The 115,343-nt window shown below is 41.3% G+C and carries 108 protein-coding genes, 1 tRNA gene and 1 pseudogene (2 of these 110 running past the window's edge); 75 read left to right on the forward strand and 35 right to left on the reverse strand.

Annotation, left to right across the window (positions count from 1 at the left end; genetic code table 11):
- A protein-coding gene (locus tag MN200_RS06815) for a TonB-dependent siderophore receptor (protein WP_242760414.1) crosses the window boundary here: on the reverse strand, nucleotides 1-318 show its 5' portion. The gene continues 1,761 nt to the left of window position 1, outside the view; 318 of the gene's 2,079 nt are visible here — the first part of the coding sequence; its start codon is at nucleotides 316-318; the stop codon falls past the left edge of the window.
- A gap of 269 nt (nucleotides 319-587) precedes the next feature.
- Entirely contained in the window at nucleotides 588-1,289 is a 702-nt protein-coding gene (locus tag MN200_RS06820; RefSeq protein ID WP_242760415.1) for an SIMPL domain-containing protein, read from the reverse strand.
- A 472-nt stretch (nucleotides 1,290-1,761) separates the two neighbouring features.
- Here MN200_RS06820 and MN200_RS06825 point away from each other — a divergent pair, with 472 nt between their 5' ends.
- From MN200_RS06825 to sohB, 7 genes are all read left to right on the forward strand, one after another.
- The gene (locus MN200_RS06825; protein ID WP_004693606.1) at nucleotides 1,762-3,135 is read left to right on the forward strand and encodes a diaminobutyrate--2-oxoglutarate transaminase; all 1,374 of its coding nucleotides are present in this window, start codon (nucleotides 1,762-1,764) and stop codon (nucleotides 3,133-3,135) included.
- A 2-nt stretch (nucleotides 3,136-3,137) separates the two neighbouring features.
- Nucleotides 3,138-4,670: an aspartate aminotransferase family protein gene (locus MN200_RS06830; RefSeq protein WP_058869439.1), complete on the forward strand. Its 1,533-nt coding sequence runs from the start codon at nucleotides 3,138-3,140 to the stop codon at nucleotides 4,668-4,670.
- Between the two features lie 1,092 nt (nucleotides 4,671-5,762).
- Nucleotides 5,763-6,788: a substrate-binding domain-containing protein gene (locus tag MN200_RS06835; RefSeq protein ID WP_205666796.1), complete on the forward strand. Its 1,026-nt coding sequence runs from the start codon at nucleotides 5,763-5,765 to the stop codon at nucleotides 6,786-6,788.
- Between the two features lie 104 nt (nucleotides 6,789-6,892).
- Entirely contained in the window at nucleotides 6,893-8,272 is a 1,380-nt protein-coding gene (pstC, locus tag MN200_RS06840; RefSeq protein WP_242760416.1) for a phosphate ABC transporter permease subunit PstC, read from the forward strand.
- The gene (pstA, locus tag MN200_RS06845) at nucleotides 8,272-9,660 is read left to right on the forward strand and encodes a phosphate ABC transporter permease PstA (protein ID WP_062034589.1); all 1,389 of its coding nucleotides are present in this window, start codon (nucleotides 8,272-8,274) and stop codon (nucleotides 9,658-9,660) included. Before pstC ends, pstA begins: the two co-directional genes overlap by 1 nt.
- Nucleotides 9,661-9,673: 13 nt before the next feature.
- Entirely contained in the window at nucleotides 9,674-10,588 is a 915-nt protein-coding gene (pstB, locus tag MN200_RS06850) for a phosphate ABC transporter ATP-binding protein PstB (RefSeq protein ID WP_242760417.1), read from the forward strand.
- 290 nt (nucleotides 10,589-10,878) lie between these two features.
- Nucleotides 10,879-11,841 (forward strand): protease SohB, encoded by a 963-nt coding sequence (gene sohB, locus MN200_RS06855; protein ID WP_242760418.1) that lies wholly within the window; start codon nucleotides 10,879-10,881, stop codon nucleotides 11,839-11,841.
- Between the two features lie 79 nt (nucleotides 11,842-11,920).
- Here the strand turns inward: sohB and MN200_RS06860 are convergent, their stop codons facing one another.
- Complete coding sequence (locus MN200_RS06860) at nucleotides 11,921-13,132, reverse strand: aspartate aminotransferase family protein (protein ID WP_242760419.1); 1,212 nt, start codon at nucleotides 13,130-13,132, stop codon at nucleotides 11,921-11,923.
- Nucleotides 13,133-13,294: 162 nt separating this feature from the next.
- On the opposite strand from MN200_RS06860, the gene grxD reads away from it, so the two are divergent.
- Nucleotides 13,295-13,636, forward strand: a complete 342-nt coding sequence (gene grxD, locus MN200_RS06865) for a Grx4 family monothiol glutaredoxin (RefSeq protein WP_004693588.1) — start codon at nucleotides 13,295-13,297, stop codon at nucleotides 13,634-13,636.
- Between the two features lie 56 nt (nucleotides 13,637-13,692).
- On the opposite strand, the gene MN200_RS06870 is transcribed toward grxD, so the two are convergent.
- On the reverse strand, nucleotides 13,693-16,326 hold the full coding sequence (locus MN200_RS06870) for an ATP-binding protein (protein WP_058869444.1): 2,634 nt from the start codon (nucleotides 16,324-16,326) through the stop codon (nucleotides 13,693-13,695).
- A 181-nt stretch (nucleotides 16,327-16,507) separates the two neighbouring features.
- Between MN200_RS06870 and MN200_RS06875 the strand changes: the two genes are divergently transcribed.
- The 4 genes from MN200_RS06875 to rpmE all read left to right on the forward strand — a co-directional run bounded on the left by MN200_RS06875 (nucleotide 16,508) and on the right by rpmE (nucleotide 20,747).
- Nucleotides 16,508-18,649, forward strand: coding sequence for an MFS transporter (locus tag MN200_RS06875; protein WP_058869445.1), 2,142 nt, complete (start codon nucleotides 16,508-16,510; stop codon nucleotides 18,647-18,649).
- 123 nt (nucleotides 18,650-18,772) lie between these two features.
- Nucleotides 18,773-19,174 (forward strand): lactoylglutathione lyase, encoded by a 402-nt coding sequence (gene gloA, locus MN200_RS06880; protein WP_058869446.1) that lies wholly within the window; start codon nucleotides 18,773-18,775, stop codon nucleotides 19,172-19,174.
- 167 nt (nucleotides 19,175-19,341) lie between these two features.
- Entirely contained in the window at nucleotides 19,342-20,322 is a 981-nt protein-coding gene (locus tag MN200_RS06885; protein WP_058869447.1) for a bile acid:sodium symporter family protein, read from the forward strand.
- 197 nt (nucleotides 20,323-20,519) lie between these two features.
- Nucleotides 20,520-20,747 carry a 50S ribosomal protein L31 gene (rpmE, locus tag MN200_RS06890; RefSeq protein WP_004693579.1) on the forward strand — a complete coding sequence of 76 codons (228 nt, stop codon included), beginning with the start codon at nucleotides 20,520-20,522 and terminating at the stop codon, nucleotides 20,745-20,747.
- A gap of 146 nt (nucleotides 20,748-20,893) precedes the next feature.
- On the opposite strand, the gene MN200_RS06895 is transcribed toward rpmE, so the two are convergent.
- Genes MN200_RS06895 through epmB form a run of 3 tightly spaced genes read right to left on the reverse strand, consistent with a single transcriptional unit; the run spans nucleotide 20,894 to nucleotide 25,781 of the window.
- On the reverse strand, nucleotides 20,894-23,020 hold the full coding sequence (locus MN200_RS06895) for an EAL domain-containing protein (RefSeq protein WP_058869448.1): 2,127 nt from the start codon (nucleotides 23,018-23,020) through the stop codon (nucleotides 20,894-20,896).
- Nucleotides 23,002-24,747 (reverse strand): hypothetical protein, encoded by a 1,746-nt coding sequence (locus MN200_RS06900; protein ID WP_058869459.1) that lies wholly within the window; start codon nucleotides 24,745-24,747, stop codon nucleotides 23,002-23,004. The genes MN200_RS06895 and MN200_RS06900 overlap by 19 nt, the downstream gene beginning before the upstream one ends.
- 17 nt (nucleotides 24,748-24,764) lie before the next feature.
- Nucleotides 24,765-25,781: an EF-P beta-lysylation protein EpmB gene (epmB, locus tag MN200_RS06905; protein WP_058869449.1), complete on the reverse strand. Its 1,017-nt coding sequence runs from the start codon at nucleotides 25,779-25,781 to the stop codon at nucleotides 24,765-24,767.
- A 309-nt stretch (nucleotides 25,782-26,090) separates the two neighbouring features.
- On the opposite strand from epmB, the gene efp reads away from it, so the two are divergent.
- The 10 genes from efp (at nucleotide 26,091) to MN200_RS06955 (ending at nucleotide 36,151) form a co-directional block, all read left to right on the forward strand.
- Nucleotides 26,091-26,660: an elongation factor P gene (gene efp, locus MN200_RS06910; RefSeq protein ID WP_004693574.1), complete on the forward strand. Its 570-nt coding sequence runs from the start codon at nucleotides 26,091-26,093 to the stop codon at nucleotides 26,658-26,660.
- A gap of 168 nt (nucleotides 26,661-26,828) precedes the next feature.
- Nucleotides 26,829-28,931, forward strand: coding sequence for a carbon starvation CstA family protein (locus MN200_RS06915; protein ID WP_058869450.1), 2,103 nt, complete (start codon nucleotides 26,829-26,831; stop codon nucleotides 28,929-28,931).
- A gap of 10 nt (nucleotides 28,932-28,941) precedes the next feature.
- Nucleotides 28,942-29,244 (forward strand): YbdD/YjiX family protein, encoded by a 303-nt coding sequence (locus MN200_RS06920; protein WP_004693572.1) that lies wholly within the window; start codon nucleotides 28,942-28,944, stop codon nucleotides 29,242-29,244.
- A gap of 254 nt (nucleotides 29,245-29,498) precedes the next feature.
- Nucleotides 29,499-30,518, forward strand: coding sequence for a 2-dehydropantoate 2-reductase (locus MN200_RS06925; protein ID WP_058869451.1), 1,020 nt, complete (start codon nucleotides 29,499-29,501; stop codon nucleotides 30,516-30,518).
- Between the two features lie 165 nt (nucleotides 30,519-30,683).
- Nucleotides 30,684-31,595 (forward strand): MoxR family ATPase, encoded by a 912-nt coding sequence (locus MN200_RS06930; RefSeq protein WP_109439255.1) that lies wholly within the window; start codon nucleotides 30,684-30,686, stop codon nucleotides 31,593-31,595.
- Nucleotides 31,596-31,611: 16 nt separating this feature from the next.
- Nucleotides 31,612-32,511, forward strand: coding sequence for a DUF58 domain-containing protein (locus MN200_RS06935; RefSeq protein ID WP_058869453.1), 900 nt, complete (start codon nucleotides 31,612-31,614; stop codon nucleotides 32,509-32,511).
- A 10-nt stretch (nucleotides 32,512-32,521) separates the two neighbouring features.
- Entirely contained in the window at nucleotides 32,522-34,513 is a 1,992-nt protein-coding gene (locus tag MN200_RS06940) for a DUF3488 and transglutaminase-like domain-containing protein (protein WP_242760420.1), read from the forward strand.
- A gap of 43 nt (nucleotides 34,514-34,556) precedes the next feature.
- Nucleotides 34,557-34,633, forward strand: a tRNA-Val gene (locus tag MN200_RS06945).
- Between the two features lie 175 nt (nucleotides 34,634-34,808).
- Nucleotides 34,809-35,819 carry a site-specific integrase gene (locus MN200_RS06950; RefSeq protein WP_242760421.1) on the forward strand — a complete coding sequence of 337 codons (1,011 nt, stop codon included), beginning with the start codon at nucleotides 34,809-34,811 and terminating at the stop codon, nucleotides 35,817-35,819.
- A 50-nt stretch (nucleotides 35,820-35,869) separates the two neighbouring features.
- Nucleotides 35,870-36,151, forward strand: a complete 282-nt coding sequence (locus tag MN200_RS06955) for a hypothetical protein (protein WP_058869456.1) — start codon at nucleotides 35,870-35,872, stop codon at nucleotides 36,149-36,151.
- Nucleotides 36,152-36,192: 41 nt separating this feature from the next.
- On the opposite strand, the gene MN200_RS06960 is transcribed toward MN200_RS06955, so the two are convergent.
- From MN200_RS06960 to MN200_RS06975, 4 genes are all read right to left on the reverse strand, one after another.
- Entirely contained in the window at nucleotides 36,193-36,474 is a 282-nt protein-coding gene (locus MN200_RS06960) for a hypothetical protein (protein WP_058869457.1), read from the reverse strand.
- Entirely contained in the window at nucleotides 36,475-36,708 is a 234-nt protein-coding gene (locus MN200_RS06965; protein WP_242760422.1) for a hypothetical protein, read from the reverse strand.
- Nucleotides 36,709-36,730: 22 nt separating this feature from the next.
- A complete protein-coding gene (locus MN200_RS06970; RefSeq protein WP_242760423.1) occupies nucleotides 36,731-37,663 on the reverse strand; it encodes an IS5 family transposase in 933 nt (310 codons plus the stop codon).
- 156 nt (nucleotides 37,664-37,819) lie between these two features.
- The gene (locus MN200_RS06975) at nucleotides 37,820-38,611 is read right to left on the reverse strand and encodes a pseudouridine synthase (protein ID WP_058869763.1); all 792 of its coding nucleotides are present in this window, start codon (nucleotides 38,609-38,611) and stop codon (nucleotides 37,820-37,822) included.
- A gap of 197 nt (nucleotides 38,612-38,808) precedes the next feature.
- Here MN200_RS06975 and icd point away from each other — a divergent pair, with 197 nt between their 5' ends.
- From icd to MN200_RS06990, 3 genes are all read left to right on the forward strand, one after another.
- Entirely contained in the window at nucleotides 38,809-40,062 is a 1,254-nt protein-coding gene (gene icd, locus MN200_RS06980) for an NADP-dependent isocitrate dehydrogenase (RefSeq protein ID WP_005401098.1), read from the forward strand.
- Between the two features lie 283 nt (nucleotides 40,063-40,345).
- Nucleotides 40,346-40,510 (forward strand): hypothetical protein, encoded by a 165-nt coding sequence (locus MN200_RS06985; protein ID WP_184119154.1) that lies wholly within the window; start codon nucleotides 40,346-40,348, stop codon nucleotides 40,508-40,510.
- Between the two features lie 350 nt (nucleotides 40,511-40,860).
- The gene (locus tag MN200_RS06990; protein WP_242760424.1) at nucleotides 40,861-41,412 is read left to right on the forward strand and encodes a M23 family metallopeptidase; all 552 of its coding nucleotides are present in this window, start codon (nucleotides 40,861-40,863) and stop codon (nucleotides 41,410-41,412) included.
- Nucleotides 41,413-41,616: 204 nt separating this feature from the next.
- Here MN200_RS06990 and MN200_RS06995 read toward each other — a convergent pair whose 3' ends face one another.
- Nucleotides 41,617-42,819, reverse strand: coding sequence for a YbfB/YjiJ family MFS transporter (locus MN200_RS06995; protein WP_242760425.1), 1,203 nt, complete (start codon nucleotides 42,817-42,819; stop codon nucleotides 41,617-41,619).
- A 108-nt stretch (nucleotides 42,820-42,927) separates the two neighbouring features.
- Entirely contained in the window at nucleotides 42,928-43,533 is a 606-nt protein-coding gene (locus MN200_RS07000) for a flavin reductase family protein (protein ID WP_005401102.1), read from the reverse strand.
- Between the two features lie 159 nt (nucleotides 43,534-43,692).
- On the opposite strand from MN200_RS07000, the gene MN200_RS07005 reads away from it, so the two are divergent.
- From MN200_RS07005 to MN200_RS07015, 3 genes are all read left to right on the forward strand, one after another.
- Nucleotides 43,693-45,081: an L-cystine transporter gene (locus tag MN200_RS07005; RefSeq protein ID WP_242760426.1), complete on the forward strand. Its 1,389-nt coding sequence runs from the start codon at nucleotides 43,693-43,695 to the stop codon at nucleotides 45,079-45,081.
- 152 nt (nucleotides 45,082-45,233) lie between these two features.
- Nucleotides 45,234-46,061, forward strand: a complete 828-nt coding sequence (locus MN200_RS07010) for a PhzF family phenazine biosynthesis protein (RefSeq protein ID WP_148827080.1) — start codon at nucleotides 45,234-45,236, stop codon at nucleotides 46,059-46,061.
- Nucleotides 46,062-46,207: 146 nt separating this feature from the next.
- A complete protein-coding gene (locus tag MN200_RS07015) occupies nucleotides 46,208-48,985 on the forward strand; it encodes a pitrilysin family protein (RefSeq protein WP_205666777.1) in 2,778 nt (925 codons plus the stop codon).
- A 91-nt stretch (nucleotides 48,986-49,076) separates the two neighbouring features.
- Here MN200_RS07015 and MN200_RS07020 read toward each other — a convergent pair whose 3' ends face one another.
- Together MN200_RS07020 and MN200_RS07025 are read right to left on the reverse strand one after the other, a co-directional pair.
- Entirely contained in the window at nucleotides 49,077-50,141 is a 1,065-nt protein-coding gene (locus MN200_RS07020; RefSeq protein ID WP_205666776.1) for an amidohydrolase family protein, read from the reverse strand.
- 121 nt (nucleotides 50,142-50,262) lie between these two features.
- Nucleotides 50,263-50,658 carry a DUF3144 domain-containing protein gene (locus tag MN200_RS07025; RefSeq protein WP_004696747.1) on the reverse strand — a complete coding sequence of 132 codons (396 nt, stop codon included), beginning with the start codon at nucleotides 50,656-50,658 and terminating at the stop codon, nucleotides 50,263-50,265.
- Nucleotides 50,659-50,772: 114 nt separating this feature from the next.
- Between MN200_RS07025 and MN200_RS07030 the strand changes: the two genes are divergently transcribed.
- Nucleotides 50,773-51,405 (forward strand): hypothetical protein, encoded by a 633-nt coding sequence (locus tag MN200_RS07030; protein WP_159127438.1) that lies wholly within the window; start codon nucleotides 50,773-50,775, stop codon nucleotides 51,403-51,405.
- A gap of 70 nt (nucleotides 51,406-51,475) precedes the next feature.
- Here MN200_RS07030 and MN200_RS07035 read toward each other — a convergent pair whose 3' ends face one another.
- Together MN200_RS07035 and MN200_RS07040 are read right to left on the reverse strand one after the other, a co-directional pair.
- Entirely contained in the window at nucleotides 51,476-52,939 is a 1,464-nt protein-coding gene (locus MN200_RS07035; protein ID WP_242760427.1) for a CHAD domain-containing protein, read from the reverse strand.
- Nucleotides 52,940-53,335: 396 nt separating this feature from the next.
- Complete coding sequence (locus MN200_RS07040) at nucleotides 53,336-54,796, reverse strand: CYTH domain-containing protein (RefSeq protein WP_242760428.1); 1,461 nt, start codon at nucleotides 54,794-54,796, stop codon at nucleotides 53,336-53,338.
- Nucleotides 54,797-55,080: 284 nt separating this feature from the next.
- Here MN200_RS07040 and MN200_RS07045 point away from each other — a divergent pair, with 284 nt between their 5' ends.
- The 5 genes from MN200_RS07045 to MN200_RS07065 all read left to right on the forward strand — a co-directional run bounded on the left by MN200_RS07045 (nucleotide 55,081) and on the right by MN200_RS07065 (nucleotide 59,355).
- Complete coding sequence (locus MN200_RS07045) at nucleotides 55,081-55,464, forward strand: DUF962 domain-containing protein (RefSeq protein WP_005401111.1); 384 nt, start codon at nucleotides 55,081-55,083, stop codon at nucleotides 55,462-55,464.
- A gap of 518 nt (nucleotides 55,465-55,982) precedes the next feature.
- The gene (gene thiE / locus MN200_RS07050) at nucleotides 55,983-56,603 is read left to right on the forward strand and encodes a thiamine phosphate synthase (protein WP_176537530.1); all 621 of its coding nucleotides are present in this window, start codon (nucleotides 55,983-55,985) and stop codon (nucleotides 56,601-56,603) included.
- A 42-nt stretch (nucleotides 56,604-56,645) separates the two neighbouring features.
- Nucleotides 56,646-57,944, forward strand: a complete 1,299-nt coding sequence (gene hemL, locus MN200_RS07055) for a glutamate-1-semialdehyde 2,1-aminomutase (protein ID WP_078424990.1) — start codon at nucleotides 56,646-56,648, stop codon at nucleotides 57,942-57,944.
- Nucleotides 57,945-58,089: 145 nt separating this feature from the next.
- Complete coding sequence (locus MN200_RS07060; protein WP_242760429.1) at nucleotides 58,090-58,929, forward strand: hypothetical protein; 840 nt, start codon at nucleotides 58,090-58,092, stop codon at nucleotides 58,927-58,929.
- A 99-nt stretch (nucleotides 58,930-59,028) separates the two neighbouring features.
- Nucleotides 59,029-59,355: a hypothetical protein gene (locus MN200_RS07065; protein ID WP_205666770.1), complete on the forward strand. Its 327-nt coding sequence runs from the start codon at nucleotides 59,029-59,031 to the stop codon at nucleotides 59,353-59,355.
- Between the two features lie 3 nt (nucleotides 59,356-59,358).
- On the opposite strand, the gene ruvC is transcribed toward MN200_RS07065, so the two are convergent.
- On the reverse strand, nucleotides 59,359-59,904 hold the full coding sequence (ruvC, locus tag MN200_RS07070) for a crossover junction endodeoxyribonuclease RuvC (RefSeq protein WP_004984936.1): 546 nt from the start codon (nucleotides 59,902-59,904) through the stop codon (nucleotides 59,359-59,361).
- Nucleotides 59,905-60,026: 122 nt separating this feature from the next.
- Here ruvC and MN200_RS07075 point away from each other — a divergent pair, with 122 nt between their 5' ends.
- Both MN200_RS07075 and MN200_RS07080 read left to right on the forward strand, forming a co-directional pair.
- Entirely contained in the window at nucleotides 60,027-60,608 is a 582-nt protein-coding gene (locus MN200_RS07075) for an FxsA family protein (RefSeq protein WP_087013404.1), read from the forward strand.
- 132 nt (nucleotides 60,609-60,740) lie between these two features.
- Nucleotides 60,741-61,382 carry a LysE family transporter gene (locus tag MN200_RS07080; protein WP_078388651.1) on the forward strand — a complete coding sequence of 214 codons (642 nt, stop codon included), beginning with the start codon at nucleotides 60,741-60,743 and terminating at the stop codon, nucleotides 61,380-61,382.
- Here the strand turns inward: MN200_RS07080 and MN200_RS07085 are convergent.
- A complete protein-coding gene (locus MN200_RS07085) occupies nucleotides 61,344-61,556 on the reverse strand; it encodes a hypothetical protein (RefSeq protein ID WP_242760431.1) in 213 nt (70 codons plus the stop codon). The two genes, MN200_RS07080 and MN200_RS07085, sit on opposite strands and share 39 nt — an antisense overlap.
- Nucleotides 61,557-61,871: 315 nt before the next feature.
- On the opposite strand from MN200_RS07085, the gene MN200_RS07090 reads away from it, so the two are divergent.
- Entirely contained in the window at nucleotides 61,872-62,117 is a 246-nt protein-coding gene (locus MN200_RS07090; protein WP_005401120.1) for a hypothetical protein, read from the forward strand.
- Nucleotides 62,118-62,212: 95 nt separating this feature from the next.
- Here the strand turns inward: MN200_RS07090 and metK are convergent, their stop codons facing one another.
- Entirely contained in the window at nucleotides 62,213-63,379 is a 1,167-nt protein-coding gene (gene metK, locus MN200_RS07095) for a methionine adenosyltransferase (protein ID WP_004984924.1), read from the reverse strand.
- 720 nt (nucleotides 63,380-64,099) lie between these two features.
- On the opposite strand from metK, the gene tkt reads away from it, so the two are divergent.
- The 4 genes and pseudogenes from tkt (at nucleotide 64,100) to MN200_RS07115 (ending at nucleotide 67,703) form a co-directional block, all read left to right on the forward strand.
- Nucleotides 64,100-66,088: a transketolase gene (gene tkt, locus MN200_RS07100; RefSeq protein WP_242760433.1), complete on the forward strand. Its 1,989-nt coding sequence runs from the start codon at nucleotides 64,100-64,102 to the stop codon at nucleotides 66,086-66,088.
- Between the two features lie 115 nt (nucleotides 66,089-66,203).
- Nucleotides 66,204-66,419 carry a hypothetical protein gene (locus tag MN200_RS07105; RefSeq protein WP_004696769.1) on the forward strand — a complete coding sequence of 72 codons (216 nt, stop codon included), beginning with the start codon at nucleotides 66,204-66,206 and terminating at the stop codon, nucleotides 66,417-66,419.
- A gap of 114 nt (nucleotides 66,420-66,533) precedes the next feature.
- Nucleotides 66,534-66,938 (forward strand): annotated as a pseudogene (locus MN200_RS07110) (GNAT family N-acetyltransferase).
- A gap of 168 nt (nucleotides 66,939-67,106) precedes the next feature.
- Nucleotides 67,107-67,703 (forward strand): YceI family protein, encoded by a 597-nt coding sequence (locus MN200_RS07115; RefSeq protein ID WP_125274213.1) that lies wholly within the window; start codon nucleotides 67,107-67,109, stop codon nucleotides 67,701-67,703.
- A 103-nt stretch (nucleotides 67,704-67,806) separates the two neighbouring features.
- Here MN200_RS07115 and MN200_RS07120 read toward each other — a convergent pair whose 3' ends face one another.
- Together MN200_RS07120 and MN200_RS07125 are read right to left on the reverse strand one after the other, a co-directional pair.
- Nucleotides 67,807-68,508, reverse strand: a complete 702-nt coding sequence (locus MN200_RS07120) for a glutamine amidotransferase (RefSeq protein ID WP_242760435.1) — start codon at nucleotides 68,506-68,508, stop codon at nucleotides 67,807-67,809.
- Nucleotides 68,509-68,624: 116 nt separating this feature from the next.
- Nucleotides 68,625-69,188, reverse strand: coding sequence for a TetR/AcrR family transcriptional regulator (locus MN200_RS07125; protein ID WP_168159275.1), 564 nt, complete (start codon nucleotides 69,186-69,188; stop codon nucleotides 68,625-68,627).
- Between the two features lie 95 nt (nucleotides 69,189-69,283).
- Between MN200_RS07125 and MN200_RS07130 the strand changes: the two genes are divergently transcribed.
- Entirely contained in the window at nucleotides 69,284-70,051 is a 768-nt protein-coding gene (locus tag MN200_RS07130; protein ID WP_242760437.1) for an SDR family oxidoreductase, read from the forward strand.
- Between the two features lie 11 nt (nucleotides 70,052-70,062).
- Nucleotides 70,063-70,659 (forward strand): 2-hydroxychromene-2-carboxylate isomerase, encoded by a 597-nt coding sequence (locus tag MN200_RS07135; protein ID WP_242760439.1) that lies wholly within the window; start codon nucleotides 70,063-70,065, stop codon nucleotides 70,657-70,659.
- A gap of 51 nt (nucleotides 70,660-70,710) precedes the next feature.
- On the opposite strand, the gene eutC is transcribed toward MN200_RS07135, so the two are convergent.
- From eutC to MN200_RS07155, 4 genes are all read right to left on the reverse strand, one after another.
- Nucleotides 70,711-71,526: an ethanolamine ammonia-lyase subunit EutC gene (gene eutC, locus MN200_RS07140; RefSeq protein ID WP_242760441.1), complete on the reverse strand. Its 816-nt coding sequence runs from the start codon at nucleotides 71,524-71,526 to the stop codon at nucleotides 70,711-70,713.
- Between the two features lie 10 nt (nucleotides 71,527-71,536).
- On the reverse strand, nucleotides 71,537-72,922 hold the full coding sequence (locus MN200_RS07145; protein WP_242760443.1) for an ethanolamine ammonia-lyase subunit EutB: 1,386 nt from the start codon (nucleotides 72,920-72,922) through the stop codon (nucleotides 71,537-71,539).
- A 13-nt stretch (nucleotides 72,923-72,935) separates the two neighbouring features.
- Nucleotides 72,936-74,381, reverse strand: a complete 1,446-nt coding sequence (gene eat / locus MN200_RS07150) for an ethanolamine permease (RefSeq protein WP_242760445.1) — start codon at nucleotides 74,379-74,381, stop codon at nucleotides 72,936-72,938.
- A 196-nt stretch (nucleotides 74,382-74,577) separates the two neighbouring features.
- Entirely contained in the window at nucleotides 74,578-76,089 is a 1,512-nt protein-coding gene (locus MN200_RS07155) for an aldehyde dehydrogenase family protein (RefSeq protein WP_242760447.1), read from the reverse strand.
- A gap of 198 nt (nucleotides 76,090-76,287) precedes the next feature.
- Here MN200_RS07155 and MN200_RS07160 point away from each other — a divergent pair, with 198 nt between their 5' ends.
- Nucleotides 76,288-77,463, forward strand: a complete 1,176-nt coding sequence (locus MN200_RS07160; protein WP_010326873.1) for a transcriptional regulator — start codon at nucleotides 76,288-76,290, stop codon at nucleotides 77,461-77,463.
- A gap of 29 nt (nucleotides 77,464-77,492) precedes the next feature.
- Here MN200_RS07160 and MN200_RS07165 read toward each other — a convergent pair whose 3' ends face one another.
- Together MN200_RS07165 and MN200_RS07170 are read right to left on the reverse strand one after the other, a co-directional pair.
- The gene (locus tag MN200_RS07165; RefSeq protein WP_242760449.1) at nucleotides 77,493-78,464 is read right to left on the reverse strand and encodes an alpha/beta hydrolase; all 972 of its coding nucleotides are present in this window, start codon (nucleotides 78,462-78,464) and stop codon (nucleotides 77,493-77,495) included.
- Nucleotides 78,465-78,656: 192 nt separating this feature from the next.
- A complete protein-coding gene (locus tag MN200_RS07170) occupies nucleotides 78,657-79,868 on the reverse strand; it encodes an iron-containing alcohol dehydrogenase (protein WP_242760451.1) in 1,212 nt (403 codons plus the stop codon).
- 238 nt (nucleotides 79,869-80,106) lie between these two features.
- On the opposite strand from MN200_RS07170, the gene MN200_RS07175 reads away from it, so the two are divergent.
- From MN200_RS07175 to MN200_RS07185, 3 genes are all read left to right on the forward strand, one after another.
- Complete coding sequence (locus MN200_RS07175) at nucleotides 80,107-82,071, forward strand: hypothetical protein (RefSeq protein ID WP_242760452.1); 1,965 nt, start codon at nucleotides 80,107-80,109, stop codon at nucleotides 82,069-82,071.
- Between the two features lie 128 nt (nucleotides 82,072-82,199).
- On the forward strand, nucleotides 82,200-83,915 hold the full coding sequence (locus MN200_RS07180; protein WP_242760453.1) for an AAA family ATPase: 1,716 nt from the start codon (nucleotides 82,200-82,202) through the stop codon (nucleotides 83,913-83,915).
- Between the two features lie 101 nt (nucleotides 83,916-84,016).
- Complete coding sequence (locus MN200_RS07185) at nucleotides 84,017-85,000, forward strand: ion transporter (protein WP_242760454.1); 984 nt, start codon at nucleotides 84,017-84,019, stop codon at nucleotides 84,998-85,000.
- Nucleotides 85,001-85,086: 86 nt separating this feature from the next.
- Here the strand turns inward: MN200_RS07185 and MN200_RS07190 are convergent, their stop codons facing one another.
- A complete protein-coding gene (locus tag MN200_RS07190) occupies nucleotides 85,087-86,307 on the reverse strand; it encodes an MFS transporter (protein WP_242760455.1) in 1,221 nt (406 codons plus the stop codon).
- Between the two features lie 247 nt (nucleotides 86,308-86,554).
- On the reverse strand, nucleotides 86,555-87,013 hold the full coding sequence (locus tag MN200_RS07195) for a DUF441 domain-containing protein (RefSeq protein WP_125281346.1): 459 nt from the start codon (nucleotides 87,011-87,013) through the stop codon (nucleotides 86,555-86,557).
- A gap of 135 nt (nucleotides 87,014-87,148) precedes the next feature.
- Here MN200_RS07195 and MN200_RS07200 point away from each other — a divergent pair, with 135 nt between their 5' ends.
- Nucleotides 87,149-87,883: a pseudouridine synthase gene (locus MN200_RS07200; RefSeq protein WP_242760456.1), complete on the forward strand. Its 735-nt coding sequence runs from the start codon at nucleotides 87,149-87,151 to the stop codon at nucleotides 87,881-87,883.
- A 10-nt stretch (nucleotides 87,884-87,893) separates the two neighbouring features.
- Here the strand turns inward: MN200_RS07200 and MN200_RS07205 are convergent, their stop codons facing one another.
- The 3 genes from MN200_RS07205 to MN200_RS07215 form a co-directional block, all read right to left on the reverse strand.
- Nucleotides 87,894-88,334, reverse strand: coding sequence for a GNAT family N-acetyltransferase (locus MN200_RS07205; RefSeq protein ID WP_004696801.1), 441 nt, complete (start codon nucleotides 88,332-88,334; stop codon nucleotides 87,894-87,896).
- A 93-nt stretch (nucleotides 88,335-88,427) separates the two neighbouring features.
- Entirely contained in the window at nucleotides 88,428-88,763 is a 336-nt protein-coding gene (locus MN200_RS07210) for a type II toxin-antitoxin system RelB/DinJ family antitoxin (protein ID WP_004984882.1), read from the reverse strand.
- 112 nt (nucleotides 88,764-88,875) lie between these two features.
- Nucleotides 88,876-89,790 carry a pseudouridine synthase gene (locus MN200_RS07215; protein ID WP_125281344.1) on the reverse strand — a complete coding sequence of 305 codons (915 nt, stop codon included), beginning with the start codon at nucleotides 89,788-89,790 and terminating at the stop codon, nucleotides 88,876-88,878.
- 121 nt (nucleotides 89,791-89,911) lie between these two features.
- Between MN200_RS07215 and tsaE the strand changes: the two genes are divergently transcribed.
- From tsaE to hfq, 4 genes are all read left to right on the forward strand, one after another.
- Nucleotides 89,912-90,388, forward strand: a complete 477-nt coding sequence (gene tsaE / locus MN200_RS07220) for a tRNA (adenosine(37)-N6)-threonylcarbamoyltransferase complex ATPase subunit type 1 TsaE (protein WP_026056383.1) — start codon at nucleotides 89,912-89,914, stop codon at nucleotides 90,386-90,388.
- On the forward strand, nucleotides 90,381-92,321 hold the full coding sequence (gene mutL / locus MN200_RS07225) for a DNA mismatch repair endonuclease MutL (RefSeq protein WP_242760457.1): 1,941 nt from the start codon (nucleotides 90,381-90,383) through the stop codon (nucleotides 92,319-92,321). Before tsaE ends, mutL begins: the two co-directional genes overlap by 8 nt.
- Nucleotides 92,322-92,327: 6 nt before the next feature.
- Nucleotides 92,328-93,272: a tRNA (adenosine(37)-N6)-dimethylallyltransferase MiaA gene (gene miaA / locus MN200_RS07230; protein ID WP_242760458.1), complete on the forward strand. Its 945-nt coding sequence runs from the start codon at nucleotides 92,328-92,330 to the stop codon at nucleotides 93,270-93,272.
- A gap of 93 nt (nucleotides 93,273-93,365) precedes the next feature.
- Entirely contained in the window at nucleotides 93,366-93,881 is a 516-nt protein-coding gene (gene hfq, locus MN200_RS07235; RefSeq protein WP_058869749.1) for an RNA chaperone Hfq, read from the forward strand.
- A gap of 111 nt (nucleotides 93,882-93,992) precedes the next feature.
- On the opposite strand, the gene MN200_RS07240 is transcribed toward hfq, so the two are convergent.
- Nucleotides 93,993-95,297: a peptidylprolyl isomerase gene (locus MN200_RS07240; protein WP_004696818.1), complete on the reverse strand. Its 1,305-nt coding sequence runs from the start codon at nucleotides 95,295-95,297 to the stop codon at nucleotides 93,993-93,995.
- Nucleotides 95,297-97,756: an LPS assembly protein LptD gene (lptD, locus tag MN200_RS07245; RefSeq protein ID WP_242760459.1), complete on the reverse strand. Its 2,460-nt coding sequence runs from the start codon at nucleotides 97,754-97,756 to the stop codon at nucleotides 95,297-95,299. The genes MN200_RS07240 and lptD overlap by 1 nt, the downstream gene beginning before the upstream one ends.
- Before the next feature lie 121 nt (nucleotides 97,757-97,877).
- Between lptD and MN200_RS07250 the strand changes: the two genes are divergently transcribed.
- From MN200_RS07250 to MN200_RS07360, 23 genes are all read left to right on the forward strand, one after another.
- Entirely contained in the window at nucleotides 97,878-98,894 is a 1,017-nt protein-coding gene (locus MN200_RS07250) for a phosphotransferase (protein WP_058869747.1), read from the forward strand.
- A complete protein-coding gene (gene murU, locus MN200_RS07255; protein WP_058869746.1) occupies nucleotides 98,891-99,580 on the forward strand; it encodes an N-acetylmuramate alpha-1-phosphate uridylyltransferase MurU in 690 nt (229 codons plus the stop codon). The genes MN200_RS07250 and murU overlap by 4 nt, the downstream gene beginning before the upstream one ends.
- A gap of 84 nt (nucleotides 99,581-99,664) precedes the next feature.
- Nucleotides 99,665-100,297 (forward strand): 16S rRNA (guanine(527)-N(7))-methyltransferase RsmG, encoded by a 633-nt coding sequence (rsmG, locus tag MN200_RS07260; protein WP_004984861.1) that lies wholly within the window; start codon nucleotides 99,665-99,667, stop codon nucleotides 100,295-100,297.
- A gap of 25 nt (nucleotides 100,298-100,322) precedes the next feature.
- The gene (locus MN200_RS07265) at nucleotides 100,323-101,105 is read left to right on the forward strand and encodes a ParA family protein (protein ID WP_004696827.1); all 783 of its coding nucleotides are present in this window, start codon (nucleotides 100,323-100,325) and stop codon (nucleotides 101,103-101,105) included.
- Nucleotides 101,102-101,989, forward strand: coding sequence for a ParB/RepB/Spo0J family partition protein (locus MN200_RS07270; protein ID WP_004696828.1), 888 nt, complete (start codon nucleotides 101,102-101,104; stop codon nucleotides 101,987-101,989). The genes MN200_RS07265 and MN200_RS07270 overlap by 4 nt, the downstream gene beginning before the upstream one ends.
- A 36-nt stretch (nucleotides 101,990-102,025) precedes the next feature.
- The gene (locus MN200_RS07275; protein ID WP_242760460.1) at nucleotides 102,026-102,679 is read left to right on the forward strand and encodes a MotA/TolQ/ExbB proton channel family protein; all 654 of its coding nucleotides are present in this window, start codon (nucleotides 102,026-102,028) and stop codon (nucleotides 102,677-102,679) included.
- An 8-nt stretch (nucleotides 102,680-102,687) separates the two neighbouring features.
- Complete coding sequence (locus MN200_RS07280; RefSeq protein WP_004696832.1) at nucleotides 102,688-103,110, forward strand: biopolymer transporter ExbD; 423 nt, start codon at nucleotides 102,688-102,690, stop codon at nucleotides 103,108-103,110.
- Nucleotides 103,110-104,837, forward strand: a complete 1,728-nt coding sequence (msbA, locus tag MN200_RS07285; RefSeq protein ID WP_058869743.1) for a lipid A export permease/ATP-binding protein MsbA — start codon at nucleotides 103,110-103,112, stop codon at nucleotides 104,835-104,837. Before MN200_RS07280 ends, msbA begins: the two co-directional genes overlap by 1 nt.
- Nucleotides 104,838-104,840: 3 nt before the next feature.
- On the forward strand, nucleotides 104,841-105,845 hold the full coding sequence (lpxK, locus tag MN200_RS07290) for a tetraacyldisaccharide 4'-kinase (RefSeq protein ID WP_058869742.1): 1,005 nt from the start codon (nucleotides 104,841-104,843) through the stop codon (nucleotides 105,843-105,845).
- Nucleotides 105,846-105,853: 8 nt separating this feature from the next.
- Entirely contained in the window at nucleotides 105,854-106,615 is a 762-nt protein-coding gene (gene kdsB / locus MN200_RS07295) for a 3-deoxy-manno-octulosonate cytidylyltransferase (RefSeq protein ID WP_058869741.1), read from the forward strand.
- 19 nt (nucleotides 106,616-106,634) lie between these two features.
- Nucleotides 106,635-107,618: a DNA polymerase III subunit delta' gene (locus MN200_RS07300; protein WP_058869740.1), complete on the forward strand. Its 984-nt coding sequence runs from the start codon at nucleotides 106,635-106,637 to the stop codon at nucleotides 107,616-107,618.
- Between the two features lie 14 nt (nucleotides 107,619-107,632).
- Nucleotides 107,633-107,974, forward strand: coding sequence for a PilZ domain-containing protein (locus tag MN200_RS07305; protein ID WP_058869739.1), 342 nt, complete (start codon nucleotides 107,633-107,635; stop codon nucleotides 107,972-107,974).
- Between the two features lie 26 nt (nucleotides 107,975-108,000).
- Entirely contained in the window at nucleotides 108,001-108,774 is a 774-nt protein-coding gene (locus tag MN200_RS07310) for a TatD family hydrolase (protein WP_058869738.1), read from the forward strand.
- A 45-nt stretch (nucleotides 108,775-108,819) separates the two neighbouring features.
- Nucleotides 108,820-109,434, forward strand: a complete 615-nt coding sequence (locus MN200_RS07315; RefSeq protein ID WP_004696845.1) for a TetR/AcrR family transcriptional regulator — start codon at nucleotides 108,820-108,822, stop codon at nucleotides 109,432-109,434.
- A 12-nt stretch (nucleotides 109,435-109,446) separates the two neighbouring features.
- Nucleotides 109,447-110,025, forward strand: a complete 579-nt coding sequence (locus MN200_RS07320) for a type II secretion system protein (protein WP_242760461.1) — start codon at nucleotides 109,447-109,449, stop codon at nucleotides 110,023-110,025.
- 34 nt (nucleotides 110,026-110,059) lie between these two features.
- Nucleotides 110,060-110,461 (forward strand): type II secretion system minor pseudopilin GspI, encoded by a 402-nt coding sequence (gene gspI, locus MN200_RS07325; protein ID WP_058869736.1) that lies wholly within the window; start codon nucleotides 110,060-110,062, stop codon nucleotides 110,459-110,461.
- Nucleotides 110,458-111,078 (forward strand): type II secretion system minor pseudopilin GspJ, encoded by a 621-nt coding sequence (gene gspJ, locus MN200_RS07330; protein WP_004984837.1) that lies wholly within the window; start codon nucleotides 110,458-110,460, stop codon nucleotides 111,076-111,078. The genes gspI and gspJ overlap by 4 nt, the downstream gene beginning before the upstream one ends.
- Nucleotides 111,079-111,156: 78 nt before the next feature.
- Nucleotides 111,157-112,107 (forward strand): type II secretion system minor pseudopilin GspK, encoded by a 951-nt coding sequence (gspK, locus tag MN200_RS07335; RefSeq protein WP_234305021.1) that lies wholly within the window; start codon nucleotides 111,157-111,159, stop codon nucleotides 112,105-112,107.
- Nucleotides 112,108-112,229: 122 nt separating this feature from the next.
- Complete coding sequence (locus MN200_RS07340; RefSeq protein ID WP_004696854.1) at nucleotides 112,230-112,826, forward strand: 6-carboxytetrahydropterin synthase; 597 nt, start codon at nucleotides 112,230-112,232, stop codon at nucleotides 112,824-112,826.
- A gap of 41 nt (nucleotides 112,827-112,867) precedes the next feature.
- On the forward strand, nucleotides 112,868-113,581 hold the full coding sequence (gene ung, locus MN200_RS07345) for a uracil-DNA glycosylase (protein WP_004696856.1): 714 nt from the start codon (nucleotides 112,868-112,870) through the stop codon (nucleotides 113,579-113,581).
- Complete coding sequence (locus tag MN200_RS07350) at nucleotides 113,578-114,699, forward strand: enoyl-CoA hydratase/isomerase family protein (RefSeq protein ID WP_242760462.1); 1,122 nt, start codon at nucleotides 113,578-113,580, stop codon at nucleotides 114,697-114,699. Before ung ends, MN200_RS07350 begins: the two co-directional genes overlap by 4 nt.
- Before the next feature lie 5 nt (nucleotides 114,700-114,704).
- Nucleotides 114,705-115,205, forward strand: a complete 501-nt coding sequence (gene tadA, locus MN200_RS07355) for a tRNA adenosine(34) deaminase TadA (RefSeq protein WP_004984825.1) — start codon at nucleotides 114,705-114,707, stop codon at nucleotides 115,203-115,205.
- A 75-nt stretch (nucleotides 115,206-115,280) separates the two neighbouring features.
- A protein-coding gene (locus MN200_RS07360; protein WP_004696860.1) for an SRPBCC family protein crosses the window boundary here: on the forward strand, nucleotides 115,281-115,343 show its beginning. It continues 369 nt past the right edge of the window; the window shows 63 of its 432 coding nt (coding positions 1-63); its start codon is at nucleotides 115,281-115,283; its stop codon lies beyond the right edge, outside the window.

Below are 115,343 nucleotides of genomic sequence, written 5' to 3' on the forward strand. Positions count from 1 at the left end.
TACTGTAGAACGAGGAGATAAACGTGAGGCTAAACCACGAACACCAATATTGAGTGAAACATCACTGCCACCAGTATCATTATTTTCTTGGACTTGAACACCAGGCACTTGCTTCAGGGCATCTTTAATTGAAGTCGCAGCAACTTCATCTAAGCGATTGCGAGTAATAATCGTACGAGCGCCTGCATGCTTTTGCACTTTCTCTGCATTGGCATCTTCTAACCAGTTGCCTTGTGCTTCAAGTTTGATGGTCGGAAGCACATTGTTGCTCGTTGCTTCAGTGAGTTCTTCTGCTTGTGCATAGGTCAAGCAGCTCATAGAAAGCCCAATCGCAATACTGAGGTTTGGCTTTGAATAATCTGCGATCCTGCAGATGAAGACGTGATGAAATCATTCTTTTGTGCGCAATCCATAATAAATAGCGCGGCTATCATATGCTGAACTTTGATGAAATCAAATAATAACCATTATCACTTATTGCAATTAAAACGCTAAAATTAATAGGCGAATTAAAGTCTTCTTAATGGAGCACACAATAAAAAAGCCATGTTTAACATGGCTTTTTAGATGAATTTGAATGAAATCTGTTATTTAAGTTGAACAGTACCATTTGCATTCACAGTGATTTTAGATTCACCGCCAGCTACATCTTGCATTGGCGCATCAGCTGCTGCAAATTTTGCACTTTCTGCACGCATCATGACTGGGCGAGGGTAGTAGTTGCTGGTATTAATGTTTAAGTTCACCAAGTTATAACCTGACTTACTCCATGCTTGTGCTAACGATTGCGCACGCTGTTGAAAGTTTTTCGATGCTTCCACAATCAGCTCATTTTCCACTTTCTTACGTTGTGTGTCAGATACACTAAAACCGATTGACTGGGTTTGGAAGTTTTGCTGTAGCTCACCAATTAACTGGCTCGCCGCCTTAAAGTCTGTGCTTTCTAAATTAATTTCAGCACGACCACGCCATTCTTTTAACTTTTGGTTGTCATCGTTGTAAATTGGATAGGTGGTTTGAGAACCTGTTTCGACTTTTACGCTTGGATATTTAAGTGCTAAAGCTGTAGCTTGATTCATGAGCTGCGTAATTTGTGTTGCGAGTTCGGCAGGTTGTTTGTTACTACGTTCAATGTAAAGCGTTGCATTCATTAAATCATTGGATACTTGGCGTGTGGCCTCGGCCTGAACATTGACAATATTGTAGTTCAATTGGTTCTCAGACTGAGCAAAAACTGCTGAGCTAAATAAAGCACTAAGAGCAATTGCTGGGATGAAGAATTGACGCATTTTTATTCCTTTTTTATTTAGGAGGAGTTTTGCAACATTTGTAAAAAGCTTAAAGCCAATTTGTGGTGAATTTACGAAAATATTGTGGTTCGATTGTAAAAAAAGGTACAAAATATTTTTTAGAAAAACCTAGATAAAGTGATTTATTTCAAAAACTTATTTTTTGACCAAGGTGAGTATTTTTAAATTTTGTGGCGAAGTTGAAAAATAAATAAATTCATCGGCTTTTCTTTACGTTGTCACACTATAAGAGGATAATTTAAGCTATGGTTTGGCATGATATATTTCTTTAGTAAATTTCTGGCAGATAATATCCAAAAGCTGTTTATTTTATTGAAAATTTCTGTATCATCCGCCTCCTAGTTATGAAGTATCCAAACGCTATCTGACTAGATTTATAAAGCGCCGAGTCAAAGGACCAAAAGTCACCCGACTTATTTCTTTCAACCCATATCAGAGATGGTAATTCGATATGAGCGTTTCTTCTGTAAACCCTGCCACTAATACTACTAACGAATACTATTTGACTCGCCAAAGTCAGATGGAATCCAATGTTCGTAGCTATCCACGGAAATTACCGTTAGCGATAGCCAAAGCATTAGGCTGCTGGGTTACTGATGTTGAAGGTACAGAGTACCTCGATTGTTTAGCTGGGGCAGGAACATTGGCTTTGGGCCATAATCATCCTGCGGTAATTCAAAGTATTCAAGATACACTTGCAAGTGGTCTTCCTTTACATACTTTGGATTTAACGACACCTTTAAAAGATGCATTTACTGAAGCATTACTTGAACAATTACCAGGCGGTAAGGAAGAGTATTGTCTACAGTTCTGTGGTCCATCTGGTGCAGATGGCACGGAAGCAGCAATTAAATTAGCGAAGACGTATACCGGTCGTAGCACAGTGATTAGTTTCTCTGGTGGTTACCATGGTATGACGCACGGCGCTCTTGCAATGACAGGTAACCTGTCTGCGAAAAATGCTGTAAATGGTTTAATGCCAGGCGTTCAATTTATGCCGTATCCGCATGAATACCGTTGCCCACTTGGTTTAGGTGGTGAAGCGGGTGTGGATGCATTGACATATTTCTTTGAAAACTTCATTGAAGATGTTGAAAGTGGTGTAACCAAGCCAGCGGCTGTCATTCTTGAAGCAATTCAAGGTGAAGGCGGTGTGGTCACAGCGCCAACCAAATGGTTGAAAAAAATCCGCGAAGTGACTGAAAAACATAACATTGTGTTGATTCTTGATGAAGTTCAAGCAGGCTTTGCACGTTCAGGCAAAATGTTCGCATTTGAACATGCGGGTATTGAACCTGATGTAGTGGTGATGTCTAAAGCCGTTGGTGGTAGCTTACCGCTTGCTGTGTTGGGCATTAAACGTAAGTTTGATGCTTGGCAGCCAGCAGGTCACACGGGTACTTTCCGTGGTAACCAATTGGCAATGGGTACTGGTCTTGCAACGATCAAGACCATCAAAGAACAAAACCTTGCGCAAAATGCACAAGAACGTGGTGATTTCTTACAAGCTGAGTTTAAAAAGCTTGCTCAAGAGTTCCCATGTATCGGTAACGTGCGTGGCCGTGGTTTGATGATTGGTGTTGAAATTGTTGATGAGCGTAAACCAGCGGATCATATGGGTTCTTTACCTGCAGATGGTCAATTGGCAGCAGCGATTCAAGCGGCATGCTTTAACAACAAATTGTTGTTAGAAAAAGGTGGCCGTAACGGTACAGTCATTCGTTTACTTTGCCCACTTATCATCACTCATGATGAATGTGTTGAAGCGGTTTCTCGCTTCAAGAAAGCAATTGCTGAAGCACTTGTTGCAACTCGAGGCGCGTAATCATGGTTGATTTTGCAGAACACCGTAAGGCGTTACTCTGCAATGATGCTGCATCTATTGCTGACTACTCGTCAGCAATGGATCAAGCGACTAAAGCAGTTGCAGCATGGTTGCAAAACGACAAAATGTACACGGGCGGTAGCATCAAAGAGCTCCGCAGTGCGATTGCATTTATTCCTTCTAAAGAAGGTTTGGGTGTACAAAAGTCACTTGAACGTATGGTTGAGCTTTTCTTAAACAAAAGCTTAAAAGTCCATCACCCGCACTCGCTCGCGCACTTGCACTGTCCAACTATGGTGACCAGTCAAATTGCTGAAGTGCTGATCAATGCAACGAATCAATCGATGGATTCTTGGGACCAAAGTCCTGCAGGTTCATTGATGGAAGTTCAGTTGATTGACTGGCTTCGTCAAAAAGTGGGTTATGGTGCAGGTCAGGCAGGCGTGTTCACTTCTGGTGGTACACAGTCAAACTTGATGGGTGTACTGCTTGCACGTGATGCATGTATTGCGAAAAACTGGAAAGACGAAAACGGTAATCCGTGGTCTGTACAGCGTGATGGCGTGCCGGGCGATGCGATGCGCAACGTCAAAGTTATTTGTTCTGAAAATGCACACTTCTCTGTACAAAAGAACATGGCGATGATGGGTATGGGCTTCCAATCAGTCGTGACCGTTCCTGTGAACGAGAACGCGCAGATGGATGTGGATGCACTTGAAAAAACCATGGCTCACCTTCAAGCTGAAGGTAAGATTGTGGCGTGTGTGGTTGCAACTGCGGGTACGACCGATGCAGGTGCAATTGATCCACTGAAGCAAATTCGTGAAATCACCAACAAATATGGCGCGTGGATGCACATCGATGCGGCGTGGGGCGGTGCTTTAATCTTATCGAACAATCATCGCGATATGTTGGATGGTATTGAGCTTTCTGACTCAATTACGCTGGATTTCCATAAGCATTACTTCCAAACCATCTCTTGTGGTGCGTTCTTGTTAAAAGACGAAGCGAACTATCGTTTCATGCACTACGAAGCTGAGTATTTAAACTCTGCTTATGACGAAGAGCATGGCGTGCCTAACCTCGTGTCTAAGTCACTTCAAACAACACGTCGTTTCGATGCGTTGAAGCTTTGGATGACTGTTGAAGCGCTTGGTGAAGAACTGTATGGCTCTATGATTGACCACGGCGTTACTTTAACTCGTGACGTTGCTGATTATATCAATGCAACTGCTGGTTTAGAGATGTTGGTTGATCCACAATTTGCATCTGTATTGTTCCGTGTGGTTCCAGCAGGCTATCCAGTAGAATTGCTTGATACCTTAAACCAAAACGTTGCAGATGAATTGTTTGCACGTGGTGAAGCGAATATTGGTGTAACTAAAGTAGGCCACAATCAATCATTGAAAATGACGACTTTAAGTCCAGTTGCGACTTTAGATAACGTGAAGAACCTGCTTGGTCTTGTCCTTGCAGAAGCGGATCGTATCAAAGGTCCAATCGCAGATGGAACCTATACACCTGCAATTGCTTAATTGATTGTTGTGTTAAAAAAAGGAGCTGATATCAGCTCCTTTTTTTATGTGTTGTAAATATTAAAATGCATAACATCTATTGGCTAAGCACCTAATTTTAATTATGTTGGAGATGCTTTGGTTTTCTCTGAGGTGGTTTTCGATACATGCTTGAATTATGATTTTTAGGAAAATGAGCTTCAATGGTTAAGACTAACGCTAAATATTCGGGCTTTTGATTTTCAATATGCAAATGATTTTCTTCACGAATTTTCAAGTTGAAGGTATGATCTGCACGACAGGCAAGTCCTTGTCATAATCCCGGAAAATTGGGGTAAATAAATGTGTTTGTCTAGCGGTCATGGGAAATGTCGCACTCATATGACGTCACGCTTCTTACGAAAAATGAATGGTTAAGGCGGCAGTAAAGGGTAAATGAAGCCCAAAATCTCCTTCATTGAGCTATCTTTTAGAAAAAAAGATAAAGTGGTGTCCCTCAGAAATACCCATTATTTGGACAAGTATTTCTAAAAATAAGAAAGGCACCTGAGTCTAAAAAGTCATAAATTTGCTCTCGTATTTGAGATGAGTATGCTATTTTTCAGTAATAAATGGGGGATAAAAGGTAAAAATTAAGACCTAAATGACGCTCAATTTTCTAAATATGACACTACTCATTTGTCATTTATGGGCTATGAAGTTCTTACAAATGGCGAAAGTTCATGTGGATTATGCATATGGGTATACGCAAATTTTTATAGATTATAAGTACTATTAAATGTTTAAGAAATAAAAAACCGATGAAGTTTTTTTCATTTTATGCATTGATTTTAAAAGTTTTTACTTCTTATAAAAGTTTGAAAAAAAGTTGGTGTAAAATGAAATACGTATTTTCTTTATATAAAAATAAGAAAAATTCTTTAGGTGTTTAAACTTGGTGAAATTGAACAAAGTGTAACGAATCATGGATAAATAAAAATAAACATCATGAAAGTGTCACAATGCTGTAACTTGCTTGTCATATTCTGAAATCAAAATGCAGTTATCCAAAAAAGTACAAAACTGAATAAAAAGTGGCGTACTCCAAAATGTTTAATATGTGAGATAACAAATATGCGCTTAAACCATATCGCACTTGCAGTAGTAGTTTCTGGGGCAGCTGTAGCAACTACGGCAAACGCAGCTCGTGACACAATTCAAATTGCGGGTTCTTCAACAGTTTTACCGTATGCAAGTATTGTTGCTGAAGAGTTTGGCAATACTTTCCCACAATTTAAAGCACCCGTTGTTGGTTCTGGCGGTTCTTCAGGCGGCTTGAAACAGTTCTGTAATGGTGTGGGTGATAACACAATTGATATCGCAAACTCATCTCGTAAAATTAAAGATACAGAATTAGCTGCTTGTAAGAAAGCTGGTGTGAACCAAGTGATCGAAATCAAAATTGGTTATGACGGTATTGTATTTGCTTCAAATGCAAGCAAAGCAGCATACAAATTACGCCCACAGCACGTCTATGCAGCTTTAGCAGCGCAGTTACCATCTAACGGTAAAATGGTTGCAAACCCATATACACGTTGGAACCAAATTGACAAAAGCCTTCCAAACGAACCAATCACTTTAGTGATTCCAGCATCAAACCACGGTACACGTGAAGTGTTCCAAGAAAAAATGGTTGATGCAGGCTGCGAAACTTATGCAGCAATTAAAGCAATGGATAAAGATGCTCAAAAGAAAGCATGTTCAACTTTCCGTAAAGACGGCAAAGTGATTGAGATTGCGGGTGACTACACTGAAACTTTAGCGCGCTTAAAAACGTCGCCTAGCGCAGTGGGTGTGTTTGGTTTAGGTTTCTATGACCAAAACCGTGACAAGTTACGCGTAGCTACAGTGAACAATGTTGCACCATCTGAAAAGACTATTTTGAATGGTTCATACCCAGTTTCTCGCCCACTATTCTTCTACGTGAAGGGTGAGCATTTGAAATCAATCAAAGGCTTAAAAGAATACACTGAATACTTCATCAGCAAGAAAGTATCAGGTAAGGGTTCTAAGCTTGAGCGTGCTGGTTTGATCTCAATGTCAGACAAAGAGCGTGCAGCAGTTCTTGCGAACTTCAAAGTAGGCAAAGCGGTTAAGTAATTAAGCGTAGAAACAATCAACGGTAGGCAAGTCCTACCTTTGACGTTTTTTACTAGGATTAAGTTTTTTCAAATAATGAAAATTGAAAGAACCGTGGAGAATACATGAATCTGCTACTTATAGGTGTGTTATTGGCACTGATTGCCATAGCCTATCAAATGGGCTTAAGTCAGAGCCGTAACTTAGCAGGTAAGGGAAATAATTCTGCAAAATTACACTCACGTCCGGGGTATTACGGTGCGTTAGTGGCTTTGTGGTGTGGTATCCCTGCTTTTTTAATTTTGATTGTTTGGAATATTGTTGAACCAAATGTTTTGAATCATGTGGTACTAAATCACGTGCCAGCACAAGTCGCTGCAACCTTAGATGCTGCTAGTACGGATGTGTTGATCAACCGTGTAGAAGCGATTGCCTCAGGTTTTGGTGTAACAGATACACCAGCCGCGTATGAGCTTGCTGCTGCGGAGCAACTGGCGAAGTTTCAAAGCATTGGTACATTTGCCAAAATTGCAGTGGTGATTTGTGTGGCACTGGCAGGTTTAGTCGCTGCAAAAAAACGCATTGCAACTCAGTTCCGCGCTCGTAACCAAGTTGAGAAAACCATTAATGTTGCACTTGCGCTCTGTTCTGGTGTCGCGATTCTAACCACGATTGGTATCGTGATGTCGATGTTCAGCGAAGCGATGCGATTCTTCCAATTTGTGAGTCCACTCGACTTTTTCTTTGGTACAGTGTGGGATCCAGGATTTAGTACTTCAGGCAATGCTGAAGGTAGCTATGGTTTACTACCACTACTTTGGGGCACCCTAATGGTTAGTGGTATTGCACTCTTGGTTGCAGTCCCTGTGGGATTAATGATCGCGATCTATCTTGCTGAATATGCATCTTCTGGGTTCCGCTCATGGGCAAAACCAACTATTGAAGTGCTCGCAGGGATTCCAACCATTGTTTACGGTGTATTTGCACTGATGATCATTGGCCCATTCTTTAAAATGCTTGGTGAATCCGTTGGTTTACACATCAACGCAACTAGCGCACTCACTGCTGGTTTCGTCATGGGTATCATGATTATTCCTTTCGTTTCATCGCTGTCAGATGACATTATCACGCAGGTGCCACGTGCATTACGTGATGGCTCATTAGGTTTGGGCGCGACAAAGTCCGAAACCATTCGTCAGGTGGTGATACCAGCAGCACTTCCGGGTATTATCGGCGCGTTCTTGCTTGCAGCGTCACGTGCCATCGGTGAGACCATGATTGTGGTGCTTGCAGCAGGGAATAGTCCTCTATTGCATGCCAATCCACTTGAAGCCATTTCAACTGTGACCATTACCATCGTAAACCAATTGACTGGTGATACTGACTTTGCAAGCCCGCAAGCTTTGGTGGCATTTGCACTAGGTCTGACACTCTTTGTAATTACGCTTGGTTTGAACATTGTTGCACTGTACATCGTGCGTAAATATCGTGAGCAATACGACTAATGACGACTTCTAATAGCACAGCAGATCAAGTATTTGATCCACAACATGCGGCAGAATTACGAGAAAAGCGTAAGCAAACGATCAGTAATTCACTGGCAAAACGTCACCGTAAAGAAAAAACCTTTCGTTTCTTTGGTTTCTCAGCAGTGATTGCAGGTTTATTCTTCGTCGCGCTACTTTTTGGCAGTATTTTATCGAAAGGCTTACCTGCTTTTTGGCAAAGTAGCATGAGTTTACCCGTGTACTTTGACCCTGCCATTATTACGACAGGTGCAAAACCTGTACAGCGTGCAGGCGAATCTCCAGCACAGTTTGAAGAGCGTTTTATCGCTTGGCAAACTGAAATGGGCATGGTGGATTGGGATGCTTTAATCGTGAATGCCATGATTGCAAAAGACCCAGCACTTGCTTCTAAGCGCGATGATTTGGCTTCTTTGTACACCAGTTCTGAAGCGTATCGCTTACGTGATATGGTGATGAAAGATCCATCATTGGTCGGTAAGAAAGAAGACATTAAAGTACTTGCCGATGCAAACGTTGATGTGTGGCTTGCAGGAAATATTGACCGCAGCTTGCCTGATGAACAGCAACAGTTGAGCCCAGAAGTTCGTCAACTTGCCGATGAAATGAAAGCTTCAGGGGTCATGGAAAATACTTTCAATACCAACATCTTCGTCAGTCCAGACTCGCGCAGTTCTCCTGCAACTTCAGGTTTAGCAGGGGCATTCATGGGGTCGCTGTTCATGATGCTGATTGTGATCATTATTTCGATTCCAATTGGTGTGGCATCTGCGATTTATCTTGAAGAATTTGCACCTAAAAACTGGATCACTGACGTCATTGAAGTCAACATTAACAATCTTGCGGCTGTACCATCAATTGTCTTTGGTTTGCTCGGTGCTGCGATCTTTATTGGTTGGATGCATTTACCGCTTTCCGCACCATTGGTCGGTGGTTTGGTACTGAGTTTAATGACATTACCCACGGTGATTATTACGACACGTGCATCGTTGAAAGCTGTACCACCATCAATTCGTCAGGCTGCTTTAGGGCTAGGTGCTTCACGTGTACAAACTGTATTTCATCACGTTTTACCACTTGCACTACCGGGGATTCTAACGGGTGCAATCATTGGTGTAGCACAAGCATTAGGTGAGACTGCACCGCTGTTATTAATAGGTATGAGCGCCTTTGTTGCGAGTGTACCTGCGACCCCATTTGATCAATCGAGTGCTTTACCTGTACAGATTTTCTTGTGGCAAGGTAATGAGCTGCGTAACTTTTTCGAAGGACGTACAGCAGCTGCGATTATTGTTCTGCTTGCAATGATGATTGGACTCAACAGTATTGCAATTTGGTTACGTAAGAAATTTGAAGTCCGTTGGTAAGTGAGGGCAAAATATGAATACCGTTGTTAAAAATTCCTTAGATCAGGATCAAACAGTGAATCAAGAACACACTCAATTTACAAACCCGAATACGACCTCAGGTCAGCAGGGTACTTCTTTTGTGTCGCAGTTTGATACACAGACTTCTGCTAAGAAAGATCAGACACAAGGACAAGTCAAACTCAGCACTTCAGATGTACATGTTTACTATGGCGAAGCTGAAGCGATTAAAGGGATTGATCTGAATATCTACGAAAATGAAGTGATTGCATTTATTGGGCCATCGGGCTGTGGTAAATCGACCTTCTTACGTACTTTGAACCGTATGAACGACACCATTGATAGCTGTCGTGTGACGGGTAAAGTGATGTTGGATAATCAAGATATTTATGACCCAAACCTAGATGTGGTATTGCTTCGCGCTCAAGTAGGTATGGTATTCCAAAAACCAAACCCATTCCCAAAGTCAATTTTTGATAACGTGGCTTATGGTCCTAAACTGCATGGTTTAGCACGTGATAAGTATGACTTAGAAGAAATTGTAGAAAACAGCTTACGTAAAGCGGGTCTTTGGGATGAAGTCAAAGACCGTTTAAACCAACCGGGCACAGGCTTGTCGGGCGGTCAGCAGCAGCGTTTATGTATTGCGCGTACCATTGCGGTAAGCCCAGAAGTGATTCTGATGGATGAGCCATGTTCAGCGCTTGACCCGATTGCAACAGCGAAAGTGGAAGAGCTTATTTCTGAGCTTTCAACGCAGTATACGATTGCAATTGTGACGCACTCAATGCAGCAGGCTGCACGTGTATCAGATCGTACCGCTTACTTCCATTTAGGTGACTTGATTGAAGTGAACTCAACCGAGAAAGTCTTCACTCAGCCAGATCATCAGTTAACTGAAGCCTATATTACAGGTCGTTTCGGTTAATACACACAACTTGAAATATTTGAAAAAACAGAGCCTAAGCGCTCTGTTTTTTTATGCTCGAGCATTTGGTTTGGTGATGAAATAGCCATGATGATGGACATTGCGTATTAGCGTCACATTGGACAAAAGATGCGAAGGTGTGCTGTCTGAGTGATTGACTCATCTTGTAAATGATTAAATGTGAAAGATAACGCATTACAGAATAAAACAAAAAATGGCTATTGAAAAAAAATGCCATTGACCTAATCTAGGTCATATACCGACGTATTATTTTAGAGAATATAATTTCTATGTTATTTCATTTACCGAAACTTCCCGCTGAAATTCGAATTACACATTTAAATGCGCGTATCAATGAACAACGTAAAAAAATTGCGCAAACTACAGCCTCTAAATTAGAATTATTGCAGTTGACTCAGCAGTTAGCGAAAGAGTCTCGTCACCGTAAAAAGGCCAATCAAAAAGTTTATATTCTAGATTTTAAAGGTGATACTGCGGCAACAGCGGTAGAAAGCTTACGTGAAGAAATCACCTTGATTTTAGCGACAGCCAAAGCAGGGCGTGATCGCGTTGTGGTACGTTTAGAAAGCCCAGGCGGTATGGTGCATGGTTATGGTTTGGCTGCTGCACAATTGGTACGTTTACGTGATGCAGGTTTCAATCTCACTATCTGTGTCGATAAAGTTGCAGCGAGTGGCGGTTATATGATGGCATGTATCGCCAATCAGATTATTGCTGCACCTTTTGCGGTTGTCGGTTCAATTGGTGTGGTCGCGCAAGTTCCTAACTTTAATCGTCTGCTAAAAGAACACAATATCGATTTTGAACTGTACACAGCAGGCCAATATAAACGTACAGTGACGATGTTTGGTGAAAACACAGCAGAAGGTAAGGCGAAGTTTGAAGAAGAGTTACAACAGACGCATATGTTGTTTAAACACTTTGTTGAAAAATACCGTCCACAACTCAATGTTGAGAAAGTAGCGACAGGTGAGCATTGGTATGGGCAAGATGCTTTAGATTTGAATTTGGTCGATCAGTTACAAACTTCAGATGCTTATTTGCTTAATTTACTGACCGATCATGATGTTTATGTCATCTCAACGCGTAAGAAACCGACTTTAGGTGAGAAGTTAGGCTTACAAGCTGCGCAAATGGCAGATGCCTTGGTGCCAGCAGTCATGAATAAAGTGATAGAAACCTTAACTAAAACCAATGCAAGTTTGGTGCAAATGCGTGATCCAAAACTTTAATATTTAGTTGGCCGATTCATTTCAAAAAGTCTGGTTCCGAAATATGCAAAAAGCAATTTTAGAACCAGACTTTTTTGTCTTAAGCCAAGTACGCTTTAATCATTTTCACTAGACGTTCAATCAGTTGATCCGTCTGATCTTTGGTAATATTCAAGGTCGGCAGTAAACGCACCACAGAACCCGCAGTGACGTTAATAATGGTGTGGTATTCATCACGAGCGATGTTGACCAAGTCACCACATGCTTTTGGTAGTTCAATACCAATCATTAAACCAAAGCCACGGACAATCACATTTTGATCGGCAAGTTGCTTACGCAGTTGTTCTACGATGTAAGCGCCTTGTTCAGCTGCATTTTGTACAATGTTTTCTTTTTGCATAATGTCGATGATGGTATACACCACACGCGAACCCAATGCTGAGCCACTATACGTTGAACCGTGGTTACCTGCGGTCAGTACGCCTACACCACGACCTTGAGTCATCACCGCACCAATGGGGAAACCATTGCCTAAACCTTTGGCTGTGGTGAGTACATCAGGAATGATGTTGGTGTGTTGGTAGGCAAAGTATTCACCTGTACGGCCATTACCTGTTTGAACTTCATCCAGCATCATCAGCCAGTTGTGTTGATTACAGATCTGACGAATCTCTTCCAAGTAGCTAAAGCCCTGCGGAGCGGTGTTGACCCCACCTTCACCCTGAATTGGCTCGACAAAGATTGCGACAATGTCTGGATGGTGAATTGCAGCTTCTTCAATGGCTTCAATGTCGCCGAATGGGACACGGATAAAACCTTCAACCAATGGACCAAAGCCTTCTTGGACTTTTTTGTTGCCTGTTGCTGAGAGGGTCGCCATAGTACGACCATGGAAAGAGTGTTCTGCAACAATGATTTTTGGATTGGCAATGCCTTGCATGTAGCCAAATTTACGAGCAATTTTAATTGCACCTTCATTGGATTCTGCACCACTGTTTGAAAAGAATACTTCTTCCATGCCAGCAACTTCAGCAAGTTTTTGTGCTGCAGCCGTTTGCCAAGGTACTTCAAACAAGTTACTGGTATGAATGAGCGTTGCCGCTTGTTCTGCAATCGCTTCTGCAATGACAGGATGTGCATGGCCTAAACCACAGACTGCAATGCCCGTTAGCGCATCAAAGTATTCAGTACCATCCTCAGTGTACAGATAAGAGCCTCGACCTCGGACAAAGCTGATCGGTTGACGGCCAAATACTGGCATCAAATGAGAGGGTTGATCAGTTTGTACAGGAGCAAGGGTAATGTTATTCATGACTAACTCTTATCTGTTAGAGGGTAAGTGAAATCCAATATTAAGCAATTATGCTTGTAGTTTTAAAGCCTAAATCTAAATAAAAGTCGAAATATTGCTTTAGGCATACTGTTTTTCTACGTTTTGGGTATAATGCGGGTTAGATTAGTTGAGGATTGATCAATGACTGAACAAGCACGCGATACCGAAGCGTTAATTCGTGACCAAATTGCAAAACACGCTGTACTTCTTTATATGAAAGGCACCCCACAGTTTCCACAATGTGGTTTCTCTGCACGTGCTGTAGAAGCGCTTAGTCAAATTGGTCGTCCGTTTGCTTATGTGAATATTCTTGAAAATCCAGATATTCGTGCTTTGTTACCACAAATTGCAAACTGGCCTACATTCCCACAGTTATGGATCAACGGTGAGTTGATTGGTGGTAGTGACATTATTCTAGACATGTTCCAAAAAGGTGAATTACAACCTTTAGTTGAACAGCATAGTCCAGCACCTGAAGCTTAATCTTCAGTTGTAAAAAAAAGCGCCATTGAGGCGCTTTTTTTGTTTGAGGGAAAGGGTTAATCCGCTGTAGTTACAGTGCTTACATCTTCAGAAGTGTGTTCCGCTGCATTTTCAGTTGCAACGGTCTTTTTTTCAGCTTTTGCCTTTTTTTTGTCCTTCTTCTTTTTTTTCTTTTTCTTCGGCTCTTCTTCAAACTCAGCACCATCTTCAATGGCTTGCCAATAATCTAGCTGATCCATCACTGCCGCATAAATGGACTTCTTGGTATAGCGTCCTTTTTTGTCTAAAGTGCCGACTGGTCGAGCCATAAGTAGTTCAAGCGCTTGATCAATCGTATCTATAGCATGAATGTGGAACTGGCCATTTGAAACCGCTTCAATCACGTCTTTACGTAACATTAAATGTTGCATGTTTTGACGTGGAATAATCACACCTTGCTTACCAGTTAAACCTTGAAGTTTACATGCATCAAAGAAACCTTCAATTTTCGCATTGACACCACCAATCGGTTGAACTTGACCCAATTGGTTCATTGAGCCAGTAATCGCCCAAGACTGATCAATCGGTAGCTGACTAATTGCAGAGATTAAAGCGGAGAGTTCAGCAACTGTGGCGCTATCACCATCGACTTGACCATAGCTTTGTTCAAAGGCAAGTGCGGCAGAGAAGTGTAGGGTTTGCTCACGACCGAAATGTGCTTTTAAGAACGATGACATCAGAAGCACACCTTTCGCATGCAGAGAGCCACCGAGCTCGACACTACGCTCAATATCTAGAATATCGCCGCCGCCTTGATACACAGACGCTGTTAGACGTGATGGTAAGCCAAACTCAACATCTGCATAGTGAATGACGGAAAGTGCATTAATTTGGCCGAGGCGGTGTCCACGCGTTTCGATGAGCTGTGTACCACGCGATAAATCCTGCCAATAGAGCTCACGCAAATAGCCTAAGCGATATTTACGATGATCTAATGCCATATTAATGTGTTGATCCGAGACCATTTTATCGCCTGATTGGAAGGCGTGATGATGCGCCTCACGAATCAAATCACCCAATGTGAGGGCATGTAGAGATAAGGAGCTTTGATCTTCGGCTTGACGGCTAGAATCAGTCAAAAGTGCAGAAAGCGCAGATCGATCGAAAGGAAGTAATTTATCGGCTTGTACATAGTCTGCAATCAGCTGCATATATGCTTGTTCATTTACTTCATTACGTTGCAACGTATCAGTAAAGTCGGCACGGATTTTAAAGACACTGCCAAGCTCAGGTTCTACTTCGAGTATTTCATAGTAAATTTCAGGCTCAGCCAGTAAAACCACTTTCAAATTCAGTGGGATTGCTTCAGGTTCAATTGAGATACTTCCTGTCAGTGTCAACATATGCTCAAGTGAAGAAAGTTTTAACTGGCCTGATTTTAAAGCGCGTTTTAGGCCTTGCCATGCATAAGGCTGTTCAAGCAGTTGTTCTGCTTCTAACATTAAAAAACCACCATTGGCTTTATGCAATGTCCCCGGGCGGATTAAGGTAAAATCTGTAGTAATGGTGCCATGTTGAGTCAGTTGCTCTACATGGCCAAGTAAATTGTAGTGAGTTGGGAAGTCTTCAAAAATAACCGGTGCACCAGCATTGGGTTTATGCGACACAATCACATTGGCTTGGTAGCGTGAAGGGATACGACTAAACAGTCCGGGGGTAAAGTCATCTTCTTCTTGTTCGAGTACAACCTCGACATTGTTAATAATGTCTTCAGCATAATATTTTAAATAGTCTTTTAAGCCTTCAACCTCAGCAAACTTAGTCAGTAACTGGTCGACTTTAGGCAATAAAACTTGCTTGGCAATATCGCGGTTCAACACTTGAACTTTATCGCGGGCATCTTCTTCCAAGTCGCCTAAATGCATGCCTAAACGCTCAAGTTTTTTGTCCATGTGGCGTATATTGGCATTAATTTCAGAACGCTCTTTAGAGCTTAAAGCATTGATGTCGGCCTGCGTCATTTCTAACACTTTATCGTCTACATACTGGACGGGGATAAAGCAGTGCTCATCATTCCGAGAGACCAGTTTGAGGTCGAGTTCTTCGCCTTCTTGGGTCAATTCAATCAAGGCTTGTTGCTGAACGTCACCCGTTTGTTGGCGAATGGCTTCTATACGGTTGTGGTAGGTTTCAGCAGTAAAGCGGCGCTCGAGCTGCTTTAAAGTGGTTTGCCATGTTTGATGTAACATGGTTTGAAATTTTACTGCCTGACCAGCAGGTAATTCTAAAGCAATCGGTTGACGTGGGCTTTTAAAATTATAAACGTAAACCCAATCGTTCGGTGTCGGCATATTTTTGGCGTGTTGCTGGAGTAAACGCTTGACCATGGTGCGCTTGCCCAAGCCAGCTGTCCCTACGGCAAAGATGTTATAGCCAGAATAAGGTAAGGAAATGCCTGCTTCAACTGAAGCACGTGCACGATCTTGCCCTAAAAAATTATTGAGCGGTTTAATACGACGCGTTGAGGCTGGAATCTTATCCAGAGCAGGGGTATGCGTCAGTTGCTCTGCTTGAAGTTGTGTCTTTGCTAAGGTCGTTTGAATTTCGGGTTGGTCAAATGCTGAACTAAGGTTGTTTTCTGGATTTTCTTGACTATTTAATGCGGGTGGTACAGATAAAGAAGAGCTCATTTGATCGTGTTTTTGGGTCACTTTGAAATCCGAAACTAAAGATTGCGTTAGAAACTTAAAGGTATACAGGTTTAATGCAAAAGATCAAGCAAAGTCGCAGTGTTTGTCGACAAAAATAGAACATTGATTTTATAAATCAGGTTGAAACAAATTGTATTAAGGGTTTGAATAGCAGCATTGGTTTTAAGACAACAAAAACGTAATGACAACACAATCTTCAGGATGGAAATCCGCCTTTACTGCATTTTTAGATCGCCGTGCGTTGATTATGCTGTTTTTGGGTTTCTCCGCAGGTATCCCAATCCTGTTAATTTTCTCGAGCTTATCTTTATGGCTAGGGGAAGCAGGTATCGATAAGAGCGCGGTGACTTTTTTTAGTTGGGCAGCTCTGGGTTATTCATTCAAATTTGTTTGGGCTCCTTTGGTCGATGAATTGCCTGTACCAGTACTGACCAAATTATTGGGTCGTCGCCGTGCATGGCTATTGATCGCACAACTCTTAATTATCTGTGCCATTTCTATCATGGCTTTTTCAGATCCATCTCTTGGTCAGAGTTATCTTTACCAAATGGCTGCGGGTGCGGTGCTTTTAGGTTTTTCTGCTGCGACACAAGATATTGTGATTGATGCCTATCGTATTGAGCTTGCAGAAACGCAAATGCAAACAGTGTTGGCTTCAACTTATAACGCTGGTTATCGCATCGGCATGATCGTTGCGGGTGCGGGTGCGTTATTTTTAGCGGCTTATTTGGGTACAGCCAAGGGCAACTATATTTATGAGGCATGGAAGTGGACGTATTTGGCAATGGCGGCGGTCATGTTGGTCGGGATTGCAACCACATTATGTATACGTGAGCCACAAGTTGATCGGGTACGTAAAGAATATAAACGCGTAGATTATTATCGTTTAGTGGCAGTTTTCTTTGTGTCTGTGGTGAGTTTTGTACTGAGTTATATTTACTCAGGCAAGCTCACAGAAATGCTGATTCAGCTCTGGTCCATCAAAGATAGTTTTGCACTGTTTTGTTTTGAGGCTTTACGTTTTATTGGCTCTGGCGCTGTTGCATTTGTGGTGGGTTCAAGCCTTGTCAAAATGGGTGCTGTGAATAAACAAATGGCCTATGAAACATGGGTGAATCCTGTTGCTGACTTCTTTAAGCGCTATGGCGTGAAATTGGCGTTGGTATTGCTATTGTTGATTGGTTTTTACCGTATTTCCGACATTATTGCAGGTGTGATCTCTAATGTGTTCTATCAAGACTTAAACTTTACCAAAGAGCAGATTGCTGAAGCGGTGAAAGTTTATGGGGTGATTTTTAGTTTGGTTGGTGGTTTTTTAGGAGGACTACTGGCGCAGCGTATGAACATCATGAAATTGATGTTTGTCGGAGCAATCTTGGCCAGTTCAACCAATCTCATCTTTATTGGCTTGGTCAAATCAGGACAACCTTTAAATGATGTTGTGATCAATGTCGGTGAGCAAAGTTTCAAAACTCAAGCGGATGAGACAGGTGCATGGACAATTAAGGTTCCTGTTAAGCAGCTTCAGGCAAATGAAAGTCTAACTGCAACGGCCAGTTTTCAAAATGATACTTCACAGCCTGTCTCGGTCACATTGCCTTATATCAGTCAAACGGGTGCATCTAGGGTATTGCTGTTGCTTCCGATCACGGCTGATAATGTGATTAATCAACGAGAGTCTGAAGGAAGCATCGTGGTAAGAGGTCAATACCTTGCTACACTGGCTGAAAACCAAAGTATTAAATTGAGCTTAGATGGTCAAAGCTTTGATGCAAAGTTAGACAAAGAAGGTGTATTTAGTGCGGCAATCCCTGTGAAACAGCTCCTTGATTCAAACTCTAAAAAGCTGAATGCTGTATTGATGCAAAATGAGCGTGCGCAACAACACATTGCACTGAATTATCAGGTGGATCCCGTAGCTGAAAAATCTGCAACTTTAGATGTTGATCTTCAGCCAATCAACTTGAATAAAGCGGTTGATGGACAGTTAGAAGTTAAAGGGAAGGTGATTAAAGAATATAGTTCAAACTGGCTGTATTTTGCGATTATTGTTGATAACTTGGCGTCAGGTTTGGCTGGTGCTGCATTTATTGCATTTCTATCAAGTTTGACCAGCGTATCTTTTACTGCTGTTCAGTATGCGATTTTTAGTTCATTGATGACGTTGACACCTAAAATTTTAGGTGGCTATTCAGGGACAATTGTGTCCAATATTGGCTATCCAAATTTCTTCTTGCTGACCACACTCATTGGGATCCCAATTTTAATCTTAGTGGTCTGGGTAGCGAAACTTCTACGAGAGCATGCCGCTGAGCAAAGTTAAAGTATCGATTTGTCTCGAATTAAAAAAGTAGCCCTTGTGGCTGCTTTTTTTATGGTTGAGGTTTGAAATATAGGACGGCTTTGCCTATATTGGGGGCTGAGAATAAATCATGAGGAAATTCCAATGCGCATGCTACATACCATGCTACGTGTAGGCAATTTAGAACAATCTTTGGCGTTCTATACTGAAGTGCTTGGTATGACTTTACTTCGTAAGCGTGATTATGAAGAAGGTCGTTTTACCTTGGCATTTGTGGGTTATGGTGATGAGGAAAATCATACGGTTTTAGAGCTGACACATAACTGGGATACGGACAGCTATGAATTAGGTAATGCTTACGGTCATATTGCCATTGCTGTAGATGATGCTTATAAAGCTTGTGAGGACATCAAAGCGCGCGGTGGTAATGTCGTGCGTGAAGCCGGACCAATGAAGGGTGGCGTAACGGTTATTGCCTTTGTAGAAGATCCAGATGGTTATAAAATTGAACTGATTCAACAAGATAATAATGCACGTAATAACTAAGCCGTCATTAGGTCATATGCAGCGTATATGCACAGTATTAATTAAAAAAATATTGAACATATCCTGTAAAAGCTAGCTTTATTTATATAGCTCAGTAAGATGAATTTACCCAAAGGTAAATTAGTCACTGGGCTTTTTCATTTTTAGAGGAATGACAGGATGTTGGTATGTTGAAATTATTGGCACTCGATCGGTTTACGTTATTGCTATTTGTTATGGTGCTCTTAGCCAGCTTTGTCCCTGTTTCAGGTCAAGCTGCCAGTGTATTTGGTGTACTGACAACGGTCGCGATCGCGATATTGTTCTTTTTGCATGGCGCTAAACTATCCCGTGAAGCCGTGATTCAGGGCATGATGCACTGGAAACTCCATGCTTTGGTTTTTGCATTTACCTTCATCCTTTTTCCCGTTTTAGGTTTGCTTGCAAAACCTGTATTGGTGCCGCTACTTGGGCAGGAGTTGTATTGGGGCTTTTTGTTTATGTGCTTTTTGCCATCGACAGTACAGTCTTCAATTGCGTTTACTTCGGTCGCGAAAGGCAATGTGGCTGGGGCGGTATGTAGTGCGTCATTCTCAAATTTGATCGGGATGTTTATTACCCCTGTGATGGTGGCCTTTTTCATTTTGGGGCAATCAGAGCATGGTTTTGATCCAACCTCGTCTATACTTCAAATCACTTTATTGCTGCTGGTTCCGTTTGTCCTTGGACAGTTACTTCGACCATATGTCTTTCCGTATATGCAAAAAATGCCAAGCATCGTCAAAGCATTCGATCAGGGGTCGATATTGATGGTGGTGTACGGTGCTTTCAGCGGTGCTGTGGTAGCGGGTCTATGGCAAGAAGTGAGTGTCGGTACGTTAATCCTATTGATCATTGTATGTTCGGTCTTATTGACGATTATTATGTTACTTGGGTTGTTTTTACCACGTTGGTTGGGCTTTAACCGTGCCGATCAGAAAACCATTTTTTTCTGTGGTTCAAAAAAGACCTTAGCCAGTGGTGTTCCAATGGCACAGATTCTTTTTATTGGACAACCTTTGGGGATGATTGTTTTACCGATTATGATTTTTCATCAAATACAGCTGATGGTGTGTGGGATTATTGCTAACTATTGGGCCAAGCAATCTGAAATTGAAACGAAAGAATAATTGGCTATCTGATACTATATCTCGTATAATATTTGCCACTTGTTGTGCTTAGCTCTGACGGTATCCGTCTCGGTGGGCCAAAAGAATGGTCTGTTATGGTGTTGATCTGCTACTTAAAGTAGCCCTTTCCTCAATTTTGAGAGTGATCAATTGCGATGACAGCAAAACCTTCTTTAATTTTTATGGAGTAATCGACGATGCGCGCCGATATTCACCCAAAATACCAAACTTTAGTTGCTACATGTTCTTGCGGTAACGTAATCGAAACTCGTTCAGCACTTGGTAAAGAAACTGTTTACCTAGACGTATGTTCAGCTTGCCACCCATTCTACACTGGTAAGCAAAAGAACGTTGATACTGGCGGTCGTATCGACAAGTTCAAACAACGTTTTGCTGGCATGTCACGTTCTATCAAACGCGACTAATAGCAAAAGTAAGAAACGGGCATTTGCCCGTTTTTTTATGTCTATGATTTGGATACAGAATCATAGGCCCAATAGCTAGACAATATAATAAAAAGACCCCATATAGAGGTCTTGAAATTTAGAGGCTAGTATCCAAGATTTAACTTTTACTGATCCTGCACATCAATCAAATGATCAAGTTTCTTCTGGAAATAATCACCTTGAATAAAGCGGGCATCGACATTCCATGCATTGGCAAACGACGTCATATCATTCAGATCACGTAACATAATTTGAATGTTTTTCAATTGATGATATACAGCAACTTTTTCTTGCAACTCTTCCGTGTTGGCGTCGCTACTGAGCATGCGAGTTAAGTTTTCATGTAAGGTGAGATTGTTGATATCGAGCTGACGTAGAATAGATTCACTATAAATACTATTACCAAAGTCACGAATCGAAACTTCAGCACCATATTGGCGAAGCTGGGCAATGTATTTTTGTGCTTCAGCAATGTTTTGGCTGATATCATCCTCAGAGAACTGAAGGATAATTGGATGACTTAACTTACTGCGTACAATGGTAATCAGTTTGGCTATAAATTCAGGGAAAGAGCGGTCATTCAAGAGTACGGCTTTGTTTAAGTTTACAATCAGCTTTGCTTCAGGATACTGAGTGATAAAATTGTGTAGCTGTTTACACGACTCAACTAAAATCCAGCGGTCAAGTTTAATAGACAGTTCGTGGTCTTCACTTAACTCTTTGAGGCTCGATATATCTTTCCATGTATTAGCATAAATAAAGCCACTGGTAACCTCATAGGTGTATAAATTAGTATCTTCTTTGTCATAAAGTTGTTGATATTTAAGATGAATCTCGCCACGCTCCAAAGCTAGATGTAAGGCTTTAAGCACCGTAGGTTCATTTGCTGTCTTTTGAGTGTCTAAAGTATCGCTGACAGTAGGGTTGATCAACTCAATCACAGGCATGTCAATACTGGCTTTTTGCTCAATTTCGCAATCGTCTTGATTGGTCGGTAAGGTGGTTTTAAAGGCTGAGCACAATAAGTTTTCAAACTGATCTTGATGTGAAATTTCACCTTTCAGTAGAGTGTAGCCAATGCGTAAATTTACGGGATAGCTATTATTTTCTACCGTGATGAGCTGCGGTTTGGTGAGCGCATTTAACGCAATCAGTTTAGATTCGAGTTTGGCCTGTGATTCTGCTTGGAATAAACCAACGATGGTTTGCCCACCCGCCTTAAACAGAGGAATATGAGTCTGTTCATTTAAAAAGCTGTAAATATTGTTAAAATAATCACGCGTAGTTGCCCAGTTGGCTTTAAAAATTTCATCTGGACAAGAGTTGAGTGCAAAGCTAACCAAAGCATTCTGATCAGAAGGCTGTTTGGTCATAGCGCGGTTAATTTGTTGATACGTATTAGGTTTTATTACGTGTTTTTCAGTGTTGACTGATGGAGCAGCAGAGCGTTCAGATTCGGCTTCAATCGTCAGTTGGAGCGCATCATCTTCAGGTGCAGTTAAAAACTCAACTTTTAAAGGATTGTGAGTTTGGGCATTGCTATTGAGAGTAGCAACTTCAAAAGCACCTAAATCAAACTGACCTTGTGAAATTTTCTTAAAACGGATTTTAAAATCGTTTACATCTTTCGGCTGGAGAATATCAAGCAGGGGTTGACCTATAATATCATCTTCAGAGCTTAGGCCGAACAGTTGTAAGTATTCAGCATTGGCTGAAACATGAATCCCTTCTTGAATTAAAGCAATGGCTTTATTACTTTCTTCAACTAAAGCCTGTGCTTGGTTTTGCGCTGTTTCAAGCTCATTCATGAGTTGTTGTTGGCTTTGCAATAAACGACTTAATGACAGTGCACGCAGTAGACCTAAGTAAAAGTTATCCGCTTCTTGTAAGTCCAAAATATCATAGACCCCTTTACGAATAAAACTTGCGTATTGGGTTGATTGATATTCATCTGGCTTTAATAAAATCAGTGGTAAATTGACTTGGTTAGAGTTGCGAATCAAAGTCAGTGCTTGTTCATACTTTAGGTCATAAGCGCGACCAAAAATCACCACATCCCAAGGCAGATGAAGCTGTTTTTCAAAGTTTTGTAAGTCATCCAGTAAGGTGGCATTAACTTGATGATCGCTAGAAGTTAAAAGGTCACGAATTTGGTTATAACGGATCTGATTATCATCAATAATGAGTAAACGTGTTTCCGTACGTTTTAACTTTTTAGATAATAATGGATTTCTCACTTCAATGCTTCCCATAAATCATGATTCTTAATAGCATTCATTTGCTTTTGAATAAAACTTTGAACCAATGGTTCTTGTTGGTCATTCAACAATTCATAATCAAAACGAATAAAACTTTGTGTAATTAAATGTGCTTTTACTAAATAAATTTTAAGATCTTCATCGCCGAGGCGTAAGTGAATGGTTTGTTTTTCTCGGTACATATTCGAACCCGGCACAATGAGGCTGGTTTGTACTTCATCTAGCTGGGAAGTTTGCACCAATAAGGCAGGCTGGTAGTTCTGAGTGGTTCGGTCTGTTTTAACCATAACAGCACATGGGAAAAGATCTTGTGCTAAGATTTCTAAACCCAGTTCCAAGCTTTTTTCACTTGATTGTTTAATCCAGCGAATCACACCACCGCGCCATTGGCTATGCGCATTTTCTTGAACCAAAATAAACTCACCTGTTTTTAAATGCGCAGGTGTTGGTCCAGTCCAGCGAATACGGTAACCATTCACACTAATATCTAAAACTTCGGCAGGGTAGATTTGTTTCGATTCACGATCAATCATACGAGCAGAACTCGTCTCCACAGGAATATTACTGTTCATGGAGTTGATTACGTGACTTTCATTCTGAAAGTTGTAGTTGCCTTCTAGCTCTAAAGTTTCATTAAAGTTCTTGCCTTTAGATAAATAGAAATGTGCGACTGACAGGCCAAAACAAATTTGTAATTGGGCAGAGTATTCATAACGTTCATGCTTACGTTCAATATTATTGGTCAACAAGTTATGAATGTGAAAATGCAAAGCAGGGGTAAGGAAAATCTTCTCATCGCGAGACAGTGGCTCAGCACGTTTGGTTTGCATCTCTGAGAGATGATCAAGCAGGGCTTGCGTCGAGATAAAAATATTCGGCTGAATGTGACTGTTTTTTTGAGAATTATAAGTTGGTGGATAATCTTTTGATGCATCGACAATATAGCGAGATAAGGTTGTTTCTTTAGGTAAAATTTGAATCAGTTTCGCCCAATCAAAGCTACACAAAAACAGCCCTTGAATCTCACCTGGACGGATTTGATGGGTATTAAAAATATCCAATAGAATGAGCTGCGCATAGGCTTGACTAATATTGCTCAGTTGATGCTGCGTGCCTTGTATTTGATTAATGTTGGTCAAATAGAAGTTATTTTGAATAGCAGAATCCAAGAGTTGATGAGCTGCTAGCCACTGACCCGGAATCGGGGAGCTATAGAGCAAGTGTTGTTGGTACAACAAAAGTGACAGTTGTTGTAAAGCATAATAACTCGATACGGTTCGAGCCGTTTGTAGGTTCTTTTTTGGGTTAAAAGCAAATAGAGAAAACTTATTTTGAGTGATTTTCTGAGAAACACGTTTTGCAATGTCGATATAGACTTTAGCGAAATGACTACGCATTAATAAGGCAAGCTCAATAATATGGTCATTTCGATCAGTGGTGATGAGGCCCTGATTAAAAAAATGTTTCTCTAAACTGGTAAGCACATTTTCCAAATTCGGATGCAGTACTTGAACCAAATCAAAACGAAGTGTTTCACTGACTTGAAGCTCGGAGACTTCAAGTAAAGCTTGAAATAAGGAACGAGAAGAGTCACCCAATTGTAAAATGGATAAGTTTGCTAACCATTCTTGTAAGCCTTTGACTGTACTTGGGCAAAAACTAAGCTTATCCAACTTTAATTCGGTTGGTTTTTGGAAGATATCTGAAGTACTCGTCATCATCATCGTTATTATTTAACTCAAAAAGTTGAAACCCCGAAAAGTGGTGTCTTATTCTTTTCTCCCGCAATTTCCCTGACCAGCTTAGGAACCAGATAGCCGGGTAGATTCGCCAATAATCCTTGATACAGAGAATCAATGTCTTGCGGGTTTAAATCAAAATGGTGAGCCCCTTTTACTTTATCTAAAACATGTAAATAGTATGGCAATACACCTGCATCGAATAAACGGTAGCTCAAATCTGTCAAAATTTGAACGTGATCATTGACCCCTTTCAATAAAACCGCCTGATTGAAAACGGTGATTTTTTCTGCGACTAATTGCTGTAATTGACGGCAGGTAAGATCATCCAATTCCGATGCATGATTTGAGTGTACCACTAGAATAATGCGCAGCCTACTGTTTTTTAAGATGGAAATTAGCTCATCATCGACACGGTTAGGCATTACGATAGGAACTCGTGAGTGAATTCTCAAAAATTTAAGTTGGGGTATACTTTCTAAGCGTTCAATCCATAATTTTATTTTACGATTGGACAGCGTTAAGGGGTCTCCGCCACTCAAAATGACTTCATTAATGTCAGGTTGAGACTGAATATAGTGTTGAATATTGATCCAATCTTCTGACTTTGGCAGGTTCTCTTGATAGGGGAAATGTCGGCGAAAACAGTAACGACAATGAACGGCACAAGCCCCAGTCAGGGTTAGTAAAAAACGAGTTTTATATTTGTGCAAAACACCGGGTTGTTGGTTGGCTTGTTCCTCACCCAATGGGTCGGTCACAAAGTCGGGATGTTCTTCAAGCTCAAGATGATGGGGCAGGACTTGAAGGAGTAAAGGATCAAGCGGATTACCTTTTTGCATTCTTGTTACAAAAGCACGGGGAACACGGAGTTTAAATTGGGTTGATGCAAGCAGTGCGCCTGACAGTAGTTGCTCAGGAGAAAGCTCTAGAATGTTAAGTAATTCTAAAGGGTCAGTAATTAAATCACTGAGTTGAGCTTGCCAATTTTGCTCTTGGTACAAATAATGAGTCATGCAATAAGGGGTCAAATACTAGGTCAAAAGAAAGTTAGGTCATCAAATCGAGTGATGTCGAAACGAGTTGTTCGGATGTGCGCGGTCTAAAAAGGCATTTTCAATACACAAAAACACGCGGAACGGGGCTATTTTATCAAGATCTTCGGCTTATAGGCAGTGGATTTTCATTGCTTCATAACACCTTGCTCATTTACAATACGAGGCATCAAAAAAGATGCCCTATCTTTATGGCACTGCTTTTCAAAGCTTTGGTGTCTAAGATAAAGACATAAATATTTAAGTTAGTTAGTTTGGAGTGCGCCAGTCATGGCCTATTATTCTACGAATGATTTCAAGTCAGGCCTTAAGGTTATGCTTGATGGTAACCCATGTTCAATCATGGAAAATGAATATGTAAAGCCAGGTAAAGGTCAAGCATTTAACCGCGTAAAACTACGTAATTTACGTTCTGGTAAAGTTTTAGAAAAAACATTTAAGTCTGGTGATTCTTTAGAAGCGGCTGACATTGTAGAAGTGGAAATGGAATACTTGTACAACGACGGCGAAATGTGGAACTTCATGGATCCTGTATCATTTGAACAGATCGCTGCTGACAAAACAGCAATGGGCGATGCTGCAAAATGGTTAAAAGATGATTCAAATGAAAAATGTACTATTATGTTGTTCAATGGCGTGCCGTTAACAGTAAACCCACCAAACTTCGTAGTTTTGAAAATTGTTGAAACTGATCCGGGTGTACGTGGTGATACTTCTGGCGGTGGTGGTAAACCTGCAAAATTGGAAACAGGTGCTGTAGTACGTGTTCCATTATTTGTACAGCAAGAAGAAAGCGTTCGTGTAGATACTCGTACTGGCGATTATTTAGAACGTGCATAATGGTTTAAAAATAGACTATTATCGCAAGGGATGATGAAAATCATCCCTTTTTTTATGCCAAAGTATTAGATCAAAACAAGGAGATGCAGAGTAAAGTCCCAAAGGAAAACAGCAGTACCTCGAATAATTAAAGACGCTGATTGAATGCAACAAATATGAGGGATTGAAATGGAATCTGTTCAGCCGAAGTCAACTCTGACTTCAAAAATCATCTGGCTACTGGTAGCCATCGTCGGTGCAGTCTCTTTTGGGATATTGGCACTGAGTCGTGGTGAGCATGTCAATGCCATCTGGCTCGTACTTGCTGCGGGCTGTATTTATAGTATTGCTTATCGCTTCTATAGTTTATTTATTGCAAATAAAGTTTTTGAGCTTAATGAACGTCGCTTAACTCCCGCGCATCGTTTGAATGATGGTCTGGACTATGTTCCAACCAATAAAAGCGTTCTATTTGGACATCACTTTGCAGCGATTGCAGGTGCAGGTCCATTAGTAGGGCCTATTTTAGCAGCGCAAATGGGCTATTTACCTGGCACGATTTGGTTACTTGTCGGTGTAGTGCTTGCAGGTGCAGTACAAGACTTTTTGGTGTTGTTTATTTCTACCCGTCGTGATGGACGTTCACTCGGTGAAATGGCAAAGCAAGAGCTTGGAACTTTTGCAGGTATTGTGGTCATGCTTGGTGCATTGGGGGTAATGATTATTATCCTTGCAGTTTTGGCATTGGTCGTGGTCAAAGCACTTGCACACAGCCCATGGGGCGTATTTAGTATTGCGGCAACGATTCCAATTGCGCTCTTTATGGGGATTTACATGCGTTTTATCCGCCCAGGTAAAATTGCAGAAGTATCTATTATTGGTTTCGTTTTGATGATGCTCGGTATTGTCTACGGTGAAAATATTGCACAGCATCCATATTGGGGTGCGTTCTTTACACTGTCGGGCACTCAGTTGACTTGGGCACTGATTATTTATGGTTTCGTGGCTTCGGCACTGCCTGTGTGGTTATTGCTTGCACCACGCGATTACTTATCAACCTTCCTAAAGATTGGTGTTATTGCAGGTTTGGCAGTCGGTATTATTTTCGCAATGCCAGAAATGAAGCTGCCAGCATTCACGCAATTTATTGATGGTACTGGTCCCGTGTTTGCAGGTTCAATGTTCCCATTCTTATTTATTACCATTGCCTGTGGCGCAATTTCAGGTTTCCACGCTTTAGTGTCGTCAGGCACCACGCCAAAACTTGTGAACAATGAACGTGATATTCGTATGATCGGATATGGCGGTATGCTCATGGAGTCATTTGTTGCAATCATGGCTCTGATCTGTGCAGCAGTGCTTGATCCCGGTGTATATTTTGCGATTAACTCACCAGCCGCTTTACTGGGTACAAGTGTCGACACTGCAGCTGAAGCTGTTCGTAACTTAGGTTTTGTTGTTACTCCAGAAACATTAACTTTACTGGCTCAAGAAGTGGGTGAAAGCACCATTCTTTCACGTACTGGCGGTGCGCCAACTTTTGCCATTGGTATGGCCCACATCATTACGGAAATTTTCAATAGTCGTGAAATGATGGCGTTTTGGTATCACTTTGCCATTTTATTCGAAGCACTATTTATTTTAACGGCAGTTGATGCGGGTACTCGCGCGTGTCGTTTCATGGTGCAAGACACCGTGGGTATTGTGATTCCTGCGGTGAAAAACTCACATAACTTCTTCGGAAACTTGTTGGGTACAGCGGTTGCAGTTTCGGGTTGGGGCTTCTTTGTTTACCAAGGTGTCGTCGATCCACTCGGGGGGATCAATAGCTTATGGCCACTGTTTGGTGTGGGTAACCAAATGCTTGCAGCAATGGCATTGATCTTAGGTACGGTTATCCTCTTCAAAATGAAGAAAGAGAAGTATGTATGGGTCACGATTATCCCGACCATATTCTTGTTGGTAACCTGTATGACAGCGGGCTGGCAGAAAATTTTCCACGAAAATCCAAAAATTGGTTTCTTGGCACAAGCTGAACGCTTTAACAATGCAATTGCAAACAATGAAATTTTAGCACCAGCAAAAACGGTTGCTGAAATGCAGACTGTTGCGATGTCGAATCAGATCAATGCTGCACTGTGTGGCTTCTTTATGATTGTGGCGATTGTGATGCTCTTTGCTGCGATTAGAGTGATTCGTCGTGCATTGGCAAGCCCAGTTCCGACTGTGCATGAAGCAGAAGCCATTTATCGTGATCCTGAGGACATTCAGCCATCAAAAGCTGGACATTAAGGAGAGTCAGATGAATCTAAAATTTGCTAAAAGTGGAAAAACGATGATTTATAAAATCATTAAAATGACCGTGATGTCGCAGAAAGATTTGATTCTGAACCCTAAAAATTGGTCTCGAATTGCGACATTGTGGCAACGTTTGCAGCAAAGTTTTCGCTTGATGGTGGGGGTGCCTGATTATCCAAACTATTTGGAGCATATGAAAAAGCACCATCCTGATTTAGAAGCGATGGATGCTAAAACTTTTTATCGTCATTGTGTCGATGCGCGTTATCCATCTGCAACGAATGGCATGAAAAAGTGCCCTTGTTAATGTAATGAATCAATTGAAAGACGGCACTTCGGTGCCGTTTTTTTTTGTGAAAAATCGAGTGAAAATATTCAATCACATGCGGTTGCACGTGTTAGATTCGACAGTGTACTTTTTTGCATGAAGCAAGTTGTTGCATCGTAGATTAAATCATAACGAACACGGAGTGTGAGGTATAAAAGGTTCATGTCGTATATTTGACAGCTTTTGATTGTTATAGTTCTTAAAATACTGGAATGTTTGCAAAGGGAAATTGAATGAAAATATATATTTATGGTGCTGGAAGCATTGGGTGTTATTTAGGCGGAAGTTTGGCTGCTGCGGGTAGTGATGTTACTTTTATCACGCGTCCACGTATTCATGCAGAGCTTTCCCAATGGGGCTTAGTCTTAACTGATTATTTATGCAAAAAGATCAAACTTGCACCTCATCAACTCAAACTAACGACTGACCCGACTCAGGTCGTGGATGCCGATGTTATTTTTATTTGTGTGAAATCGGCGGCAACCGAACAAGTTGCACATGAACTCAAAGAATATTTAGGGGCTAAAACACCGCTGATCATCAGCTTTCAAAATGGCTTAAGCAATGTCCCTATTTTAAAAAGGGTTTTGCAAGGGCCGATGATTTTAGAGGGAATGGTTCCTTTTAACGTCGCCACGCAAGAATCTGGGCATTATCATCAAGGCACATCAGGTGTATTAAGTGTTAAGCAATATCCAAATCAAAATTTGCTTGAAAATGCATTTCAAAAAGCAGGTTTAGAGATTGTTTTTGAAAAAGACATGCTGGCTGTGCAGTGGGCTAAGCTTTTACTTAATTTAAATAATTCAATCAATGCATTGTCAAAAAAACCGTTAAAGGAACAATTGTCGATTCGTAAATATCGCCAATGTGTGGCAATGGCGCAGCAGGAAGCTATAGAGCTGCTTGATTATGCACAAATTAAACCTGCAAAGTTAACCGCAGTTCCGACCCATTTGATTCCAAAATTACTGAGTTTACCCAATCCATTATTTAAATTATTAAGTCGTAAAATGTTGGCAATCGATCCACTAGCCCGGTCGTCTATGCAAGATGATTTAATTGCAGGTCGCCCCACAGAGGTCGACTGGATTAATGGTGAGGTTTTAAAACTTGCAGAGCAATGTGGTAGACAGGCTCCAATCAATGCACGACTCATAGAATTGATTAAGCAAGCAGAGAAATCATCGCCTTCATTTTCAATGAGTGCAGATACTTTAAAAGATCAGTTGAAATCTGCAGCGAAACAGTAGCTTGCGGTGACGTAGGTCATTCATACGCAAATCATTGAAGATTTATAAGGATCGTCTTTGAGTATGTCTGAAAAACCTGTATGTTAAACCTTGATTTATATTTTGATTGGAGAGAATAAGGTGCTTTGGGGAAAAGAAAGAACGGTAGAAACACAGCAACATGACATGCTCGATGAATCGCAGTTAAGTGTTTTTTATCCAAAAATCCAAGAATTTCTCAATCAAGTTAATCAAATCGTTTTAGATAAAAATCAACAAACCCAATTGGCCTTATGTAGCCTGTTAGCAGGTGGGCATATCTTATTTGAAGACTTGCCCGGTTTAGGCAAAACCACATTGGCCAGTAGCTTGGCCCATTTGGCAGGTCTTCAATTTAAACGGATTCAGTTTACCAATGACATGCTGGCAAGCGATGTGATTGGGGTGAATATGTTTAACCAAAAAGAACATCTGTTTGAGTTTAAGCAAGGGCCAATTTTTACTCAAATTTTACTCGCAGATGAAATTAACCGCTGTAGTCCGAAAACGCAGAGTGCGCTCTTAGAGGCGATGGAAGAGGGTGTGGTGACAATCGATGCAAGTCGTTATGTACTACCGCAGCCTTTTTGGGTAATTGCAACGCAAAACCCACTTTTTCAAAGTGGAACTTATGCACTACCAGAGTCACAGCTCGACCGTTTTCTTATGCGGCTATCTTTAGGTTATCCATCCCGTCAGGCAGAAAAGGCTTTATTGCAGCAACAATCCCGTCATGACTTGATTCAGCAGTTGATGACAGTATTCTCTGAACAAGACATTCTTGCCTTACAAACTTTGGTGCCACAGATTTATTTGTCTGAGGAAGTCTTGGATTATATTTTAGATTTGGCGGCTGAGACCCGTAAAGGTCGACATGGGTTATCTACACGTGGCGTACTGGCTTTGAAGAAAGCAGCACAAGCATATGCTTTGGTTAAAGCCCGTGCATTTGTTACACCGGATGATGTACAGGCTGTATTTGTCGCAGTCACCGCGCATCGAATAGGGCTGGGTGAAGCTGAAACTGAGCAACTGATGAAACAAGTCAAAGTTCACTAATAGGATAAGCTGACGCATGCTGTGGCAAAACTGGATAAATAAACGCTTTCAATTCAAAGCTGAAAAACAACTGACCCAAAAAGATGTACTGGTGTTTATTTATCAGCAAGGATATGTATATGTGGTGATGATTTTAATCACCTTTATTGCAGGGGTGAATTATGCCAATAACTTAATATTAGCGTTTTGTTTTTTAATCAGTGCCGTGCTGTGTATGAGTTTTTATTTGACCTTTAAACAGCTACATGGGTTAAGTATTGACCTTGTATTGCCTGAAATAGGGCAGGTTGAGAGTGCATTGCAATTACAAATGCATTTCAAACAACAGCATTCACAGCCTCGATACCTTTGGCTCGCTTATGCTGATCATATAGAACAGTTGTTTATTCAAGATACCCATCAGGTGTTCGATTTAAATTTTTTTCCAAAAGCGCGCGGACAGTTTAGTTTTCCAGAGATTAAAATATATTCGACTTATCCATTTGGCCTCGTTCGTGCATGGAGTTATTTTTTTATCCAAGCACCTGTGTGGATCGCGCCTAAAACTAAGTCTTTAGCGGCAGAAAATAAACAGCAACAGCACAGTTTTGAACCGGACATGGATGAATTCCGAGAATTGCGAAATTTTAAAGAGGGTGACTCTTTACAGGCGGTTTCATGGAAACAAGTGGCACAAGGACAAGGTTTATTTATTAAAGTCTTTGAACAACATCAGGATCAACACAGTTTAGACATCCACTATGCACATATGCCTAGTCCTTCACATGAAGAAAAATTGAGCTTAATGATGGGCTTGGTTGAACAATGTGAGCAGTTGCAGTATGCCTATGCCCTGTATTTACCTCATACTGAACTAGCCAAAGGGATAGGACGAGAACAATACCTTCAAGCCAAATTACTTTTGGCGCAGGCATAGCGAGCACAGTATGCATTCTTCTATTCGTATTGCCATTGTACTGACACTGAGTTTGATTTGGATCACACAACTAAGTTTTAGTCCTGTGTTCTTGAGTGTCATTTTCGCCATTTGTATCGGTTGTCTATGGTATTTCATGAAATCCACGGGCAACCATTTCCCGAAATGGGCAATTTACATTTTGACCCTTGCTGCTCTAGCAGTGACCTTTTGGAGCTATCAAAGCTTTTTAGGTGTGGAAGCGGGTGTAGCCGTTTTAAGTATCTTTCTCTTTGCGAAAGCCTTAGAAACAAAAACGCAGCGTGATGTGATCATTCTGTTTAACTTTGCATTATTCGTTGCGGCGAGTATGTTTTTACATAGTCAGTCATTTATGGCGGCTGCCATGGTTTTACTCTGTTTATTGAGTTGTTTGTTGGGGCTGTATCGAGTGCAAACCCATCCTTTTGCATCTGAAAACTCGAATCGTATGGCATTAAGGCAAGATGCAAAACACGTCATTAAATTTGTAGGTCTCGCACTGCCTTTTTTTGTGCTGCTGTTTATCTTTTTTCCGCGCTTACCTCCACTTTGGCATATTCCGATTCCTGAAAATAAAGCAGTGACAGGAATGAGTGACAGTATGTCACCTGGAGATATTGCGCAATTATCCCAGTCCAGCCATTTGGCTTTTCGTATTATTGGTGATGTCACTCAGCTCCCAAATCGTTCAGAGCTTTATTGGCGCGCGATGGTCTTAGATCAATATGATGGGCAAAAGTGGACCAGTAGTTTTATTAATCAACAAAGTATTTCGGATGATACATTAACGCAAATCTCTACATCCAAAAAATGGAACTATCAATATTTAGCCGCTGATGCCGCGATTCCTTGGATCATGGGATTGGAATATTCACAACCTTTAGAGCGACGTTATCAGCTACGTCAGGATTGGAGTATTCAGGCTTATCGTCAAGTACAGCGTGTAGAGCCGATTTCACTACAATGGATGGGAAATGTCCAACTTACTCAAACTAAATTATCCAATGTGCAACGAAGTATTAACTTAAAAGCGCCTGAGCAAATAGATCTGAAAGCACAACAATTTGCACAACAACTCTTTAAACAAAGTAATGACAATCCGAACCGTTATATCCAAAATGTTTTGCAATGGTATCGTAATAATGGCTTTAGCTATACCTTGCAGCCAGGCTTGTTGGGGCAGCATCGTATTGATGAGTTTTTGTTTCAGTCCAAACAAGGGTTTTGTGAACATTATGCCTCTAGTTTTGCGATGCTGATGCGTTATGTGGGAATTCCTGCCCGTATCGTGGTTGGTTATCAAGGTGGTCAGCCTTCACCAGATGCAAAAAGTTGGGAAGTTCGACAGTTAGATGCGCATGCATGGACGGAAGTCTTTGTGGATGGACGCTGGAACCGCTATGACCCAACAGCCATGATTGCACCACAGCGTATTGAACAGGGTATGCAAGATTTAATGAGCCAAGATGCCAGTGTTTGGGGTGATAGTAGTCGATGGCATGTACAGCGCTATTCGGTATTAAACAAAATGCGCATTTGGAGTGATTATGCAAGCTACCAATGGCAAAGTAAGGTGGTTGGCTATAATGCAGAGACTCAACGAGGATGGTTACAGAAGCTAGGACTCCAATCTAGTTATTCATTGGTATTGCTGATTATGATTAGCATTGGTGGATTAGTTTTACTGTACTGGGGCGTTATATTTTGGCATAAACGTGCTCAAACTTCTGAATATGACATTGTCGTTCAGTCTTTTTCTCGAAGCCTAATAGCAGAGCAGCGTAAACAAGATGCCGAAACGGTAAACAAATGGTTGTTGCGTTTAGCTCAAGATGTTAAACCTGAACAGCAAGTTTTATTTCATCAGGCAGCTGATTATTATCAACAAATGCGTTATTCCAATACGTTGAATTCAAAAAATATTCAACAATTTAAACGGATGCTTAAAACTTGTGCATCTGCTTTAAAAAACAAGAAATAGCGCTTGTCATACTTTTTAAAAGTGAATATTATGCTTTTACTTCAGGTGTATAGCTCAGTTGGTTAGAGCGCTACGTTGACATCGTAGAGGTCTCCAGTTCGAGTCTGGATATACCTACCAAGATTCTAAACGTTATGTTATAAGGGTTTTAAGCGAAAACAATAGCTTAAAACCCTTTTTTGTTGTCTTGAATAAAGTCTACCCTTAACAGCACTATCCGTAAAATCGCTACTTTTTGCCGATAATGCAGTTAAATTTAGACCAAGATTAGACCAAGAATATAGAGTTATAGATCATGAAAATGCCTAAAGCGGTCAAGCGCGGTGAAAGCTACAGAATTAAAATAATGATTGCTGGAACTACATATTCAGCAACCAGAGATACCGTAAAAGAATGCGAGCAATGGGCTGCGCAAAAGATGCTTGAGGCAAAAGCAAATAAACTCTCTGAAGATCTGGGCGTAAAACAGCACTATCCATTCAAAACACTTTTTCATAAATATTATGATGAGCATGGGCGAAAGCTTCGTGGATCTAAATACGTCAAAGAGCAATTAGCGCCGTTTGATGAAAAGTTTGGTGCACTGGCAGATATGTCGATTCATGACATCACACCACAGCATTTAACTATCTGGCGCAATAAGCGCTTAAAACAAGTTGGAGCAAATACAGTACTGCGAGAAATTGCGCTGTACTCATCAGTTTTTAGCTATGCAGTTAAAGAGCTTTTCTTATTGGAAGCCAATCCATGGATGGGTATTAAGAAACCGGCCAAACCTAAAGCGCGTAATCGACGTATTCGTGATGAAGAAATTCAGCTCATTTTAGAGGGATTGAATTATCGTGAAGGGCAGACACCGACATTGCCAGAGCATTATGTTGCCTGGGCTTTTCTATTTGCATTGGAAACAGCAATGCGCCGTGGTGAAATTCTAGGTATCACAATGTCAGAAATTTATGATCGGCATGTTCATTTACCTAAAACTAAAAATGGTGATGCTTGTAATGTTCCTCTGACTAAAAAGGCTTTGGCACTTCTAGATCTAATCAATCATGGAGGGGATAAGTTGATTCCTCAGTCTGAGAATGCTTTTCGGTTAATGTGGGAACGTCGTAAAGAAAAAGTAGGGCTGGCAGATATTCATTTCCATGATACACGCCATGAGGCCATTACTCGGTTTGTAAATAACCAGAAATTACCGGTAGAAGTGCTGGCCAAGGTTACAGGCCATAAAAATATTAAAGTCCTGGTGAATACTTATTACAACCCGGATGTTGAAGATATTGCGGATATGATGGATGCTTGAGTTAAATACCTGATAATATCCACTATGGGGTCAATATCTAAGAGAAAATAATGAAACTTATTAAACTGGGCTTGCTGGCAGGTTCTATTCTTTTTACAAGTCTTTCTTATGCAGACATGTTTGCACCAAGTGCTTATTGTACAAAACCATCTAAGCCATACAAATTTAATAATGAATGGGAAGTACAACAATATCTTGATAGTGTTAATAGATATAAACGGTGCATTTCAGATTTTGTTGAAAAACAAAACCGTGAAAGTCAAAATCATCAAGAGACTGCTTCTAAAGCTATTGATGAATGGAACAGGTTCGTTAAGATGGAACTGCAATAATTAAAAAGGGCCTTTAAGCCCTTTTTTATATTTCATAGTCACTAATTTTTCCTCGCACGCCCACGCTTGGCCACAGGCTTCGCCGTCAAAATCAAATTTGCTTGCTCTGGATCGTAAAGACATTTACCGCGAGTACCTTTGTTGATCTCTGTACAGCGGTCACGGACAGCATCAACACTTATACCGTAGTATTGAGCTAGTTCAGCAGCTGATACCAGTTTTGGGCTTACATCCTTGATCGATACGATCTTTGCACCGCCAACTTCAGAACCTACAAATAGTTGAGGTGCTTCACCTTGTACAGTAATTTGAAAAATCCCCATCTAAGACACCTCCTTTAAGCTTTGAACCACACTAAACCGGTCATGCTCTGCGATATAGCTGCTCAGCATGTGATAATACAAATCAGCATTGCTATTAATCTCAAGAATCACACCAGTGCCATTACTCACGCGCTGTCTTAAAGTTGCTTCTAGCTTACGAACAAAGCCGCTGTGCAAGTGATGTGAATCACTCGCAATGTGATAGGCTTCATTGCACAAAGATTTGAAATGCAAAGCGCCCCTAATTGAGCTAAATTTAAGGCGTAACTTGGGTAAGTGGTCGACCTAATTTCGTAAATCTGTTAAGGACTGCTACACGTGCATGGATTTCATTCACTTGGCTATCAAAACTCCTTGCACTGAGTTTATCTCCTAATAATTTGATGCAATGCATCTTAGTTTCAACCAAACTTCGCCGATGATAGCCTGACCATTTTTTCCATAGTGTCCTGCCTAAACGTTTAATTGTTCGAAGTAATTCATTTCGCTCTAGCGAGCTACTCTTTGTATCTTTCCATTGTTTCGCATTTTTTCTAGGTGGAATCACCGCATGCGCTTGCCGATCTGCAATGACCTGACGGCATTGCTTGGTGTCATAAGCTCCATCGGTATAAACACAGTTAATCTGCTCATCTTGTGGAATCTGATTAAGTAAATCACCAAGCACCTGTGAATCACTGACATTATTGGTTGTAAGCTGAACTGCTCGTATTTGTAGGGTTTTAGCATCTATACCAATATGAAGTTTACGCCATTGGCGACGATATTCAGATCCATGTTTCTTGCGTTTCCATTCGCCCTCACCTAGAAACTTCATGCCTGTAGAGTCCATGAGTAGATGCAGCCCATCGCTACTTTTTTGGTAGCTGATTACAATATCAATATGCTTTTGTCTTCTACAAAGCGTGGTGTAATCTGGAGCTATCCAATTTAATCCGCAAAGTTTAATCAGACTTTGCACAAAGCCAGTGACCATACGTAAAGACAGACGGAATAAGGATTTAATCATTAAGCAGCATTGGATGGCTGCGTCGGAGTAGGTTTGATTTCGCCCTTGTTTGCCTTTTGATGGCGCATACCATTGCGTAGCAGGATCAAACCAAATGGCAATATTTCCGCGACTCATGAGTGCTCGGTTATATGCGGGCCAATTGGTTGTGCGGTAGATTTTGTGTGTAGGCTTCTTCATTTGAAAATTATATCGCTGAAAAACCCTTTACAGATAGGTTTGTGCAACAAAGCCACAAATAAGCGGTATTGGACTTTGACACAAATTGATGAGCTATATAAAGAAATAAATTTATAATAAAAAGCCCACTTTCGTGGGCTTTAAAATACTTAATTTTTAACGACCATTATTACGTCCACGACCACGTGGTGCTTTCGTATTTGGACGAGTAGTACCATTGGTTTTACGCTTTGGTTTCTCACTATCATCCATTTGCCAAATACGCTTCGTACCAGACTTTTTCACAGAGCCATCTTTGTTCTTACGAACCATAGGCTTACCACCTGTACCACCCGGTTTTTTCACATAAGAGCGTGAACGGTAAGGTTCTTCCGCAGGAATGTTCTGAAAGTCAGGGTATAAAAGTGGCTCGATTTCTTTGGTTTCGCCTGGCTGTAAACCCATTTGAACCAAATCAATTGCACCAATTTTAGTACGGATTAAACGTAAAGTAGGAAAACCTACAGCAGCAGTCATGCGACGTACTTGACGGTTACGGCCTTCACAAATTGAAATTTCGACCCAAGAAGTCGGCACAGACGCACGGAAACGTACAGGAGGATCACGCTCCCATAACCACTCAGGTTGTTCAACTTTAGATGCTTTAGCAGGTAAAGTCATACCATCTTTTAATTCTACACCTTTACGCAACTGCTCAAGGGCTTCCTCAGTGACATCACCATCGACCTGAACCAAATATGTTTTAAATTTTTTATTGGCAGGGTTGGTGATGTATTGGTTCAAACCACCATGGTCGGTTAAAAATACCAAGCCTTCAGAGTCCATATCCAAACGACCAGCCAAGCGCAAAGTAGAGTCGCTGACAAAGTCAGACATCGTCATATGTGCTTCATCTTTACGGAACTGGGAGAGGACGTCATAGGGCTTATTCAGGATGACGATTTTCATAGTCAATAACTTCTGTAATTACATAAAATAAGAAATATCAAGATTTATTTAATAGAGAAATGTAGTTATTTCTCGTATAAATCTTAAAAACAGCGGAATTCGATTAAGCTATTATGCGATAAGAAGAGTGGAAAGTATTGTCTATCGGCAATTATTTTTTTAATTTGCCAATTATAATAAAAGGGAGCACCTGCAAAATGGGTTATCAGAAGATCATCGTTCCTGCGGATGGTAGTAAAATTACCGTAAACGCAGATTTATCATTAAATGTTCCAAATCAACCGATTATTCCTTTTATTGAAGGCGATGGTATTGGTGTCGACATTACACCAGCCATGAAAACTGTAGTAGATGCTGCAGTACAAAAAGCATATGGTGGTAAACGCTCGATTGAGTGGATGGAAGTCTATTGTGGTGAAAAAGCCAATAAAATTTATGGCTCTTATATGCCAGAAGAAACTTTTGATGCGCTACGCGAGTTTGTGGTTTCAATTAAAGGCCCTTTAACTACACCCGTGGGTGGGGGTATTCGTTCTTTAAACGTGGCGCTACGCCAAGAATTAGATTTGTACGTCTGTGTACGTCCTGTACGTTGGTTTGAAGGGGTACCATCACCTGTTCAGCATCCTGAACTGACGGATATGGTTATTTTCCGTGAGAACTCAGAAGATATTTATGCCGGAATCGAGTGGAAAGCCGACTCTCCTGAAGCGAAGAAAGTGATTAAGTTTCTCAAAGAAGAAATGGGCGTGACTAAAATCCGCTTTGAAGATAACTGTGGTATCGGGATTAAGCCTGTATCGAAAGAGGGAACGCAGCGTCTTGTGCGTAAAGCCATTCAATTTGCCATTGATAATGATAAGCCGAGTGTGACCTTGGTTCACAAAGGCAACATCATGAAATATACCGAAGGAGCGTTTAAAGAGTGGGGTTATGAACTTGCGATGGACCGTTTCGGTGGTGAGCTCATTGATGGCGGGCCATGGGTAAAAATTAAAAATCCAAAAAATGGTAAAGACATCATCATTAAAGATGTGATTGCCGATGCATTCTTGCAGCAGATTTTAATGCGTCCTGCGGACTATTCAGTGATTGCGACTTTAAACCTGAATGGTGACTATATTTCTGATGCACTGGCTGCAGAAGTTGGAGGGATTGGTATTGCGCCGGGTGCGAATATTGGTGGGGCGATTTCTGTTTATGAAGCCACGCACGGAACAGCGCCAAAATATGCCGGTCAAGATAAAGTCAATCCAGGCTCCATTATTCTTTCTGCTGAAATGATGCTACGGGATATGGGCTGGGTAGAGGCGGCAGATTTGATTATTAAAGGCATTTCAGGGGCAATTGAGGCGAAAACAGTCACTTATGATTTTGAGCGATTAATGCCGAATGCGACCTTATTGCGTTGTTCGGAGTTTGGTGAGGCTATTATTGCGAATATGGAATAAGCTTTAAGCTGAATCTGTAGAAACCCGCACATACTGCGGGTTTTCTTTTGTTGGCTTGAAAATAGCTGTGGAAATAGGTTTGCAATGTAAAACTAGGTTAAAGGATTCGTGCTTTCAGTGAGTATAGGTAAGGTTAAATAAAAAGGAGAGTTGATTATTAACCACAATTTATACATGTAATTACAATGAAGTACTTTGATACAGCTTATAGCTTGGGTTTTTAGCTGAGTGATGTATGGTGGTCTTTGTCGAATGTTACGGCAGATGATAAAGGAGTAGTCTCATGGCTAATCAACAAAATCAACAGCAGAACAATCAGCAGCAACGTCAACAACAACCAAATCAACCGCAAGAACAACCAGACCAGCAACAACAACCCAAACCAAATCAAGGCCAGCAAAAACAGCCGAATCAAAACCAACCGAACCCAGATCAGCAACAACGCTAGGCGTATTGCTATTTCATGAACGAATGTTAAAGGCATTTCAAGGAAGAATCGATCAAAGGGAGTTGAATCAAAGGAGGACCCTATGTCGAATAATGTTGTGAAAACATTAAAACAGAAGATCAAAGCACGTTTAAAAAAGATCTCTAAGCATCAGTCTAAGCTGAAAACCTTAGAGAAAAAACTGAAGAAGCGTAAGTAGTTTTACGTGGTTTATTTGAAGCAAAGCCCTCATTTTATATGAGGGCTTTGCTGTTACATATATAAGATATCTTTCAATATATGAGGCATTTAGTATGAAAAGGTAACTTTATCTTATTTTAATATCTAAAAATTAGCTGAGTAGTTGAATCATGTCTCGTTTAGTTCTGAGTGGAGCTATTTTAAGTACAAGTCTGCTGATGAGTGGATGTCAGCCACCCGCTTCGGGTGAAGCAGCAGGTTTGAGTTATCCATATTTATATTGGCAGTTATATAAGACACCTTTAGAGAAAAACTTAAATGTGCCTGTACAAGGTGTAAGCCATAAGCAGATACAAGATACTTGGGGGGCAGCACGTGGTCAGGGACGAAAACATCAAGGTATTGATATCTTCGCTAAACGCGGAACACCTGTCTTAAGCGCCACATCAGGCATTGTCTTGGATGTAGGCATTAATAGTCTAGGTGGACAAGTAGTATGGGTAATGGGGCCAAACTTAAGCCGTCACTACTATGCACATTTAGATGCTTATGCGCCTAATATTCAAACGGGTGATTGGGTTGAAGTAGGAGAGGTATTGGGTTATGTCGGGAACACTGGCAATGCCAAGAATACGCCACCACATTTGCACTATGGAATTTATAGGACTGGAAAAGGAGCTGTGAATCCTTATCCGTATTTAACTTTAAATGCATTGAAATAACCGAGCTTTAGTCTACAGCTGTAAAAGTTCGAATGCATGAATTGTATTGGTTATAGAAGGCACATCAATTGGGTTCTTTTCTTATACTTACACAGTACATTTGTATTATTTAGAGGTAAGTTAAAAATATCACAGGTATTTAACATGGACGGCCCTTTATAACGGAACCTACAATTCTTTTTCGATTTCCTTCTATGTGAAGGATTAAAAGGCCTCTTTTTTAGTTCTTGGATTGGAGGTGGATGTCGTACGGGTAAAGTAAAATAGTTGCAATGTTCCTAAACCGAGGACTCCCGCAGCAAGCATAAACTGAAAGTGATATGACCAACCCAAATGCTGCAAGGTACTAAAACTTAAGCCACCGACCAGCTGTACAGTTGCAAAGCTGAGTGTCGCCATACTCCACAGTTTTTTATAGGCCAAGCCGTAGAGTTGTAAGATGGTGTAGGAGGTGAGAAAGACTACCGCAGGGTTCAGTAGGCCTGTGAGAAATGAGGACATGAGCGTAAATACAGGCGAAAAACTCAGAACCGCCATAAAAACTGCCGCAATATAGACACTGTATAAAATCTTTAAAGCCAGAAAGTTGCCAAATTTACGTGCTAAAGCATAAGCTGTTGCAGCACCTAGAGCACTGCCTAGGCCATATAAAATCCAGTTAAAATTGATCCAATATAAATTTAGCGTTAAAACATGGCTTAAATAATCAATCCAAAACAAAGAATGGGGAATATACGCAAAAGCGCTACAGGCATACACAATGAGTAAGCTATAGTAAATTTTATTCACTGTATGAGTCTGGGGCTGGCTCGTAGGAATACTGTGCAGTTGCTTTTGGAAAGGACGAACCAGTGTCCATAATAACCATGTAATGACAAATGAAAAGCCACAGAGAATGAACCATGCACTACTGATTGCAATACGGTCTAAATACGGCATAAACAGCGTGGCTGCCAATACACCAATTCCTATTCCGCTAAATCCAATGAGATTAATTTTAAAACGGTGCTGTAACTCACTGCACTGCGCCACAATACTGGGCGATAGAATCATCAGCAAACCACCGCCGATACCTGAAATGATGCGCCACACTAAATACCAGACTTCATTAAAATGCGAAAATGCACAGGCAAACAGACTGATTGAACCAAAGAGCGCAGCAAAAATGATATAGATCGGCATTTTTGCATTTTGTGGCAACTTCATCGCCCAAAATGCGCCGATCAGATAGCCCAGCAGATTGGCGCTACCGAGTAGGCTGGCGAAGTTGTGTGACCATTCATAGGCTTCGCGAGTGGACGGCAGTAGAGCGGTATAAGAAAAACGTAAGAGGCCAATTCCCAAGCACATACTCAGGCAGAGAAAGAGACTAAGTTGTACTGTGCTTGAGAACGTCCTGTTCATCATAATTTGACTATTTGTTTAAAAAACACACTTGAACTATAAGATGAAATTTACAATAAAACAATCGGGTGATGTCCACCTTTAGTCGAGCGGAGTAAACGCGAAGTCAATTTAATCAGTATCTTTGAGTTGATTGATATCCACTGCATCACCAATGGTATAAAAGTGTCCGCCTGCAACATGATGGATGCTTTTCCATTCATCTGCGGCTTCATGGTAGTACCAATGCCCATCTCTAAAAACCCGATCATCGGCATAAGCAGCAATGACTTTGCCAATAAACAAGTCATGCTGCTGCTGATTATGCGGTTCAGGAATGAGTTCACACAGAATCCAAGCGCTACAGCCTTCAACCACTGGAATTGGGCTGTGACCAAACTGAAAAAGTTCGACCCCACACTGACGTAACTTTTCAGGAGCATCATATTGACTGATCATGCCCAGTGCGTAGACCATTTTCAGCTGTTTAAGTGTAGGGACTTGCAGCGCAAACAAACCCGATTTTTCAATAATACTGCGGGTTTTTGTCGATTTATCGAGTACGACCGTCACTTTGGCTGGGCTAAACTCTAGGGCGCATGCCCAAGCCGCGGCCATGACATCGGTGCTTTCATCATCTTGACTGGAAACCAGCACGGTTGGGCCGTGGTTGAGTAGCCGATATGCTTTTTCTAAAGGGACGGGCAGAATGTGAGGATTAAGCAGAGATTGATTCATGTAAAAGAACACTTTAACAGCCGTTTAAATGCTTTATACCACATTCTAAAACTGCCAATTCAGTCTAAATTTGTACATTCAGCGTGGAATATGGCGCAAAACAGTAAGCCCGTTTAAATTTTGATTTATAATTATGACAGCATCATTTAGGGAAACAATATGAATATCCCCTTAATCGTCAATGTCATCATTTTTATTGCATTGCTTTTTTTACTGGGCCAAACCCGTAAAACCGATTGGAGTTTAGCGAAGAAAGTACTGGCAGGTCTCTGTCTCGGTATTGTTTTTGGTCTCGCTTTACATGGGTTTTATGGTACGAATTCGCCTGTACTGCAAGAGTCGGTACAGTGGTTTAATTTGGTCGGTAAAGGCTATGTCAAACTACTACAAATGGTGGTGATGCCTTTGGTATTTGTTTCCATTTTAGGCGCTGTGATTAAGCTGCACGATGCGGGTTCATTGGGTAAAATTAGTTTTATCAGTATTGGGACTTTGTTATTTACTACCGCGATTGCTGCATTTGTCGGTGTGGTGGTGACCAATCTGTTCGGCTTAACTGCGGCAGGTTTAGTGCAAGGTACACAAGAAACTGAACGTTTAAATAGGATTCAAACTGACTATGTCGGGCAAGTGGCTGACTTGCAAGTGCCTGATTTATTTCTGTCATTTATTCCGAGCAATCCTTTTGCCGAGCTGACAGGGGCACATCCAACCTCAATTATCAGTGTAGTCATTTTTGCAGTGTTTTTAGGCATTGCAGGTTTGAACCTAATGAAAGCGGATGCTGATAAAGGACAAAAGCTGTTGTCTGCAATTGACATCTTGCAAGCGTGGGTCATGAAGTTGGTGCGTCTAATTATGATGCTCACTCCTTATGGTGTGTTCGCACTCATGACCAATATTGTGGCCAACTCTAAAATGGCGGACATCTTAAACTTAGGTGGCTTCTTGGTTGCGTCTTATATCGGCTTGGCGATTATGTTTATCGTGCACGCCGTGATTTTGGCGCTCACAGGTATGAACCCAATTCAGTTCTTTAAAAAGGTTTGGCCTGTGCTGACCTTTGCATTTACCAGCCGTTCAAGTGCTGCCAGTATTCCTTTAAATATTGAAGCGCAAACACGACGTCTGGGCGTACCTGAGTCAATTGCCAGCTTTTCAGCATCATTTGGTACGACCATTGGGCAAAACGGCTGTGCAGGGCTGTATCCTGCGATGTTGGCTGTTATGGTTGCACCGACAGTGGGCATTAATCCACTCGATCCGCTTTGGATTTTGACTTTGGTTTGTGTCGTGACCTTGAGCTCGATTGGGGTGGCAGGTGTAGGTGGTGGAGCAACATTTGCAGCACTGATTGTCCTGCCGATGCTGGGCTTGCCTGTGACTTTGGTTGCACTGCTTATTTCAATTGAACCTTTAATTGATATGGGGCGTACAGCTTTGAATGTGAATGGTTCTATGACAGCAGGTGTTGTGACCAGCCAAGTCTTAGGTCAAACCGATAAGCGTATTTTTGAGCAAGATAATGTGGACTTAAAAGAAGTCTAAGCTGAGAAATATATAGCTTATGAACTGAAAAGAAGCCTATCTTAATGATTAGGCTTCTTTTTATTGGGCGTGTATCCATAAATGACTAAAAACTGTATCTATTTTTTTGCGCAGTTTTTTGCAAAATAAAGCTTCAATTTAGGAGAAAAACGATGAAAATGTATCAAGTCGATGCCTTTACAACTGAATTATTCAAAGGTAATCCTGCCGCTGTGATTGTACGTGATGAATGGTTAGCAGTAGATTTGATGCAGAATATTGCCTTGGAAAATAATTTGGCAGAAACGGCTTTTGTGAAAGTCATTGATGCTGAAAACTATGAAATTCGTTGGTTCACCCCTCAGGTTGAAGTGGACTTTTGTGGGCACGCGACTTTAGCCAGTAGTTTCGTCCTGTTTCGGGATTATACCGATGCCAAACGTATCCAGTTTCATGTAAAAGACTTGGGTGTTTTTATCATTGATCAAGATGTTGATGGCAAGATTCATATGAATTTTCCAATTCGTGCACCGCAAAAGTTAGAAGACTATCCTGCGGAAATTCATGAATTGGTCGATTGTGAAATTAAAGAAGTCTATTTAAACCCACAGGCTTATATTTTAGTGTGTGAGTCTGAGCAGGCCGTTAAGGATGCCAAACCGAACTTAGATAAAATTCGTCAACTGGCAGAAAAGCATAAAGTCAGTACTGCTATTACTGCTGAAAACTTGGATGTTACCCTGACTTCAACGTCTCAAGACTATGATTATATCGCGCGTTATTTCGCACCGCATAAAGGCATCAATGAAGACCCTGTGACAGGCTCCATGCATACAGGTCTTGCACCCTTGTGGGCGGAGAAGTTGGGTAAAACCTCATTGATTGCCTATCAGGCATCGAGCCGTGGTGGATTACTGTACTGTGATATTCAGTCTGAAACGCGAATCCAAATTTCTGGCTATGCCAAGTTATATATGACAGCTGAACTTTACTTAGATTAAGTTGTAATTCTCTTAAATTAAAACTACTGGTGAAAAATAAGCATTGATTAAAATGCTATTTTTCACCAAATTACTATAAAAAAAAATTCACTTTCCTCTATGATGTTGAGAATCATTCATATTTTGTCGAATTATTTGGAAAAATAATGTTAATGCGTTTTAAAACATTGAGTTTGTCGGTATTGCTACTTGGCTTTGGGGGCACAGTATGGGCACAACCCGTATTGGTAAAATCGGAACAGAAAATTGAAGAATATAAATTAGATAACGGTTTACGTATTATTCTTGCGCCAAACGATAAAGAAAATAAAGTGTATATGAATATGGTCTATTTGACTGGTTCATTGAACGACCCAAAAGGTAAGGGCGGTTTAGCGCACCTATTGGAACACTTAGCGTTCAAGGGGACTAAAAATGTTCCAGGGGATGAGTTTCAACGCCGTTTAGATCAATACGGTTTAATGAATAATGCCAGCACGGACTATTATTCAACCAAATATATTAATGTGGTTCGTCCTGAACAAAATGCAATTAATGAGCTAATTCATCTTGAAGCAGAGCGTATGGACGGTTTGGTGCTCCAAGAAAAATATGTACCATCTGAAATCGCGATTGTAAAACGCGAGCGTGAAGTCCGTATGGATCAGCCTTTTTCAGTGCTCATGGATCAGATGTGGAAGTCCGCTTATGGTAATCAATATTTAGGGCGTTTACCGATTGGTGATTTAAATGAGTTACAGTCAATCAAAATGGCTGAGCTGAATAAGTTTTATCGTGACTGGTATGCACCGAATAATGCGGTGTTTGTCATTTCGGGCAAGTTTGACCAAGCTGCTGTACTGAAGCAGATAGATGAAAAGTTTAGTGCGATTAAAGCGCGTGCTGTGCCTGCGAAAGTCAAAGTGCCTGTCTTAGATGCCAGTAAGATTAAAGATCGTCAGTTTGTGGTGAAAAAGGGCAGTAACTTAGCCAAATATAATATCTACCTGAATGGTAAAAACGAGAACATTAAGACCGCGTTGGCGGTGTCACCGTATTTATACACCATGCAACCCAGTGGGCATTTGTACCAAAGCATTGTAGAAACGGGAACGGCGACAGCTGTTCAGTCGACCACATGGTTAGACCAAGATTTTAATATGGTGTTTATGGGCGCAGTTTATGCCCCCAACCATGATGTAAAGAAAGTCGAGTCGGCTTTGGTTACTGGTGTAGAAAAAACACCAAGCTTCAATGAGGTTGAGCTCAACCGCGTGAAGAGCATGATTAAAAATGCCCAAGAAAGCATGTTCAGCAGCGCAACGGCAGTCGGTGGTATGCTCAGTGACTACGTGGTTTCTGCCAATGGTGATTGGACACAATACTTTAAAGATCAGCAACAGTTACAACAGCTCAGCGTTACTGATGTGAACCAACGTTTAGATGACTTTTTAGTACCCGAGCATCGTATTTCAGGCACAATTTTACCAACCCCAGAAGATCAGAAAAAAGCACTTGAACAAGCGGTAGCAGCGATCCCAGCAAAAACTTTAGACCAACAAGCTGTTGCTGAAGAACCATTGAAAGATGTCAGTGCGTATAAGGCAGAAGTGGCTGAATATGTAAAAAGTTCAAAGCAATATTTAGAAAGTGCTGAAAAACAAATTCAGCGTGGCAAGTTAAAAAATGGCATGCAATATGCGCTGTACCCAAGTACTACGCGTGACGATAAGACCTATGCCACCATTTCGATTGACTTTGGTACTGCAGAAAGTTTGTTTAATAAAGCAGAGTTATTAGATCTAACTTCTTATTTACTGCTCAGAGCTTCAACTCAATATAGTTTGCAAGATATTGCAGATCATTCGATCGATGCGGGCGGTGGAGCAAGTGCCTCAAGTAATGGCAATGGGATTAATATTTCAATCGTGGCGAAGAAAGAAAAATTTGATGAATTTTTTAACTTCGTGATTGATGTCCTTAAAAATCCAACCTTTGAACAAAGCCAGTTTGATTTGATTAAGTCACAAAGCTTAGCAAGTCTAGACCGACCGTATACAGAACCCGAAACTGTAGCGGCTTTAACCATTGCTCGTTTACTTGAAACTTATCCAATTGGGGATATTCGACATCACTTCGAGCCTGAATATGTCAAGAAGCAGTATCAGGCCGCAACACAAGCTCAGGTTAAACAGCTGTATCAGCAGTTTTTTGCGATGAATCATGCACAAATTTCGGTAACGGGCGTGATTGATACGAAAAAGATGAAAAAGACTTTAAATCAGGCTTTTGCAAACTGGAATTCGGCAGCGCCTTATCAGCGGATTACTTCTGACTTTACTGCATATAAAGCGCAGCGTGTACATGCACTGTCAGAGCAGCGTGAGTTTGGTAGCTATCAGAGCATTATGACGTTCCCTGTGGGTACATACCACCCAGATGCACCTGCTTTACAGGTACTCGAGCACATCTTAGGTGAGTCGCAGTTATCTTCTCGTTTGGCACAAGAGTTACGTGAAAAGAATGCCTTGGTCTATGGTTTTGGTAGTAGTATTTCGCTGGATGACTGGACGGAGTCAGGAGCGCTAACGATTGATGCAAACTATAGCGCAGGCAAATCGGCTCAAGTGTCTCAAGCGGTCTATAAAGTGTTGAATGAGTTATTGGCAAAAGGCGTTACTGAACAAGAAGTAGAAGCTGCCAAGGCCGATATTTTGAAAAAACGTGTGACTGCACTTGAAGATAGTCGCAATATTCATCGCATGCTGATTCCTCAAATGAAGCGCAATCGTACTTTACTGGATCGCGAACAGCGTGATTTAGCATTGGCCAAAATTAGTAAAGCCGATGTTGATGCGGTGATTCAGAAGTATATTAAGCTGGATCAGTTGGTTGAAGTGATGGCTGACCAATATGGCAAAGCGCAACCAGCGCTGAAAAAGTAAAGATTTCAGTTTTCATCCAAAAAGAACCCCCTCAAAATTGAGGGGTTCTTTTTGTTATAGCTTTTAGGAATTAGTTTTCTTATTTTTTCAATTAAAGCCGATAAAACTGTTTGGCATTGTGATGGAATACGCGCTCTAAAGCATCAGGGTCATAGGCTGCGACGACATCACTAAAGGCATCAATAATATTGATCAATGAGGTACTCACCGAATCCATGGGAAAGTTAGAGGCAAACATCACCCGATAGGTACCAAAACAGGCGAGAGCATGTGTAATCATGGGATGTGCAAGGTCAAAGACTTCTTGTTTGGAAGCCAGTCGGCCTTCTTTATGAAAACGATGTCCTAATACAGGCATGAAAAGCCCCGACATTTTGGTATAGACATTTGGATAGCTTGCAAGTTCAGCTAAGTCGTCTTTCCAACGAAAGAAAATATTTTCCCGCGCTGTTTGTGTCATCCCTGTATTTGCACCAATTGGACCAAATAAACCTGCGGGTGTACCTAGATGGTCTAGCACAATGGAAGTTTCAGGGAACTGCTTGGCCAGATAAATCACATCTTCAAGCTGTGTGGAATAAACCCAAGCATCAAAACTCAAGTTGTATTGGGACAGCACTTCGAAGCCTTTGAGAAATTTTTTATTGCGATATAAGTGTGGCTCATCTGTCCACGCATGGATTTGTTTGTCTTCATGAAAAGACGCCATTTTACGAATACCACGAAAGTGTGGTGAAGCTTTATGGTGTAATTTTAGGATCTTTGTAAAGTTACGATCACGTGGATCAGCTGTTGCGACAATGCCACCCAATTTGACCGTATCGGCTCCAAAAGCTAAAGACTCAATAAATTGAGTTTCCTCAACCACACCTTTGCCTTTGCTGTGATGCCAACTGGCTTCTACATGCACTACTTGTTCTACTGTGTATGGGCCAGTATCGCGTTTATAGTCTTGGGGCAAATACGGACGTGTAATATGACGGGTTAGACCGATGGTTTCAATCAGGTCTTTAGGTTTCACCAAACGAACCATTTTGTCCAAAAGCTTAGGATGCTTACCCAATAATTTGACTGCCAAAGCCGCTGCATGTGGCGTGTTATAGGGGTCCCACTGATGGATGTGTGGATCGATGAGTGCAAAGTCCAAATGCTGCATGTTCTTCCCTAAGTCATATTCCTTAGCGATTACCTTACTGTAAATTGAGGTGTTGCAACATTGTATTTCGTTTCAAATACGACGAAATAAAAAAAGCCTGCGCAAGGCAGGCTTTGATTGATCAGTGATCGTGTTTGTGGTCGTGCTTGTTGGCATGAAATTCTTCGTTATGACGGAAACGAAGGTAGTTTTCAAACTGTTCACAATATTCGTCATAGTTGTCTTCAAGCATCATTTGAAACTGCTGCAAAATATAAGACATCACTTGTTCTTTGGCATCACGCATTTCATCGCCATCTTTAAAGTTGTTGGCTGCCACCCACGTGTTAAAACGGGCTGTACCAAACAACATCGCAGCACTCACTTGGCCACGTATTTCAGCAGGTTTCACTTGTGAACCTTTTTCAGTGCGACAAAAATCGTTGGCTTGCTTAATAAATTCATCTGCACGTTCAAAAAAAGCAGCATTCAACGCTTCTTCTTCGGTTACATCTGTTGCTTCAATCTTCTGAACCATGAACTTGTCCTAAAATACATAAATAACTCAGACTGCATTATAGGCAAAGCCTTGCAGAAACTAAACCTTTGCCTTAATCTAAAAATAGCCTAAGCAATAAAATAGAGAATATCCATGCAAGATGCGATTGCGGTACAAAGTTTAAAAAGTGATATTGCCTTATTGCGTCAAAATATTTGGCCGCCACAAAATCTAGCCAATGTAGAAGGCTTACCGATCTATTACGGGACGAAAGCAGAGGTCGAGGACTACTACCGTCAGTGGACGGGTTTGATTGAGCGGGCGCAAGACTTGTTCCAACCCTTTATGGAAGATGAGGTGTTGGATGCAATTCATTTACCCAGCCATTTGAACTTACCGCTGTTTTATTTTCATGTCGATCGTATTCGGATTAATAAAACCCGTGCTAAAGAATCTAAAAGTTTTCGCGGCATTGCAAGCCTAATCGAAAAATGTGGGCAGTTTGAACCAGAGCAAATCCAAGCTATGCGCGCTTGGTTGGACAGCGATGATAACGCTGCCTTGGTTGCGCATAGGGAATTTATTGACCTCAGAACCTATGTGTTTCAGCATGGGCAGAGTGAATATACCCGTACCCGATTTTATGTAAATGGTATCGTGTTAAGTACCGAAGCACACTTTGAATTGGTCGATGCTCGAGACAAACCACGTAAACAGCGCAGTGATAGCTATAACGACCCCTTAGCAGACAACAATACGTGGAAAGTGTACGGAAAGTATCGTTAACTTAGGTATAGACAGGGAATTCACCTATAGAAGAACTTTTCGCTGCTGATCTATATTTTAATTTAAAAGACTATTTCAGCTTTTGGGCTTGACTGAACAGCATCAGCTGTTGTTCAACCAATTTTAGCATTCTATTTTTTTCCGCGGCGATCCAGCCTGTGGCAAAACTATAAGCGGCTTCTGGTTCAGGGGCTTGTTGAAACAAGGCATCTGCAACCACCAAATCATTATAGTGCCCTAGGCTTTCCTGAACTGCTTTGAGTTTTTTTAAATAGGTTTTTAATGCTTTTGCATCGAGTAAAGACGCCACAAACTCAATGCTATAACGCAGTTGTTTGACTTGTTTACGAACGCGGTGTTTTTCCTCATCTTCAAGCTGGCTAAAGTGCTCGGCATGTGCGCATATTTTATGGTGTAAAGACTGTATCACTTTGAGCGCATGTTTTTTCAGTTTGGTTTTTGAAGGCGAATCTAGTTCTTGCTCTGTAAATAAAATTAATTCAAGCCAAAGTTGCGTCGTTTCTGGTTGTCGGAATAGAGCACAGACATCAGTGATAGCCTCTGTACTTGGTGGAAGATAGTCTAATGGATAACCTGCCTCAATTAGCTGAGGAAGTAAATCCTCGTTCAGCGCATCGATATCACGTGTTCCACCTAAGGCTTGAAAAATAGTGGTGAGTTCCGCTTTCCAGTGTGGTTGAATGTCGTCCGACCATGCAGCAAAACTTTTCAGTGCACTACGCAAGCGGCGAATCGCCACGCGGGCTTGGTGTATATGCTCACTGGAGTACTGCTGTCGAGCAATTGAACTGGCATTGGGAAGTAAGTGCTGTAGGCAATTGGCCAGTATGCTTTGTAGAGCCTCAACTTCGCTTGAACTTCTGTTCAATACAAGAGGTGTTTGATACTGCGCAGGAAAGTAACTTTGCTGACGAACGGCCTGAAGGCCATAGTCTGACTTGCTATGTGTGTCGAGACTCAGTTGGTATTTTTGAATCCAAGCTTGTATAAATGCGATCAGATCTTCTATCGATCCTTGTTTTAATTCAAATTCGATTTCGAAAATATCTACACTGCTTTGTTCTTTAAAAATTTTGCCAATATCGAGAGCAATTTCAACTGTACTACTTCCAACATCCTGCAAAACACGTAAACGTTGGATCTTGGTTTCAAAGAGCAATTCAAGGGTTGGAAGTGGAAGCCCCAAAGCGCGTTTTAATTTTTTGTAGATAGCGGAATAATCTTTTTTATAGTTATCTAAGTCGAGTGTAGTCGTCTCAGGTGGCTCTATATCAAATTCAAGTTCAAAGCGACCCAATGCTTTTGCGGTATCTACTGCTTTGAAGGTTTGTTTCCATTCATCATTTTCCTGCCGACGTCGAATCGCGATGCAATGCTTAGCAAGTGTTTGATCCGCTGTATCAAAGTATTGGGCTGCTAAATGAATCGGCTCAGCCTTGAGTAGTGTAAAAGCTTTTTGCAAGGCCTTACGCTTCTTAACTGGAACTTGAAACTTAAACTCAATCTCTTGCATAGCCCTGACTCATGACAACCTAGGTTTTACTATATGCTAAATTGAGTAAAAAAAGACCAGTTTTGAATAGGTATAAGCTAAAAGAGCAGAAATAGTGTGCTAGATGTCACTTTAAAATGAAGATAGTGGTTAGAAATATGCAGAGTTAATAAGTACAGATGGTTACATCGAAGTGATAATAAATCTACATTGAGTAGGAATGTATAGGCTTACTTTTTAAGAATAAAAATGAATATAAAGCCTGTATTGTTCTGATAATAGGCCGTTTTGTCATAGATAAATTAGTGGTTTGGAGATACCAATCACGATCTTCTATCGCAGTTTTGCGGCTTGTCAGGCTTTGTGGGGGATGATAGCAGTCATGTATTTAACATGACTGCTATCATATACAGAGCGTTATTTTAAGAATTTACGGCTAACTAAGAACTGTTCTGTCGCTTCTAAAAGTTTATCGGCATAAACTTCAAGCTTCGCCGTGAGCCAACCCAAAACAAACCAATCACTGGCTTCAAGTTCCGTTTGTTGAATGTACGCAGCTGAAGTCGCCAAGATTTGATATTCATGTGCGGCTTGTTGGGCATCATTCAACGCTTTACTGTATTTCTGCAAATTTTTTACATCATAAATTGACGTTAAAATAGGAAAACTAAACTTCAATTCCTTAATTTTCTGCGCCAATACATCTAAGCTTTCAAAGTGGCTAATATCTGCAGCATTTAAGCTTTCTTGTAGCTGTCGATATTGGTTTTGCAGGGTATTGTGTGCATAGGTTTTTAAATCCTGCTTTTGTACCTGATCATGTGAACTTAAACTAAAGGTCAATAATTCAAGATAATGATGTACGTTCTGTGTCGATTTAACTAAATTTCCAAGCTTTTCTTGAGCATATAAAATGTCTTTGGCAAGATTTTCAGTAGTGGTTGGGTTTTGAAGAAAAGCGCCTAGGGTACTTTGCATATGCTGCAAATGTTGTAAATGATCAAACTGATGCTTAAATGCAGCAAGTTGCATCGCCCATTTATCAGAAATATTGCTATTCCAGTCCTTAAACAAAGCTAAGGTCAGTTGTAAGTGCTCTAAAGCGGTTTGTGCCTGATCAATATGGCTTTGCTCAGCAACACCTGCTGAAATTGCAGCAATATTTGGCAGTAAATGTTGCATTTGCTGACCAATCAACAAACTCAGGTTATGTGCCGCACTTTCTTTTTTCGATAAGACAAACTCTTTTTCAAAACGTGCTGGACTCACTGTTTGCTCAAGTGCCAGTAGATTACCCATTTCGGCTTTGCTGCGGACATCTAACCACAGTTGATACTTCTTCACCCATTCAAAACTAAAAGCCAAAAGCGACTGAACAGAGCCTGATTTGAGTTCAAACTCTACCTCATGGATGGTCTGTTCTCGACCAGATGCACGAACCATACCAACATCCAAACAGACTTCAATTTCAGCGTCTTCAAACTGAATGACGCGATAGGTGCGTTGGATGTCCGTTTCAAAGGTGAGCTTTAACGCAGCCGCGTCCACTCCTAAAGCTTGGGTTAAAATTTGCTGAGCCTCTGGAATAGCTTCATAAATGCTTAAGTCCAGTTCAGGAGATGACTCTAACTCACCCAAATTATGATTATGTTCAAAACGGTGTAAATGACTTTTACCTGCGGCTTTGAGTGTTTGAATCCAGCTAATACCTTCAAGACGCTGACGCAAAGCTGCGCCGTGTTGGGCCAAGAGGCGATCAGGCGTGTCAAAATACTTGGCTTGAAGTTGAATCGTTTCAGATTTTTTAGGATCTAAAGCTTTAAGAAGGGCGGGACGTCGTGCTTCGCTAATCTGAAATTTTAATTCAATTTCAACCATGAAAAATTCCTAATTTGAGGGGCTAGGTCAGTGCCAAGCCTTTATGTATTTAGATGCATGATCTGTAGTTTGTTTTTATGTGCGCTAAAGGCACACCAATGACCACTGGATTGTAGCGAAAAAGAGACAGTATGTAAGACTTGACGACACAATAAAACAAAGTTGCAGCATGAGATTGATCAAAAACAATTCTGTTTTTAGTAGACACGCGCCCAGAGGCGATTGCACTTTGCAGATTGCATATTTTCAGTTATGTTGATAGAAAAACATCAGGATGATGACAGATGAATGCTCAGGTTGAACCAAAACAGGAACATGACGCTGAACCTAATTTTCAATTGCCGATTAAGGACTATCACCAGTTTTATCGTTTTTATCTAACAGAGCACCGCAACATCATGAGTCGTCGGCTACACGTCGCGGGCAGTTCAATTGGACTGTACTTTTTCTCTAAAGCCATACTTAAACGCAAGCCGCGTTATTTTATATACGGCTTAGTCTCTGGATATGCCTGTGCGTGGGTAGGTCATTTTGTTTTTGAAAAAAATAAGCCAGCTAGTTTTAAACAGCCTTTGTATAGTTTTATTTCTGACTGGCGCATGTTTTCCGATGTTTTACGTGGAAATTTAAGCTTACAAGATCGTGCTTTGGATAAAATTCCAAGTTAGTGAAGCACTTTGTGACTTCATCATGAAAGTTTTATGAAAAGCTTGAAATTAACAGTTGCAAAGTATGAGTTAATGTTCTAATAATGAGATCGTTGTTTATATTTTCACCAAATAATATATAAGTGCTTTGAACTTTAAAGTGCTTTTAGTTTTCCAAGCCTAGAGCGACCTTCTCTAGGCTTTTTTTATGTGGATTTTAAATAAAATATGCGGCTTTTTAGCTTTTATGATGTTGTTCAAACACCACTGGTTTAAAAAGCTAAAAAGCCGTATCAGATCGCTGCGTGTCTCTTATTCTTGTTATAAAGTTGTTATTTTTATTTTATTCTTGTTGCTTTCTGTATCCATTAAACTGCGAAAGCGGTGGGGCGACTATCACTGAAAATAGGTATTTTTATATAGCCTGAGCTTAGTCGCGGGATTTTTGTACAAAGCAAAGCATTTTCATTCCCAACTCATTTAAGCATCAGTCGCCTTTAGCTTTATAATAGAACAACATAACCCAAAGGTAGAGTTAAATGCGCGGTTTATATTTAATTACAAATGATGATCCTTTAGAGCTACTTTTGGCTAAATTAGAAGGTGCAATGGCAACACGTGAAGTTGCCATTTTGCAGTATCGCCGTAAAAAAGTACCCAAAGAAGAACAGGCTTACGAAGTTGAGTATATGAAAGCGATGTGCGCTGAGTATCGTGTTCCTTTTGTGATCAATGATGACTTAGAAATGGCCGTTAAATATGGCGTTGGTGTGCATTTAGGGCAAGGTGATGGCGAAGTTGCCGAAGCTGTCGCACGCCTGCCAAAAGATGCGGTGATTGGTCGTACGTGTTTGAACTCGATTGAGCTGGCTGAAAAGGCGATTGCTGAAGGTGCAACTTACGTCGCTTTTGGTGCAATTTACGCAACTGAAACCAAGCCAGAGGCTGGCAATATTGGCTTAGAGACTTTAAAAGAAGCTAAAGCCAAATTGAATGTGCCGATTTGTGCGATTGGTGGCTTAACAGTTGAAAATTCAGGTGAAGTGATCGAAGCTGGTGCCGACCTTTGCGCAGTGATTAGTGATATATTAGGGCTATCAATGTCTGCGATTCCTGATCGTATAGAACAGTGGGCTGATTTATTTGCATCTAAAGCTTAAGCGTTTTTAGATGTTTTTTTATTTTTTGAGTTGAGTAACTTCATGAGCTTATCTCCAAAGCAAGAACAATTGTTTAAACAAGCAAGCAAACATATTCCGGGTGGTGTGAACTCACCTGTACGTGCATTTAATAGCGTAGGCGGAACGCCTGTCTTTATTGAAAAGGCGCAAGGTGCATACTTGTACGATGTGGATGGTAAGCGCTATGTAGACTATGTGGGCTCATGGGGACCAATGATTTTAGGTCATGCTCATCCTGAAATTATTAAAGCAGTTCAAAATGCTGCAGTGGATGGTTTGAGTTTCGGTGCACCTACCGTACATGAAACAACTTTAGCTGACATTATTTGCGAAATTATGCCGTCAATTGAGCTGGTTCGTATGACCAACTCAGGTACTGAAGCAACCATGACAGCCATTCGTCTTGCACGTGGTTATACAGGTCGTGACAAGATTGTAAAATTTGAAGGCTGTTACCACGGTCACTCAGATTCACTGCTAGTAAAAGCAGGTTCAGGTTTGTTAACCAGCGGCGAAGGTGAAGCGACTTCAGCTGGTGTTCCTGCCGACTTTGCCAAACACACACTTACTCTTCCATATAACGATATTGCTACTTTGAAAGAGTGCTTTGCTAAGTTTGGTTCAGAGATTGCGGGCGTGATTGTGGAACCTGTGGCAGGGAACATGAACCTAGTCAAACCAATCGACGGCTTCTTACAAGCGATTCGTGATGTATGTGATGAACATGGTTCTGTTTTTATCATTGATGAAGTGATGACTGGTTTCCGTGTTGGATTGGGTGGTGCGCAAGCTCACTATGGCGTGACTCCTGATTTAACCACCTTGGGTAAAATTATTGGTGCAGGCTTACCCGTTGGTGCTTTTGGTGGGAAACGAGAAGTGATGGAGTGTATTGCACCACTGGGTAAAGTTTACCAAGCTGGAACACTGTCGGGGAATCCACTTGCAATGCGTGCAGGGATTGAGATGTTTAAACACCTGCGCCAAGATGGTTTCTATGAAAAATTGACAGCGCAACTAGAAAAACTGCTTGTGGGTTTACAAGCCGCGGCTGATGAAGCGGGTATTGCTTTTAAAACGCAACAAGTAGGCGGTATGTTTGGTTTGTACTTTACCGATCAAGAAGACATTACTAGCTTCGACTCGATGTTAAAGTGTGATATCGATGCATTCCGTAAGTTCTTCCATGGCATGTTAGACCGTGGTGTGAACCTTGCACCATCTGCATTTGAAGCTGGCTTTATTTCAGCTGCCCATTCTGATGAAGATATAGAATTTACGCTGCAAGCAGCGAAAGAAGTTTTTGCAAGCATGAAGTAAGTATTTGTCCTTGTTAAAAAAGCCCATCTCATTTGATGGGCTTTTTATATGATGGGTATTTTGAATAAAAAAATACTATATCTCAAATACTTTGTGTTAATTTTAGGAGTACATGAAAAAAATGAATAATTAAATAAGATGACTTATGATTTTAAATTTTCTTCGAAAGCCTATTCAGCTAAAACATTTTTTGATCTTTATACTATTGTCACCAATCATTATCGTTATTTTGAGTGTTATTGTTAGTGTATTAGAACCAAGTGATGTACCGAGCTTAAAAGAAAAACCATATGAGTGTGGAAGTTTTGGTGATCAGAAAATGCGCATTGATCGACGATATTTATTTTTTGCAAGAGTTGAATATCAAGATGTCAGTTACTGGGAGAAAGGCTATAGAGAGCTACATAATACCAAAGATTGTAATGACCAAATCGGTAACGCCACATTTCTTGTGAAATGGCCAGAAATGCATCCTTCAGAAGGTTTTAGGCTTTCCTCAAATCAAATCAGTGACATCGCTTTCACTTTATCACAACGTGGTAATTGGAAGGATGAGTGGGGAGACGACAAAACGTTTTTTGATTATACGCCTTCATTGAAATTTTATTTAAGTGAACGGATGGGTGCTCGAAAAGATATGAGCATAAGTGATATTAATTCGGAGAAGAAATTTAATGCAAGTTTGTCACTTTATGAAATAGATTTGGGAGAGCAAGATAATATTTCTAAAAAAATTTACTGGAAAGAAGAAAACGGGAAAGGCATTGGTGTAGTCATTGCGTGTGCTTCATATCCAAGTGGTGCTACGGCGTGTGAATTAAATAGTCATGTACCAAATTATGGTTTTAATACTAGTAATTTGGATATAGATTTCCATGCGGAGCTTCTGCCACATTGGGAAAAAATTCAGCGTGATTCTTTAAAATTATTTAATTCTTTTCAAATAGAAGAAAATCAAGTAAATGCTTCGGGCAAAGAACATTGATGTAGCAAAAAGAACTATTGAGTAGTAAGAAAACACGATATAACGCAATCAAGCCTAAAATTTAAAGACTTTGAATAATGGTAAAAGAGGGGAGGAATAATGGATAAATACTTACTGGTGGCCTTGGTGGTTGGTGCATGCATACTGTTGGTGATTTATACCCAACTTGCACCAGCAGGCGGACAGAAAAATTTTAAGCAAATCGTACAGCAGGCATTTAGTCGTTATAAAGTGATCGAAAAAAACTACACCATTATGATTTGTGAGATCAACCATCGCAATGAGCCAGAAGAATTGGTCTTTATACGTATCGATCCTGCTCAAAAGAAAAATTTACGCATTTCGGGAAGAATGCTGATAGCAACTTATCCCAAAGCACCATCGGTACGTGAAATGCGTAAAGACTTTAAAAACTATGTTACTTAACGTTTAGCGTCGACGAGAGCTACTACGGCTGCGTCCGCGCGCCATACCGCCAAGAGCATTGAGTACAGCAAGCTTAGTCATACTGCCTGAAGCATGTGCATGACAAATAGCAGCAGCGAGAGCATCGGCGGCATCTTGCTGTGGTTTGATGCTCAGGTTTAGGAGTCTCATCACCATCATTTGTACTTGTTCTTTGTCCGCAGCGCCATAACCGACCACCGACTGTTTAATCTGGCGTGCGGTGTATTCTGCAACTTGTAGGTCAAGGTTTACCAGTGCAGCAATAGCAGCCCCGCGTGCTTGCCCTAGCTTCAGTGCGGAGTCAGGGTTTTGTGCCATAAATACTTGCTCAACTGCGGCTTCGGTTGGGCCATGAAATTTTACAATACGATCAATCCCTGCAAAAATACGTTTTAGCCGTTCAGGCATATCAGCAGCTTCGGTACGAATGGTGCCAGCATCGACAAAAATTAGTTTTTGACCTTCTTTTTGAATAATACCGTAGCCTGTGAGGCGAGAACCGGGGTCAATACCAATAATTAATGACATGCTTGCCCTTTAAAAAAAATAATATGCCCATATTGTTACATAAGCGTATCAAAAAAGCTTGATGTAGATTGAGCACTTGATTCTTGCACCTTATTCATTTTGTTGAGATTAGATTAATTTTCATGAAATTATTTCTTTTTATATTAGCTGGTGTCATTCTCGAAGTCTTCGTATGGATTGGCGTGGGTGACCTCGTTGGTAGCATGTGGTACGTATTCTTCTGGTTTATTGCCGCTTTCTTTATTGGTATGAGCCTGATTCGTAAGTATTCAGCAGGTTTAATGCCACAAATGCAGCAAATGCAAGCGGGCCAGATGGGTGCAGATCCTGCATTAACAAACAATCTGCCAAAAATCATTGCGGGCTTTCTTTTATTGATTCCTGGCTTGGTGACAGACGTGGTTGCCGTGTTATTGCTTATTCCTGCGGTGCAAAAAGCCATGACGGGCGCGCTGATGAACGTGATGATGAAACGTCAGCAAGCGATGATGGAAAAAATGATGGGTGGCATGATGGGGGATATGAATGGCATGGGCGGTGGTGCTCAAGGTCAAAACCCATTTGCAGATATCATGCGCCAGATGCAAGAAATGCAGCAACAGCAGGGTGGTTCAGCTTATCGTGACTCGAGTATTATTGATGGCGAAGCACGAGAAGTTACGCCAGAGGCGAAAAAAATTGAAATGAAAGATGTGAATAAATAATTTCATGCCTAATTTTAAAGCCGAGTTCTAACTCGGCTTTTTTTATCTTTATGAAAATGGTTTAAGTGCTTATGATTTAAAATAAATATAACAAACGATATAATTATTTTTTAAAATTTATGCCACTTTTTTATGTCATTGCTTTTCACGATTTGCGCATTGCATTTTGTTGCGCAGCTAAGTCCTGGTCCTGATGTTTTGCTGATTGCCAAAAGTTCAGCTTCGACCACACAAAAAAACACTTTAAAAACGATCTTAGGTATTTCTGTTGGCATCGTCGTTTGGGTGGTTTTAACCTTATTAGGTTTTACCGTACTGATCGACAAAATGCCGTGGATTCAACAAGTATTGATGGTGATTGGTGGGGTGTTCCTTGCACGTATGGGCTGGCTGATGTTGAAAGCCGGTCTCAACACAATGCAGCAAGAAGCCTTGCTAGATGATGGTCAAAAACTGCCTCCACCAAAGGCCAACCATTATTTCATGTCAGGTTTGCTGACTAACTTGTCTAACCCGAAAACACTGATTTATTTTAGTAGTGTGTTTTCACTAGCCTTGAGTTCTAGCGCAAGTCCCTATTTAAAAATGCAACTTGCGGTGATTATTCCAATCCAAACTTTTATGACTTTTGCACTGCTGATGCTGCTCTTGTCATTACCTAAAATTAAGGCGGCATATCAGCGTTCAGGGAGTTATATCGACATTTTTTCTGGCGGGTTGTTCCTAATTTTTGCTTTATGGCTTTGGTACGATGCTCTCGCAATCTACATCTAAGTCATTTTTAAGCTCTTTAGATGATGGAGCCTGTTCCAAGCTAGACACTTCATCTTTTTTACTTTGCGCATAGCGGTTGGGCTGTAATGTCGCTTCGGTATTTTCTGAACCTTTATAGCTACGGCTGCGGTTGGCACGTTCGCGTAAACCGCCTTTTTTAATCAACAGAACCATTCTTTCTTCCTCATCGTTGCATCTTATTTTAATAAACAATCGCGAGAAAACTAAAGGGTTTCGAGCAAATACTTTGGAATACGTCAAAAACTATTATGTTACAAAATGAAATTGTCATGATTCGGTGTTATAAAGAGGAATATGCGTTAAATCAATTGATTAATCTTTCAGTGTAAGCCGTTGCTGACATCACTTCAGGTGAATGGCGCTTGAGTCTCAACAAATACTCACATAAGATAAATGAATCTAACATTCTGTGAGGCAGGGTGATGGACAATAAAAACAAGAAAGGACAAAAACAAGGGGGGTAAAGCCATGCTCTATCAATACCACTGCGCATGTTGTGAAACAGTTGTCGCATCAACAGATAAAGACTGTCCAAACTGTGGATCACATAATATTCGAAGTCCTTTTGGATTTTGGATTTTCTGTATTGTTGCATGTCTTGCAGCAGCGATTATTGTTAAATCTGTACAAGTCTATTTGGCCGACCGAAACAGCGAACCCGCTGCCGTGACTTCGCTCTTTGATGTGCTCAATCATGACAACAAACCCAAGTAGTGAGGTTCAATGACTTCACGACTGAACTGATGGGCTATTTTCCATCAGTTCAAATAAAAAAACCCGCATTAAGCGGGTTTCTTTTAGGATCAAACTTATAGACCAGCTGAAGCTTTAAGTGCTTCCACTTTGTCGGTTTTTTCCCACGTAAATGCTGTATCTGAACCTTCACGACCGAAGTGACCATAAGCAGCAGTTTGCTTATACATCGGTTGAATGAGGTCAAGCATACGAGTGATCCCGTATGGACGTAAGTCGAAGTGTTCACGGACTAATGCAATGATCAACTCTTCAGATACTTTTGCTGTATTGAAGGTATTGATCGAAATAGATGTTGGCTCAGCCACACCAATGGCATAAGACACTTGAATTTCACATTTGTCAGCAAGGCCCGCAGCTACGATGTTTTTCGCAACATAACGACCTGCGTAAGCAGCAGAACGGTCAACCTTAGATGGATCTTTACCAGAGAAAGCACCACCACCGTGACGTGCCATGCCACCGTAAGTGTCTACAATGATTTTACGACCTGTTAAACCACAGTCACCCACTGGACCACCAATCACAAACATTCCTGTTGGATTAATGTGGAATTTGGTGTCTGCATGGAACATTTCAGCAGGGATCACTTTTTTCACGATTTCTTCAATCACAGCTTCTTTTAAGTTGCTTTGAGAAATTTCAGGATCGTGCTGGGTAGATAATACGACTGCGTCTAAACGAACAGGCATGCCATTTTCATAAGCAAAAGTCACTTGGCTTTTTGCATCTGGACGTAACCATGGTAAAGCGCCACTACGACGTAGCTCAGCTTGCTTTTCCATTAAACGGTGTGCATATGAAATTGGAGCAGGCATAAGCACGTCAGTTTCACGGCTTGCATAACCAAACATTAAACCTTGGTCACCTGCACCTTGATCTTCAGGCTTTTGACGGTCTACACCTTGAGCAATCTCTGGTGACTGTTTACCAATCATGTTGATCACGGCACATGTTGAACCATCAAAACCAAGGTCAGAATGGTGGTAACCAATACCATTTACGGTTTGACGAACAATCGCTTCAAAGTCCACATTTGCAGTTGTTGTGATTTCACCTGCAAGTACTACCGCACCCGTTTTTACAAGCGTTTCACAAGCAACCCGCGCATATGGGTCTTCTTTTAAGATCGCATCCAAGATAGCATCACTGATTTGGTCAGCCATTTTATCTGGATGGCCTTCGCTTACAGATTCCGAGGTAAATACAGCGTACTCGCGCATAAGTCCTATCACAGTTAATTTAAAAGACGCAATATGGTACATCGACTTAGCCGTTTGAGCCAGTTCTACACGACCAAAATGACTGAATTTATTTCAATTCAACGACTTTTTATCTGATATAAGCATCTAAAAAATTGATATAGCGTTTATTTTTAGTTCGAAATGACAAAGTAACGGGTTTTGCTTCAAAGTATACAGGTACCTATTATGAGGTGTTTTGCTTTGGTTATATCTAAATGTAAAACAATAACTTGCTCAAGTTTGTATTGGCTTGGGTGTTAGGTTGGTAAAGAAAAAATGCTCAAAATATGCATCATAAAAGAATCTATAATTTGTACTAATTCATGAAAAATCTAAAAAAATGAATAAATTTCACCATGAGTGTTTAATTGTATGTAAAAAATACAAATGTATCTTGTGATGTGTTTGATACTCAAGGATAACGGTTTGTTCTGATTAGTGAATAGGGTGGCCGAGCTTTGCTTTTAAAAAGTTGGCCATTCTATCGTGTGGAATTTGAACTAAAAGAAGCTAGAGAGACATTTCTGAGTGAAATTGTTGTGATTTTAGGCAATGCCCGCATTTATTAGACATTGATGATGAATAAATAGCGAAATATTGTCCATTAGGCTTTACCCATTCCTCTTTTTTTAAGACAATACACCTATCTTTGAATTCTATTCATCTTACTCTTTAAATCATTTGTTTGGACTCTGACCTATGACAACCCCGCTTAACGAACGTCGTATTGCAAACGCAATTCGTGTATTGGCAATGGATGCTGTGCAAAAAGCAAACTCTGGACATCCAGGTGCGCCAATGGGGATGGCTGATATCGCTGATGTGGTATGGCGTGAGTTTTTCAACCATAACCCGACTAACCCACAATGGGCGAACCGTGACCGTTTTGTACTATCAAATGGTCATGGCTCTATGCTGCAATATGCGTTATTGCACCTTACGGGCTATGATTTATCAATTGAAGATTTAAAAGCATTCCGTCAACTGCACTCTAAAACGCCGGGTCACCCAGAATTAGGTTATGCACCAGGTATTGAGACTACAACTGGCCCGCTTGGTCAGGGGATTGCAAACGCAGTTGGTTTTGCTCTAGCTGAAAAAACCTTAGCAGCGCAGTTCAACAAAGATGAGATGAGCGTTGTTGACCATTTCACTTACTGTTTCTTAGGTGATGGCTGTTTAATGGAAGGTGTTTCTCACGAAGCATGTTCACTTGCAGGCACACTAGGTCTAGGTAAACTAATTGCTTACTATGACGACAACGGTATTTCGATTGATGGTGAAGTAGAAGGTTGGTTCTCTGACGATACAGAGCAACGTTTCTTGGCTTATGGTTGGCAAGTACTTAAAGCTGATGGTCATGATGCAGATGCATTACGTGCTGTAACTTTGCAAGCAAAATCTGAAACGAAAAAACCAACGATCATCATCTGTAAAACGATTATTGGTCTAGGTTCACCAAATAAGCAAGGTAAAGAGGACTGCCACGGTGCGCCGCTAGGTAATGACGAAATCGCATTAACACGTGAAGCATTGGGCTGGTCTGAAGGTCCATTTGAAATTCCTGCTGACGTTTATGCAGCATGGGATGCAAAAGCAAAAGGGACGGCTTCTGAAGCGGCTTGGAATGAATTATTTGCTCAATATGCAGCAAAATATCCAACTGAAGCAGCTGAATTGAAACGTCGCCTTTCAGGTGAATTGCCAGCTGAATTCCTTGCTCAAGCAGATGCGTTTATTGCTGAAACTAATGCAAAAGCCGAAACCATTGCTACACGTAAAGCAAGCCAAAACACATTGCAAGCATTTGGTCCATTATTGCCTGAATTATTAGGCGGTTCTGCGGACTTGGCGGGTTCTAACTTAACACTTTGGAAAGGTTGCCAAGGCGTTCAAGACAATCCAGCGGGTAACTACGTACACTATGGCGTACGTGAGTTTGGTATGACTGCCATTGCAAACGGTGTTGCGCTTCACGGTGGTTTCATTCCTTACGTTGCAACATTCCTTATGTTTATGGAATATGCGCGTAATGCAGTACGTATGTCTGCATTGATGAAACAACGTGTAATCCATGTATATACACATGACTCAATTGGTTTGGGTGAAGATGGTCCAACGCACCAACCTGTAGAGCAAATTGCGTCTTTACGTGGTACACCAAACTTAAATACTTGGCGTCCATGTGACACAGTTGAAGCAGCTGTGTCTTGGAAATCTGCACTTGTACGTTCAGAAGGCCCAACAGCGTTGATCTTCTCTCGTCAAAACTTACCATTCCAAACACGTACAGATGCACAAATTGCAAATGTAGCGAAAGGTGGTTATGTATTGGCTGAAGAAAAAGGCGAATTAAAAGCGATTATTATTGCCACGGGTTCTGAAGTATCTTTAGCAATGGAAGCGCATGCACAACTTGACGGTGTGCGTGTCGTGTCTATGCCATGTGCTGAAGAATTTGTGAAGCAAGATGCAGCGTACCGTGAAGCGGTTCTTCCATCAAACATTCGTGCGCGTGTTGCTGTTGAAGCAGCACATGTAGACTACTGGTGGAAGTTTGTAGGTTTGGATGGTCGTGTAATTGGTATGACGACTTATGGCGAATCTGCACCTGCGAAAGACTTATACCAATACTTCGGTATTACCACTGAAGCAGTTGTTGCTGCGGTAAAAGAATTGACAGCTTAATTTTTAAAATTAACTGTTTGAAGGACGCTCCAGTTTAGGGGCGTCTTTTATTTTGAATGGTGTATATAATATGCGAGCTGCTGCTGAAGTAGCTGCATAAATTTTAGGTGATGATATGAGCTTGTACGATCAAATTCATGATGAAGTTGTATTGATGGATGCGGGCGAACAGAAGTGGATTGGACCAGATCTACCTTTGGAGGCGATGGTTGCTGTTGAACTGTTATTGCAAGATTTAGCAGAAGATAAGCAAATTAAGATCCGTCGTAAAAATCATGAAAAGCAGACAGGTATGAAGTTGATTGATCGGATTCTGATTGAAAAACTATGATGGTTGTCACGTCTAAAAGAAGCCTTATTGAAGCGATTCAATAAGGCTTTTTCTTTGTGGCGATTTCAATTTAAATATAAGTCTTACAAAAATAAATATCACTTTGAGAACAAAATGGAAGTACCAAATATTCATATTGTGTCACTGACAGAAATCGATCAATCGATCTGGGCTACATTATGGCAAGCTTATCAGGCATTTTATCAGGTTGATTTATTGGAGCAGATATCTGAAAACACGTGGCATAAATTGACTGATTCTAAGCGTGAGCATATGTATGGTTTTGCCGCACTTATAGCAGGTCGAGTTGTTGGCATTGTGCATGTGGTAGATCATGATAGTTGTTAGACGTTAAAGCCTTATGCATATTTACAAGGTTTGTTTACGCATGAGGACTATCGTGGGCTAGGGGTTGCAAGAGCTTTAATCGAACACGTCAAAATGCGCACCGAAAAGCGAGCATGTGATCGGGTTTATTGGCTCACCCATCAGGATAATTTAGTCTCACAGCAAATCTAGAATAAAGTCGCGAAGAAGATTGGTTTCATTCAATATCGGGTGTAGGTAAGTTGCTACATTTAAAAACAATTATATCGTTCTAAAGTTGCAACATATCGTTTTATCTTTATAGATGTATTCGTTGTAGAACTCTATAGACTAAGCAGTATTCCAATGTGAGATAAAAACATGAACTTTAAAGCTTTAACAATCGGTTTGGCTGTTGCAACTGCGACTACATTTGCTATGGCGAAACCTGTGGCATATCAAATTGACCCTACACATACAGCAACAGTTTTCACATGGAGCCACTTTGGTTTTTCAACGCCATCTGCAAACTTCAGCGACATTCAGGGTGTGATTAATGTCGATAATGCAAAACCTGCAAATTCATCGGTGAATGTAACGATTCCTTTATCTAGCTTAAACACCAACGTAAAAGCTTTAGATGAACACTTACAAGCGGCTGATTTCTTTGATGCAGCAAAATATCCAACCATCACTTTTAAAAGTACAAAAGTACAAGCTGTAGGCGCGAATAAATACAAAATCACAGGTGATTTAACCATTAAAAATGTGACAAAGCCTGTCGTTTTAGATGCGGTGTTAAATAAACAAGGTGAGCACCCAATGACCAAGGCACAGTCAATTGGTTTCAACGCAACCACTTCATTTGACCGTTCTGCTTTTGGTGTAGGTGCATATGTGCCTAACGTGGGTGATAAAATTACTGTGAATATCACCACTGAAGCATCAGTTCCACAGCCTAAAGCTGTTGCAAAATAAGCCATATCTACCAAAAAAGCACCTCATAGAGGTGCTTTTTTATGTCTGCTGTAAACTTAAAAATTAGAGCAAAAGACGCATTGAGCGGATTATGGCTGAATTATTAAACCAGTGCTTTTAAATACGCTGCCAAAACTTGTCCAGAGACATGCTCTAGTTGAGCTGCACAGCGTTGGTTGTCTGCACGCAATGCTGGAATTTTGATTTTCGCTTGACGAAGCTCAGCAGTATGCCCGATTAGCCATTTTTCTAAACCGTCCGCTGCGACTTCAGGATGGAACTGTAAGCCAAGAATATTTTTGCCTACACGAAAAGCTTGGTTGGGATAAACTTCTGAGCTGGCCAACAGTTCAGCTTGAGCAGGGAGTTCAAAGGTGTCTCCATGCCAATGTAGTACTTCAGTTCCTACCAGTGCTTGTAATGGGTTCTGTTCAACGATATTGAGCTGTAACTGACTCCAGCCAATTTCTTTGTTATGACCTGCATATACTTTTGCACCGAGTGCATGTGCAATCAACTGTGCACCTAAGCAAATCCCTAAAGTGGGTAAATTCTTTTCTAAACGAACTTTTAGTAAGTCTGTTTCTTGTTGTAAGAAAGGGTAATCTTCAGTTTCATATACCCCAATCGGTCCACCTAAAATGACGGTTAGACCTGTGTAGTTCAACGCTTTAACTAAGTCATCTTTGCCTGCTTCGAAATATCGTACCCGATAACCCAATTGATATAACACATCTTCCCATGCGCCCAAATCTTCAAAAGCAAGATGCTGAATCGCGTAAATCGTATCGGGGAGTGTCGTCATAGCTGGCTCGTTCACAGAGGTTAAAGAAGTGTAAAAATGTACAGGGAAATGCGTAGAAGTTGAAGGCAATAAATCAGAAAAGATGTAGAAAAAAACTATAAATTCAATCCAAGATTTTACTTGAGCTGTAGCATGTTTTTAATCATCCATTTGCTTGAGCTTAAAATTTCTCTTTGTAGATGTTCATCCGCCATGCTGCGTGCCATGACAATTGCACCGACCAGTTGACACAGTACCGCCCAAGCTTGTGTTTCATTGCCTAGATGTTGTGTAAAGAGTGCGTGACCACGAAGCATTTCCTGTTGAAAACACAGTTTTGTTGTTTCACTACTCCGTGCTACCTCGGCTGCAAGAGAGGGAATAACACAGCCTTGATCCGGACGTTGCACATGAGACAGCGCTAAATAACGTTCAATTTCGAAGTCAATCCACTCTTCGATATTGTCATGCGGATTGGCTTGCCATGCTTGAAAGCTGTGTTGTAACTCGGACTCGATCAGTGCTTCAAACAATTCATGTTTCGATGAAAAATGCGAATAAAAAGCACCGCTGGTCATTTGAGCCGCTTTCATAAAACCGTCGACACCTGTATTGGCAAAGCCTTGTTTCTTGGCCAGTTGAGCACTGATTTTGAGTAGCTCTTGACGTTTTTCTTCTTTATAGCCTGTTTTATAGCGCATAGGAGTTTCATCAAAATAAAATTGACTGATGCTGAAAACTATAACATAGTGATCGTTATGATAACGATCGTTATTTTATAAGGGGGAGTGTATTTATGGATGGACTACAGCCAGAACAGCAGTTGCAAAAAGCTGATGCTAAAAAGAAAGTCGCGTTAGTGATTGGCGCAGGAGATGCTACAGGGGGTGAAATTGCGAAACGTTTTGCACGTGGTGGATACATCGCCTGCATGACGCGAAGAAATGCCGAAAAACTCCAGCCCTTAATTGCAGAGATAGAAGCTGAAGGTGGCATTGCATATGGCTTTGCGTCTGATGCACGTAAAGAAGAGCAAGTTATCGCTTTGGTGGAAGAAATTGAAGCCAATATTGGTGAAATCGATGTTTTAGTGTTTAACATTGGGGCGAATGTGCCATGTAGTATTTTAGAAGAAACTGCACGTAAGTATTTTAAAATTTGGGAAATGGCTTGCTTCGGTGCGTTTTTGACAGGGCGTGAAGTGGCAAAGCGTATGGTCGTGCGTGAACATGGGAGCATTATTTTCACGGGTGCAACCGCAGGCATAAGAGGTGCAGCAAACTTTGCCGCTTTTGCAGGGGCGAAACATGCACTGCGTGCATTAGCGCAAAGTATGGCACGTGAGCTCGGCCCGAAAAATATTCATGTGGCACACGTGGTGGTGGATGGGGCAATTGATACTGACTTTATTAAAGACACTTTTCCTGACATGTACGCGCGCAAAGAACAGGATGGCATATTAAATCCCGCGCATATTGCAGAAAATTATTGGCATTTGTCGCAGCAACCGCGCGATGCATGGACGCATGAGTTAGATTTAAGACCTTGGATGGAAACGTGGTAAAAGGACAAAGCATGAAAAGCGTAGAATTTTATTTTGATTTAGGCAGCCCATATAGCTATTTGGCCTACTATCGTTTACTGCAAATGGCAGAGCGGCAAGAGATTCAGATTGTGTATAAGCCTATTTTATTGGGCGGGGTGTTTAAAGCAACAGGCAATCGTAGTCCGATAGAGATTCCTGTCAAAGGGGTTTATTCAATCTTAGATATGCAGCGCTGGGCGGAGTATTACCATATTCCAATGCAAATGAATCCGCATTTTCCAATGAATACTTTAACCCTAATGAGGATTTTGACAGGCGTTCAATTGTTGCATCTAGAAAAGTTTGAGCAAGTTTTGAAACTGTTATTCGATGCGATGTTTGGTACACCACAAAATCTGAATGAATCTACTGTCTTGGCAGAAGTGCTAAAACCAAGTGGTTTTTCTGTAGAAGATATTATGAGTATGGTTCAGGCGGATGTTGTGAAACAAAAACTGATCACTGAAACAGAACAGGCCATTCAACGTGGCATTTTTGGCGCACCGACATTCTTTGTGGGTGATGAAATGTATTGGGGCCAAGATCGCTTACATTTTGTAGAACAAGCGCTGAATAACGCTAGCTAAAGGACACGCTATTTAAGATCAGCCGTAAAATCACGGCTGATCTGCTCCAAATTAAAATAAATGTTTAGGCGTATGTTCCGTGTCTAGACTGACCATTTCATGTTCATCTTTTAAGTCTACACCTGAGTAACCGAGTTTCTTAGAGCCACGCATGAGAGACAGTAGTCGTTGTACTGCAACAGGAATACTTAAGCCCGCAGGTCGAACATTTGAAATACAGTTCCGTTTAGCATCCAAAGTGCCCGAGGCAGCTTTCCAAGTATAGTAAATGCCCATACTATCAGGTGAACTCAGACCAGGCCTTTCGCCAATCAGCATCACGAGCATAGTGGCTTGTAGGCACTCTGCGACTGGATCACCCAAAGCGACTCGGCTTCCAGTAGCAATCACCATCGGTGCAATGCTCCAGTGTTCCGCTTGCAACTGCGGGATAAGGTGCTGAATAAAAGGCACTGCATTTTCTTCAATCGCTCGTGCAGATAGTCCATCACCAATCACAATACAGACATCATAGTTTTGAGGATTACTGGATTTAAAAACCTCTAAACCGTGTTGTGAAGCTGGACTTAACAGGCGACCTAAGTCAGGACGTTTTAAGTATTCTTGCTTATTTTCAGCTTGACTGTGTACCGTCAGACTATCCAAACCTAGTGTATTAAAACTTGCAACTAAGTGTTCGACATCTAAAGCTTGATGTACCGCATCTTGCGCTTCCGCATGCGCCAGTTGAAATTTCAGCAGTTCATGGGTCGGGATGCTACAGCCTGCACGCCCAATGGCGATACGAGCATCGGTAAATTTCTTTAAGTTTTCCCAAACATCCTGATGCTGTTCAGATTGATAGTTTTCTAGAGGAACAAGTGACATAAGCTGCTCCTTATATATGCAAAAGTTTTTCAAATTGCGGCGGGATATGTTCTGGCCAGAGAATGTGCTGCTGCTGTTGTTTAAAGATGCCTTGTTCCTCCAACCACAGATCAAACTCAGGTGCGGCTTTTAAGCCCAAAAGTTGCCTTAGATACAGCGCATCATGAAATGACGTGGTTTGATAGTTCAGCATGACGTCATCCGAGCCTGGAATGCCCATAATAAAGTTCAAACCAGCTGTACCGAATAGGGTGAGTAGCACATCCATATCGTTTTGGTCGGCATCGGCATGGTTGGTATAGCAAATGTCGCAGCCCATAGGTAAGCCTAGGAGCTTGCCACAAAAATGGTCTTCCAAGCCTGCACGGATAATTTGTTTGCCATTGTATAAATACTCTGGGCCAATAAACCCAACCACAGTATTTACCAGTAGTGGGTTAAATTTACGAGCTACTGCATAGGCACGGACTTCTAAGGTTTGCTGATCTACGCCGTGATGCGCATTACTAGATAAAGCACTGCCTTGACCTGTTTCAAAATACATCACATTTTGTCCCACAGTCCCACGCTTGAGTGCGAGTGTCGCTTCATAGCCTTCACGTAATAATTCAAGGTTAATGCCGAAACCTTCATTGGCGCGCTGAGTGCCTGCAATCGATTGAAACATTAAATCAATCGGCACATTTTTCTCAGCCAGTTGAATCCCCGAACTGATATGCGTCAGTACACAAGACTGGGTTGGAATGTGATGCTCTTGGATCACATGATCGAGTAGTTTGAGCAGCTCCGATAAATTTTGTAGGTTATCGGTTGCAGGATTAATCCCAATGACGGCATCACCATTGCCATACATCAAGCCATCTAAAATACTGGCTGATATCCCCAAGAGATCATCAGTCGGATGATTCGGTTGTAAACGGGTCGAGATATGACTTTTTAAACCAATGGTGTTGCGAAATCGGGTGATGACTTCACATTTACTCGCAACCAAGATGAGGTCTTGATTGCGCATAATCTTACTCACCGCAGCCACCATTTCAGGGGTTAAACCGAGTGCAAGCTGTTGTAATTTCTGCGTAGTCGCATCTTCACTGAGTAGCCAATTACGAAAGTCTCCTATGCTAAAATGTGAAATCGGCGCAAATAAATCACTACGGTGCTCATCGATAATCAGGCGGGTTATTTCATCCTGTTCATAGCTGATCAGCGCTTCAGTTAAAAACTGCTTCAATGGAACCTCGGCCAGTGCCATTTGTGCGGCAACACGTTCAGTGGCATTTTCCGCTGCAACACCTGCAAGTTGATCACCTGAGCGCAGCGGGGTTGCTTTTGCCATTAAAGTTTTTAAATCATTAAACACATAGTGCTGATGTCCAATCAACGTTTTATAAGCCATGTCATAGGTCCTTCTATAAGTCTTGTTCGGCCTTACGAATACTTTCAAATTCTTCTTCAGGTGTACCTTGAACGAGTCGATGGCGACTATGGAAAATAAAGTAGGCAATAAAGACCGCATAAATAGCGGCAGCCATAAACCAAACTTTAGGATCCACCACAAAACCAGCTATCACCGCAATACTGGCTAAAACCAAAGCAATCGATGAGGTGACAATCCCACCTGGAGTTTTATAGGGACGATGTAATTCTGGACGGCTGATGCGCAGTTTAATGTGAGAAAGCATCATCAAGACATAAGAAATGGTCGCACCAAATACCGCCATCAGGATGAGCAGATCACCTTCACCTGTTAGGGACAATAAAAAGCCAATGATGCCGGGAATAATAATCGCTAAATAGGGCGCTTTGTTTTTATTGGTCAGTGATAACGAGGTCGGTAAATATCCCGCACGAGATAAGGCGAAAATTTGACGTGAATAGGCATAGATGATGGAGAAGAAACTCGCAATTAAACCTGCTAGACCGACAAAATTGACAAAACTGCCTAACCAACTGTTTTGACCATAGACGGCTACCAGTGCATCAACTAAAGGTGCGCCTGATTCTTTAAGCTGTTCTGCGCCAGCAGCACCAGCGCCTAAGAACAGAATAAGTAGGGCAAAAGCGGCCAAAATCAGCATCGAACCGATCAAACCACGCGGTAACGATTTAGATGGATCTTTGGCTTCTTCTGCTGCCAGTGGAACACCTTCTACCGCTAAAAAGAACCAAATGGCATAGGGCACCGCCGCCCAAATGCCGATATAACCCATCGGTAGGAAGTTACTTGCTCCGATATTTTCAGTCGGTGCAATGTTAAATAAGTTGGCGCTGTTAAAATGTGGCGCCATTGCGATGATAAAGACAAAAAGAGCTACGGCTGCAATGGCGGTAATGACAAACATGATCTTGAGGGCTTCACCTGCACCTTTAAGATGAATACCCATAAAAACCAGATAGCAGATGAGATAAATGATCCATCCACCGACACCAAATAAGGACTCGCAGTAGGCACCAATAAAGCATGCGATGGCTGCAGGGGCGATGGCATATTCAATTAAAATCGCCGTGCCTGTGAGATAGCCACCAAATGGGCCAAATGCGGTACGCGCAAAGCTATAGCCACCTCCCGCAGTGGGCAGCATGGTGGCCATTTCAGACATCGACAGGCACATGCATAAGTACATGATGGCTACGACAACCGTTGCGATAAACATACCGCCCCAGCCACCTTGAGCAAGACCGAAGTTCCAGCCAGCAAAGTCGCCTGAAATGACATAAGCCACGCCTAAACCGACTAATAATAGCCAGCCTACAGCACCTTGTTTCAGTTGCCTTTTTTCAAAATAGTCGTCAGATGTGCTTACCGTTGAAGTAGAGAGCGGAGTTGTTGGGCTGTTAATGGGAGAATCGGTCATGTGAAGCTCCATATCTTGAGTTTTTATAGATGGCTTGATGGATGCAATATTTATGCAATTTCAGTACCAAGCGATTAGACGTCCTGTCTAATGTTTATATGACACAGTTTTGAATTATTGTTTTGATGGTTGATGGTGTTCAGGGTAACGAATCACCCTAAACACATAGAGAACTGTATACGAATAAGCTAAGTGCTTAGAAGAAGCCCATAGGCTTGGTTGCATAGCTCACAAGTAAGTTTTTAGTTTGTTGGTAATGATCGAGCATCATTTTGTGGTTTTCACGACCAATCCCTGACTTTTTATAACCACCGAAAGCGGCATGTGCAGGGTAGATGTGGTAACAGTTGGTCCAAACGCGACCCGCTTGAATTGCACGACCTGCACGGTAAGACGTATGTGCTGAACGTGACCATACACCAGCGCCTAAACCATAAATCGTGTCGTTGGCAATTTGAATGGCATCGTCAAAGTCTTTGAATGTTGCCACTGAAAGTACAGGCCCAAAAATTTCTTCTTGGAAAATTTTCATGTCATTGGTGCCTTTGAAGATGGTTGGTTCAATATAGAAACCAGAACCTACTTCATTACGCTCACTACCACCTGTCAGTACTTGTGCACCTTCACCGCGACCTGTTGCGATACAACCCAAGATTTTCTCTTGTTGTTCCAGTGAAGCTTGCGCACCAATCATCGTTTCTGTATCGAGCGGGTGACCTGTTTTAATGCGTTTCACACGTTCAACTGCCATTTCAAGGAATTTATCTGCGATACTTTCTTGAACCAAAGCGCGTGATGGACACGTACAAATTTCACCTTGGTTAAGTGCAAACATGGCAAAACCTTCAAGTGCTTTGTCTAAGAACTCATCGTCTTGATCCATAATGTCTTCAAAGAAGATGTTTGGAGACTTACCACCTAATTCCAAAGTCACTGGAATGATGTTTTCAGTGGCGTATTGCATGATCAATTGACCGACCTGAGTCGAACCTGTGAATGCAATTTTAGCAATACGTGGATTGGTTGCGAGTGGGCGACCAACTTCTACGCCGTAACCATTGACTACGTTTAGTACGCCTGCAGGCAATAAATCTTGAATGAGTTCAATTAAAACCAAAATGCTCGCAGGGGTTTGTTCTGCAGGTTTAAGTACAATACAGTTACCCGCAGCCAAAGCAGGAGCAATTTTCCATGTTGCCATCAAAATTGGGAAGTTCCATGGAATGATTTGTCCTACCACGCCTAATGGTTCATGGAAGTGATAGGCAATGGTATCTTCATCAATTTCAGAAATGCCACCTTCTTGCGCACGGATACAACCTGCGAAATAGCGGAAATGGTCAATGGCTAAAGGAATGTCCGCTGCAAGTGTTTCACGAATCGGTTTACCGTTATCCCATGTTTCAGCCACAGCCAATTTTTCTAGATTTTGTTCTAGACGATCTGCAATTTTAAGGAGTAAATTTGAACGTGTAGTAGGAGAAGATTTGTTCCATTGTTCTTTGGCTTTATGCGCAGCATCAAGTGCAAGTTCGATGTCTTCTACAGATGAGCGAGGGACTTTTGTAAAAACTTTACCGTCGACAGGAGAGATATTTTCAAAGTATTCACCTTTTACTGGAGCAACCCACTCGCCACCAATAAAGTTGTCATACTGTGCTTTAAATTCTACTTTAGAACCAGATTGGTTAGGGTCTACATAGCGCATATTGAAGTTCCTTTGCTTATTGATTTTTTAAAAGCATCTACAGCTTTGGTATAAGGTACATCTGTACAATATTTAAGTAGCATAACTAATATAAGGTTGGAAAAAGGTTGGAAGGAAGGAGGTTTACAAGCCTTTGACAAATGTTTACAACCAAGTAATACAGTGGACGTATATCAGGAATTGTTTTGAGAATAAGGAATGATGGCAATGCAACATTTAATACAGAAAAGACAAGAAATAGAAAAGCTTAGAACTAGCAGCAGTATTTCGACGGTACAAGCTGAACAACTGGGTAAAAGTATTGCAAGTTCATGGCAGCGCTCTAACTCCGCAGAAATTCCCAAAGATCGCTTTGCTGCGCCCATTTCTGAAGGTTCTATGTCACAAGGTTCAGCGCTACAACATGCTTTGAGTTACTGCGCAGATGAACTGAGACACATTGCACAGCAGTCTTCGATGGTGGTCGCTGTAGGCGATATCGGCAGTACCATTATTTGGAGTGCGTCCAGCAGACAAATGCGTAATGCGGCAGAAAGTGTACATTTTGTTGAAGGCGGGCAGTGGCGAGAGGAATTGGTGGGGACCAATGCATTGGCCTTATCCTTAAAAACGCAACAGTCCAGTTGTGTCTTTTCAAATGAACATTACATGAGCTCCATTCATGATTGGGTTTGTTATGCTGCGCCGATCATCGACCCTTACTCAAAACACGTCCTTGGGGTGATTGATTTATCCACCACATGGAAAAATCATAATAGCCTTGGTCTACTCGCAGCAGAGCGCTGTGCATCTATCATTCAAACGGCTCTGTTAGAATACCAGCGTCAACAATTGTATATCCGTGCTTTTGGTGTTCCACAAGTACATTTCAATGGCAAAGTGATGGTACTCACACCGCGACAAATTGAAATTTTGACCATCTTGGCGTTGTGCCCACAGGGTATGACTTTAGATACTTTGCATCAGGCCTTATATGGTGAGCGCAAGGTGAGTGTGGGAACACTTAAGGCCGAAATGTCACAACTGCGTGACTTGCTTGGTGGCATGTTGGGATCTCGTCCCTATCGAATTTTGGCGCATATTGAGGCCGATTTTTTACAAGCCGAGCAGGCCTTAGATGCTGCCTATATTGAGACCGCATTGAAGCTGTGTTCAGGTGTTTTACTGCCTAAAACAGAAAGTCCATTTCTATGTGCATGGCGCGACTGCTTGGAGTCACGTTTAAGCAGTGCGATTTTTAAAGCCAATGAAACCGATATGTTGTTTAAACATGTCGCACGTTACCCAGAGGCGATTGATGCCGTTGAGCGACTCATTGAGCTGACTCCGGATGGACATCCTGCGCATCAGCTACTTGAGAAATATAAAATTTAAAAATTATGAATTGTGTTGGAAAGGTGTAGTTACACTATTTTTTGCTCGAGCCACTGGAACAGCTCAGCATAAACTTCAGCACGAACTTCAGGTGCAGAGAGGACTAAGTCGTGTAAACCATTTTGAATGGTCACGACACTGACGTCACCTTGTAAATTTTTAGCCTGCTTTTCAATGTCTTTAACATCTAAAATCACATCACTGGTTTGCGCGGCTACGCCCCATTTCTTTGGGTTAAGCGTTTGATGTGAATGCATGATGAGTGCAGGGACGGAGAGCTTCAAACCACCACGATGAATTTCTTTCTGTGCTTCATGGATTGCACGTACAAAGCTGATCCGAACCATAGAATAGCGTGGTTGTTTCCACTTCAAATCAAAGTTCCATTCACCATGCTCATTTTGATGTAGGCTCGGTACATACCATTTATTCAGTTCACTTGGAAACTTGAGGTCAGGAAAATGCTTTGCGAGTCGACTGAGCTGCGGCACGCCAAGTTTGCGCTTCATGGGATGCATATTAAAATCATAAAAAGGGCTATTGGCCCAAAGTGCTTTGATCAGCGGATGCTTAGGATTGTGCGCAGCGTATAAAGTCGTGATTAAGCCACCGGTAGAGTGTCCTGCAAGCAGCACCGCAGTATGGCCTTCATTGCCAATGATCTCTAAGGCTTGGGTAATCTCAGCATCATATTCGTTGAGATCACGGACGTTATAATATTTTTGATGGCTCAAGTGAGAACGACCATATTTTCTTAAATCGAGCGCATAAAAATCATAACCATGCTGATTAAATTGTTCAGCCATTTCGGTTTGGAAAAAGTAGTCAATAAAACCATGGATATACAGCACAGCTTTTTGAGTATTTTGCGGTGCTTTTTTGCGTACGAGGGTTGCGCATACAGCACCTTCATAATCGTCTGGAAAACTGAGTTTTAATTGTTCATAGCCTTCACCGAGGACATCAGTTGTATACGCAGGATGAGTCTGAGTTGCTGACATAATTTGCTCTGGTTGTTATTGTCATGAGTTTTCTTATCCTTGATGAAGTGCAAAACTTTGTCAACCACAAATAAAAAAAGACAATTTAAGTGCACAGGTAAGCAAGGATTAGGCTTACCTGAATGAAACAGTATGGACGTCTGTTTCATTCCACTTAAATTGTCAAAGCAAACAAAAAGTTAAGAAGAGAACTTAGACCGCTGCTTTAAAATCGACCACTGAAGCACTAGATGTGAGTGCAGCTTTGAAGATGTCGACCACTTGAGCATGGTTTGCTTTACGTGGGTTAGTCAGCATGCAGGCATCTTTTTGTGCATTTTCAGACATAACACCCAAATCTTGCTCTTTCACACCCAATTCAGACAAACTCGATGGAATACCAATCGATGCAGATAGTTCACGAATTGCGTCAATTGCAGCATATCCAGCTTCTGTGACAGTTAAACCTGTGATGTTAACTCCCATCAGTTCAGCAATTCGTGCATAACGGTCAGGGCAGGCAATTAAGTTGAACTCACAGACGTGTGGAAGTAGAACTGCATTACATACGCCATGAGGTAGGTTATAGAAGCCACCAAGTTGGTGAGCCATCGCATGGACATAACCTAGAGATGCATTATTAAATGCCATACCTGCTAAATATTGTGCATAACTCATGGCATCACGTGCTTCTAAGTTTTCACCGTTCGCAACTGCTGGACTTAACCATTGGCTAATCATCGAAATGGCTTTTTCAGCACAGGCATCCGTGATTGGGTTTGCGGCTGTTGAAACATAAGCTTCTACCGCATGGGTTAAGGCATCCATACCCGTTGCTGCCGTTAAACTTGCAGGTTTTGCAATCATCAGTTTAGGGTCATCAATTGCAATTAGTGGAGTGCAGCGCCAGTCCACAATTGCCATTTTTACATGGGTATCTGTATTGGTAATAATACAGAAGCGTGTCATTTCTGACGCTGTACCTGCCGTGGTGTTGATTGCAATAAGAGGGGTCATTGGAACCGTACTTTTATCGATCCCTTCGTAGTCACGAATATGACCACCACCCGCAGTCACGAGTCCAATACCTTTAGCGCAGTCATGCGAAGAACCACCACCTAAGGACACAATAAAGTCACAACCTTGTTCGTTATACGCAGTCACGCCGTTGTGGACATTGATGTCAGTTGGGTTCGGTTCTGCACCTGGGAAGATGTGGCTATCAACACCTGCATCTTTGAGATATCCTGCAATGGTGTCGGCTACGCCAAATTTAAATAAACCTGCGTCGGTTACAATCAGTGCTTTCTTTGCACCGAGGTTTTGTGCTTTACCACCAATTTCTTTGGCACAGCCTGGGCCAAAAAGTGAAACACAAGGGATATAAAAACCGTTCGTTTGATCTGCAATATTTTTAAAAGCCATGGTGCGATTCCTTCTACCATTATTTATGTTGTTATCGGTGCTCATTACCGTTTTTACAGTATCGAATGATTCAAAAAACTTGTGTACCTACCAAATACCTACCATAAGTAAGGGAATGACAAAGACTGACTTTAGCGAACAGAATGGCTATCGATAAAAGGCATAGCCTGTGGTTCAGGATTTGTTTATATTGGTTTTGAAGTTGTGGTGAAATAGCCAAATTCAAAGAGGAAAAGCCGTGGAGCAAAACGATAAGCTTAAGCAATATCAAAGTCTTGCTATACAGTTAAGACAAGTTGTTCCGAGTATTCAGCAGCTTTATCACGAGCAATTCGCTTTTCTTTCCACACTCAATGTGCAAAACGTTTTAAGTGTCGACGTAAAACAACAACGGATTCAAATTTTAAATCATTGTTTTCATATTCAGTTTTATGCGCTAGCTGAACAGATGGAGCTGTGTGTTCCACAGTTTATCTATCAAGGGCACTATGCAGAAGCACTCGAAGAGTTTTGTTTACACGACATTGTATTTTTAGTGGGTGATCAATCCCCACAACATTCTTTGTATTTGCGCAATAAAGTTAAACAGTTGCGTCAGCTGATTCTTCAACAGCTGTTTGTTTTGTTCGATGGACCGAGTCGCGTGCAAACAATTTTGACTGAAATACGGGAAACACAATCAGAACTCTTTCAACAGTTATGCCAGCAAGTTGAATTCAATACAGCTGATCCAGCTTCTGAGCGAAGTTTGCTGGCCGAGTTGCAGCGCTTATGTAACTTAGATGTAGATCAGGCGGAAGATATTTTACCGCTACAGTCTTTAATGAATAGTTATGATGAGCTGTGTTGCAGTGCCAATCAATTCTTAGATCCGTATGTTTATCGCATTGTACAAACGGCATTTCCTGAACGGTTTTCGTTACAAGAGTTGATGGATCATACGCACGACATTCATTTGTTGTATCCGCATGCTAAAGAGCAGCCCCATATGCTTGGCTTTGTGCGGCTTATGCATCGGGATCTTTGGACATCGCGTGATTTGTTGTCTAAGCGGCATTTTTTAAAAGCTGAGACCAAGCTATGGCAAAAGAAGGTCGCCAAACATCCAATTTTTGATGAAAGCCGTACCGTAAATTGGTTATTCAAACAAAAAGCGGTGGTGACAGACTGGGTTAGTCAAAATATTCAGCATAGTAGTATACGCGTTGCCGTAACGGCTTTAAGTTATCTCGATACGCAGTCTTATCATCCTGAGATTATTGTCACGACTTTAAAGTACTTCCAACATGTTGCGGCTCGCTTATTTATACAAAGTTGCTATGAGTATGCCTTACAACAGCATTGGTTTGAGCTGGAGGCCAACCAGCATGTGGTCTTAAAAAATAGACGCCAAGATATGGATGATCAGCGGATAGCGATCAGCCCGTCTATTTTATATTTAGATGAATGGCTTGAACTGCTGCGCCGTGTGGTCGAACAACAACCTGAATGGGGGAAACGGGTCTACACAAAATTGAGTCGTGTAATGCAGGCCTATATTCAGCATCTAGATAAAATTGCGCAGAAACTCCCAGGAGACTTAGTGACTTATTTTAGCGAAGATAAGCAACAGCACCGTGATTTTTATCTTCAGTTAAAGCAACATAAACTGCATATTGAAAGCTTTCGACAGTTATTTTATTTAAATCGGCCACCTTTACGAGTTTCGGTGTTTGATGCTTATGTGCGCGATTATTTGCCTGAACATTTTGAGACGCAAAAGGAGGTTTTAAAAAATGTCACATGGAAGAGCCTATTTCATCAGGCTGTGCAGTGGCATGATCAATTGCATAGCCAAGAGTTACTCGCTGAACTGAAACGAAAGCTTGGTTGTGTCTCATGGCAACCGATCAGTCATGAAGCTTATTATTTTATTGAGAGTTGGGTGCTTGAGGAGCTCAAAGATATTGATCGCATCATTGCTGAATCACGTCGCTTTCAACATTGCTTAGCAGCCAGTTTTGCTGAGCGAATTATTGTGCGCGAATATGCTGCATTTCATATGAGTCATACCGACGCACAGCGGCACTTGACGCTCGGTTGTCATTATATTGCAGGGCAACTGTTATTTGATCAGCTTGAATATCCAAATAACCAAAAAGCGTTACCTGATGATGTTGTGGTCGCTGAACAATTCATTGCCATGCTGAACCAAACCCAATAATCAAGCTCTTAAAATTTAAACAACAATTGACCTAATTTGTCGCACATCATTTACTGTGTGACGAGATCTGCTTAACTTTTTAGCAAAAACTCGGTAGGCTATAGCCGTTCATCAATGGTATAGGTCTTATGAAGCAAGAAACTGCACTCAAACTCTTAAAAGCGGGCGAAAATGTCTTTTTAACCGGTTCCGCTGGTGCAGGAAAAACCTATACACTGAACCAATACATTAACTATTTAAAAGCCCGCAAAGTGCCTGTGGCGATTACAGCTTCTACAGGTATTGCCGCAACGCATATGAATGGCATGACCATTCATACTTGGGCTGGCATTGGAATTAAAGATGCGTTGGGGGAAGATGAACTCAAACGCATGAAAGAACGTAAATACTTAAAAGAGCATTTAGAAAATGCCCAAGTCTTAATCATCGATGAAATTTCGATGCTGCATGCTAAGCAACTCAATTTGGTCAATAAAGTCCTTAAGTTCTTTAAAGAAAGTGAAGAGCCGTTTGGCGGGATTCAAGTGATTGTTGCAGGTGACTTCTTCCAGTTGCCGCCAGTCGGTAAAAATGAAGAACGCAACCGCGATAAATTCTGTTTTATGTCTGATGCTTGGGTGGAAGCTAAATTCCGCGTGTGCTATTTGACCGAGCAGCACCGTCAGGGCAATGATTACCTCAATGATATTTTAAATGCCATCCGCAGTCAGAGTATTAACTCTCAGCACTTGCAGGCTTTGCAAGCTACACGTCAGCAAGATATTGGGGAAATTTTTACACGTTTATATACGCATAATATGGACGTGGATACCATCAACTTCAAACATTTGAATGAAATTGAAAATGAAGGCCGACAGTTTGAGGCGGTGTGTGATGGCAATGACAAGCTTATTGAAACCTTAAAGTCTTCTGTGCGTGCACCTGAAAATTTAACCCTCAAGAAAAATGCCAAAGTGATGTTTGTAAAGAACAACTTTGATGTGGGCTATATCAACGGTAGCTTAGGCGAAGTGGTGGGCTTTGAAGAAGATGATGACTTTGGGATCTTGCCGAAGGTCAAACTGACTGATGGTACGGTATTGGTGGTTGAGCCTGAAACCTGGTCAGTGGACAATGATGCAGGCAAAACCATTGCCAGTTTTCAGCAAATTCCATTGCGTTTGGCATGGGCCATCACCATCCATAAGTCACAAGGGATGACTTTAGCGGCAGCGGAAATTAATCTTAGTCATACTTTTGAAAAAGGACAGGGCTATGTGGCTTTGTCGCGCTTAAAGACTTTGGAAGGTTTAAGGTTGTTAGGTTTTAATGAACAAGCGTTGGAGTTAGACAGTCTTGCCATTAAGGCAGACCGTCGCTTCCAAGAACTGTCCGATGAAGCCGAGACACATTTCGAGGCCGTTGATCTTGACCCGCAGCACAAGGCATTTATCCGTCACTGTGGCGGAACGCTCAATGAAATTGAGATTGAGCGGAATGAAAAGAAAATTGCCCGTAATGCAGGTAAAGCCAACTATGCTTCTGCAACACTCGATGAAACACGTGAATTGTTTGAAGGTGGTTATGAAATTGCAGATATCGCACAAGAGCGCGGTTTAACGGCAGCAACCATTATCAACCATTTGGCAAAGTTGCATAAAGAGCAGGGCTTAGATATTTCCGTGGCACATCCTGGAGAAGAAGTAGTTGAGCAAGTGCGGAAAATTTATAAACGCTTAATGAAGCGTCAGCAAACAGAACACTTTAGCGAAGATGGTGTGATCAAGCTTCGCCCTATTGTGGAACTGACTAATCCACGTATGGGCTATGACCAAGTTCGTCTGGCGTTGTTATATATTGAATAACATCTTAAAACTAGGGCATTTCACGCAGAAATTTCTTACTTACTTTGCCTGGAACTTCAGTTAAACTGAATTTTAAGGGATAAGAATAACTTAGAATCGTCATGAAATTGACAGCTTGGTACACGCTACGCAAATTTGTTTATAACAATTTGCATAATGAAGATTATGAGACGCCCTTAAGTCGAGGGTTGAACTATTTTCTCATTGCACTGATTATGAGTAATGCAGCTGCGGTTTTGCTGGAGTCTGTACAAAAGTACTATGTGTCGTACCAAGACTTTTTCTATTATTTTGAAATCTTTTCTATTATCGTTTTTAGCGTCGAATATCTCTTACGTTTTTGGTCAATTGCTGAATCTAATAGTTTTGAGTCGGATTGGAAAAACCGTCTAAATTGGGTCAAAAGTGGTGGGGCGATTATCGACCTCTTGGCTATTCTACCTGCCTATTTAAACTTTTTTGTTCAGTTCGACTTACGATTCTTAAGAATTGTTCGTCTGCTCCGACTTCTAAAGCTAACCCGCTATTTTGTCTCTCTACAAATTTTATTACGTGTCATTGAGCGTGAAAAAGGTTCATTTCAAGCAGTTATTTTCATCTTAATGATTCTGATCATTATGGCGGCTGCAGGGGTGTATTTGATTGAAAGTCAGGCACAACCTGAAGTTTTCAGCTCTATTCCAGCTTCAATGTGGTGGGCCGTAGTTACATTGACCACCGTGGGTTATGGCGATGTGACACCTATTACGCCGTTAGGACGCTTTCTTGGTGCGATTATTACCATTTTAGGGGTAGGTTTGGCCGCATTACCTGCGGGTATTTTGGCGAATGGTTTAGCCAACGAACTTGAGCAGCGTAAAGAAAAACTTGAACTTAGATTTCGAGAACTAATCCAAAATAGCGATATTGATTTTGTTTTAGAAACAGAAAAAATTGAAGAAGTTCGTAAAGAAGTTGGGCTGACCAAAGAGCAAACACACGATATTATTTTACAGCTCATTCGTGAACAAAAAGAAGAATCTTTAAGGCAAGAGCGTGAGCAATATGCCTATTGTCCACACTGCGGGAAGAAATTACCTGAATAAATCGGTGTAAAAAGGCATGTGAACAACGTTAAAATTGTACATTTATACACATGCCTTACTTTATCTGAATAGAGATCTAGATTGGTCTAACAAGTCTGATTTACATCACTTTTACATGCGGATATCGACTTTTTCTCATGCTGAAAAGCCACTAGTAAAATAATTAGCCCACCCAAACTTAGTAGAACTCCGACCCAGATTGGTGCTAGCCAACCTAAACCTTGGCTAATTAACCAGCCGCCCAGAAAAGCACCAAAAGCATTGGCAATATTAAATGCAGAATGATTCAGCGAAGCGGCTAAGCCTTGTGCATTACCAGCGACATCCATTAAGCGGGTTTGTAGTAAAGGCCCCAAGCCTGCAATACTGAAGCTGACCAAGAAGAGTGCAATAAAAGCAGTGGCAAGGTGATCCATAGACAGGGCACAAAGTACATAAGAGCAGGCATTGGAAACTAAGACCCAAATAATCGCCTTGTTTAAGTTTTTATCGGCAAAGTGTCCTGCGACAACACCACCAATGACCAACCCGAGGCCAATACACGCCAGCGCAAACGGAATGACTTGAATGCTAGCATGCGTGTATTCAGTCAAAATAGGCGATACATAACTATATACAGAGAATAGTCCACCAAATCCAATTGCACCGACAGCAAGCGTTAGCCACATTTGTGTATTTTTAAGTCCACGTAGTTCATTTTGAATGCTGGCTGTGTGATCCAGCTGCATTTTAGGTAAGCCAAAACAAATTGCGACCACGGTCAAAAATGCGATAGATGCAGAAAATTCAAAACCTGCACGCCAACCATACAGCTGGCCCAGCCATGTCGCAAAAGGCACACCAATCACGGTCGCGACATTCAGCCCCATCATGAGCATGGCGACTGCCGAAGCGCGCTTTTGCTTTCCTGCAAACTCTGCAACCACCAAAGCGGCAATACCAAAGTAAGCGCCGTGAGGGAAACCTGCAATAAAACGTGAGACCAACATGGACTCATAGCTGTTTGCGAGTGCTGTACTGGCATTGGCGATACCATAAAATAGCATGAGTCCAATTAAGAGCATTTTACGCGGAACCTTTGCGGCCAAAATGGCAATCACAGGTGCGCCAATAGTCACGCCTAAAGCGTAAGCACTAATAAAATGCCCTGTGACAGGAATACTGAGATTGAAACTTTGTGAGATCTCTTGGATGAGTCCCATCGCAACGAATTCAGTGGTACCAATACAAAAACCACCGAGTGCCAATGCTAAAATAATGACAGATAAGTGGCTTGTTGGAGAGATGCTATTTTCTTGAGAGGACATAAATAGAGGAGAAAATGAAAAGTATTATACGTTCTTTATCACATGAAAATTTGGTTGTTCAAAAAAGTTATAAGTGAACTAAGCAAGCGTAATATTCATACGAACCTTGAAGATTCTACACGATGAATATTTATTCATAGCGCTATATTGAGTGGACATTCTATAAAAGAAGTCAAATTTAAAGGCAGCAAATACAGATCAATCCAACCTAGCTTGAGAATTTGGATTTGTTTTTGTATTCGCTAGGCTAGGGCTGTCCTGTACCAATGATTAGGGTAAGTAAACCAGCCGCAATGAGTGGGCCGACTGGAACGCCACGTAGTAAAGCCACTCCTGCAACGGTTCCGACCAGCAAGCCTGCAACAACATCGGGTTGGTTTGACATCAGTTTCACACCACGGCCACCTAACCATGCAACCAAAATACCAATGGTGATAGCAAGTAACGATTTAACACTTAAAAAAGATTTAAAAATACTTTCACCGCTAATTCTGCCACTTGCAATAGGCACTAAAACTGCGATGGTTAAAATGATGATCCCGATATTTAATCCATGTTGTTGGATAAGCGGGAAGTATTCACTCAGTGGTGTCATCCGCAAAATAATGAGGACTGCAGCAGCAATGGTTACCGCAGAGTTGTGACTGAAAATACCACAAGCCAGCAGGATCAAGAGGACGATCAGATTCAAATCTAAGTTCGGCATAGGGGAGAGACTGGTCAAAAAAACATGTGCATTGTAACGTTTTTTTAGCCACTTTGCCGAATGATCCAAGTCCTTTGATTGATGTTCCTGTATTTCAGTATAAAATGAGCCTTTATTTAAAAATGTGGTGTGCTGATGCTGTTGGAAAAAATGTTGCAGTCGCAAGGATTTGGTTCGCGAAAGCATTGCCAACAGTTGATTAAAAATGCAGCCATTGAAATTGATGGGCAGATCATTACTGACCCTAAACATAAACTCAAATTGGATGCTTTGAACTACAAGGTACATGGGGAGAGCTTTGAATACCGCGAAAAAGTCTATATCGCCTTAAATAAACCTCAAGGCTATGAATGCTCACATCAGGCGACACATCATTTTAGTGTTTTTGATTTGTTTGACGATGTGCTATTAAATCGTGGCATTCAGTGTGTAGGTCGTCTAGATCAAGACACCACAGGTTTATTGTTACTCACCGACGATGGTCAGTTTTTACAAGCATTGACACATCCTAAAAAGCATGTGGCAAAAGTGTATCGGATGAAAACTGCCGACCCTGTTACAGATGAACAGGTCCAACAGTTGGAGCAAGGGGTGGAGCTGCGAAATGAAAAAGGGAGCTTTGCTGCAACGGATGTAAAACGCTTAGCTGAATGCGAACTGCAAATAACGGTACATCAGGGGGTATATCATCAAGTGAAACGTATGCTTGCGGCAGTGGGAAATAAAGTTGAGAGTTTGCATCGTCAGCAAATTGGAGCGCTCGACTTAACGGGTATTCCAGATTTAGTCGAGGGACGTTGGATCTATTTAAATGCCGAACAAGTGGCTTTAGCCAAGACACGCAATGATCTTGAGAGAGACGGTCTTTAGACGCTGAATGCTATAGAAAGCAATGATAGGTCTTAAATTCATTATCCGCTACAAAGCCCATGGCTTCATATAAGCTGTGGGATTGATAATTATTCTTTTGGGTTTCAAGCGTAATACGAATGGCTTTTTCGTGTCGCGCAAACAAAATAGCGGTATCAATCAATTGTTTTGCTGAGCCGTGGCGGCGATGCGGTGGAGAAACATAAACATCATCTAAAATATAGTAAGTTGCACAGGCTACAGAAGAAAAGCCTAAATACAGCAGGACAAAACCTGTAATCACATCGTCTTTGACATGAATGAAGATGACGCTTTGTTCGTTTTCAAGGCGAAGTTTAAGGAACTTTTGGGAAAGTGCTAAGTTGGAAGATGCACCATAAAATTGGCGATATTCATCAAATAATACAGCAAGTTTTTCTAAGTCTTCTAAAGTGGCACGTCTAACGATCATGTATTACTCCATGCTGTATTTATAGTGTTTACATGAAGCATACCTAAGTTTTGAAAGAGATATTTCTAAAATTTGTTTAGAAATGCAACACTGTTAAGTTTTGTCACTTTCTCCCAAGATTGCAGCTAATTCTTCAAAAAGATCAATATGTTCATCGTCTGCAAATAAATCATTGGTTGCTGTTGAGTCTGCGCTAGTGATGTGTTCAACCGCTTTCTGTTCTTGCTTGAGCTTACGTAGTTTAATCAGCTGTTCAATATTGATGTTCTGGTTTTCGATTGAGAAAGGGATGGATTTGGTTAAAACCACTTGTTTGAAGAACAAACGAACGGCTTGCGCAGGCGTAATTCCCAGTTGTTTAAACACCGCAAAAGCTTGTTTCTTTTCTTGGGAATCGAGTCGAATTTGATAGACTTCTGTTTTTCTCATGATTTTTTAAATAATTTGAACGACTTAAGGGTAGAAGTTATTTTAATCAATTTCATTGTAATTTCAATATTCATACAATGGAATTTTAAATTATTTTGTAATGACAAGCAGATTACAATGTCAATTCAAAATTGGAACTAAACTGCATAAGCTGTTGAGTTATTGGGTCTTTAAATGAAAGATGCTTAGCTAAGAGCTGTAAAGGCTGACTAAGATCATCGTCGGTTTTATGTACAACTTTAGGATAGAACGGATCATTTTTAATCGGAAGACCTAAGAAGTTGAGGTGTACACGGAGTTGATGTTGCTTCCCTGTCTCGGGTTTAAGCTCATATTTTGCCCATGTTTCATCATGCTCTAAAAGCAAGATCTCAGTTTCACTGTTCGGTGCTTTGTCTAGGACTTGCATGGTGTAGAACGGTTCGCCTTTTTGCATATGCAGTTTTACTATGCGTGGAAATTTGAGTTCGCGGTTAAAAGGTGCAATCGCATGATAGGTTTTTTGAACCTGTCGATCTGCAAACATTTGCTGATACAGCCCTCGACTGTGAATACATTTGGAAAACATCACTAAGCCAGCAGTTTCACGGTCAAGGCGGTGGATGGGCGTTAAATGCTCAATGCCTGTTTGTTTTTTCAGCCGCACCAATAGGGTTTGTTGAACATATTGCCCCGTGGGACTGATGGTCAGAAAGTGCGGTTTATCCACCATTAAGAAATGATCGTTTTCAAATAAAATCTCATGCTGAAATGGAACTTCAATTTCATGCGCTAAAAAACGGTAATAAAACACATGCTGATTTTCAAGATATGCCGAATCTGTATGGAGTACATTACCTTCAGCGTCATAGACCAAGCCATCATGAAAACGTTGCTGCCACTCAGATGCTTTAATATGCGGAAATTGGTCAGATAAATAAGCCAATACGGTGTGTGGTGTTGGATTTAATTTAGGCAAGAACACCTTGCTTGCGCTCACGCCATTGAGCATGGGTGGACAAAATTCAGCAGTTTTTATGTTGAGCATGATGTACAGGCAATATCTAATCGGTTGGCGCAGTTAAATACGAGATTTCAAGCTTGTGGCTTGGGCATTTTGTGAGTCCAGTGCTATCATAATTGTTCTTTTGTCACTTGTCGTGAGTATTATGCAGTATTCATTTAATTTAACGCTCAATAATGAACAAGATACCCAAAATTTAGCGCAAATTTTGGCACAGCATTTTACGACGGGTGTAGTGTATTTAATTGGCGATTTAGGTGCGGGTAAAACTACGCTAACACGCCACTATTTACAGCATTTAGGCCATCAAGGTTCCGTGAAAAGCCCCACCTACACCTTGGTTGAACCTTACCAAGTTCAAGGACGTGATATTTTCCATTTTGACTTGTATCGTTTAAACGATCCGTATGAACTGGAGCTAATGGGCATCCGTGACTATTTGGAAACGCCCAATGCACTGTTTTTGTTTGAATGGCCGTCTAAAGGGGGTGATGAGATCCCTGAGGCAGACTTAATTATTGATATTCAAAAATCGGAAGATGAACTGACACGGTCTGCTACCTTAAGTTTTCATTCAGTAGCATTATTACAAGCATTAGAGAGCCAATTAAACAATGCGTGATGATTTAAGGATACGTCGTATTCATACTTTGAATCCTGCTTTAGCCAACCAAATTGCAGCAGGTGAAGTCATTGAGCGTCCAGCGTCTGTGGTCAAAGAGTTACTTGAAAACTCGATTGATGCAGGTGCGACAGAGTTGATTATTCGGGTAGAGCAAGGCGGCAGTACTTTAATTGAAATCATGGACAATGGTCGAGGGATTCACGCTGAAGATCTCCCTTTGGCGGTGATGCGACATGCGACCAGTAAAATCCAAACCGCTGAAGATTTACATGCAATTGTCAGTTTAGGCTTTCGTGGAGAGGCTTTGGCTTCTATTGCAGCGGTGTCGCGTTTAACATTGACCAGTAGTCAAGCGGATGATGGAATTGGCTATCAAGTTGAAGTCAATGGAACTGCATTTGACCGTCAAGAGATTCAGGCTGTAGCTGCACCGAAAGGTACGCATATTCGGGTACAAGATTTATTTTTCAATGTGCCTGCGCGTCGAAAATTCCTCAAAAAACCTGGCACAGAGTTTGGTCATATTGAAGAAATTGTTCGGCGTTTAGCGCTGACGCATTTCGATATTCGTTTTGTGCTTGAACATAATCAAAGCATCAAACTGAACTTGCCGATTGCAGATAGTGGTGAGCTACGTTTTCAGCGCGTACAGCAGTTGCTAGGGCGCGCATTTACTGAAAATGCTTATTGGATGGATGCAGATAGCATCAACATGCGTTTAACAGGTTGGTTGGGACATCCCTCCGATGCGCGGGCTCAGGCTGACTTGCAGTATGTTTATGTGAATGGTCGAATTGTTAAAGATAAAACCATCTCTCATGCGCTGCGTATGGCTTATGATGGTATTTTGCATGGACATCAGCATGCGGGATATTTGCTTTTTCTGGAAGTCGACCCTGAAAATATTGATGTCAATGTACATCCGACTAAACATGAAATTCGCTTTTTAAATCAACGTGAAGTACATGAATTTGTACGTCACTATGCTAAAGATACTTTATCGCAGTTTCAAACGGCAACAGCAGATTTATCTGATGCCATGAAGGTTGCAGAGAATCAAGCTTTGATGTCTGTGCAGCCTCGCTATCAAGAGCCTTTGCAGTTGCATCGTCGTGTTGAGCCTGAACAAGCCGTTGAGCAAGCCCCATCGGATGTGCTCACTGACTTTAGTTCAAGTCAACCACGAGGTGTCCATTATTCGGCGCAATCTTCACGCTATCAGGGCTCACAACAGCTCAATAATGCCTTGCAAAGCTATTTAGCACCACTGCGTGATACGTCATCTGCTGTTGATCAAGCTCAGTCTTTGGCTGATTTTACAGTGCAAAGCCCAAAAGTCGATGAACATCCGTTGGGAATTGCAATTGCACAATTGCATGGTATTTATGTGCTGGCTCAAAATACAGAAGGGCTGATTATTGTTGATATGCATGCAGCGCATGAGCGTATTTTGCTACAGCAAATGAAGTCAGCGTGGGATAAACCAGAGTTTTGGACTTCTCAGCAGTTACTTATTCCCAAAGTGATTAATATCACGCGAATGCAAGCGACACGAGTGGAAGAGCTCAAAGATCAATTGGCGCGTTTGGGTCTTGAAATTGATCAATATGGCGATGAGCAGGTCATTGTTCGTGGTGTGCCTGCGATTTTACATAAAGCCAATTTTGAGGCGCTGGTACCTGAATTACTGAACGATTTGGATCCAAATGATGAAGCGCAGGGCTTACTGCAAAAGCGTGATCAAATTCTAGCGGGTATGGCCTGTCATGGTGCTGTTCGCGCGCATCGCATTTTGGGTCTTTCTGAAATGAATGCTTTGCTTCGTCAAATGGAACAAACTGAATTTGCTAGCCAATGTAACCATGGTCGCCCAACTTGGCGTGCGTTTCCATTAGCTCAACTAGATAAGCTTTTTGCTCGAGGAGAGTAATTGTACATGTCAACTCAATTGCCGGTCATCAATTTAATGGGGCCAACTGCAAGTGGTAAAACTGCTTTGGCATGTCAGCTCTATGAGCAAGGAAATTTTGAACTGATATCTGTAGATTCAGCATTGGTCTTTAAGGATATGGATATTGGTACAGCAAAGCCGACCAAAGAGGAGTTGCTACAATATCCACATCACCTTATCGATATTATTAGCCCATTAGAAGTCTATTCGGCTGCAAACTTTGTTGAAGATGCATGTGGTTTAATTGATGACATGCATGCACGAGGTAAAACCCCGATTTTGGTGGGTGGAACCATGCTCTATTTCAAGGCACTTTTAGAAGGTCTTTCAAGCAATTTACCGAGCGCAGACTATGCTGTTCGTGCTGAAATAGAAGCTAAAGGTGAAAGTGAGGGTTGGTCTGCGGTCTATGCGGAATTATGTAGTGTGGATCCATTGGCGGGCGAAAAATTTAAAGTGAGTGATAAACAACGTATTATTCGTGCCTTAGAAGTTTACAAATTGACAGGGCAGCCCATTACTAAACTTCAAGCTGAACAGCCTAAAAATATGCCTTATCGTTATAATTTTCATAATTATGCTTTGATGCCAGACCGTGCCGAATTGCACCAAAGAATTGCACAACGCTTGAAAATTATGTGGGACATCGGATTTTTGAATGAAGTGGAAGCACTTATGAAAAAATACGATTTAGATGAAAATTTACCCTCTATGCGCTCAGTTGGGTATCGACAAGCACTCGAATTTTTACAGAAAGGAGATGAAACTGTCGAAAAACAACGTGAAATGAAGGATAAAGCACTTTTTGCGACACGACAACTTGCCAAACGTCAATACACTTGGTTAAGATCTTTGCAAGAGGCACATAAATTTACAACGTATTCTACTATCACGCAGGCACAAGAAGACTTGCGAAACTGCTACGGATAAAGCAAAATTTAGCTACTATCTTTTTTATAATTTTTAATTGAAAAATAAAGATAGTTTTTTGCGCTGATTTTTAAATTTTTTTGGAGTTATAACATGTCTAAAGGTCAAACTTTGCAAGATCCGTTCTTAAATTCTCTCCGTAAAGAACGTATTCCTGTCTCTATCTTCCTTGTAAACGGTATTAAGTTACAAGGTCATATTGAATCTTTCGACCAATATGTTGTTTTATTAAAAAATACTGTAAGCCAAATGGTTTACAAGCATGCAATTTCTACAGTTGTTCCTGCACGTAACCCACGTCCTGCTGGTGCACCTGCTGGTGCTGGTCAACAAGGTAGCTTTGGCGGTCAACAAGGCGGCTTTGGCGGTCAACAAGGCGGCTTTGGCGGTCAACAAGGCGGCTTCGGCGGTCAACAAGGCGGCTTTGGCGGTCAACAAGGTGGCTTTGGTGGTCAAGGTGGCTTCGGTGGTCAAGGTGGCTTTGGTGGTCAAGGTGGCTTTGGTAGTCAAGGTGGCTTCGGTGGTCAAGGTGGCTTCGGTGGTCAATCGACTGGTTTTGATGGCGAATCAAAATTTGAGGACACTCAAGATGACGAAAATAATCGTTAATTGATTGTTAAAAAAGCCTCTCACATGAGAGGCTTTTTTATGTCTAATTTTTAGTTTTCGTCCAAGCGAAAAAAAACCAGCATGAACGCTGGTCTTTTTATGTGTTCAAATTTATGACTTGTTGTTCTTACGGTCTAAGTTCGGATCTTTGATTTCGACATAAGCTCTGTTGCGTGTTTCGCGTAACCAGCTATCAAGCTCTGCATCAAATTGACGCTCACCTAAAATTTGACGGGCCATACGTTCTTGGTATTCAGCAGTCATGTCTTGTTGACGTGTTTCAGTCACTTGAAGAATATGCCAGCCAAATTGGGTTTGGAAAGGTTTACTGGTTTGACCTACAGGCGTATTTTTCATGGTTTCTTCAAACTGAGGAACCATCACACCTGGGCTGACCCAACCCAAACTCCCGCCATCACGTGCTGAACCTGTGTCATTAGAGTAGGTGGAAGCTAAGACTGCAAAGTCTTCACCTTTTTGGACGCGGTTATACAAACTTTCGATCATTTGTTTAGCATTTTCAGGACTAACCACTTCAGAGGGTTGGATCAAAATATGGCGTGCTTTGTATTGAGGTACAATCGCTTTTTGCTCAGCCCCTTTGCGTTCAACTAATTTTAAAAGATGTACACCATCACGCACTGTAATTAAATCTGTGGTTTGTCCCACTTGGAGTGGACTCACACGTGCTGCAAGCTCGCTAGGGATGTCAGAAAGTGCTCTAAAGCCCATATCTGCACCTTCAACTTTGGTGCCAGCAGTACTGAACTTTTTAGCAATTGCAGCGACGTCATTGTCGTTTGCTAGAACAGTTTTGACTTGCTTCGCCACAGCGTCAGCATTGTCACCTGAAACACGCACATGTAGCACATGTACTTGATTGCCAAGTGCTGCTTGACCTTGTGGGGTATTTAAGAAGTTTTTAACGTCTTGGTCTGAAATCTGGATACGAGAGGTAACGATTTGCTGGCGTAAACGATTGATGGCTAAATCTTCAGCAACGCGACTACGCAAAGAAGCATAGGTTCCGGGTGCCATTTTATCGAGCTTTTGTTGGAATGCTTCTAGGCTTGTGCTACCGGATTGTTTTGCAACATTTAAAACCGCTTCATTCAAGCTTTTTTCATCAGGTTGAATGTTGTAACGTTTCACTTGCTCAAGCTGAGTCTGACGAATAATCAGTTGCTCTAATGCTTGTTGTGCCAAATATTGCTCTGGTGGAACTTGTTTTTTTTGGCTCTCAAGTTGATGTTTGAGCTCAGCCATACTTGCTTCTAAGTCACTCTTCAAAATGACACTGTTATCGACAACAGCAACAACTTCATCCGACGCATGTACAAAAGTTGGAATAGCGGTTGCGAGAGCTAAAGCCAAAGCACTCGCTTTAAAAAATTGTTTGAACTGTTTTGTCTTCATTAACGGTCTGTCCAAGTCTGATTAATATTGTTAAAGCCTAGAATACGATTTTCTAGTAATGATGAAAGTTTACTGTTGAGTCCGCCTAAGCCTTTAAGTGTAATTTCGGCCATAATTGCACGTTTAGGTTCTACACCTGCAGCATTGACGTCATCCAAGTCGTTATAGTACTCACGACCATAAACGGAGATCCCCCAACAGCAAGACTCGTAATTGACACCAAGGAGGTATTCACGAGCGACATTGTTGTCTAAGTCATATTGAGCGTGGCCCATAATACGCCAGTTGTTATGGATCGGTTGTACAAAAGATGCAACCACTTGGTCGTAATGTTCTTGACGGTCTGCAATTTCTTTACGGTAGAAATAACCAACGTTATAGAGGTTGCCTTTATCACCTGTAAAGTAAAGTTGTAAGTCGCGTTGCGCATTATCGCCATTTGCCATCCATGCTGAATTTGCACCGAGAGTAAAGTTTTGTGAGAGCTGGCTAGATACGCTGACAATCGGACCAGAGTGATTTTCTCTGTCAAAGACATCTGCTGTTTGGTCAAGCGTTACGCGGCGGTCTTCGAAATAATAGCTTTGGCCCACACTGGCTTTTAAGCGCTCTAGACCCACCGTATCAAATAGGCTATAGCTTAAGCCCAGTGACAAGAAGTTATTGTCTTCTAGACGGTCATGGCCATAGAAGCGATTTGCACTAAATAACTGATCATAGTTGATCGATGCTGTTGCAGAGTCAAAGTTTGGTGCGCCATCTTGATTTTTATAGGGTGCGTAAGCATAGAACATGCGTGGGCTTAACGTCTGTAAGAAAGTGCCTTCTTTTTCAAAGGTTAAACCTGCATCAAAAGTCACCTGTGGCACGACATAAGACTTGTCGTTCGATGAGCGGTTGGTGTTGTCAAACTCATTGATGGTGTCTTGATCGTAGAATGTGTTCACATTACGAATAGATACTTCAGGAATGGCGAAAGCCCATGGTGTACGGTAGTTATAGCGTACAGAAAAGTCATTATAGACACGGGTGCCGCTTGGTTCAAAGCTATCGTTGGTATCGCCATCGATAGTCCCAAAGTCCTTTTTAAAGTAAGCCGTATCGTTGTTGAACTCGTATTCTAAGCCCAGTGCATTACCCGCTTTATAGTTGAGTAAGAACTGTGGTAAACGTGCATACGGACGGTCAACGTAGGGTGTGGTTTCGTCTAGTGTTTGGAAGTCTTCAACTTTCAGTTGGGCTTTTAGACCAGGAATTCCATTTTTATAGTTTAACTCCCACGCACGACGCAGGTTTAAGTCTGTCTTGGTGTTTGGGTTATTGCTTAAGTCAGTAAAGTAGTCTTTGTCTGAAGCATAGTTATATTCAAGGTTGGTTGAGAACTGTTCATTGATTTGCCAGTTATGTAAAAAGTGCAAATCTTTACGGTCTTCATCGTCATATTTTCGGTCACCAGCTAAGTACCCCCCCCAAATTTGACCTGAACCAAAGTTTTCGGTCAAATAGCGAAACTCACCCTCAAACATTGGGCCGCGGTCGCTGATGTAGCGTGGCGTAACAGTCGCGTCGTAGTTGGGTGCTAAGTTGAGATAAACAGGCACTGCAAGCTCGACACCACCATCATTGGTGAAGCCAAAACTTGGTGTCAAAATACCGGTAGTACGACGGTCATCAATCGGGAAGTTGAAATAAGGAACAGCGAGAACGGGTACATCTTTAATATAAAGTTTTGTGCCGCGTGTTTCACCACGTCCAGTTTCTTGATTTAACTTAATTTCGTCTGCTTGGATTTTCCATGTTGGCGATTGCTCTGGTGGGCAGGTGCTATAAGTTGCATTTTTTAGCGTAGTGGTCGTTTGTGACTCGCGTAGGATTTGGTCAGCCCGCCCATGCGCATGTTGTTCTTCTGAAATATAGAAACTGTTTTTCAGATCGCCTTGTTGGGTTTTTAGGTTGTAATTGATTTGGTCGCTTTGCGCTAATAAACCACTTTGCGCCATTTGCACACGACCTTCAGCATTGGCAAAGGTCTGAGTCTGGTCAATGGTGATTTTATCGGCACGGATTTGACGACCTTCTTGATCAATCAGGACATTACCTTCAAGAACAGAGTCACCTTGTGGGTTGTAGTGACCATAGTCCGCTGTAATGGTGGATATCGCATTGGCTGCGTCAGCAGCTTTGGTTTCAGGGCTTACAGGGGTTAACCATGTGCCTTGGCAATACGCGGAGCTTAAGTAACGACCTTGGCGCTGTTGAGCTTCAGGAGATGACTTATCAACGTAGTATTGTTCGAAAAACTTTTGCCCAGGATAGCTTTCTTGTAAGGCTTGTTTTAACGATTGTTGTTCGTCTGAAATAGACGTGGTTGGTGTTGCAGCATAGCTTGTGATTGAGCTACCACAAAGAAGGGTAAATATCGCAGTCGCTAAAGGATTAAATTTAAACTGATGCTTCATGTGTCTCATTTACCAAGTATGCTTAAAACGCAATTAATTATTGTCGCATCATAGAGAAAAAGTTGATAAGTGGCTACACTTAGCACTTTAAAAACTCAGCCTGTATTAGAATTTATCGCAAATGAATACACAACGTGAACAATTGATACAAACATGGATTTCATCTGTACTTGGTTCAGATCAATTTGAAATTAACTTTTTAGCAGGCGATGCAAGTTTCCGTCGTTATGCACGAATCAAGTTGAATAATAAAACATTTATGCTGATGGATGCACCACCAGAAAAAGAAGATTGTGTGCCTTTTGTGACGATTGATGAATTTTTTGATACGAACGGTGTTCGTGTACCACATATTGTGGCGAAAGATTTGGAGCAAGGCTTCTTATTGCTTGAAGATTTTGGTGATGTGCTACTGTCTACTCAGCTCGATGACAAGACTGTCGATGCACATTATGAGCAAAGTTTTAAGCAGTTGATTCAATTGCAATCTATTGATGGTGAAGGTCATTTCCCAGCTTATTCTTATGAGAAGTTAATGACCGAAATGTCGCTATTGACAGATTGGTTATTGCCAAGTTTACAGATTCAACCTTCTGATGATGAGTCTGCGCTGATTAAACGTACATTTGCAATTTTAGCCAATGCTGCTTTGGCTCAGCCTCAAGTGATTGTACATCGTGATTTCCATAGTCGTAATCTCATGCTTTTGGTAGATGAGCAAGAGCAAGGCGTAATTGACTTTCAGGATGCTGTGATTGGTGCAGATACTTATGATCTGATCTCAATTACACGTGATGCGTATGTACAGTGGAATCCTGAGCGCGTTTATCATTGGTTTAAAGTGTTTTATGACCTATTGCCAACTTCTGCCAAAGAAGGGCGTGACTTTGAACAGTTTAAGCAAGATGCTGATCTGATGGCGATACAACGTCATATTAAAATTTTAGGTATTTTTGTGCGTTTATTTGAACGTGACGGTAAATCAGGCTATCTCAAAGATTTGCCACGTGTGATGTGGTATTTACTTGAAGAAAGCAAACCTTATGCAGAACTACAACCTTTCATGCAATTTATTTGCGATAAAGTGATGCCAAAATTTGAAGCAAAATATGGCAAATATGAGGTTGTTGCAGCATGAAAGCAATGATTTTGGCCGCGGGGCTTGGCAACCGCATGCGTCCTTTAACACTCTATAAACCGAAACCTCTGCTTGAAGTTGGCGGTAAACCACTGATCGTTTGGCATATTGAAAAACTTAAGCAAATTGGGGTCACAGAGATTGTGATCAATTCTGCGTGGTTGGCCGATGTGTTGATTGATGCACTTGGGGATGGTTCACAGTTTGGTGTGACTATTCGTTGGACGCGTGAAGAAGAGGGGCTTGAAACAGCGGGTGGTATTATTAATGCTCTGCCACTGCTGGGGACAGAACCGTTTATTTTAGTGAATGGTGACGTTTGGACCACTTTTGATTTTGCATCATTGCTCAATGTCGATTTGGGAGAGGATTTTGCGCATCTGGTATTTGTACCAAACCCGACACAACATCCCAAAGGCGACTTTATCTTAAATCAAGGGCGTGCTTATACCTTTGAACAAGAGCAGTCGGGTGAGGCGCTAACTTATAGTGGTGTTGCTGTTATTCACCCACAGATGTTTGAGGGTTTAGAAGCAGGTAAACGTCCACTGGCTCCATTGCTGAAAGAAGCGATGTCTGCTGGAAAAATTTCTGCCGAGAAAATGCAAGCCGCATGGGTGGATGTTGGCACACCTGAGCGATTAAGTGATCTAGATCTACAGATTCGTCAAGGTATGTACGTTTAAGTGCATAATCACTAAGCGTTAGCTACTGTTCCACGGCTGAGAAATCGGTATACTTCAGTTTAATTTTATTGAGATGTCTTCTTTATGCATCCATTTTTTCAAGACTTAAAGCAAGGTAGTCAAAAGCTTGGCTTAGATTTGAGTGAAGAAGCATTAAATTTATTGCTGAAGTATCAAGACGCACTTGTGCTGTGGAACAAAGCTTACAATTTAACAGCGATTCGCGATCCTAAGGAAATGCTGGTGAAGCATTTATTAGATAGTTTAAGTATTTTAAAAGATTTGCCGAAAGGTCGTTTGCTGGATATTGGTACAGGCGGTGGTATGCCGGGCATGATTATTGCTCTATGCCAACCTGAGCGCCAATGTGTTTTGCTCGATTCCAATGGTAAAAAAATTCGTTTTTTAAAGCAGTTTATTGCAGATCTAAAATTAACCAATGTAATTGCAGTTCAAACGCGTGTTGAAAATGAAGATAGCATCCATGATTTGGGTCAGTTTGATGTGATTACCAGTCGTGCATTTGCTTCTTTAACCGATTTTATCAATGCATCGAAGCCTTATATGCACCAAGACAGCATTATTGCATCTATGAAAGGCTTGGTTCCGCATGACGAAGTTGAAGCATTCAAAAACGAATTTAGCTGTGACATTATTGCGTTAAAAGTTCCACGTTTGGACGAACAACGACACTTACTTTTATTAAAACGTATCTAAAAAAATTCAAAGGATTGGGCGGGTCATGGCACAAATTATTGCGATTGCGAACCAAAAAGGTGGTGTAGGTAAAACCACAACCGCAGTAAATTTGGCTGCATCTTTAGCAGTACTTAAAAAGCGGGTTTTATTGGTTGATATGGACTCGCAAGGCAATGCGACCATGGGTTCAGGCATTCAAAAAAATGACCTACTGTATTCAGTGACCGATGTTTTACTGGGTGAAGTACCTATAGAGACTGCGATTACCAAGGCGGAAGTGGGTTATAAGGTCTTGGGTGCAAACCGTGATTTGGCGGGAGTTGAACTTGCGATTGCTGAGCAAGAAGGGCGTGAGTTTATTCTGCGTGATGCGTTGCAAGAAATTGAACAAGCATATGACTACATTATTGTGGACTGTGCGCCAAGCTTAAGCTTGATCACGGTTAATGCATTGGCAGCGGTGGATGGTGTGATGATTCCAATGCAGTGTGAATACTATGCTTTGGAAGGCTTGGCAGATTTAACACAGACCATTGATCGCATTCAACAAGCATTGAATCCTGAGTTAAAAATTATTGGTGTTCTACGCACCATGTATGATGCACGTAACGCGCTGACACGTGATGTGTCTGAAGAATTAGAACAATACTTTGGCAAAAAACTCTATGACACGGTCATTCCACGTAATGTGCGTCTAGCTGAAGCACCTGCGCATGGTTTACCTGTGATTTATTTTGAAAAAAGCTCGAAGGGCGCAGTTGCTTATTTACATTTAGCAGCTGAAATGATTAAGAAAAGCAAAGTGAAAAAAGGAAGTAACGCATGACCGTTAAAAAACGTGGGCTGGCAAAAGGTCGTGGTTTAGATGCCTTACTCGGTTCCATTCAAAAAGAGAAATTACAACTTGAAGCACAAGCTCTTGATCACGGTCAGCTAAAACAAATCGATGTGCATCTATTACAACGTGGTGAATATCAGCCACGTCGTTTTATTAATGAGCAAGACTTACAAGAGTTAGCGGCATCGATTGAAAAACACGGTGTGATGCAGCCGATTGTGATTCGTCCAATTGATAATGAAAAGCACCCCTATGAAATTATTGCAGGTGAGCGTCGTTGGCGTGCGGCTCAACTTGCCGGTTTAACGCAAGTTCCAGCCATTGTTCGTGATTTAACAGACCAAGTTGCAATTGCACTGGCGTTGATTGAGAACATTCAACGTCAAGATCTCAATCCGATAGATCAGGCGATGGCTTTACAGCGCTTCCATGAAGAGTTTGGTTTAAGTCATCAAGAAATTGCAGACACGGTAGGCAAAGCGCGTACCACAGTGAGTAATTTGCTGCGTTTATTAAGTCTAGCTGAGCAAGTTAAAGACTTTATGCAACAAGGTTTGCTGGACATGGGACATGCTCGTGCCATTTTGACTTTGAAAGGGAAAGATCAACTGAAAGTCGCAGAATTGGTGATAGAGAAAAGTTTATCCGTTCGCCAAACTGAACAATATGTTCGTGATCTCAATGCGCCGAAACAAGAAAAATCGAAAACGGAAATTGCACCAGATCTTCAACAATTGACACAGCGCTTAACAGATCGTTTTAGTGCAAATGTCAAAATTGATCATAATAAACAAGGGAAAGGCAAGCTCACGATTCATTATCATTCACTAGATGAGTTGGATGGTATTTTGAATATTTGCTTAGCTGAATAATTTTATTTTCTATTTTTAAATACTTGGGGAAGTGTTATGTGGGAATTGGTAAAAGCAGGTGGGTGGCTTATGCTGCCCCTTGTGCTCTGTTCGATCTTTACTGTTGCGATTAGCTTAGAGCGTTTTATTCGCTTAAAGAAATCCGCTATTTTACCGAAAGATTTGCTATTAAACCCAGCGCAAAGCGTACAAATGGTTTTGCCTAAACTTAAACAAAATCAGGATTTACAGGCAACGACATTGGGTCGTATTTTGGAAGCTGGTTACCAAAGTAAGGCACAAGGTGAACAGTTTGCACGTGCGCAGATGGAAGCAACAGCTTCTCAAGAAATTGGTTATCTTGAAAAAAATATCAATTTTTTAGGAACATTGAGCGCTGTCGCGCCTCTTTTAGGATTGTTGGGGACGGTACTCGGGATTATCGAGTCATTTTTAATGATTGATATTGGGAATAGTAGTAATCCAACACTGATGATTCCGGGGATTTCTAAAGCACTGATTACAACAGCGGCAGGAATGTTCATTGCGATTCCGGCACTATTTGCTTATCGTTATTTTCAGCGTTTGGTTCAAGAATATGTTGCTGAATTAGAACAGCAATCGACTTTATTTCATGCGGCTTTATTTTATAAGCAAACAGAAACTGTGCTTGAAAACCAAGATGATGTTGTTGTGAAGCAAGCGAGCTAAGGTGAAGTATGAAATTCAAACGTTCACAAGTTGAAGATGTTCATATTAACCTTACACCAATGATTGATTGCTTATTATTTATTTTGGTGTTTTTATTGCTGACCACCACATTCAATCAATTTAGTCGTATGAATTTAACCTTGCCCGATGCGCAAGGTGTTCCACCGAAAACATTTGATCATAAAATTGAAGTGGTGGTAGATTCCACAGGGCATTATTCAATTAATGGTCAGTCTATTGCATCGAAAGATGTTTCAGAATTAAATACCGCAATTAAACAGATTTCCAATGACCGTCGTGATCTAATGTTTGTGATTGCTGCGGATGCAAAAGCAACCCATCAGGATGTGATCCGTGTGATGGATGTGGCTGGTCAGTTGGGATTTGTAAATATCAATATTAGTACCAAAGTGCCTTCTCGAGGTTATTAGTGAAACACGATTTTAAAGTTTATCTACGTCTACTGAGCTATTTAAAACCGTATTGGGGCGTAGCGATTCTTGTGGTGATTGGTTTTGCTATGAATGCGGCGACAGAAGTTTCTGTCGCTAAATTACTTGAAAAAATTATTGAAGCGATTCAACACCGTGATCAAGGTTTTACGACATTGTTCCCAATTTTGGTTGTTGTGGTAATGTTCTTTCGTGGGCTGGGTTTGTTCATGGGAGGCTACTTTACAGCGGTCATTTCCAGAAACTTGGTCTTTAATATTCGCCAAGAAGTCTTTGCCAAATTATTGCGTCTTCCTTCGCAGTATTATCTAGACAATAACAGTGGTCATATCACTGCGAAAATTATGTATAACGTGGAGCAGCTTACAGCCGCATCTACAGAGTCATTAAGAACTATTGTTCAGCAAGGTCTAATCACTCTTGCATTGCTCGGTTACCTTATATATAGCAACTGGCGTCTGACTTTGTGTATTTTGATTTTTGCGCCACTGATAGGTTTGCTTATTCGTAAAGCAGCAAAGCGTATGCGTAAGCTTTCCATTCAAGTCCAAGACACCATGGGGGATGTCAATCACGTGGTACAAGAGACAGTCAATGGTCACTTGGTGGTAAAAGGCTTTGGTGGTCAAGGGTATGAGCAACAACGTTTTAAAGATACCTCATTGGAGAATTTACGACGCGGTTTGAAAATGGTGGTTGTGCAACAGCTCAATAGTCCAATTGTACAGTTGATTATGTCCGTTGCTCTGAGTATTGTGATGTGGATCGCACTACGCCCAGAAATTTTGCAAGATACCAGCGCGGGTCAATTTGTGGCGTATATTACTGCAGCAGGTATGTTGAGTCGGCCAATTAAAGCATTGACTGATGTGAATGAAAAAATTCAACGGGGTATGGCGGCAGCACATTCCGTCTTTGAAATTTTAGATTTGCCTGAAGAAAAAAATACTGGGACTTTAACTCCAGTATTGAAAGGTAATATCGACTTTAAAGATGTGAACTTAGTTTATGTGGATGGTTATCAAGCGCTGCATGATTTTAATCTGAGTGTCAAAGAAGGTGAGACGATTGCTTTAGTGGGGCGTTCTGGTGCTGGTAAAACGTCTCTAGTAAATTTACTGGTGCGTTTTCAAGATACGACCTCGGGCCAAATCCTCTTTGATGGTATCGATATTCACGATATTGAAATCAATAGTCTGCGTACCCAAGTGGCAATGGTCAATCAACAAGTGGTTTTATTTAACCGCACTGTGCGTGACAATATTGCCTATGGTCAGCTTGAAAATGCCTCGGATGAAGAGGTGATTGCGGCGGCAAAAGCGGCCTATGCGCATGACTTCATTATGGCTTTACCACAAGGCTACAACACCAAGTTAGGTGCACAAGGCCTTAATTTATCGGGCGGTCAACGTCAACGTATAGCCATTGCTCGTGCGATTTTGAAAAATGCGCCTGTGCTGATCTTAGATGAAGCTACCAGCGCGCTTGATAATGAATCAGAGTACTTTATCCAGCGTGCTTTCGATGCTGCAATGCGAGATCGTACCACGATTGTGATTGCACATCGATTATCCACCATTGAGAATGCGGACCGTATTGTGGTGATGGATAAAGGGCGTATAGTAGAGCAAGGTACACACGCTGAACTTATTGCAAAGCAGGGTGCTTACTATCAGCTACATCAGCGTAATTTTGAGGAAAACTAAGTCATGTCAGGTGCACAGTTTATTCAGGATGCTTGGAACTCACAGGCAAAGTGGTTAATTGTGCTTCGTCCGCTGTCTTGGTTATATCGTGGCGGTTTTCTATTAAACCGCAAGTTGTATCGGTGCAATATTAAAAAAGCGTATACGGCTCCTGTACCTGTTATGGTGATTGGTAATATTACTGTGGGTGGGAGTGGCAAAACCCCTCTGCTCATTCACTTGGTGAGTTATCTGCAAAGTAAGAATATTCGAGTGGGTGTGATCAGTCGTGGTTATGGTGCCAAGGGCCCATTTCCGACTATGGTGGATCTGAACTCATTACCTGAAAATGTAGGTGATGAACCAACACTCATTGTGCAATCTACTGATGTGCCGATGGCAGTGGGTCCCAACCGCCAAGAAAGTATTGAACTGCTTTTATCTCACTATCCCATTGATTTAATTATTAGTGATGATGGGCTTCAGCATTGGGCATTGAATCGTCAAATTGAATGGATTGTCCTAGATAATAATCGTGGACTTGGTAATGAAAAGTTATTGCCTGAAGGTTATTTGCGAGAGCCGAAGTCTAGACTGGATCAAGGCATAGTGATTGAACATGCAGATCATCCTACTCGTACTATGCACATGCACTTAGAAGTTGCAGAGCCTTACCTGTTGAATAGTACTGAGGCAAAAGCATTCAATCCACAAGATGATTTTTATGCGGTCGTGGGGATAGGTTTTCCGCAGCGCTTTTATCGTACTTTAGAGAGTATGGGAGTTCAGCAGTTCCAGTGTCATGAGTTTGCTGATCATTATGAATATGAGTTAGAGGATTTGGTTTTTGATGATGCCAATCCTATTATTACCACTGAAAAAGATGCAGTGAAAATTTTAGCGCTGCTCAAACAAAATCCTAGTTTTGCCCGTGATATTTGGGTTGTTCCTGTCGATGCAGTGTTATCGACGGCGTGTTATGACACCTTACATCAACAGCTCGCCGCTGTAGGTATTGAAATTTCTTAAGGTCTTTTATGAAGCATATTGTTATTCCTGCGCGTTTCGCAAGCACACGTTTATCTGGAAAACCACTCCTTAAAATTCATGGCCGTGAAATGATTTTACGGGTCGTTGATCAGGCGAAGAAAGTGGAAGGTTTTGATGATCTCTGCGTCGCAACGGATGATCAGCGAATTTATGATCTTTGCATGGCTGAAGGCGTGGATGTAGTGTTGACCTCAGCGGATCATCCTTCGGGAACAGACCGCCTAAGTGAGGTGGCGAAAATTAAGGGTTGGGCCAGCGAAGATATCATTGTTAATGTTCAAGGTGATGAGCCGTTATTGCCAGCGGCTTTGGTCAAGCAAGTCGCGCAACTTTTAGAGTCACAAGCAGATTGTTCAATGTCGACCTTGTGTGAACCAATTCAGCATTTAGATGAATTTAAACGTGATAGCATTGTTAAAGTGGTGATGTCGAAGTACAAGCAAGCACTTTACTTTAGTCGTGCTACTATTCCATATGACCGAGATGCTGCAAAACAAGTGGAGCAAACGTTGCATGAACAAGCCTTCCGTCATTTGGGTTTGTATGCTTACCGCGTGAAATTACTTCAAGAATATGTGACATGGGATATGGGTACACTCGAAAAGCTCGAAAGCCTAGAGCAACTACGTGTTTTGGAAAATGGACATCGTATTGCCATTGATATCGCAGAAGCGAACTTGCCGCCAGGTGTGGATACACAAGAAGATTTAGATCGTTTAAATGCCATGGATGTGGCTCATTTTGCATAATAGAACTTAGGTTGTATACATGAAGCAAACGCTGCCTGAGCAGATTTATCCGTGGCATCAAAATGTTTGGGAAACTTTAACCACACGCTTTCCTAACATTGGTCATGGCTTATTGTTTTATGGTAAAAAAGGTTGTGGTAAAGAGACTTTTGCTGAGCAGTTTCTTGCTTGGGTCTTATGTGCTAAGCGGCAGCCAAATCATTTGGCCTGTGGGGAGTGTGGAAGTTGTCAGTGGTTAAAGGCGGATACACACCCCAATTATGTGCACATCACTACCGATGAAGACAATAAGAAACAAAATGCTAAGATCAAAATTGAGAAAATTCGTGATCTGCTGCCTTTTGTGCAGCAAACGGTAGACGGTTGGCGCGTCATCATTATTGAACCAGCCGAAGCTTTAAATACAGCTTCAGCCAATGCTTTATTGAAAACGCTTGAAGAACCAGGTGATCGTGTTGTTATCATTTTATTGGCAGATCATTATTTAAAACTGCCTGCAACCATTCGCAGTCGTTTGCAACATTTTGCTTTGGATCGCATAAATGAACAGCAAGCAGAGCAATTTTTAAATCAGCATTTGTCCCATAGCGATTTGGCACAGCAACATTTATTGATGAATTTGTCCAATCATATGCCGTTGCAGGCAATTACATTGTCCGAGAGTGAATGGATTCCTCAACGTGCTGAATTTTTAAAAGATTGGCAAAAGTTGGTGATGGATAAAAATATGCCGATGGTAATTGCTACCAAGTGGAATAAAGCGCTGACATTTAGTGATTTTAGTCAAATGTTTGAGTACTTGTTGTCAGATTTGATTTGTGTCAAGCTAAATCAGCAATTAAAAAACACTGACTTGGATTTCAGTGTGCTGGCAGAACGGTATTCACTTGAAACTTTGTTTTCAATTTATGCTGATTTGCAACAGTCAAAACAATATATTGAACAAAACGTACAAACTAATTTAGTGCTCGACCAATTGTGTATTCGGTTGATGGATGTTTAAAACAGGGGAATTTTATGCAACCACGTATGGGCGGAATCATTCAAGCCAATATTCCAGATAAAGCAACGTTATATGCAAGCTACATGCCTTTTGTAGTTGGTGGTGGTTTATTTATTCCATCCAAACAACCTGTAAAGATGGGAGAGGAGGTCTTTGTTTTGGCAACATTGCCAGAGCAAGCACAGAAAATTCCTCTAACAGGCAAAGTGATTTGGATTTCGCAAAAGCAAAATGGAATCAAACTCCAAGGATTTGGTATTCAACTTTCTGGGGAGAAAGGGGTTTATTACAAATCAGAAGCGGAAAAGTTGCTAGCAGGTCTTAAGTCTGAAGGGCGAACTAGTTACACTATGTAATTAAGTATATCAAGTAGGAAACGCCTGTGTTTGTAGATACGCACTGCCATTTAACCATGCTAGATTTAACGCCTTATGATGGGGATTTGGATTTAGCATTAGCGCAAGCACGTGCAGCGGGCGTTCACCGCTTTATGAGTATCTCGGTTGATCTTGATGATTATATTGAGCTAGCAAAAATTGCGGCAAGGCATGACGATGTGGGCTATAGCGTCGGGGTGCATCCTTGTGAAGATCCTGAAACCATGGCTCGTGCAACCACAGACTATTTAATTGAGTTGGCACAGCCTGAAAAAGTTTGGGCAATTGGTGAGACTGGGCTCGATTATTTTCATAGTACAGATTTCATCGCTGAGCAAAAAGACTGTTTTGCACGACATATTTATGCTTCACAAGCCGTAAAGAAACCAGTTGTTGTGCATACCCGTTCTGCCAAGCATGATACTGTCGATATTATTCGCGCCGAAAAATCGACCCATGGAATTTTGCATTGCTTTACAGAAGACTGGGAAACGGCCAAAGCTGTTTTAGACCGCGGTTACTATGTGTCATTTTCAGGGATTGTATCTTTTAAAAATGCGCAAGACCTGCGTGATGTGGCGAAGCAAGTTCCTTTGGATCGCTTATTAATTGAGACGGATAGTCCTTATTTGGCACCGATGCCATATAGAGGAAAGTCTAATGAGCCAAAGTACGTTCCTTATGTAGCCAAAGCCTTGGCAGATGTATATGATAAGTCCTTGGAAGAGATGGCTTTCATCACAACACAGAACTTTGAAAACCTTCTCAACATGAAGTAAATAAATTGAAACGATAAAAGCGTATAAGAGAGTACTAGGGTGAAAATGGATCGTCAGGCTCAGTTTCGAGCAAGAGAAGCGTTAATTTTCCAAGTGGCTGAACAGTTGCTTTTAGAAAATGGCGAAGCAGGGATGACCCTTGATGCATTGGCTGCGGAATTAGATCTAGCAAAAGGTACGCTTTATAAACATTTTCAAAGTAAAGATGAACTCTATATGTTGCTCATTATTCGTAATGAGCAAATGTTGCTTGAAATGATTAAAGATACAGACAAGCAGTTCCCTGAACATCTTGCTTTTTTTATGTTACATCATTTGCATCATCCTGAACGCACTGTGCTGTTTCATCAAATAGAAGAGCGATTATCGACCACGGGTGTTGGGATCTATCATTTATTTACTGAACTTTATCAAATTCGAAAGCAACGTCTACGTTTAATTATTCGTATGACCGAGCGGTATTTGGAGTCGATAGAGAGTCAAATGACAGTACGTGATTATTTGGCATCGATTTGGTCTTTGACGCATGGTGCAGCTGCGATTTTGAACTCTAGTTTTTATCAACGGTATTTGGGTTCGCGTGATACTTTGCGCGTGGCTTACATTGACCAAGCTCTGGCGATGCCTAAACAAACGGGCGCAGCAGGATATCTTGCTTAGCGGATAGGATGTATGAAACAGAAACCACCTTCAAGGATTCAAGGATTTACACTGGTTGAATTGATGGTGGTTATTGTTATTATGGCCATTATGGCCATTATGGCGTCATTGGTGATGTTGAATATCAATGGGGTCGACCAACGTAAAGCAGCGCAAGCCCGTGATTTTTTTATCATGGATGTACAGAAAATTGCACGTGAGGCAAATGACCAAGCACGTGTTTTGGCACTAGAGGTTCATCCTGCGACCGATGTGGCTGATTTTTCTTATGCTGTTGTTGAATATAAAAATCCTCAATTTACCATACCCACAGAACAACAAAATAATGCAATGCTGAATCAACAAAAATGGCAAAAATATAATGAGTTCCCGCAGCAAGTGTTAGCTAAAAATGTTTCTTTTGCTGTGCAATCCTTAGACTATGATGTTTCCCAAGCCCGAAACGATGATTTAACCCAAGAGAATGCACCTAAACTGATTTGGTTGGGGAATGGCGAAGCAAAACCTGTTCGTATTCAATTTTATTATGCCAATGAGCCCGTCGGTGCAGAAATTGAAATTGATCATTTGGGTAAAATAAATGCGAGCTAAAGATTTAAAGAATAGTCTGCCGGCTTGCGCTCGGATGAAACATTATTTCATTAATCCTCGCTCAGGATTTACATTGCTGGAAGTGATGGTGGCACTGGCTATTTTTGCTACAGCAGCGGTCGCTTTAACCAAAGTGGGTATGCAATATACTCAGTCTACAGCCCATGCCATCTTGCGTACCAAGGCACAATTTGTTGCCTTGAATGAAATTTCTATGATGGAAATCAATCGTGATTGGCTACAAGGCACGGCCTCTAAACAAATCACCCAACAAGGTGAAACTTGGCAAATTGATAAATCAGCGCAAGCAACGATTAGTGCTAATGTGCAACGCGTCAATGTACAGGTGAGCTTGGTGAATACTGAAACTGGAAAAGTAGATTCGGGTGTTACGAGTTTAGTTTTTTTTAACCATCGTGATGGAAGCCAACCATGACAAAACGCTCAGGCTTTACTTTGGTTGAGTTATTGGTGGCAATCGCGATTTTTGCTGTGCTTTCAGCTTTGGGTTGGAAGGTTTTTGATTATCTGATCAAGATTAAAGAACGTAATACCCAACATGAACAGCGCTTAGGTCAGCTACAAGAAGCATATCAACAAGTGTTACGTGACACGGTGCAAATTGTACCAATTACTGCCAATGTTGCGGGGCAGGTTCAACCCGCAGTCATGTTGCAAAATGGTCAGTTAACCTTTAGTAAAACTGGCGTGACTGATCCTTTGATGCAAGGCATACCGCCTGAAGAGCGAGTTGAATATATTTATAAAGCAGATGAAAAAAAACTGTACCGTTATAAATATAAAAATTTAAATCAAACCGGTAATGATCAACCTGAAACCAGTGTTTTACTTGATTCAGTTGATCAATTTCAAATTATGTTACTCAATCCCAATGAAATGGCACAATGGCCTGAGGTGGCATTGAGTGAAAATGATGTAACTCAGGCAAAAATACTACCGCGCGGTTTAAAAATAAACCTCACTGTCAATGAAGTGAGTTATGAATGGGTGTTTAGTTTATTAAATACAGACTTTTTAAAACAAAAAAATTAAGTTGCAGGATATGAAACTCACGGACTCTATGCAAAACCATTTTTCCTTAAATGTCTTCGTTGTAAATAGGTGGATGTTTTGAAGCGCTCTCAGCATGGCATTGCATTGATCACCATTTTGGTGATGGTGGCTTTAGCAACCATCCTTGCGGCTACGATTGCGCAACATCAGCGCAATACCGCAGAGAGTACGGGTTATTTAATGCGACAAAACCAAGCTCTGTTATACGCAAAAAGTGCTGAAGCTTTTTTTTCTGAGCTGTTGGTGGATGATGCTCAAAATGCAGCAGAGGTCGATCATCTACAAGAAACGTGGGCGAAGCCCATGCCTGCTTTTCCAGTGGAAGATGGTTTTGTTTCTGGGCGTTTAGAAGATGAGTCAGGAAAATTTAATTTAAATGCTTTAGTTAAGTCGGATAAAAAGCCGAATGAGGCTGCAAAACTTTGGTTTGAAAAACTGTTGGTACGTGTGGGGTTGCCTGCGCAACTTTCAGAAGCAGTGATTGATTGGCAAGATGAAGATGATGAAGTCAGTGGCCCGATGGGTGATGAATCTGCTTATTATCAAAGTTTAGCTCAGGGTTACTTGGCGCCAAATCGTGCTTTTTATAATGTTGAACAGTTGAAGTTGGTGCGTGGGTTTGAGGGGCGTAACTATCAACTGATTGCACCTTATGTGAGTGCTTTGCCGAATAATGAATTAAAGGTGAATGTAAATACTGCACCTGCATTGGTATTGGCCAGTATTGACCCGAAACTGGATATATCTGCCATTCAAAACATGCAAAAACAACAACAGGCCAGCCTTAAACATTTTTCTAATGTCAGCGAGTTGTGGGAAATTGATCCGTTTAATCAGATTGAAGAAGAGCAACGGGCTGCTGTTAATGATTTTCTAGGTGTTCAATCCAATTATTTTAAAGTAAGAATAGAGGTGATGCTCAATGAGCGTAAACGTCAATTCAGTAGTGATTTGGTGCGAAAAGAACAAACAGTTTATGTGGCATATCGAAGTATGGCACCGTTTTAAACGTCGTTGGGCAGGTTGATATGATTTGTCAATCGACTTCAACAATAAAATAAATGAGCATAGGTTAACTTTTGCTTTATAATTAAAGTCAATTCTCAGAAAGTTTGATTGCATTACGGCATATGTTAATTCGTAAGTTATTTAAGTTTGAAAATGCCCATATTGTACGCAATTGTACATCGGATCGTTGTAAACGCTCCATTCATGGTCATAGTTATAAAGTTGAATTACTCCTCAAAGCATCGAAATTAGATCATGGTCAAATGGTTTATGACTTTGGCTTGCTGAAAGGGGTGATTAAAGACCTTTATGATTCTTTTGATCATGCAATTTGTTTTTGGCAAAACGATGATCCAGAATATATCCAAGCATGTAAAACATTTAGTGCACGTTGGGTGTCGCTGCCTGTTTCGCCATCGGCTGAACAATTTTCACGTATTTTCTTTTATCTTGCACAACAAGTACTCGCGTCGACCGTGACTCAAAACGGTGAAGGCGATGTAGAAGTGTACTCGGTGATTGTGCATGAGACTGATACGGGCTATGCGCAGAGTTTTATTGAAGATATTGAAAATACACAGATGGGGCTTTTAGATTTAAGCCAGATCGAGTTTTCAGAACAAATCCAAGCAGAATGGGCGGACACTGAAATGTATACCAAATTAAAAGAAGGTATCCAATTTCACAATCCGAATGTAGAATTGCAAGTCAAACTGTGAAATTTGTCACGGAATATACAGTAAGGGAATAAGGCGCAAGTATGTCTTTAACAGAACAACAGCAAACCAAGCTTGATAAAATTCAGCTGGATGCCAGTTGGAAACATGGATTAAGTGACTTTTTGCTTAGTACAAAGATGGATGCGTTAAAGCAGTTTCTTGTTACAGAAATAAAAGCGAATAAAGTGATTTATCCGCCAAATGCGCTGATTTTTAATGCATTTAATACGACGCCTTTGGCGAATGTAAAAGTGGTAATACTTGGACAAGACCCATATCATGGGCCGAATCAGGCACATGGGCTCAGTTTTTCTGTGCAAAAGGGGCTTGCTTTACCACCATCTTTACGTAATATTTTCCATGAGTTAAATAAAGATTTAGGAATTGATATTCCTAAACATGGGGATTTAACTCGTTGGGCGCAGCAAGGTGTTTTGCTGTTGAACAGTGTATTAACCGTTGAAGCTGGTCAACCCACATCACATCAAAAACAAGGTTGGGAAGACTTTACCGATCATGTGATTGATGTTTTAAATGAACAGCGCGAGCATATTGTTTTTATTCTTTGGGGAGCATATGCGCAGCGGAAAGGACAACGGATTGATCAAGAAAAGCATTTGGTGTTAAAGGCGGCACATCCGTCACCTTTGGCAGCAAACCGTGGTGGATTCTTCGGTTGTAAAGTTTTTTCAAAATCCAATAATTATCTTAAACAACATGGCATTGAGCCTATAGATTGGCAGCTGGACGCATGACATATTCTCCCGTTTCTAGAAACTACCATCCAGATTTGATTGTAGAAGAAGCAAAAAATGGTTGGCGCATTGTTCGTCTGAATAGACCAAAATCACTTCACGCTTTAGATGAGACGATTGTTTCAACTTTATTTGAAGTGTTTCAAGATTTTCATAGTGATGACGCAGTAAAAGCCATTTGGTTGGATTCAACCACACCAAAAGCATTCTGTGCGGGTGGTGATGTACGTAAACTTCGTCAACTGGTGATTAACGATGAAGTTGAAACAGCCAATCAGTTCTTTGAGCAAGAATATGCTTTAGATTTATTACTACACAACTATGCTAAGCCTGTCTTGGTGTGGGGTGAAGGTTATGTCATGGGTGGTGGTTTAGGTCTGTTTATGGCCGCGCCATTTCGTTTGGTGACACCGCATTCACGTTTAGCGATGCCTGAAATTAATATTGGTTTGTACCCAGATGTGGGTGCAACGCGTTTCTTGGCGGATCGTGGAGCAATTGGTTTGTTCACGGGCTTAACGGGTTCAATCATGACGGCTGCGGGCGCATATGGTATTGGTTGGGCAACACACATCTGTGATGCGCAGCGTAATACGGTGCTTGAGAAAGTTATCAATATAGACTGGAGTCATTATCCAGCAGGTGATTTTAGAGCCATTGATGACACACTAAACAGTATGCATCGTCCGGTAGGTCCAGGTCCATTACAGAACTCTTTGGATGTCATTCATAGTGTATGTCGTGGTGTGAACTTCGAGCATGATTATGATGCTATTGTTGGTTTAAGTGATGCGCGTAGCGATTGGCTTCGTCAAGCCAGTGAGAACTTACAAAAAGGCTCACCAACAACGGCTGCATTAACATGGTTGTTATGGCAGTGGGGTAAGCAGGTTCATTCTTGGAATGAAGTGTTTGAGCTTGAAACGCAAATTTCGGACTGGAAAATTCGTCATGCAGACTTTGTTGAGGGGGTGCGTGCGCGTTTAGTGGATAAAGACTTGTCACCAGCATGGAAACAAGGGGCTAGTAATAGCTTAAAGGGTATTTTCGCTGGTAATCCACCAACAACGAGCATTGAAAGCTGGAATGAACTCCTTAAACATTACGATGTAATCTAATCTTTATGACTGATGTTTTAAAAACAGATAGTGAATGGATGCAGCTTGCTTTAGAGCAGGCTGCTATTGCAGCGTCAAAAGGTGAAGTCCCTGTTGGAGCAGTGATTGTAAGTCAAAATAAAATTATTGGTTCGGGCTTTAATGCGCCTATTACGCTAAATGACCCTACCGCGCATGCTGAGGTTCAAGCACTTCGCGATGCTTGCCAAAATACACAAAATTATCGTTTACCTGATGATGCGGTCATGTATGTGACGCTTGAGCCTTGTACCATGTGTGTAGGTGCTTTGGTGCATGCACGCGTTTCAAAAGTAGTATTTGGTGCGACAGAGCCGAAAGCGGGCTCTCTTATAAGTGCACGTAAATTATTTGAAACGGGCTATTATAATCATCAGTTCTTGGTTGAGTCGGGTTGTTTACATGAGCAATGCTCACAGCAGCTCAGTCACTTTTTTAAAATGCGCCGCGAACAAAAGCGACTATCCCGTCTACAAGAAAAGGGATGAATGAGTTCGTAAAATAATAATTTCATGTAAAATGAAATGACAATAATTATTGTCAAATAAGGCGTTGGAACCACCATGAATAATATTCAGATTAAAAAAGAATTTAATGCACCCGTAGAGCAGGTATTTGATTTACTT

The organism is Acinetobacter sp. LUNF3 (genome assembly GCF_022699605.1).
Lineage (GTDB): Bacteria > Pseudomonadota > Gammaproteobacteria > Pseudomonadales > Moraxellaceae > Acinetobacter > Acinetobacter johnsonii.

What these genes read in the sequence shown, in the direction of transcription:
- MN200_RS07105 (WP_004696769.1), top strand. Translation starts at nt 66,204, where the DNA reads ATGAGCTTGTACGATCAAATTCATGATGAAGTTGTATTGATGGATGCG.
- tadA (WP_004984825.1), top strand. Translation starts at nt 114,705, where the DNA reads ATGACTGATGTTTTAAAAACAGATAGTGAATGGATGCAGCTTGCTTTA.
- MN200_RS07270 (WP_004696828.1), top strand. Translation starts at nt 101,102, where the DNA reads ATGACCGTTAAAAAACGTGGGCTGGCAAAAGGTCGTGGTTTAGATGCC.
- MN200_RS06970 (WP_242760423.1), bottom strand. Translation starts at nt 37,663, where the DNA reads ATGAAGAAGCCTACACACAAAATCTACCGCACAACCAATTGGCCCGCA.
- rsmG (WP_004984861.1), top strand. Translation starts at nt 99,665, where the DNA reads ATGCATCCATTTTTTCAAGACTTAAAGCAAGGTAGTCAAAAGCTTGGC.
- MN200_RS07165 (WP_242760449.1), bottom strand. Translation starts at nt 78,464, where the DNA reads ATGTCAGCAACTCAGACTCATCCTGCGTATACAACTGATGTCCTCGGT.
- MN200_RS07035 (WP_242760427.1), bottom strand. Translation starts at nt 52,939, where the DNA reads ATGCAAGAGATTGAGTTTAAGTTTCAAGTTCCAGTTAAGAAGCGTAAG.
- MN200_RS07085 (WP_242760431.1), bottom strand. Translation starts at nt 61,556, where the DNA reads ATGGTTCTGTTGATTAAAAAAGGCGGTTTACGCGAACGTGCCAACCGC.
- MN200_RS07005 (WP_242760426.1), top strand. Translation starts at nt 43,693, where the DNA reads ATGAATATCCCCTTAATCGTCAATGTCATCATTTTTATTGCATTGCTT.
- pstA (WP_062034589.1), top strand. Translation starts at nt 8,272, where the DNA reads ATGACGACTTCTAATAGCACAGCAGATCAAGTATTTGATCCACAACAT.
- MN200_RS07200 (WP_242760456.1), top strand. Translation starts at nt 87,149, where the DNA reads ATGCTGTTGGAAAAAATGTTGCAGTCGCAAGGATTTGGTTCGCGAAAG.
- pstB (WP_242760417.1), top strand. Translation starts at nt 9,674, where the DNA reads ATGAATACCGTTGTTAAAAATTCCTTAGATCAGGATCAAACAGTGAAT.
- icd (WP_005401098.1), top strand. Translation starts at nt 38,809, where the DNA reads ATGGGTTATCAGAAGATCATCGTTCCTGCGGATGGTAGTAAAATTACC.
- MN200_RS06995 (WP_242760425.1), bottom strand. Translation starts at nt 42,819, where the DNA reads ATGATGAACAGGACGTTCTCAAGCACAGTACAACTTAGTCTCTTTCTC.
- MN200_RS07060 (WP_242760429.1), top strand. Translation starts at nt 58,090, where the DNA reads ATGATTTTAAATTTTCTTCGAAAGCCTATTCAGCTAAAACATTTTTTG.
- MN200_RS07210 (WP_004984882.1), bottom strand. Translation starts at nt 88,763, where the DNA reads ATGAGAAAAACAGAAGTCTATCAAATTCGACTCGATTCCCAAGAAAAG.
- MN200_RS07135 (WP_242760439.1), top strand. Translation starts at nt 70,063, where the DNA reads ATGAAAAGCGTAGAATTTTATTTTGATTTAGGCAGCCCATATAGCTAT.
- MN200_RS06900 (WP_058869459.1), bottom strand. Translation starts at nt 24,747, where the DNA reads ATGATGACGAGTACTTCAGATATCTTCCAAAAACCAACCGAATTAAAG.
- murU (WP_058869746.1), top strand. Translation starts at nt 98,891, where the DNA reads ATGAAAGCAATGATTTTGGCCGCGGGGCTTGGCAACCGCATGCGTCCT.
- MN200_RS07045 (WP_005401111.1), top strand. Translation starts at nt 55,081, where the DNA reads ATGAATGCTCAGGTTGAACCAAAACAGGAACATGACGCTGAACCTAAT.
- MN200_RS06930 (WP_109439255.1), top strand. Translation starts at nt 30,684, where the DNA reads ATGCTCGATGAATCGCAGTTAAGTGTTTTTTATCCAAAAATCCAAGAA.
- MN200_RS07065 (WP_205666770.1), top strand. Translation starts at nt 59,029, where the DNA reads ATGGATAAATACTTACTGGTGGCCTTGGTGGTTGGTGCATGCATACTG.
- MN200_RS07080 (WP_078388651.1), top strand. Translation starts at nt 60,741, where the DNA reads ATGTCATTGCTTTTCACGATTTGCGCATTGCATTTTGTTGCGCAGCTA.
- MN200_RS06830 (WP_058869439.1), top strand. Translation starts at nt 3,138, where the DNA reads ATGGTTGATTTTGCAGAACACCGTAAGGCGTTACTCTGCAATGATGCT.
- MN200_RS07145 (WP_242760443.1), bottom strand. Translation starts at nt 72,922, where the DNA reads ATGGCTTATAAAACGTTGATTGGACATCAGCACTATGTGTTTAATGAT.
- MN200_RS07015 (WP_205666777.1), top strand. Translation starts at nt 46,208, where the DNA reads ATGTTAATGCGTTTTAAAACATTGAGTTTGTCGGTATTGCTACTTGGC.
- MN200_RS07205 (WP_004696801.1), bottom strand. Translation starts at nt 88,334, where the DNA reads ATGATCGTTAGACGTGCCACTTTAGAAGACTTAGAAAAACTTGCTGTA.
- hemL (WP_078424990.1), top strand. Translation starts at nt 56,646, where the DNA reads ATGAGCTTATCTCCAAAGCAAGAACAATTGTTTAAACAAGCAAGCAAA.
- MN200_RS06985 (WP_184119154.1), top strand. Translation starts at nt 40,346, where the DNA reads ATGGCTAATCAACAAAATCAACAGCAGAACAATCAGCAGCAACGTCAA.
- MN200_RS07280 (WP_004696832.1), top strand. Translation starts at nt 102,688, where the DNA reads ATGAAATTCAAACGTTCACAAGTTGAAGATGTTCATATTAACCTTACA.
- MN200_RS07275 (WP_242760460.1), top strand. Translation starts at nt 102,026, where the DNA reads ATGTGGGAATTGGTAAAAGCAGGTGGGTGGCTTATGCTGCCCCTTGTG.
- MN200_RS07215 (WP_125281344.1), bottom strand. Translation starts at nt 89,790, where the DNA reads ATGCTCAACATAAAAACTGCTGAATTTTGTCCACCCATGCTCAATGGC.
- MN200_RS07020 (WP_205666776.1), bottom strand. Translation starts at nt 50,141, where the DNA reads ATGCAGCATTTGGACTTTGCACTCATCGATCCACACATCCATCAGTGG.
- MN200_RS07075 (WP_087013404.1), top strand. Translation starts at nt 60,027, where the DNA reads ATGAAATTATTTCTTTTTATATTAGCTGGTGTCATTCTCGAAGTCTTC.
- MN200_RS07155 (WP_242760447.1), bottom strand. Translation starts at nt 76,089, where the DNA reads ATGCGCTATGTAGACCCTAACCAATCTGGTTCTAAAGTAGAATTTAAA.
- tkt (WP_242760433.1), top strand. Translation starts at nt 64,100, where the DNA reads ATGACAACCCCGCTTAACGAACGTCGTATTGCAAACGCAATTCGTGTA.
- MN200_RS07350 (WP_242760462.1), top strand. Translation starts at nt 113,578, where the DNA reads ATGACATATTCTCCCGTTTCTAGAAACTACCATCCAGATTTGATTGTA.
- MN200_RS07185 (WP_242760454.1), top strand. Translation starts at nt 84,017, where the DNA reads ATGAAATTGACAGCTTGGTACACGCTACGCAAATTTGTTTATAACAAT.
- metK (WP_004984924.1), bottom strand. Translation starts at nt 63,379, where the DNA reads ATGCGCGAGTACGCTGTATTTACCTCGGAATCTGTAAGCGAAGGCCAT.
- MN200_RS06860 (WP_242760419.1), bottom strand. Translation starts at nt 13,132, where the DNA reads ATGAATAACATTACCCTTGCTCCTGTACAAACTGATCAACCCTCTCAT.
- MN200_RS07240 (WP_004696818.1), bottom strand. Translation starts at nt 95,297, where the DNA reads ATGAAGACAAAACAGTTCAAACAATTTTTTAAAGCGAGTGCTTTGGCT.
- MN200_RS07125 (WP_168159275.1), bottom strand. Translation starts at nt 69,188, where the DNA reads ATGCGCTATAAAACAGGCTATAAAGAAGAAAAACGTCAAGAGCTACTC.
- MN200_RS07190 (WP_242760455.1), bottom strand. Translation starts at nt 86,307, where the DNA reads ATGTCCTCTCAAGAAAATAGCATCTCTCCAACAAGCCACTTATCTGTC.
- eat (WP_242760445.1), bottom strand. Translation starts at nt 74,381, where the DNA reads ATGACCGATTCTCCCATTAACAGCCCAACAACTCCGCTCTCTACTTCA.
- MN200_RS06960 (WP_058869457.1), bottom strand. Translation starts at nt 36,474, where the DNA reads ATGGGGATTTTTCAAATTACTGTACAAGGTGAAGCACCTCAACTATTT.
- gspI (WP_058869736.1), top strand. Translation starts at nt 110,060, where the DNA reads ATGAAACATTATTTCATTAATCCTCGCTCAGGATTTACATTGCTGGAA.
- lpxK (WP_058869742.1), top strand. Translation starts at nt 104,841, where the DNA reads ATGTCAGGTGCACAGTTTATTCAGGATGCTTGGAACTCACAGGCAAAG.
- MN200_RS07340 (WP_004696854.1), top strand. Translation starts at nt 112,230, where the DNA reads ATGTTAATTCGTAAGTTATTTAAGTTTGAAAATGCCCATATTGTACGC.
- hfq (WP_058869749.1), top strand. Translation starts at nt 93,366, where the DNA reads ATGTCTAAAGGTCAAACTTTGCAAGATCCGTTCTTAAATTCTCTCCGT.
- efp (WP_004693574.1), top strand. Translation starts at nt 26,091, where the DNA reads ATGGCCTATTATTCTACGAATGATTTCAAGTCAGGCCTTAAGGTTATG.
- MN200_RS06920 (WP_004693572.1), top strand. Translation starts at nt 28,942, where the DNA reads ATGAATCTAAAATTTGCTAAAAGTGGAAAAACGATGATTTATAAAATC.
- thiE (WP_176537530.1), top strand. Translation starts at nt 55,983, where the DNA reads ATGCGCGGTTTATATTTAATTACAAATGATGATCCTTTAGAGCTACTT.
- epmB (WP_058869449.1), bottom strand. Translation starts at nt 25,781, where the DNA reads ATGACTCATTATTTGTACCAAGAGCAAAATTGGCAAGCTCAACTCAGT.
- MN200_RS06825 (WP_004693606.1), top strand. Translation starts at nt 1,762, where the DNA reads ATGAGCGTTTCTTCTGTAAACCCTGCCACTAATACTACTAACGAATAC.
- MN200_RS07305 (WP_058869739.1), top strand. Translation starts at nt 107,633, where the DNA reads ATGCAACCACGTATGGGCGGAATCATTCAAGCCAATATTCCAGATAAA.
- grxD (WP_004693588.1), top strand. Translation starts at nt 13,295, where the DNA reads ATGACTGAACAAGCACGCGATACCGAAGCGTTAATTCGTGACCAAATT.
- MN200_RS07030 (WP_159127438.1), top strand. Translation starts at nt 50,773, where the DNA reads ATGCAAGATGCGATTGCGGTACAAAGTTTAAAAAGTGATATTGCCTTA.
- MN200_RS06935 (WP_058869453.1), top strand. Translation starts at nt 31,612, where the DNA reads ATGCTGTGGCAAAACTGGATAAATAAACGCTTTCAATTCAAAGCTGAA.
- MN200_RS06925 (WP_058869451.1), top strand. Translation starts at nt 29,499, where the DNA reads ATGAAAATATATATTTATGGTGCTGGAAGCATTGGGTGTTATTTAGGC.
- MN200_RS07265 (WP_004696827.1), top strand. Translation starts at nt 100,323, where the DNA reads ATGGCACAAATTATTGCGATTGCGAACCAAAAAGGTGGTGTAGGTAAA.
- MN200_RS06940 (WP_242760420.1), top strand. Translation starts at nt 32,522, where the DNA reads ATGCATTCTTCTATTCGTATTGCCATTGTACTGACACTGAGTTTGATT.
- MN200_RS06820 (WP_242760415.1), bottom strand. Translation starts at nt 1,289, where the DNA reads ATGCGTCAATTCTTCATCCCAGCAATTGCTCTTAGTGCTTTATTTAGC.
- MN200_RS07000 (WP_005401102.1), bottom strand. Translation starts at nt 43,533, where the DNA reads ATGAATCAATCTCTGCTTAATCCTCACATTCTGCCCGTCCCTTTAGAA.
- miaA (WP_242760458.1), top strand. Translation starts at nt 92,328, where the DNA reads ATGTCAACTCAATTGCCGGTCATCAATTTAATGGGGCCAACTGCAAGT.
- MN200_RS07090 (WP_005401120.1), top strand. Translation starts at nt 61,872, where the DNA reads ATGCTCTATCAATACCACTGCGCATGTTGTGAAACAGTTGTCGCATCA.
- MN200_RS07040 (WP_242760428.1), bottom strand. Translation starts at nt 54,796, where the DNA reads ATGGTTGAAATTGAATTAAAATTTCAGATTAGCGAAGCACGACGTCCC.
- MN200_RS06950 (WP_242760421.1), top strand. Translation starts at nt 34,809, where the DNA reads ATGAAAATGCCTAAAGCGGTCAAGCGCGGTGAAAGCTACAGAATTAAA.
- ung (WP_004696856.1), top strand. Translation starts at nt 112,868, where the DNA reads ATGTCTTTAACAGAACAACAGCAAACCAAGCTTGATAAAATTCAGCTG.
- tsaE (WP_026056383.1), top strand. Translation starts at nt 89,912, where the DNA reads ATGCAGTATTCATTTAATTTAACGCTCAATAATGAACAAGATACCCAA.
- MN200_RS06975 (WP_058869763.1), bottom strand. Translation starts at nt 38,611, where the DNA reads ATGAAAATCGTCATCCTGAATAAGCCCTATGACGTCCTCTCCCAGTTC.
- eutC (WP_242760441.1), bottom strand. Translation starts at nt 71,526, where the DNA reads ATGTCACTTGTTCCTCTAGAAAACTATCAATCTGAACAGCATCAGGAT.
- gspJ (WP_004984837.1), top strand. Translation starts at nt 110,458, where the DNA reads ATGACAAAACGCTCAGGCTTTACTTTGGTTGAGTTATTGGTGGCAATC.
- lptD (WP_242760459.1), bottom strand. Translation starts at nt 97,756, where the DNA reads ATGAAGCATCAGTTTAAATTTAATCCTTTAGCGACTGCGATATTTACC.
- gloA (WP_058869446.1), top strand. Translation starts at nt 18,773, where the DNA reads ATGCGCATGCTACATACCATGCTACGTGTAGGCAATTTAGAACAATCT.
- MN200_RS06835 (WP_205666796.1), top strand. Translation starts at nt 5,763, where the DNA reads ATGCGCTTAAACCATATCGCACTTGCAGTAGTAGTTTCTGGGGCAGCT.
- rpmE (WP_004693579.1), top strand. Translation starts at nt 20,520, where the DNA reads ATGCGCGCCGATATTCACCCAAAATACCAAACTTTAGTTGCTACATGT.
- MN200_RS07170 (WP_242760451.1), bottom strand. Translation starts at nt 79,868, where the DNA reads ATGGCTTTTAAAAATATTGCAGATCAAACGAACGGTTTTTATATCCCT.
- MN200_RS07010 (WP_148827080.1), top strand. Translation starts at nt 45,234, where the DNA reads ATGAAAATGTATCAAGTCGATGCCTTTACAACTGAATTATTCAAAGGT.
- MN200_RS07300 (WP_058869740.1), top strand. Translation starts at nt 106,635, where the DNA reads ATGAAGCAAACGCTGCCTGAGCAGATTTATCCGTGGCATCAAAATGTT.
- MN200_RS07120 (WP_242760435.1), bottom strand. Translation starts at nt 68,508, where the DNA reads ATGACGACACTCCCCGATACGATTTACGCGATTCAGCATCTTGCTTTT.
- MN200_RS07180 (WP_242760453.1), top strand. Translation starts at nt 82,200, where the DNA reads ATGAAGCAAGAAACTGCACTCAAACTCTTAAAAGCGGGCGAAAATGTC.
- MN200_RS06875 (WP_058869445.1), top strand. Translation starts at nt 16,508, where the DNA reads ATGACAACACAATCTTCAGGATGGAAATCCGCCTTTACTGCATTTTTA.
- sohB (WP_242760418.1), top strand. Translation starts at nt 10,879, where the DNA reads ATGTTATTTCATTTACCGAAACTTCCCGCTGAAATTCGAATTACACAT.
- MN200_RS07250 (WP_058869747.1), top strand. Translation starts at nt 97,878, where the DNA reads ATGAATACACAACGTGAACAATTGATACAAACATGGATTTCATCTGTA.
- MN200_RS07320 (WP_242760461.1), top strand. Translation starts at nt 109,447, where the DNA reads ATGAAACAGAAACCACCTTCAAGGATTCAAGGATTTACACTGGTTGAA.
- MN200_RS07130 (WP_242760437.1), top strand. Translation starts at nt 69,284, where the DNA reads ATGGATGGACTACAGCCAGAACAGCAGTTGCAAAAAGCTGATGCTAAA.
- MN200_RS06955 (WP_058869456.1), top strand. Translation starts at nt 35,870, where the DNA reads ATGAAACTTATTAAACTGGGCTTGCTGGCAGGTTCTATTCTTTTTACA.
- MN200_RS07025 (WP_004696747.1), bottom strand. Translation starts at nt 50,658, where the DNA reads ATGGTTCAGAAGATTGAAGCAACAGATGTAACCGAAGAAGAAGCGTTG.
- mutL (WP_242760457.1), top strand. Translation starts at nt 90,381, where the DNA reads ATGCGTGATGATTTAAGGATACGTCGTATTCATACTTTGAATCCTGCT.
- pstC (WP_242760416.1), top strand. Translation starts at nt 6,893, where the DNA reads ATGAATCTGCTACTTATAGGTGTGTTATTGGCACTGATTGCCATAGCC.
- MN200_RS07195 (WP_125281346.1), bottom strand. Translation starts at nt 87,013, where the DNA reads ATGCCGAACTTAGATTTGAATCTGATCGTCCTCTTGATCCTGCTGGCT.
- MN200_RS06915 (WP_058869450.1), top strand. Translation starts at nt 26,829, where the DNA reads ATGGAATCTGTTCAGCCGAAGTCAACTCTGACTTCAAAAATCATCTGG.
- kdsB (WP_058869741.1), top strand. Translation starts at nt 105,854, where the DNA reads ATGAAGCATATTGTTATTCCTGCGCGTTTCGCAAGCACACGTTTATCT.
- MN200_RS06990 (WP_242760424.1), top strand. Translation starts at nt 40,861, where the DNA reads ATGTCTCGTTTAGTTCTGAGTGGAGCTATTTTAAGTACAAGTCTGCTG.
- MN200_RS07115 (WP_125274213.1), top strand. Translation starts at nt 67,107, where the DNA reads ATGAACTTTAAAGCTTTAACAATCGGTTTGGCTGTTGCAACTGCGACT.
- ruvC (WP_004984936.1), bottom strand. Translation starts at nt 59,904, where the DNA reads ATGTCATTAATTATTGGTATTGACCCCGGTTCTCGCCTCACAGGCTAC.
- MN200_RS06895 (WP_058869448.1), bottom strand. Translation starts at nt 23,020, where the DNA reads ATGGGAAGCATTGAAGTGAGAAATCCATTATTATCTAAAAAGTTAAAA.
- MN200_RS06885 (WP_058869447.1), top strand. Translation starts at nt 19,342, where the DNA reads ATGTTGAAATTATTGGCACTCGATCGGTTTACGTTATTGCTATTTGTT.
- MN200_RS07315 (WP_004696845.1), top strand. Translation starts at nt 108,820, where the DNA reads ATGGATCGTCAGGCTCAGTTTCGAGCAAGAGAAGCGTTAATTTTCCAA.
- MN200_RS07160 (WP_010326873.1), top strand. Translation starts at nt 76,288, where the DNA reads ATGATGGCAATGCAACATTTAATACAGAAAAGACAAGAAATAGAAAAG.